Below are 112933 nucleotides of genomic sequence, written 5' to 3'. Positions count from 1 at the left end.
ACGTCACCGGCGCCGTACTGAGGATCGACGGCGGATACGGCGCTTAGCGGGACGACGAGTTGCCTGTTGACAACGCGGCGTTGCCGGTACGGTGGTCGGCATCACCGTCCACAGGGGTTGGCAAACGGAGGTAAGGCGTGCCGGTCACAGGCCAACGCGTCGTGCGGCGGGCGTTGGGGCGGCGATTGACGCGGCTGCGCACCGCGTCGGGGATGAGCCGGCGTGATGTGGTGCAGGCGCGGCTGGGCATCTCGGAGCCGACGCTGCACCGCATCGAGACGGGCAAAGTGCCGGTCACCGGGGCCAACGTACGCGCGCTGTGCTGGCTCTACGGTGCCGACCAGAGCATCACCGACGCGCTGGCCGACCTGGCGCTGGGCACGTCACAGCAGGAGTGGTGGGACGCCAGCCCGGTGATCCCCGAGTGGTTCAAGCTGTACGTCGGGCTGGAGGCGTCCGCGTCCCGGATGTTCGGGTACGACGGCGAGATCGTTCCCGGCGAGCTTCAGACCCCGGAGTACGCGCGAGCCGTCTTCGGCGCCGAGCAGCCGGCCGACTCGGAGATCGCCGAGCGCCATATCAACCTGCGCCTGCAACGGCAGAAGACACTCTTCGCCCGCAGGCCGCCGATCCGCCTCGTGACAGTGCTCGGTGAGGGGGCGCTGACCCGGCCGGTCGGCGGCGAGCAGGTGATGAAAGGGCAGATCGAGCATCTCCGGCGGTTGTCCGAACAGGACACGGCCGACATCCGGGTGCTGCCGTTCTCGGTGGGGGCGCACGCGGCGATGGCCGGCGCCTTCCGGATTCTGGAGTTCGACGATCCGGACGACCCGGACGTGGTCTACCTCGAATCCCACGTCGGCGCGCTCTACCTGGAAGAGCAGGTCGAGATCGACGAATACCGGCGGGTGTTCGATCTCATCCTCAAAGTCTCCGTACCGGTCGGAGAGTTCCAGTGACGAGCTAGTCGGTGAGGAGCCGGTCGAACTCGCCGCGCTTGGCGCCGAACAGGAACGAGTCCCACTCGTCGGTCGTGAACACCACGGTGCCGGCCTCGCGGGCCTTGCTGTTACGGACCTCGATGAGGCCGTCCTGGCGGCGGGCCTCGACGCAACTGCCACCGTTGCCCGTCGACCTGCTGGAAATAATCCAGCCGGTTTCGCTGCTCATCAGTGCCCCCGCCCCTGGCGTTGCTCGCTGTATGTAATCGACATGACACCGCTCCGACGTCCGCCTGAAGTGCGGAATCAGACGGCCGAAACTTTCACCACGAAAGCGGCGGCACTTACCGTAGCCGAAACCCGCCGAGGATGCATCCTGTCATCGTGAGACCCGTCCTCGTGAAATCTTGCACGGGCCTGGACCCGCTGTCATGATTCCACTGTGGCGCCTGGCGATCCCTCGCTTCCCTCTGGTCCGCCGCAGTTCTGAGAGGACGGCCGATGCGGATCCTCGATCCGGTAGCCGCCGAGACGGGCGGTGTGCCCGACGTCGCCCGCCTCCAGGCCCGCATCGATCAGCTCGCGGCCCACGTCCAGCAGTTGGAGCAGGAGCGCGCCTCGCTGCGATGGATGGCCGGCCACGACGAGCTCACCGGGCTCGCCAACCGCCGCCTCTTCCACGCGCTCGCGCCGGACCTGTTGCGCGGTGGCGACTGCTCGCCGGCCGTCGTGATCCTCGACCTCAACGGCTTCAAGCCGATCAACGACACGTACGGGCACGATGCCGGCGACGAGGTCCTCCGCGTGATCGCCCAGCGCATGGCCACGTGCCTCGGCGAGCATCTGGTGGCCCGGCTCGGCGGTGACGAGTTCGCCGCCCTGCCGCGCGCCCCGCACGCCGACGTCCCGGAGACGTGGTGGCACGACGTGGCCGGCGCGCTGAGCGCGGCGATCGCACCCCCGATGGACGTCCGGGGACAGGCGCTGTCCGTCACCGCCTCGATCGGCGTCGTCCCGGCCGGCCGCTCGACCGACCTCACCGACCTGCTGCGCCGCGCCGACCGGGCGATGTTCAGCGCCAAGCGCCACATGAAAGCCGCCGGCAGGACCGGCATCACCTGGGTCGTGGCCGGCGAGAACGGCGACCACACCGAGACGTACGGGCCGGCCGCCCCGGAACCCGCGGTGGCGTGCCGGCCGGGCGACCCGGTTTGGGTGCACCGCAGTGGCGCCCGGCGGGCGGGAGTCGTCGAGAGCGCCTGCGAATGGGCGGCCCTGGTTCGCTACCGATGCCCGAACGGCGCCGGCACGATGGTCGACACGATCCCCACGAGTTGTCTGACGATCCGGGCCGACACCGATCCGTACCTGGACCAGAATTCGCCCCTCTACCGGTGATCGGGCGTCAGCCCACCGTCAGCACGAGCTTTCCGCGCAGTCCGCCGGCCAGCACCCGCCGGTGAGCCTCGGCCGCCTCGGTCAACGGCATCGTGTCCGCGACCCGCGTGCGCAGCTGTCCCGCCGCCACCTGCCCCACGAGCGCGGCCAGCAGCTCGCGGTCGAGCCGGATGAGTTGCAGCTCCTGGCGCACACCGCGGGCCGGAACGAAGCCCGGCGTGGGCCGGGTCACGACCACGACCCCCCTGTCCTCGACGGCGGCGGCCGCCACCTCGCCGAGGGGGACCGCGTCGAACACCGCGGCCACCGGCCCCACCGCGGACAGCTCGACGGAACGGGGAACGACCTCGTGCGCGCCGAGCTCGCGCACCCACTGCTCATCGTCGTGACTGGCCTGCGCGAAGACACGGTAGCCGCGCTGCACGGCGAGCTGGGTGGCGAAGCCGCCGACACCGCCGCTCGCCCCGGTGACCAGAATGCTGCTGCCGGCCGGGAGCATCGCCAATGACACCAGGGAGAGCCCCTGGTGTGCGGTCTGGGCGTTGAGCGGCACGGTGGCCGCGGACACGAAGTCCAGCCCGTCCGGCAACCGCACCAGCCAGTCCGTGTCGGCGGCCACGAACTCGGCATAGCCGCCCGGCACACCCCGGGTCGTGTACCACGGGATCATCCCGGCGACCCGATCACCGACCTCGAGGTCCGCCGGGCCGGGGCCGACCGACACCACCTCACCGGCGATGTCCCACCCGGGCGAGAACGGCGGCACATCCGGCCCGAGAGGGATCTCTCCGGTGGTGGCGGCGACGTCAGCCGGGTGGACGCAGACCGCGCGGATCCGGACCACCACCTGCGCCGGCCCCGCCTCGGGCTCGGGCAACTCGGTCACCTGCAACACCTCAGGCCCGCCAAGCGCGGCCGCGACGACTCCCAGCACGCGTCCACTCTAGACCGTCAGCGCACGGGACGACATCACGCTCTGTTGCGAATCGGGAGCGGAACTCTTGACCGCCTGAGGAGGCACGCATAGATTCCAGTAATTACTTCCGGAATGTTTCCGGAAGTTTCGGACCCTGATCGTCCTCGTCGCAAGGAGTTCCGGTGCGTCTTCGACTTGTCCTTTCTGTTGTCAGCGCCGCGGTGGTGCTGGGCGGACAGCTGACTTTGGCCGGCTCGTCGCCGGCCGGTGCCGTGCCGCCGACCGCGAAACCATCGCCACCTCCGTCGTACCCGGCCGATTCGCTCCGCGCGCTCGCCGCCGGCGTGGGCCTGCGCGTCGGCACGGCCGTGAACCCGGATCTGCTGGGCACCGACGCGAAATACACGCGGATCGCCGCGGAGCAGTTCTCCTCGATCACCCCGGAGAACGCGATGAAGTGGGCCGAGGTGGAAGCCGTCCGCGGGACCTACACGTGGGAGAAGGCCGACCAGGTCGTCGCCTTCGCGAAGAAGAACAAGCAGTTGGTACGCGGCCACACGCTCGTCTGGCACAACCAGCTGCCGGCGTGGCTGTCCTCCGACGGCTACACGACCACCTTGTCGAACGACGAGGTGAAGGCCGCACTGAAGAAGCACATCTTCGACCAGGCGCGCCACTTCAGGGGCGACATCTGGCAGTGGGACGTGGTCAACGAGGCGTTCGACGACAACGGCCAGCCCCGCCAGACGATCTGGTACAAGGCGTGGGGCGGCACCGGCTACATCGCCGACGCGTTCCGTTGGGCGCATCAGGCCGACCCCAAGGCCCTGCTGTTCTACAACGACTACAACCTCGAGTTCACCGGAGTGAAGAGCGACGCCGTGTACGCGATGGTGCGCTCGCTCCAGGCGCAGCGCGTGCCGATCCATGGCGTCGGATTCCAGGGTCACCTCTCCACCCAGTACGGCTACCCCGACCTCACGAACAACCTTGAGCGCTTCGCCGACCTCAAGCTGAAGGTCGCCCTGACCGAGGTGGACGTCCGTACGCAGACCAAGCCCGACGCCGTCAACGAGCCGGTGGACGCGCTCGCCCCGTACGCGCAGGAAAGCTACTGGTCCCGCACGCTCAAGGCGTGCCTGGCCGTTCGCGCCTGCATCTCGTTCACGCCGTGGGGATTCGGCGACGCCTACTCGTGGGTGCCCGGCTGGTTCACCGACCCGCAGGAGGGCGCCGCCCTGATCTACGACGAGCAGCTGAACCCGAAGGGCCAGTACGACGTCTTGCAGCAGGACCTGGCACTCGCCTCCGGCGCCCCGCGCCGCTGAGCACCCGACCGCTGCCGCCGGCGCGCAGCCGGCGGCGGCGGCCGATGCTCCGCTGGTCGCGCGCGGTCGGCTCGTCGCGCTGGAAGTCGGTGAACCGCTTATCTCCACTTACTTTTTTGTAAGTTACTAATGGCCATGTTGGCGAAACGCGGACCATCGAAGACTGTTGTCGACATGCCAAAGAACCCTCTCCGCTTCGGGTTGAGTCTCGACCCGGACGTGGCGCATGCCAACGACTCGGCACGGCTGGCCTCGGCCGCTGAAGAGGCCGGACTCGACTACCTGGCCGTGCAGGATCATCCCTACCAGGCCGGTCACCTCGACAGCTGGACCTGGCTGACCCATCTGGCCGGGCAGACCCGGCGGATCGGGTTCATGACCGACGTCGCCGATATGCAGCTGCGGCCTCCGGCCATGCTCGCCAAGGCTGCGCTCACCTTCAACAGGCTGCATCACGGTCGGCTGGCCTTGGGCGTCGGCGGCGGCGCGTTCGCCGACGGCATCGCGGCCATGGGCGGCACCCGCCGGGGCAACCGCGACATGGTGACCTACACCGAAGAGGCCTTGCAGGTGCTGCAACCGGCGCTGGCCGGCGACTTCGTGCGCCTGCACGGTGCGCAGCACCGGATCGAGGGCTATCAGGCCGGGCCCGCCGCGGCCGTGCCGGTGCCGGTGTGGCTCGGCGCTCAAGGTCCGCGGATGCTGGCCGTGACCGGCGGATACGCCGACGGCTGGATCTCGCCGCTGAACATCTACGTGAAGCCGGACGAGGTGCCGGCCAAGCAGAAGATCATCGATGAGGCGGCCCGGGCGGCGGGCCGCGACCCCGCGACGATCAGGCGCGTCTACAACGTGATCGGCATGATCGGGCCGGCCCGGGGTGTACCGGGCCTGTCCGGCGGTGTCGAGCAGTGGGCCGACACGCTGGCCGACTGGTCCACCCGCCTGGGTTTCGACACGTTCATCTTTTGGCCGGTCGCGGAATCACAGTCTCAGCTCGAGCTGTTCGCCGGCGAGGTCGTCCCGGCCGTGCGGGAGCGGGTGGCCCGATGACGCCGGCGACTCTTCCGAAGGAGCTGGACGGCAAGGTCGTGCTGCCGTCCGACCCGCGCTACCGGCTCCTGCGCTCCACCTACACCAAAGTGTCACGACCCGCGATGGTGGTGCTGCCGCAGAGTACCGCCGATGTGGTTGTCGCGTTGCGGTACGCCCGCGACAGCGGCCTGCCGATCGCTGTGCGCAGTGGGGGACACGGCCTGTCGGGGCGCTCCTCGAACGACGGCGGCGTGGTCATCGACCTGTCCGGGCTCAACCAGGTACGCGTCCTCGACCGCCGGGCCCGGCTGGTGCGCGTCGGCGCCGGAGCGCGGTGGGCCGAGGTGGCCCAGGCCCTCAGTCCGGCCGGGCTGGCGATCAGCTCCGGCGACCACGGCAACGTGGGCGTCGGTGGCCTCGCCACCGCGGGCGGCGTGGGCTGGCTGGTCCGCGACTACGGTCTGACGATCGACCACATCCGGGCGGCCGAGGTGGTGCTCGCTGACGGACGCGTCGTGCGCACCGACGCCGAGCACGAGCCCGACCTGTTCTGGGCCGTACGCGGCGCCGGCGCCGGCGTGGGCATCGTCACCGCGTTCGAGATCGAGGCCACCGAGCTGAGCGACATCACGGTCGCCCAGCTGACCCTGGCGGTCGCCCGGGACGGGAGCACGCTGACCCGATGGGCGGAGCACCTGGCCCGGGCGCCCCGTCAACTCAGTACGGCGGCCATGCTCATGTCCCACGGCCGGCAGGCGATCCTGTCGCTGACCGCCGTGTACGCCGGGACGGACGCCGGGCGTATGCGCCGGGCCGTCACGCCACTGCTGAAGATCGGCTCGTTGCTCGATGAGAGCACTCAACGTGCTCCGTACGCGGCCCTGGTGTCACCCGCCCACCTGCATCCGAACCTCGGCCAGCAGCCGGCCAACACCACCAACGGCCTGCTGCCCACCATGACCCCGAACGCCGCCCAGGCCGTCACCGCGGCCGTGACCGGACCGCATCCGGCGTTGATGCAGTTGCGATCGGTCGGCGGCGCCGTCAACGACGTGGCCGCGGACGCCACCGCTTACGCCCACCGGGACGCGACCGTGCTGGTGGTCGGCACGGTCTTCGCACCCGGCGACCGGACGGCACTCGACCGCATCTGGCGTCCGGTCGGCGCACATACGCGGGGCGCGTACGCGAATTTCGAGAGCCGCCTCGACGCGGCGGCCTTCCGCCGCTTCTACCCCGGCGCCACCGGCGACCGCGTCCTGGCGCTATGGCGGCGCTACGACCCGGACGGCATCTTCCGTTCAGCCTTGTACCCGGCCGAGTTGTCGTAGAGGAGTACTCACCCCGGTTTCCGTCCGATCTCGCGGCCTGACGGACGGTGCCGGCTGACCGGCCCGCCGATGGCTCGCCGGCGGCACTCGTCGAGATGGGGGACGAACCCCGCGACGGCGAGCAGTCTCCCGCCTGGAGGCCGGAGAAATACGCGAAGGCAATGGACAATCTCGTCCGCTACAACGTGACGCTGATGCCGGAGGATTTTCCGCAATACGCCGCTGGAGGCAACCAGCGGTCACCGCACGCGAATAGGCGATGTCACCTATCGGCGCTGGTCCGAGGCCCTGCCGATGAATTCGCGCCGGTGCGGCTGAACTCAACCGGGCCGCTTTCGTCGTACGAGGTCGAAGGCGTGTCTTCACTCGCCTCTTTCCGGGCCGACCATCGGAGAACTGATGACAAATGCCGACGGTAATGCAATCAACCGCCGACTTCTGCTGAAGAGCGGATTAGGGCTGGCGGCGGCCGGTATGGGCGTGGCCGCGACCGCCGCCGCCGCGCAGCCGGCCCTCGCCGGCGGAAGCGGCTCCCGGCCGCTCGAACCGGGGGAGCGGATGATCGCTGTCCCCGGTGGCAAGGTGTGGGTCAACGTCGTCGGCACCGGTCGCGGAGTGCCACTGTTGACGCTGCACGGCGGGCCGGGAGCGGGTCACGACTATCTGGAGCCGCTGGCTTCCCTGGGCGACGACCGGCAGGTGATCTTCTACGACCATCTGGGCTGCGGACGGTCGGACAAACCGAACGATCCGGCGCTGTGGACACTCGAGCGATCCGTCGCGGAGGTTGCCGCCGTACGCTCCGCCCTGGGGCTGGGGAAGGTGCACCTGTTCGGGCATTCGTTCGGCGGCTGGCTGGCCATCGAGTACCTTCTGCGCCGTCCGCGTGGTGTGGTCAGCGGGGTGCTGGCCAGCACGTCCGGCAGCACGGCGGAATTCGTCGCCGGGACCAAGCGGCTGCGGGCGACGCTTCCGCGGGAAACTCAGCGGACGCTGGACTATTACGAAGCTCGTGGCGATTACACCGCACCTGAGTATCTGGCCGCGGTGCAGGTCTTCTACGACAACTTCCTGTACCGGGGCAAGGAGTTGCCGGACGCCCTGTTGCGGACCATTGCCAATCTTGACGGCAACCAGGTCTACGCGACCATGAACGGGCCCAACGAATTCGTGGTCACCGGCAACCTGGCTCCGTGGAACCGCACGTCCCGGCTGCGCGAGCTGAAGCTGCCGTTCCTGTTGACCCGTGGCCGTTTCGACGAGTTCGAAGTGCGATGCCTCGACGGCCTCGAGAACAGGCTGCCCCATACCGAGCGGGCCGAGTTCGCCAACACCGCCCACTTCGCCTGGCTCGAAGACGAGCGCGCCTACATCGCAACCCTACGTTCTTATCTGCGTCGCCAGGACAAACACTGCTGATTCGCGACCACGTGACGGGCTTGATCGAGGTGGTCAAGGCGGGCGCGGTGCAATACACGTAGCACAACGTGAGCGGTGGCTGGGGGTCAAAGGGCGGCGGCGGTTCGCCCTTCGGCCCACTGGCTTGGCGGTGGACGTCTCGATCGGCCAGCCACGTGGCTCGGGCGCGGGCGGGCGGCCGTTTTCGGGATCCCCGGCCGCCCGACCTGAGGCAGCGCCGGCCTCACCCCAGGGAACAAGAATGCCGATTGATGGGAATGCGGGTTCAACGGCGAGGTCATCAGGAGCGTCCTAGAGGAGAGCACGCTCTACTGAGGAGAGAAGTTTGAGGATCGTATCCCGCACCGCGTCCGCGCTCGCGGCGGCGACAGTGTGTGTCCTGGGGGTGTCGTCACCCGCGTCGGCGGTGCCGGCCGGCCCGAGCCGGCCGGCCGCCGACGATGAACCGATCGTCGAGGATGTCTGGGTCGAGGCGCCGCTGGACAGCGACAACGACCACCGGCCCGACCGGGTGCACTTGAACATCATCCGCCCCGTCGAGACGGATCGGGCCGGTCAGAAGGTCGCCTCGATCATCGACGCGTCGCCGTACTACGGCGGCTTTCTGGACGTGCCCTACCACAACGTCGACGTCGGCAGGCTGCCGCAGCAGAGCTCCGCCTCGGGCACCGAACGCCGGCGGCATGACGACCGCGTCAGCATCAGAAGCCATCTCGTTGCCCGAAGCTACGCTTCGATCATCATGGACAGTCTCGGCACTGCGGGGTCGACCGGGTGCCCCGATGCCGGAGGCAAGGACGAGACCGCCGCCACCATGGCGGTGATCGACTGGCTCGACGGCAAGGGACGGGCCTACGACGCCGCCGGCAAGATCGTTCGAGCTACCTGGTCGGCTCGGTCGGTCGCCATGTGGGGCGCATCGTACGACGGCACCCTGCCCATCGCCGCTGCGGTCACCGGGCGGTCGGCGCTGAAGGCGATCATCCCGATGTCGGCGGTCACGAGCTGGTACGACTACTACCGCGCCAACGGACTGGTCGTCGCGCCGGGCAACTACCAGGGCGAGGACCTGGACATCATGGCCAGGGCGGTGCTGACCCGCGAGCACCCCGAGGCCTGCGCGGCAGCCATGGATCGGCTCGAAGCTGAGCAGGACCGCGTCTCCGGCGACTATTCCCCGGTGTGGGCGGAACGCGACTATGCGGCGCGGGCCGGTCAGATCAAGGCTGCTGTCCTCGTTGTCCAAGGATTACGTGACTGGAACGTCAAAACTCAACAGGGCATCCGCTTCTGGGAGGCGCTCGGCCGCGCCGGCGTCGATCGGAAGCTTTGGCTCTACGACGGCGGTCACGGCGTCGCCAGGTCTTCGGACTTCTGGGAAACCGTGGACCGCTGGCATGAGCACTACCTCTACGGCGTCGACAATGGTGTGGACCGCGAGCCGCCGGTGACCTTCGAAGACGCGAACGCCACCGTGACCGAGCGGGCGACCAGCTGGCCGGTGCCCGGGTCGAAGCCGGTCACCGTCCCACTGGCCACCGGCCCGAACCGCGTCGACACCTTCACCGACAACGGCCGCACCGTGACGGCGGAGGCACTGATCGCCGATCCGTCGGCGGCGCATCGGCTCATCTATCGCCGTCCGCCCCTGACCAAGCCCGCACGGCTCAGTGGTACCCCGTATGTGACGCTGACCGCGAGCATCGACAACCGCACCGCCGCCAACCTGACCGCGCTGCTGGTCGATTTCGGACCCGGCGGATCCGCGCCCGTGGTGGTATCGCGCGGCTGGATGGACCCGCGGAACCGGATTTCGGCACAGATCTCCCAGCCCGTGGTCGCCGGGCAACGCTACCGTCTGCGATGGAACCTGCAGCCGAAGGATTACGTGTTCCAGGCCGGTCATCAGATCGGTCTGGTGGTCATCTCCACTGATCATGACTACACGCTGCGGCCGCTGCCCGGCACCCGCATTTCCGTAGTGCCGACGGCCAGCCGCGTGGAGCTGCCCCTGGTCGGAGGTCGCTCGGCTCTTTGATCGCCCGTCGACACATCACTGTCCGTCACCCGCTTGACGAAACCAGCCCGTGAGCGAGGCGGATACTCAAGGGAATCTCCGCTGGCCGGGAACGAACCTCGGACCCGGCGAACCGTCTGATCAGACGTGCCCACGTCATGGAAAGACCGCGTCCGCGACCGGCCCTGGGTCCAGTTGATGGTTCTGGCCATCGCCCAGTTCATGGTTCTGCTCGACGTCACGATCGTGAACATCGCCCTGCCCGGCATCGAGGAGCTCGGGTTCTCGTCGACTGCGGCGCTCCAGTGGGTCGTCAGCGCCTATGCCCTCGTCTTCGGAGGCTTCCTGCTGCTCGGCGGTCGTTTGGCCGATCTACTAGGGCGGCGCCGGATCTTCCTGGCCGGTCTGCTGCTGTTCGGGCTCGCCTCGCTGCTCGCCGGGCTGGCCTCCACTCCCGCGCAGCTCATCGCGCTGCGCGGGGTGCAGGCCCTCGGTGGCGCGCTGCTGTCGCCGGCGGCGTTCGGCATGGTGACTCTGCTGTTCCCCCACGGCCGGCGGCGAGCCCTCGCCCTGAGCATCTGGGGCGCCCTGGCCGGGCTGGGCGGGACCTTCGGTGCCATCCTCGGCGGAGTCCTGGTCGACCAGTGGTCGTGGCGCTGGATCTTTCTGGTCAACGTGCCGATCATCGCGATCGTCATGGCTGCGACGGTCCTGCTGCTGGCCGAAAGCCGGGCAGCGAGCGAGGCGAAGCGGAGCTTCGACATCGCCGGGGCGTTGTTGAGCACGGCGGGGTTGCTCCTCGTCGTGCTCGGTGTCATCCGGTCGGACGCGTCGGGATGGCTGTCGGTCGAGGTGATCGGCCTGCTGGGCGGGGGAGCCCTGTTGCTCGCTCTGTTCGCCTGGGTCGAGCAGCGCTCGGCCGGGCCGCTGGTGCCTCTCTCCCTGTTCCGTACCCGGACGATGAGCGGCTCGACGATCGCGCTGACCCTCAACGGCGGCGCGTTCCTGATCCTCTTCTTCCTGGCGTCGATCTTCTTCCAACAGGTACGGCACTATTCAGCGCTCGGAGCCGGGCTGCGGCTGTTGCCGATGGGCATCACCGGCATCGTGGGTGCCATCCTCGCCGCCCGCCTGGTGAGCCGCTTCGGAACCAAGCCGGTCCAGGTGGGGACCTCGGTCCTGGCCGCGGCCGGGCTGGTGCTGCTGTCACGCGCGGACGCTGACAGCAGCTACACCCTCACCATGATGCCGGGCCTGGCCCTGTTCGGGGTGGGTGTCGTGGGCACCCTGACCGTCGGCCAGATCGCCGCCGTCGCTGACGTCTCGTCCGACCTGGCCGCGACAGCCTCCGGGGTGATCAACACCGGTCGTCAGGTCGGCGGCGCCGTGGGCGTCGCCGTGGTGACGACCGTGTCCTCCGGGCACGTCACCGCCCTGCTCGGCGACGGGGCCACCACTACCGAGGCGCTGGTCGGCGGGTTCCAGTGGGGCCTGCTGGTAGCCGCGGCATTCGCCGTCGCCAGCGCGATCGCCTCGGCCCTGACCCCTCAGGTCCATGTCCGGTCAGCGGCACCCCACACGCCTCTGGCATTGACCAGCGCATGATATGACGCCCAGCACCCGCGGTGCCGATGAACTGCCGGACGGCCGCCGCGTCTGCAACAACATGGGGCCACACATCTACGCGAGACCTTGGGCCGAGGGCGATCTGCAGCGTCTCCAAGAGGCCGAGTCCTCCTTTTCCGTGAGCACGCTGACCAGTCGGTTCCTGACCGGCAACACCCGGCTGCCGCCGGTCTACCTCGCCCGGCTGCGCCGCCCGGTGTCTTCCAGCCGGAGCTGGCTGGGTCACGTGGCCTTCGTCGACGGCAAGCTGATCGGGATGGCCGAGTGCGCGTGGCCGGCCGACTCTTCGCAGCCGGGCGATCTCGCCGTCCTGGTGGCGGACCGCTGGCAGCGGCGTGGCGTCGGCCGGTTGGTCGTCAACGGCCTGCTGGACCAGGTCGAGGCGGCGGGGATCACTCACCTCGAGGCAGTGGCCGACGCTGTGAACGTGGGTTGTCACGCCTTGGTTCGCTCGGTCGGCCGGGAAGGGAACCGATCGGGCGATTGGTCGGTACGTTCGTGGGTTACCAGCGGTCAACGGCACTTCGAACTTCGACGCCGGCGCGTGCCGGAGACAGCGGACCACGGGCAGTGGCTGCCTTCTCCCAGAGTCACCGTGGACAGTCACAGGTCGCGCCCGCCCGCGTTGCTGCGGACATGGAGGTCGGCCGGGCTGTTCACAAGGCGGTCGGCCTGACCAAGGTGCGTGTCGCCGGTCATGTCGAAGCGAACCGATGAGAACACCGTACAGTCGAACAGGCTTTGCCTCTTAAACCAAGGCGCCGGGTACGGCGAGGCGCCACTCGAGCATTCCGGCAAGGCCGAGGCGGCCCCGCCGAGAGACGCTGGGGACCCGGTGGCGGCCGCCGGACTGTCTCCAGCGGTCGCCACCGTGGGTCGCGTGCGGACCGACGTGAAGCTCGAGGTCATCCGGAGTCGAGCTTCACGTGATGGATCAGCGGCTCAGGCGGCCAGCTGCTGCAGGAAGTGCGAGATTCCGACCTCGGCCCAGTGCTCGACGATGCGCCCGTCACGGACGACGTCGACGGTGGTGCCGGTCATCGTGGCCGTCCTGCCGGTGGACGGAACACCGAAGAATTCGGCCTTCTGGGTGCCGGTGACGGCGAATCGGGTCGCCACCTTGTCCCCCTCGCGGACCTGGTCGAGGACCTGCACTCGGATGTTGTCGAAGGAGTTGAACAACCCCTTCTCGGCGGCCAGCCACGTCGTACGGGTGAGTTCGAACCCGGAGGACGGGTGGATGATCAGGTCGGGGGAGACGTAGGTGTCCCAGGTGCGGTCCAGGTCGCCTTCCTCGAAGTCGGCCCAGAACTGCTGCAGAACGGTCTTCGGATCCATGGTGTACCGCCTTCTTAGGAGATTCGCTACCTGGGCACGGACCTGGATCAGGCCCGGCTTCGGCGCTTCCGTTCCTATTGACGGGAGTGTTGCCGGTTCGTTCAAACCGGGTGTGTGGGGTCACCGAGCATGAAGAATGCCGTGGTATCACGGCCATGGGCTGCCTTCGACGGGCGTAGCGCGCCACATCCGGGCGACCTCTGCGATGCTGACCGGTATCCCGCCGTGGGCCAGGTGATCCGAGAGTAGCCGCGCCCCGAACGCCTCGGGCGCGGGTCCAGCGTCGAGATGATCAGCTCGGATTCGTCGATGATCGCCTGGCCGGCCCGAACGAGGCAGATCGGCGAGCGCGTTGATCCCTCCGGTCTCGTATCGAGCTCGCTAGGCGATCACCGGCTGCTTGCTCCTCCCGACCTGCCGTCCGATCTCGGCGTTGGGCGAGCCTTGCGCCGTCGGCGACACCATCCGGGTCCGCTGGATATGACCAGCCAGCGACATCGACGAGCGCGTCAAATCCGCAGACGCGCACCATCACCAGACGCGGAACCGACGGCGCAGCAACTGACATGCCGCATTGAGCCTTTTTCACCGTGACGGTGCAGGCCACGGCAGGGGCGGGTGCACTGCAGTCGACATAGGACGGGGCTGCCGGCAAGACAGCAGTCGGCCAAGATTCGATGCCCCAACCCCGGAACGTCGCTGTGCTGTTCAAAAGGCACCGCTACCGGCTATTTACCAACAGTTACCTCGGGTGGCGTAGGAGATCTTGTCGTTGATGTAGGCGGGGACCTGAGGCACGTCCCAGCCCGGGTATACCTGGTACTTATTGCCCGTGGCGTTCACGTTCTCCCAGAAGCACCATGAGACAGAATCGTGATTTCGGATGGAGGAGATCTTGTCGTTCAGATAGCCGGCGGGGCGCCATTGCCAGCCATCGAAATAAGGTCCCAGGTTGACTATGTCGGCCGAGCTGTGTTGTCCGGATGCGCCCTCATAGCCAGCGTTTTCGTCGTAACACAGCCGATTGTTGCACGGGGTCACGGCTTGGGCTGGTGAGGCAACGACAGCGCCTACTCCGAGGGCGCCTAGGGCTACGGCTCCGAGTACTGCCGTTCGCCGCCTGATTCGGTTCATGACTGGAACAGTCCTTTCCTGCTTGCCAAGATAATTAGCCGCTGATCTCGTAGGTGTCGTCGGCGCCGTAGACCGCCCACTTCAGCGGCGGATCAAGGTCAAGGTTTCCCGCGCGCAGAAAGACCCGCTGCTCGGTGTCGATGCGGCCGGTCTCGGCGTGGGCTTCTTCCTGCCGCATGACCTTCTTGCGGGCGTCCAGGAAAGCATTGAGGTAGGCGACCTCGTCGCCGCCCTGCGCCGGCGATTGAGCCTGCTTGAGAGCCGCTTTGCGAATTCCCCCGAAGCTCGATCCGTCGTCGCCCGGACCGTGCATGACGATGGCGTCGTAGTAGATGAACTGGCCGAGCGCTCGGAGCCCGTCGGCCTTGGCCTGCGCGACCGAAGGGTCGAAGTAAACGGCGTCCCTTTCCTCGTTCTGCGCTTGCTGGAAGACCGGATCCTTGGCCGCCGTCCGCCACGCGTTGACGAACTTGCTCCCTAGACCCGCATGAGAAGCGGTGCCATCGACCTTCTCAAGGGCGGGCAGGAATGGCGACAGCACGTTACCCGGCTTTCGAAGCTCGTACAGTCGGACGACCTCGAGCATGTCGCCGGTGCCGGAGCAGAAGCCGATGATACCCGCGGTGTAGCCGCGGCCGTCGCCGATGTCCTCGATGTAGGCATACTGCGCCTTCCAGTTGAGCGACGAGTTTTCCGCGCTGGAAACAATTTCCATCGCGATTTCCTTCTTCGCCGGATCGTCCAGGCCGACGCTTCCCGTGACCTGAACGGCCCGAGCCCGAGACGGGCTCGTGGCGGCCTCGGCCGTGAAGCGGACTGTTACGGGGAGGCCGATGGCGACGGTAGCCACGGCGATTACGCTGATCACCTTGCGGGGGGCGCGCATTGCTGAAGAAGCCTCCGAAACTGCCGGGACGGGTGTCCGGCAGATCGAAGCACTGATGACTATGAAAGAGAAAGCAACTTAAGACGTTCTTGAGAATATTTCGCGGGCGGGAAATTTCACATCCTTATCTTCGATATGCAATGAACTTTGCCGCGCCTTCTCCGTTTCGGTCCATTATCGATGCGCCGGCGAGGGCGCGTGATTTCTTGGGTGGCCGTGTTGCTGGTACTTTCGGCTGCGGCAGGCTTTGCCGAGAGTGACCCACCGCGGCCCTCCGTGCGGACGAACCACATCTGCTTGTGCCGCCAGCAGCGCGGTCGGCTCCTACCCGGCGGCCCTCCTGCCTGTGGTGGCACTGTGCTGATTCGCCGTGGTAGCGGTGTTGACTGTTGAACCGAGCCCAGAGGCGGACGCAGCCAAGAAAGTTGGTCGAGCGTGTGCACAACCGCCGTGCGGCAGGAGTCATAGAGACGTAGCGCTCGGAAGTCGATCCGCTGAGGGCTGGACGACAGTTCGGGCGTACCCGTCCACCATTTTGAGACGGATGGATGACTCTCAAGGAGCAACAGTGGAACACGACCACCGGCTCAGCGACGCAATGGCCGCGTACGAGCACACCAACTATGACGTCTTGGCATTAACGGCAAAGGTCGAGTCCTTGGCCGGCAGGTACCGGCGCCGTCAGGTGTTCCTGCGGTCAACGGCCGGTGTGGTGATCGGCGCCAGCCTGTTCGCCGGTGCCTCGTACCTCCATGGTCACAACGATCAACCGATGTCGGCGGCTGGTGCGGTCACGGTGGCCGCGCAGGCTGAGCCGAGTCCGGATAAGGGGTTTCCGGATTGGTTGAGCGAGTCCGACCGGGTTGCGATCACCCGGTTCTCTGCCGCCGGATACGACTATGCCGATGCCGCCAGGCTGGCAGTACTCTGGAAGACGGAGAACATCACCGCAACCAAAATCGAGGCGGGCGAGCAGCTTCTTGACAAGCGCCCCCTCCCGTTCCCTCCGACCTCGCAGGTTTATGACGGTCAAACACCTGAAGAAGCGGCCATGGTCGACGCGTTCTTCGCGCGCGGCTATGACTTCGGCGATGCCCGGCAACTGGCCAAGTTGTGGAAGAAGGCGTCGGCCTACGAAGCCAAGGTCGAGGCGGGAAAGAAGCTCCTCAATGGTGAAACTCTTCCTCTCCGGCCGTAACACGTTCGTACGACGGCCCAACGATTTCTGCCGATGGGGCGGACGGTGCCATGAGAGGCACTGGTGCTCTTTCAGTGGTGGCGGTGGGTGAGGTCAGTTGAGAATACTGCGGTGGCGGAGTAGGGTGAACCCGGCTCCGCCGTGCATCTGGCGCATGATGCGTTTGGTCTTGGCGTTCACGCCTTCGGGTCCAAGCTGCGAGTGTCAAGAGCTACCGGGAAGTTGCCGCTACATCGCGCGAGGTGAGTTCGGCACTGTCAGCCGAGCATCTGTGCCGAAGCCGTCGAGGTGGCCGACCTGACCGATTTGACCGACCTGACTGGCTGTGAGTCCTTGCTGTTCAGGGCTCCGCCGGTCGAAGCCCCGGCGGCCTTGCCGGTGACCGGGGCCAGCCCGTCCGGAAGCTCGAACTGCAGGCGCCGGGCGCCGGTGTCACGCGCCGACGTGGATGCCGGGGCGGCGGTCCGGGTCGGCTTCGTGTTCGCGGATGATCTCGCGGGCGACGGGGGCGGTGTCGCCGCGGCCGAGCAGGAAGTAGCGGATCATATGCACGAGTGGGCTGCCTTCGGCCCAGGCGAGGTAACAGTGCGGGCGTACGCCGGTGGTATCGCGCAGGGCGAGCAGAATCGCGGCGATGGCGTTGGGTGCGGCGTGCCTCACCTGCCGCTTCTTCGTCCCACGAGTGCACCCGGACCAGCCCGACCGGCCCCACCACTGCAACTACGTCGACGTCCCGTTCGGCGACGCCGAACTGTGAGTCACCTGCTCCTACCACGAACCGCCCACCGACGCCTGAACCCGATCCGGCAGAACCGGCGCCGTTCGCCGCTGTTCCGCCGTCCCGTGAGTCGTTCGCAGACGGTGCTGCCCCCGTCGCGGTCGTGATGTCGTTGGCCTTCCGGAGCGCGTTTCCTCGGTCCGCCGCCGCTTCTCCCTCTGCCGCCGCTGCCCCATCACGTCGTACCAGGGCAACGAGGGAGCTGGAGCGCGGCGGCGGAAGCGGCGTCCGCAAAGGCCGGAGGAAATAGTCCACGGGTTCGCGGCCACCATCTTTGCGAGGCACCCGCGCAGGCTGCCGGAGATGAACAACGACCCGCGATGGCCGAACGGCCCTCCGAGGTCAGCTGGTCAGGTGGCTAACAGGTGGCTCCGTGCAGTGGTCACTGGAGTGTGAACTGCTGGTTGGGCCGTCCGTTGCAGTCGTAGATCTGAACCTGCTGCCCGTTGCCGGTTCCCCACACGTCGAGGCAGCGGCCGGACTGGGCGCCGGTGACGGTGCCGTTGGTGTTGACGTTCCACTGCTGGTTGCTCTGGCCGTTGCAGGCGTAGATCTGCACCGCCGAGGCGTTGCCGGAACCGGCCGCGTCCAGGCACATGCTGCCGTACACCTGAAGCTGCTTGCTCACCGTGTAGGTCCACTGCTGGTTGGCCTGGCTGTTGCAGTCGTAGAGCTGCACCCTCGTCCCGTTGGTGCGCGCCGCGTTCGGCACGTCAAGGCACCGGCCGGACTGGGTTCCGACGATCTTGTTCGCGCCGCCCGAGGGCGGCGGGGTCGTCGTCGGCGGCGGGGTCGATGTCGGCGGGGTGGACGGCTGGTCGAGTCCGAGGAAGGAGATGGCGTACGCGATCTGGCCGCTCATCGGAAGCTGGTGGCCGACGCCGGAGATGCTGATCCCCTCGACGGTCGCCCGGGTACCGGTGTCACCGTAGCGGGTCCGGGTCCACGAGGACTGCGGGCGATCGGTGTACGCCGGCGTCTGCGACAGGCCGTGCAGGTTCGTCCACTGCTTGATCTCCTCGCCGAAGTTGGGGTAGGCGAGCGTGGTGTCGGTGGTGCCGTGCCACAACTGCATGCGCGGATAGGCGCCGGTGTAGCCCGGGTACATGGCTCGGGCGGTGTCGCCCCACTGCTGGGCCGTTCGGCTGATGTTGCCGCCGGAGCACTGGCTGTTCCACATCGACCCGTCGCTGGTGGCGAAACAGCCGGCCGGTACGCCCGAGAAGGCCGACCCGGCGCTGAACACGTCCGGGTATTCGGCGGCCAGGACGTTGGTCATCATGGCGCCGGAGGAGAACCCCGACACCACGATGCGGGAGGAGTCGATGCTCGGGTATTGCGAGCGGGCGTAGTCGACCATCGACTTGATGCCGGTGGAGTCGCTGCCGCCGTTGCGCCGGAGCCCGGCGGCGGTCGACACGTCGAAGCAGCTGCCACTGCGGGTGGCCTCGGGCAGCACCATGATGTAGCCGTAGCGGTCGGCCGCGGTCACGTAGTCGTGGCCGTTGCCGTTGAAGACGGCGCTCGCCGAACCGCTGCAGTAGTGCACCAGCACCAGCAGCGCCGGCCGGGGCGCGAGGTTCGCCGGCACGTAGATGTACATGTTGAGGTTGGTCGGGTTGGTGCCGAAGTTGGTCACCCGGGTCAGGCTCGCCGCCATCGCCGGGGAACCGGACACCAGGATCGCGGCGAGACCGGCGACCAGCGCCATGCCGGCCGCCAGCAGGACACTCAAGAGGCGCTTCATCAGACCTTCTTTCGACGACGGGATGCCGGCTCGGTCAGTTCAGGCTGAATCTCTGGTTGGCCTGGCCGTTGCAGTCCCAGAGCTGGATCTGCTGGCCGTTGCCGGTGCCCCACACGTCCAGGCAGCGTCCGGATTGGACGCCGGTGATGGTGCCGTTGGAGTTGACGTTCCACTGTTGGTTGGCCTGGCCGTTGCAGCTGTAGATCTGTACGGCCGAGCCGTTGCCGGAGCCGGCGGCGTCGAGGCAGCGGGATCCGTACACGGTCAGTTGTTTGCTCGAGGTGAGCGTCCAGGTCTGGTTGGCCTGGCCGTTGCAGTCGTAGAGCTGTACCCGGGTGCCGTTGTTCTGCGAGGAGCCCGGCACGTCGAGGCATCGGCCCGACTGCGCGCCGACGATCCGGTTGGACCCGGTGGGCGGAGGCGTCGTGGTGGGCGGAGGCGTCGAACCGTCGCCCGGGATGGTCGAACACTTGACGTTCGACCGGACGATGCCGGTGGTGTCCTTGACACTCGGGCAGAGGAACTGGCTGTAGCGGGTGTCGTTGTCGACGAAGATCTTCAGCCACTCGATCTGGCTGCGCAGCTCGATGTCGTTGGGCCGGGTGAAATAGAGATGGTCGGCGTTGGCGAGCTGGAGGTACGCGCCGGGCGTCGCCGCCGGAAGGGTCGGGTAGAGGCCGTCGAGGTAGGACGGCGTGACAGTGGTGTCGTTGATCCCGCCGATGATCATCGTCGGCACGGTGTCCGAGGCCAGGTTGCCGGACGGCTTGAACGGCGCGAGGCCGATGGCGGCCTTCAGTGACGGGCGCTGGGTGGCCGCGTACAGGGCGCCGCCGCCGCCCATCGAGTGGCCGATGACCGCCAGCCGGTTGCGGTCGACCCGGTCGCGTACCGCGCTGGAGTTGGTCAAGTAGTCCAGGGCGGCGAGCAGTTGGGTACCGCGGGCGGCGTCGTAGTCGTTGCGGCTGTTGGTCTCGACGCCGATGACGACGAACCCGAAGGACGCCAGCCGCGGGCCCATCCAGGCTTCCTCGTTGGCGAACAGGGCGGTGTATCCGGGCACGATGGCGACCGCGCCGTACGTGTGGCTGGTGTCGGTGGGGTAGTAGATGAAGCCGCCGTTGAAACCGTTGCCGGGCGGCACCGTGATCTGGGCGGTGGCGAAGGACCCGTACTGGGCGGCGACGCTGGCCACGGTGGGATCCGGTCCCCGCTGGTAGGGGTTGTCGGCCGCCGCGCTCGCCTGCGGAATCGTCGCGATCATGCCCACCGCGACGGCGGCCGCCGTGACGATGGCCCCGACCGCGGTCCGCATTCTCGACGACCGTCCACGACGTGTACTCGTCTCCACGGCCTCTCCCTTCTCGAGCAGGGCATGGATGCATCTCAATGTGTGAGCGATGCTAGGCGCAGCGATCACCGGTGAACAATAAGTTTCGGAGATGTTTCGTAACTTTCTCTCGGCAAAGCGGACAAGCGCGCAGCTCAGCTGCCGAAAGTTTGGGCCGAGGCCGAGATTGGTCGTGTCGCAGCTTTTGAAATCTTCCGGAAGTTTTCCGGAGAAAAGATGTTATGGCCGAGAGCGGTTCGAGTCGGGAGGCTGAGGCGAGTTTCACGGGACGGCGGCATCCGTGACGCCATACGTTTGGGGCCATGAACGCCCTGGAGCTCACCGACTATCGCGCCGCCGTCGCCCGGATGTATCTGGCCGACACCGACCTGAAGGAGTTCCGCGCCCAGCGCGACGAGCTCTTCGGTACGCACCCCCAGTCGGCCATCCCGCCGGAAGCTCGCGCCCAGTTCCGCGGACTGCGCTACCTGCCGCCGAACGACGGCGCCATCGTCGAAGCCACGCTGCGCCCGGCCGACGGCGAGATCGACATCGACACCGGCGGGGAGGACGGCGTCGTTCACTACAACCGGGTCGGCATCCTCGAGACGCCACTCGGCGAGCTGTCCCTCTGGTGGATCAAGGCCTACGGCGGCGGCCTCTTCCTTCCGGTTCGCGACGGCCTGTGCGGCCACGGCGCCTACGGCGGCGGCCGCTACCTCACCGACACGGTCAAGGGCACCTTCGGCCGGGGCCTTCAGATCATTTCCGGTACGCGGGTCAAGCTCGACTTCAACTACCTCTACAACCCGTCCTGTGCCTACGACGACGCCTGGCAGTGCCCGCTGGCCCCGATGGAGAACCGCATCGACGCCACCATCGAGGCGGGCGAACTGACGTACCACTGAGGCGCCACTGGGGTGGTCAGCGTTGGATGGTGCGGATCGACTCGGCGTCGTCGCGGCCGCCGCCGGTAGCCGTGGGACGTGCCCATCGCGCCGGTCCGATTCGGCCGACTTCCAGGCCGCCGAGTTTCGCCGTACGTATGTCAAGCGTCCTGGTTCTCACCCTTCGCGCGGTTCACGCGGCGACCCGGCCCAGGAACGCGGTGAGGTTGGTGGCCAGGCGCTCGACCTTGTCCTCGAGGGAGATCGTCTCGGGCAGGCGGCCGCCGGGGCCCGGATCACGCTTGCCGCGAAGGTAGAGCGAGCAGCCGAAGTCGTTGCAGAAGTAGCTTCCGACCGAGTCGCCGCGCTTGCCGGCCGCGCCGGCCCGCGGCGCCACCATCAACGAGACGCCGGCCAGTGGGCTGACCGTGCACATCGAGCACATGCTGCGCCGCATCCGCTCGGCGCCGGCGCTCGGGGTCCGCAGAACCAGCGCCTGGTCACCGGCGACGAGGTAGGCCCGCTGCGGGGCGCGGGGATCTCGCCAGCCCAGATAGTCGAGTTCTTCCCAGGGCTGGTCACTCAGGTCACGTGGCACGTACAGGCGCGTGGCCTCGCCTTTGCTGCAGTTCACGAACGCGGCACGGATTTCCTGCTCGGTCAGCGGCTTCACGCGCTCCACGGTACGTCTGCCTAAACGCTTTAGGCAAAAGAAAAAATATCATAGGCTGTCGGCGGCGCCGAGCCTCGCCCGCGACCGCCGCAGGCAGACCGCGCCGGCGCTGTGCGCCGCTCCGGGACGCCTGAGGCGCGCGTCGTCCTCGCTGACCCGTGCGCCCTGCTGGTGGATCTCGCCGGCGACTCCGTCTATCGGATAAAAAATCCGCTCCTGCTATCTTGGGATCGGATAGTTAATCCCCTTCAGGAGGCGGTCATGCTCGACGGCATCACTGTGAACGGCACCCGGCGGACGTACGAAATCATCGGTCCCTCGGCCGGCCGGCCCGGACGGAGTCTCCTGCTCGTCTTCCACGGCTCGAAGCAGACCGGGGCCAAGCACCGCGAGTTCATCGGCCGCGCCTACGACGCCCTGGCCGAGAGCGGCGCCGCGGTGGTCGTCTACGCGGACGGCCACAAGGGCAACTGGAACGACGCCCGGCGGGAGAGCGCCTTCCCGGCCCGCATCGACGACAGTGACGACGTCGGTTTCGCCCGGGCGCTGGTGGAGAAGCTCGCTGTCAGCCACGGCATCGACCCGGCGAGGGTGTACGCGGTCGGCTACTCCAACGGCGGTCAGATGGTGATACGCCTGGCCCACGAGGCCCCGCAGCTGATCGCGGGGGCGACCGTGATCGCCGCGACCATGCCGGCGCCCGAGAGCTTCCTGATCGCCGACGCGCCGCCGGCGCCGATGCCGGTCCTGCTCATCCACGGCACGAAGGACCCGATCGTCAAGTACGAGGGCGGGCAGTTCAGCTGGTGGGCGCGCAAGGTGTTCAAAATCGGCGGCCGCAGCCTGTCCGCGCCCCAGACCGCGGCCTACTTCGCCGCCCGCAACGGCATCACCGCCGCGCCCACCACCACGAAACTGCCGGCGGCCGACGCCAAGACCTTCGTCGAGCGCACCGAATACCGCGAGCCCGGGCACCCGCCGGTAGCGCTTTACACCGTGCACGGCGGCGGCCATACGATCCCGGGACCGGCCCAGGCCCCCGCCGTGATGGGCCGGACCAACCAGGACGTGCGGACGGCCCAGCTCATCGACGACTTCTTCACCATTTCCGAGCCCGCACGCCAGTGAGAGGACCATGGAGTTGCGCTGCCTGATGATCGAGCAGAACTGGCCGCGCTGAGCCCACCACATCCCGAACCCGACGGTGCGCCGGGCCGGCCGTTGTCCATTCCAGACCCGGACCTCGCCTCTTAGATGAACGGCCAGCCCACCGGCTGGCTCAGAGCCAGCCGGCCGGGGATCGTCCACTGGGTGGTGGAGAGGTTGGCGGCCTGGGCGGCGGCCATGCCGTCACGGTAGATGCGGCCCAGCCGGCTCGTCCGGTAGAGCGGGTCGGAACTGCCGGCCTCGTACATGGCGGTCAGGACCGTCCGGGCGGTCTCCGTCACGTGGGCGATGGCGCCGCGCACGGCGGCCCGGTCGAGCTCGGTCGAGGCGGCGCCCGCCCGGTCCAGGTCGCGCTGTGTGGCCAGCAGCAGGCCCCGGGCCGCCGCCACCTGCGACAGCGAGCGGCCGACGGCGATCGCCACGTGGTCCTTCTCGGCCAGGGTGATGCCGTCGAAGCCCTTCTTCACGGCGGCCAGGGCGATCAGCTCGTCGATCGCCGCCTCGGCCATGCCGATCAGCACGGCCGCGCAGCCGGGGAACAGCAGGTTGATCACGGGCAGCCCGGTGGCGTGGTGCGGGGCGAACAACGCCTGGGTCATGTGCGCCGGGACGAAGACGTTCTCGGCGGTGACGGAGTTGCTGTCGGACGCCCGCATGCCCACCACATCCCACGTGTCCTGAATGGACACCTCGGAGCGTGGCACGGCACACAAGCGCAACGCGTCGAAGCCGGCTCCGGCCGTCGGGTCGGCCCCGGCCAGCAGGTACCACTCGGCCACGTGGGCGCCGCTGACGATCTTCCAGGTGCCGTTCAGCTGGTAGCCACCGTCGACCGGGGTGAGCAGGCCCGGCGAGCCCGAGTTGGCGATCAGCGGGGCCGTGCCGCCGCCCCAGATCCGCTCGGTGGCCTCCTCCGGCAGCCAGCCCGCCGCGAAGCCGAGGTTGAAGTTCCACAGCAACCAGGCGGTCGGGCCGTCGATGCGGGCGACGCGGGCGTAGAAGTCCAGCGCCTCGGCCACCGGCACCCCGAACCCGCCCCGCTCGCGCGGGGTGAGTACGCCGAACGCGCCCCGCTCCCGCAGCTCGGTCACCAGCTCGCCGGCCGGTCGTCCGCGTTCCTCGGCCTCGTCGCGGTACTTCTCGATCGCCGGGCGCAGCAGTTCGGGCAGTTCGTCGATCGGCATGACCGATCCCTTCCGTCGGGGACCCGCGGTTCGGGCCCGTCCGGACGAGATGCGCCGGATCCGCGGAAACTGCGCCCGGATCGCTATGACGCCGGTCTCACCTCGTGGCGTACGCGACGCCCATCCGCGCCACCCGGCCCTCACGCAGGCGGATCAGCCAGGCCGAGCCCGGGGGACAGTGCTCGGGATCCGAGTGCGGGTTGATGTAGTCGGTGTCCCACACCAGCACCTCCCCGCTGGCGGTGGCGTCCCGCAGCCGGACGCCCACACCCGCGCCGAAGGTGTAGTCCATCATCGCGCGCAGCGCCGACCGGTCGCCGACCAGACCGCCCAGCGCGAAGACCGAAAGGTCGGGCCGGTACCAGTCGTCGAGGACCCGGTCGTACGTGCCGCTCTGCATCGCCGTCAGATGGTCCCGCGCCTGCCGGCGGTGGGCCTCGTGATCCGCCGCGTGATGGGCGTCGTCCGCGGTCTCGCGAAGCGTGTGCGCCAAGGTCCGCCGGGCGTCGCGCAGCCGGCTGGCCACGGTGTCCTCGCCGATCCCGCAAAGTTCGGCGATTTGGTGGTACGACGTGTAGTCGCTGAAGTAGCGCAGCAGGACGACCTCACGCAGGGGCAGCGACAGCCGGCCGACCGCGTCCCGGACCCAGTCCCGGGCGTACGACTGGCCCAGCACCTCGTCCGGCCGCGGATCCCCGGCGGGCGGCATCAGCGGTTCCGGTTCGGCGACCGGCACCGGCTGACGACGGCGTAAAAGCATCTTGCAGGTGTTGCGAACGATCTGGCGCAGCCACGGCCCGGCCGCTTCGGGGTCGCGCAGCTCGGGCAGCCTGCGCATGGCCGTGAGCATGGTGTCCTGCACGGCGTCCTCGGCCTCGTCGGTGTATCCGAGCACCGCGATCGCGGTGGCCCGCAACCCGGCCCGGTGCCGCTCGGTGAGCACGGCGAACGCCGCCATGTCCCCGGTGCGCGCCGCCCTGACTAGTTCCGCGTCCGATCTGAGCACTCACCCATTAAAGCTCGGCCCCAGAACGTCGCGAGCGCCCTGGCGCAGCAGGGCGGCGGCCACCGACGTGCCCAGGGTGACCGGGTCGGTGGCCCACTCGTGCGCGTCCAGGACCGTCTTGCCGTCCAGGCTGACGACGCGGGCGCGCAGGCTGATCCGCCCGTCCGGTTCGGTCCGGGCGTAGCCGCCGATGGGGGAGTGGCAGGAGCCCTGCAGGACGTGCAGCATCGTGCGCTCGGCCACGGTCTCCTGCCACGTGCGCGGATCGCCCAGCGCGGCGGCGAGCTCGACCGTGTCCCGGTCGTCCTCGCGGCATTGCAGCACCAGCGTGCCCGAGCCGACCGCGGGCACCATGGTGTCGACGTCGAGGTACTGGGTGATGCGGTTCACCTGGCCGATGCGCTCGAGCCCGGACGCACTCAGGAGCAGCGCGTCGTAGTCGCCGGCCGCCAGCTTGGCCAGGCGGCTGTTGGCGTTGCCCCGGATCGGGACCGGCGTCAGGTGCGGCCAGTGCAGGGCGAGCTGGGCCACCCGGCGTACGGCCGAGGTGCCGATCCGGGCGCCGGGCGGCAGGTCCTCGAGGCGGGTCCCGGCCGGGTGCACGAGGCAGTCGCGGACGTCGTCGCGGGCCAGGTACGAGGCCAGGACCGTGCCGGCCGGGGCCGGGCGGTCGCCGGGCACATCCTTGACGCAGTGCACGGCCAGGTCGACCTCGCCGGCCAGCAGCGCGCCGTCGACCTCCTTGGTGAACGCGCCCTTGCCGCCCAGCAGGGCCAGGTCGCCCTGCCACCGGTCACCGCTGGTGGTCATCGAGACAACCTGGACCTCGACGTGCGGATACCGCTCGGCCAGCATGCGGCGCACCCGCTCGACCTGGGCCAGGGCCATGGGCGAGTTCCGGGTGCCGATACGGAGCGTACGCATGACCGCCAGGTTAGACCGATCAGCCGGCCGGGTTGCGCCGCCCACGCTGAGGTCGGTAGCCGCCCGCGCTGAACCCTCACCCGGATGACGTCCCTGCGCGTCCAGCAGCCCGTTTCCTCCCCGCGGGAACCTTTCGCCGACCCGGCTGGCGCCGATCAGGCGGCCGGCCAGCACGGCGAAGCACCGGGCGGCCGTGTCAGCCGGTGTTGCGCGTACCCGGGTCAGCAGGCCGGTGACGCTGTCCAGGAATCACCGACCGGCCCTTGTTCGCGCCGAACTCCTTGTGACGAACGTGTCGGATAGAACGTTCCGTCTTGACATTCATTCGAGGAGTCCTCATGGTTGGCCACAACAGAACGTTCGTTCTTTCACGTGGTGGTCGGTCCCCGGCGCCTCGCCGGACGTCCGTTCGCTCACGAAACACCGAGAGGATGACTATGACCACCGTTGCCGCTCCCGGCATCTCGACGACGGCGGCCGCCCTGCGGCGGTTGTATTTCGCCCGGGCCGCCTTCGCCCTGGTCTGGGCCGGGGTGACCTTCGCGGTCGCCGACGAGCTCACCGGGCTCAGCGCCACCCTCCTGGTGATCTACCCGCTGGTCGACGTGGCCGCCGCCGTCATCGACGCCCGCTCGTCGCGCTCCACCGGCTCGCCGGCCCTGCTGTACGTCAACATCGCGGTCAGCCTGATCGCCGCGGTCGGCCTGGCCATCGCCGGTTCCTCCGGCATCCCGGCGGTGCTGCGCGTCTGGGGCGCCTGGGCCGTCGTGGCCGGTCTGGTCCAGCTGTTCGTCGGCGTCACCCGCCGGAAGATGGGCGGCCAGTGGCCGATGATCATCAGCGGTGGCCTCTCCGTGCTCGCCGGTTCGTCGTTCTTCGCCGCCGCCTCCGCGACCGATCCCGCCATGACCAACGCGGTCGGCTACGCGATCCCGGGCGCCATCTTCTTCCTCATCGCCGCCGTCCGGCTCGGCCGTACCGCAAAGGGAAACTGACATGAGCGACACCACGTACGACGTCGTTGTGATCGGTGCCGGCCCTGTCGGCGAGAACGTCGCCGACCGGGCGGTGCAGGGCGGTCTGTCGGTCGCCATCGTGGAGCGGGAGCTGGTCGGTGGTGAGTGCTCGTACTGGGCGTGTATGCCCACCAAGGCGCTGCTGCGCAGCACCGCCGCGCTGCGAGCGGCCCGCCAGGTACCCGGCGCCCGCGAAGCGGTCACCGGACAGCTGGACGCGGCGGCCGTTCTGGCCCGCCGTGACTCGTTCGCGTCGAACTGGAAGGACGACGGCCAGGTTTCCTGGCTCGACTCGGCCGGCATCAGGCTGTACCGCGGCCAGGGCCGGATCAGCGGCGAGCGGATCGTCGAGGTGTACAGCGCCGACGAAGCCGTGACCACGCTGACCGCCCGGCACGCGGTGGTCGTCGCGACCGGGACCAGCGCTCTGGTTCCCGACATCGAGGGCCTGCGTGAGGCTAAGCCGTGGACCAGCCGCGAGGCGGCCTCGGCCAAGGCGGTTCCCGGCCGGCTCATCGTCATCGGCGGCGGCGTCGTGGCCTCGGAGATGGCCACCGCCTACACGAGCCTCGGCGCCAAGGTGACGATGCTCGCCCGGGACGGCGTGCTCCACCTGGCCGAGCCGTTCGCCGGCGAGCGGGTCACCCAGGCGCTGCGCGAGTCCGGTGTCGACGTGCGGCTCGGGGCCGAGGCGGTTTCCGTCCGCCGCGACGAGTCCGGCACGGTGCACGTCACGCTCACCGACGGCGAGCAGATCGCCGCCGACGAACTGCTGGTCGCCATCGGCCGGGTTCCGAACACCCAGCAGCTCGGGCTCGACACCATCGGTCTCGAGCCCGGCTCCTGGCTCACGGTCGACGACGCCCTGCGCGTCGCCGGCGCGGGGGAGTGGCTGTTCGCCGCCGGCGACGTGAACCGGCGTTCGCTGCTGACGCACCAGGGCAAGTATCAGGCGCGGGTGCTGGGCGACGCGATCGCGGCCCGGGCCAAGGGCGAGCCGGCCGACACCGGTACGTACGCCCGGTACGCGGCCACCGCCGACGAGCGGGCGGTGCCGCAGGTCGTGTTCACCGAGCCCGAGGTGGCCTCGGTCGGCCTGACCGCCGCCGCGGCGGAGAAGGCCGGCCTGAACATCCGGGTCATCGACTACGACCTGGGCGCGGTTTCGGGTTCGGTGCTGCACGCCGAGGGCTATGCGGGTCAGGCCCGGATGGTCGTCGACGAGGACCGCCAGGTGATCGTCGGTTTCACCCTGGTCGGCCCGGACGTGGCCGAACTCATCCACGCCGCCACCATCGCGGTCGTCGGCGAGGTGCCGATCGACCGGCTCTGGCACGCCGTCCCGGCGTTCCCGACCGTCAGCGAGGTCTGGCTGCGCCTCCTGGAGACCTACGGCCGCTGAGCGGCCGTCCAACCAATCGAAAGGTTCGATCTGAAATGCGTATCCGTCTCTCCCGCCGTGCCGCCGTCGTCGGCGCCACCACCCTCGCCCTGCTCGGTGCGGCCGCTGTTCCGGCCGCCGCCATGGCCTCCGGCAAGAACACCAAGCCGGCCAAGCCGACCATCGTGCTCGTGCACGGCGCCTGGGCCGACTCGTCCAGCTGGAACCCCGTCATCGAGCGGCTGCGCCACGACGGCTACCCGGTCAAGGCCATCGCCAACCCGATCCAGGGACTGACCAGCGACAGCGCGTACGTGACCAGCTACCTCGCCACCATCAAGGGCCCGAAGGTCCTGGTCGGCCACTCGTACGGTGGGGCGGTCATCACCAACGCCGCCACCGCCGTACCCGATGTGAAGTCGCTGGTCTACATCGCCGGCTTCATCCCGGTCCAGGGCGAGACCATCGGCGAGCTCGCCGCGCAGTCCACCCCGGCCCTGCCGCTGATCACCACCCCGGTGCCCGCGGGCGCCGAGGTCATCATCGACCCGGCGAAGTTCCGCGAGGCGTTCGCCGGCGACCTGAGCAAGGACGACGCGGCCAACCTGGCCACCGTTCAGCGCCCGGCCAACACCAAGGCGGTCACCGACGCCAGCGCGACCGAGGGCTTCCGCAAGATCCCGTCGTACGCCCTGCTGACCCGTCAGGACAAGGCCATCAACCCGGCCCTGCAGCGCAAGATGGACGTCCGCGCCGGCGCCAAGATCACCGAGGTGAACGCGTCGCACGCGGTCATGCTCAGCCGGCCCGACGCCGTCACGAAGATCATCGAGCAGGCCTCGCGATGACTTTCGCGCTCGGACGTGCGTGAGCCCCGCGCCGCTTTTGGCCGGGGGAGCAGCGCGGCTATCGCATTCCTGACCGGTGACGACGCGTTCTGATGGCGCCTGGACCACGCCGATCACCCGTCGGCTGCACCGGTCTGCCGAGCGGTGTCACCGAGTTCAGCCCGCCGGTCAGCGCTCGGCCGGCTGACGCTGGCCGTGGATGCGGACCAGGCCCTCGACGCCGCGCTGGAAGGTGTCGACGATCAGGTCGGGGTTGAACAGGCAGCCGGCCGCCATGGCACCGTCGCGCAGCATGACGAAGTGGCGGGCGGCGGCGTCGGACGAGTCCTCGGCGACCTGAGCCATCAGCGTCGTGAGGGTGTCCAGGAACCACTGGCGGTGGGCGATGATCTGCTGGTGCACCGGGTGGTCGACGTCGGGGAACTCCGCGGCGGCGTTGAGGAAAGCGCAGCCGCGGAACCCCGGGCGCTTGATGCCGGCGGCGATGGTGTCCGCGATGGCCAGCAGGGCGTCGGCCGCCGTCGCGTTGGCGGCGATGGCCGCGGTGATGGCGCCGCGGTCCATCTGGTGCACTTCCCGCAGATAGGTGACCACGAGGTCGTCCTTACTGGGAAAGTGCCGGTAGAAGGTCGCCCGGGTAACTTTGGCCTCGGCGATGATCCGGTCGACGCCGACCGCGTGGATGCCGTCGGCGTAGAAGATCTGACTCGCCGTGCTGAGAAGTCGCTGCCGAGCCTCGGAGGGTCGCGATTCCGAGGCTCGAGTATCGGTTGTGCCGCGCGTCATGCCACCAGCTTAGCGGGTAGAACGTTCGGTCTGAAGCCTGCGTACCTGACGAACGCGGGTCACGCCCGGTGCGCGTGTCAGGAGCCGTGAGCTGAGGGCGCCCGCGGCGCGGCGGCGAGACCGCCGGGACGGGACTCGAAGACGATCGCCAGTGGTGCGGCGAGGAACACCGAGGAGTAGGTGCCGACGACGATGCCGATCAGCAGGGCCAGCGCGAAGTCGACGAGGGAGTCGCCGCCGAGCACGGCGAGCGCGGTGAGGATGAAGACCGCGCCGAGGCCGGTGTTCACGGTGCGGGGCACGGTCTGCAGGCTGCCGGTGTTGACCAGCCTCGAGAACGGGGTGCCGCGCCGGTCCTTCGGCCGGACCAGCTCGCGGATCCGGTCGAAGTTGACGACCGAGTCGTTGACCGAGTACCCGATGACGGTCAGCACGGCGGCCAGGAACACCCCGTCGATGGGCCGTCCCAGCCAGGCGAACACGCCCACGACCAGCAGCACGTCGTGGAGCATGGCCAGCACGGTTGCCGCTCCCCACTGCCAGCGGAACCGGACGGCCAGATAGATCAGTTGTGCGGTGAGCGCGACTCCGAGCGCGATCAGGGCGTTGCGGCGCAACTCCTCACCGAGGGTCGGCCCGATCTTCTCGTCGCGCAGCCGCTGGATGTCGCCGCCGCCCGCTCGGGCCAGCGCGGACCGTACCTTCGTTTCGGTTTCCTCGCCGAAGGCGCCGGCCCGGACGCTGATGTTGCCGTCACCGGAGGTGTTGACGACCGCCCGTTCCAGTCCCGCCGAGGCGACCGCGTCTCGCGCCGCGTCGGCCGAAAGCGGGGCGGTGGCGGCGTATTCGACGAGGCGGCCGCCGGTGAACTCCACTCCGAGGTTCAGCCCGCGGATCCCGATGCCGGCGACCGCGAGCACCACCGCCGCGGCGGACACCCCCAGCCATAGCCGTCGGCGTCCCATCAGGTCGGGATCGCGGGATTCCAGCCTGCTCCGGACCCAGCCGATGCCGGCGAGGCCGCTCCAGGCCGGCCGCCGGTTCAGCCAGCGGGCATCGGCCAGCGGACCGGCCAGCGCCCGAGTCAGGACAAGAGCGGTGAACATGGATACCGCAACACCGATGGACAGCGTGACGCCGAAGCCGCGCACCGGGCCGGAGGCGAGGAAGAACAGCAGCCCGGCGGCGAGCAGTGTGGTGATGTTGGAGTCGATGATCGCGGTCCAGGCGTTGCTGAACCCGCCTCGCAGGGCGGTTCGCAGGCTGCGGCGGGCGCCGCGGGCCGCGTACTCCTCCCGGGCTCTTTCGAAGACCAGCACGTTCGCGTCCAGGGCCATGCCGATGGCGAGAACGAAACCGGCCAGTCCCGGCAGGGTGAGGGTGGACCCGATGGCCAGCAGCGCGGCGTAGGAGATGAGGCCGTAGCAGACGAGGGCGATCGCGGCGATCCCGCCGATGAGCCGGTACACGGCGATGATGAACAGGATGGTCGCGATCATGCCGAGGATCGCGGCTGTCGCGGACGCCTCGATCGCCGCCGCGCCGAGGCTCGGGCCGACCGTACGCTGTTCGATGACCTCGACCGGGACCGGGAGCCCGCCCGCGCGGATCAGCAGGGCGAGATCCTTCGCCTCGCTCTCGGTGTAGTCGCCGGTGATCTGGGTGCGGCCGCCGGCGATACCGGCGTCGCAGGCGACGTCCTCGTTGACCTGCGGCGAGGAGATCACCTCCCGATCCAGGACGATGGCGACCCGCCGTGCGGGATCACCGGGTGCGGCGCAGGCGGCGTCGGCGGTCAGCTTGCGCCAGGTCTCTCCGCCGGCACCGCGGAAGTCGAGGCCGACCTGCCAGCCGGTGAACTGGTCCAGGGCGGCGGTGGCGCTGTCGACCTGCTGGCCGGACAGGGCGGCGGGTCCCAGCCGTAACCGTTCGCCGCTCTCCGCCGCAAGGACGAGCTCCCCGCTGGGCGCGCCACTCGGGCCGGGGGAAGGTTCTGCGGCGACGACGCCGAGAACGGGATGGAACGTCAGTTGGGCGGTACGGCCGATGACCCCTACCGCCTCGGCCGGATCGGTGACGCCGGGCAGTTCCACGATGATCCGGCGATCACCGGAGCGGGCCAGCGCCGGCTCGGCGACGCCGAGTTCGTCGACGCGGCGGCGCAGCACTTCGAGCGCCTCGTCGGTGGTGGCGGTGGTGGCCCGGGCGAACTCGCCGTCCCGGGTTTCGAGAACGATCTGCGCTGCTCAGCCCGCACGCCGTACTCCCCTCGCCGGAGGACCGATGATACCTGGCCTCGTCCGGACCAGGCGGCTCGTTCCACGTTGGCCGGCTCCGGGCCGCGAGGCCTCAGATCTCGTCCGGTTCCGCCGTCTCGGTCTCGAGGTGGGCGCGCAGCCAGCTCTCGGTCGTGGCGACGTGCAGGAGCGCGGCCGCGTGCGCCAGCGGGCCGTCGTGGGCGGCCAGGGCCGCGTAGATCGCTTCGTGTTCGGCCAGGGTTCGTCCCGCGGCGTTGTCGTCGACGAGGCCGCGCCAGACCCGGGCCCGCAGAGTCCGGCTCGACACGCCGTCCAGCAGCGTCGACAAGGTCCGGTTGCCGGTGGCGGCGAAAACGGCGCGGTGGAAAGCGGCGTCGTGCTCGTTGAGCAGCTCCACGTCGTCGCGGGCGCCGCGCATGGCCTCGAGATGTCCGCGTACGGCGTCGAGCTGGTCGCCGGAGATGCGCTCGGCGGCCAGGCCGGTTGCCACCGGCTCGAACAGCCGGCGTACCTCGGTCAGCTCCAGCAGGGTATGACCCTGTAGCAGCTCGACCGCCACGCCCACGCCCTCGAGCAGCAGCTCGGGTTCGAGGCTGGTGACGTAGGTGCCGGTGCCCCGGCGTACCTCCAGGACATTGGCGACCACCAGCGCTTTGACCGCTTCTCGCATGAGGTTGCGGCCCAGGCCGAGGTCGGCGGCGAGCTGCTGTTCGGGCGGCAGCCGGGAGCCCGGGCGCAGCTCCCCGGTGAGGATGAGCTCGCGGATGCGGGCGATGGCCTTGTCCGTCAACGACACTGTCGATCCTCCCTGCCGGGAGCCCAACGTAGCAGAGACATCCCATGTCAGCCGAGTACTTCAGCACGGCGGAGCCAGCCCGGCTTTCGGTTAACTCGGCATTACGCGGCAATTTCGGCCGGATCTATGGACAGGGCTGCGTCTACGGGTCTACAAAGACATCCCATGTCCGGTTCCATCGACGGCGATAGATCGGAGCACCGATGAGACTTCGAACCGGCACCGCGGGAGCCGCGCTTCTGCTGGCCGCCGCGCTCACCGCGGCGTGCGGCGACGACGGCGGCAGCGCCGGCGCCTCCGCCGACGGCAAGCCCCTGGTCGGGGTGGACTACCCGCGTTCCGACACCGACTTCTGGAACTCGTACATCAAATACACACCGCAGTTCGCCGGCGAGCTCGGCGTCGATCTGAAGACGACCAACTCGCAGAACGACGTGGCGAAGCTGACCGCCAACGTGCAGACCTTCATCAGTCAGGGCGTCAAGGGCGTCGCGATGGCCCCGCAGGACACCGCCGCCATCGCGCCGACGCTGCAGCAGCTCGAGGCGAAGAAGATTCCGGTGGTCACCGTCGACACCCGGCCCGACACCGGCAACGTCTTCATGGTGGTGCGGGCCGACAACCGGGCGTACGGCGAGAAGGCCTGTCAGTTCCTCGGGGCCAAGCTCAACGGCGCCGGCAAGGTCGTGATGCTGCAGGGCGGTCTGGACTCGATCAACGGCCGGGACCGCACCGAGGCGTTCAACGACTGCATGAAGAAGAACTACCCGAACATCACGGTCTTCGGCGAGGCGACCAACTGGGACGGCGCCGTCGCCTCGCAGAAACTGCAGACCCGGCTCACCGAGCACCCCGACATCAAGGGCGTCTACATGCAGTCCAGCTTCGCCCTGGCCGGCACGCTGCAGCTGCTCAAACAGCGCGGCCTGCTGGTGCCGCCGACCGATCCGAAACACGTCTTCGTGGTCAGCAACGACGGCATCCCGCAGGAGCTGAAGGGCATCGCCGCCGGCGAGATCGACGCCACGGTGTCGCAGCCCGCCGACCTCTATGCCAAGTACGCCCTGTCGTACGTGAAGGACGCCATCGACGGCAAGACCTTCCAGCCGGGACCGACCGACCACGACAGCACGATCATCCAGGTCCGGCCGGGACTTCTCGAGGACCAGCTGCAGGCCCCGCTGGTCACGGCGGACGGCGCCACCTACGGCGGCGTGCCGAGCGTGAAGTCCGACGACAAATCGCTCTGGGGCAACAACCTCAGCTGAGGCGACCCGGCGAGCGGAGGCAGCACGACATGAGTGACAACCAGGCCGCCCTGCCCGTGGTGGAGGCGACGAAGATCAGTAAGCGGTTCGGATCGACAGTGGCCCTCCACGACGCCGATCTGGTCGTGCAGCCGGGGCAGACGCACGCTCTGGTGGGCCGCAACGGGGCCGGGAAGTCCACGCTGGTCTCGATCCTGACCGGACTGCAGCAACCGGACGCCGGCCGGCTGCGGTTCGGCGGGCGGCCGGCGCCGAGGATCAGCGACCGGGACGCATGGCGCCGCGAGGTGGCCTGCGTCTATCAGAAGTCGACCATCATCGGCTCGCTGTCGGTGGCCGAGAACCTCTTCCTCAACCGGCAGGACCGCGGCCGCGCCGGTCTCCTGGACTGGCCGGGGGTGCGGCGGCGGGCGCGGGAGCTGCTGGCCACGTACGGGGTGGAGGTCGACGCCCGCACGCTGGCCGGCGACCTCTCGGTGGAGCAGCGGCAGTTCGTCGAGATCGCCCGCGCGCTTTCCTTCGGGGCACGGTTCATCATCCTCGACGAGCCCACCGCCCAGCTGGACGCCGCCGCGATCGCCCGCCTGTTCAGCAAGATCCGCGAGCTGCAGGCGCAGCGGGTCACCTTCCTGTTCATCAGCCACCACCTGCAAGAGGTCTACGACATCTGTGACACGGTGACGGTCTTCCGGGACGCCCGCTGGATCGTCACCGCACCGGTCGCCGAGTTGCCGCGCGCCGATCTCGTCGCCGCGATGACCGGCGACGCGGGCGGCTTGACGGCGACCCGGGAACGGCCGGCGGTCAGCGCCGCCGGGACGCCCATGCTGCGGGTCAGTGATCTGAGCGGGGACAATTTCGCCGAGCTGAGCCTCGACATCCGGCCGGGCGAGATCGTCGGCGTGGCGGGAGCCGGCGGTAGCGGGCGGACCGAGCTGGCCGAGACCATCGTCGGGTTGCGGCGACCCGCGTCCGGCACCATCACCGTCGGCGGCACGCCGGTCAAACCCGGCGACGTCGGCGCCGGCCTCGCCGCGGGCATCGGGTTCGTCCCGCAGGACCGGCACCGCCAGGGCTTCGTCGCCGACATGTCGATCGCCGACAACGCCACCATGACGATCGCCGGGCGCCTGGGGCGGGCCGGCCTGATCAGCCGGCGCCGGACCGACGCCGAGGCGCGCGCCATGATCGAGAGCTTGGCGATCAAGACCACCGGTCCGGAGCTTGCCGTACGCGCTCTGTCCGGGGGCAACCAGCAGAAGGTGGTCATGGCGCGCGCTCTGGCCAGTCAGCCGCGCCTGCTGGTGCTGATCAACCCGACCGCCGGCGTCGACGTCCGGTCGAAGGAGTTCCTGCTGAGCAAGGTCGACGAGGCCGCCGACAGCGGCACCGCCGTGCTCGTCGCCTCGGACGAACTGGACGACCTGCGCCCCTGCGATCGGGTCCTGGTGCTGTTTCAAGGGCGCCTCGTCACCGAACTGCCACGGGGCTGGCATGACCACGAACTGGTGGCCGCGATGGAGGGATTGAACCGGCATGTCTGACACCGCAACCGCGCAGGCGTCCCAGCGCGACGCACCCGACCCGCCGCCGCGATCCGGCCGTCGTACGGCCCGGATCCGTTTCGCCCGGCTGCGCGATCTGGTGCTGGTGCCGGCGATCGTGGCCATCGCCGTCATCGGGCAACTGGTCAGCCCGGTGTTCCTCAACCGCGACAACCTGATCAACATCCTGCAGACGATGTCGGAGATCGCTCTGCTGGTGCTGGCACAGACACTCGTTCTGATCGCGGGCAAGATGGACCTGTCCCTGGAGTCGACCTTCGGCCTCGCGCCCGGCATCGCGGCGTGGCTGACCGTGGCCGCCGGCGCCGGGCACGGCCTCGGCGCGCTCTCCGGCGTCTGGGCGGTGCCGATCACGTTGCTGGTCGGCGTTCTGGTCGGCGCCGCCAACGCGGTTCTGATCGTGCGGTTCGGGCTCAACGGATTCATCGTGACCCTGGGCATGCTGATCGTGCTCCGCGGCCTGCTCACCGGCATCTCCGGCGGCCAGACCTTCTTCGGGCTGCCCTCGTCGATGATGTACCTCGGCACGGCCGTGTGGCTCGGGCTGCCGGCCTCGGTGTGGCTGTGCCTGGTGCTGTTCGCGGCCGGCATCGTGGTGCTCGGCTACACCCGGTTCGGCCGCGCTCTCTACGCCATCGGCGGCAACGCCGACGCCGCCCGGGCCGCGGGCATCCGCGTCGAGCGGGTTCTGACCATCGTGCTGATCGTGGCCAGCGTCCTCGCCGCCCTCGGTGGCCTGCTCCTGTCCGGGCGGCTGGCATCGGTCGCCGCGGCCCAGGGAAACGGCTACATCTTCACCGTCTTCGCCGCGGCGGTGATCGGTGGCGTCAGCCTCAACGGCGGCAAGGGCACCGTGTTCGGGGCCTTCACCGGCATCCTGTTGCTCTATCTGATCCAGAACGTGCTGACCCTGGCGTCCGTACCGGCGCAATGGATCGGCGCCCTGAACGGCGCGATCATCCTGATCGCCCTCGTGCTCTCCCGGATCACCTCAGGCAAGGCCCAGGACTGAACGACCGGAGTGACCCCATGACTGCTGTTCGCGCTGCTTCGATCATCGGCCTTGACGTGCTCGACGTGCGCTTCCCGACGTCGGAGCATCTCGACGGATCCGACGCCATGAATCCCGAACCGGACTATTCCGCGGCCTACGTCATCCTCCGGACCGATGCCCCGGACGGTCTGGAGGGTCACGCGCTGGCCTTCACCACGGGGCGGGGCAACGACGTGCAGGCGGCTGCCATCGCCGCGCTGGCACCGTACGTGGTCGGCCGGGATGTGCACGACATCTGCTCGGACCTGGGCGGCTTCGCTCGCGCCCTGACCCACGACCCGCAGTTGCGCTGGCTCGGGCCGGAGAAGGGCGTCATCCACATGGCCACCGGGGCGGTGGTGAACGCGGCGTGGGATCTGGCCGCGAAACGGGCCGGCCTGCCGGTGTGGCGCTTCCTCAGCCAGATGTCACCCGGCGAACTCGTGTCGCAGGTGGACTTCCGCTGGCTCGGCGACGCGCTCACCCCGCAGGACGCGCTCGAGTTGCTGCGCCGGGCCGAACCGGGCCGGCCGGAACGCACGGCCCGGCTCATCGAGACCGGCTACCCGGCGTACACCACCACACCGGGCTGGCTCGGTTACTCCGACGAGAAGCTGACCAGGCTCGCGCGGGAGGCGGTGGCCGACGGTTTCACCCAGATCAAGCTGAAGGTCGGCGCGTCGCTCGAGGACGACATCCGCCGGATGCGGGCCGCTCGGGCCGCGGTCGGCCCGGACGTGCGGATCGCCGTCGACGCCAACCAGCGGTGGGATGTCGCGCCCGCGATCGAGTGGATGCGGGCCCTCGCCCCCGACCGGCCGTACTGGATCGAGGAGCCCACCTCGCCCGACGACATCCTCGGGCACGCCGCCGTACGAGCCGGAGTCCAGCCGATCAAGGTGGCCACCGGCGAGCACGTCGCCAACCGGGTGGTCTTCAAGCAGTTGTTGCAGGCCGGCGCCGTGGACATCGTGCAGATCGACGCCGCGCGGGTCGGCGGCGTCAACGAGAACATCGCGATCCTGCTGCTGGCCGCGAAGTTCGGCGTCCCGGTGTGCCCCCACGCGGGCGGTGTCGGCCTGTGCGAGATGGTGCAGCATCTGGCAATGTTCGACTACGTCGCCGTCTCGGGCACGGTCGAGGACCGGGTGATCGAGTACGTCGACCATCTGCACGAGCATTTCGTCGACCCGGTACGCCTGCGCGACGGCCGCTATCAGGCCCCGGCCCGGCCCGGGCTCAGCGCGCAGATGCTGCCGCGGGCGCTCAAGGAGTACGCGTACCCCGACGGTCCGGTCTGGTCCTCCCGTGTCTGACCCCGGCCTGGTCGACGCCCATCACCATCTGTGGGATCTGGACCGGCGCCCGCAGCCCTGGCTGGACGAACCGGCCCACCAGCCGATCCGCCGGGCGTTCGGCACCGCGGACCTGGCCGCGGCGGCCACCCGTCCGATCGCCGGCCGGCGGTTGCGGACCACGGTGCTGGTGCACTGCCTGGCTTCCGTCGGCGAGACGAGGGAGCTTCTGGCCCTGGCCGCCGAGGATCCGCTGGTCGGAGCCGTGGTCGGCTGGGTGGATCTGACATCGCCGGCGGTCGGCGACGTTCTCGACGAGTTGAGCGCCGGGCCGGGCGGCGCGTACCTGCGGGGTCTGCGTCATCTCGTCCAGGGCGAGGACGATCCCGGCTGGTTGCAGCGCCCGGACGTCGAGCGCGGGTTGCGGGCGGCCCGGCAACGTGGTCTCGGGTACGACCTTCTCGTCCGCAGCCACCAGTTCCCCCAGGCCATCCGCCTCGCCGAGCGTCTGCCGGAGCTGCCGATGGTCCTCGACCACGCGGGCAAGCCACCGATCGCCGGTGGCGACCTCACGGACTGGGAACGGCAGCTGCGCCGCCTGGCCGAGCACGAGCAGGTGATGTGCAAGGTCTCCGGGCTGATCACCGAGGCCGACCATGCGCTCTGGAGCCCGGCCGACATCCGGCCGGTCGTCGAGGTGCTGCTGTCCGCGTTCGGCCCGCGGCGGCTGATGTTCGGGTCCGACTGGCCGGTCTGCACGCTGGCCGGCGGCTGGAACCGCTGGGCCGCGACGGTCGACGGTCTGCTGTCCGGCTGTTCACCCGAGGAGGCCGGCGCCGTGCTGTCCGGCACCGCCCGCTCCTTCTACGGATGTTGACCGCCTGTGAGGCCGACGGTTGCCGTTTTCCGTTCACCGACGTCGATGCCCGTGCCAGAATCTCGGCCATGCTGCACCGAGACGAGGCCGCCCTGGCCGCCTATGTGGCCGACCGCCCCGGTCAAGCCGTGCTGGTGATCCGCGAATCTCCCGACGACGAGATGGCCATGGCCGCGCTACGAGCCGCGGCGGACGCCGTCCGAGCCATCCCCCACCCCGACGAGCCCACCGCGCCCTTACCCAATGCGGCAGACGCCTTTCTCAGCGACGACGGCCCGACCCTCCACCTGGATCTGCAGGACCACGCCGGCCAGGCCCCGCGGGTGGTCGCGGCGGCGTTGGCCGCGCTCGACGCCGGCGGGGTGTCCGGCCGCCTGGAGCCGCTTCGCCCACCGGCGCCGCCTTACGAATACGACGCGAACGCCCACATCCTCACCGGCGTGACATTCCTGGAATCGCTCGACGAACGCGGTCTTCCACCCGCTTTCCCCCACGCTTTTCCCATTCCCGCCGAAGCTGTTCTGGTGCTGGCCCAGCAGTCCAAGTCAGACACTTGGCAGCACGCGGCCTGGCGCCGCTCACACCCATTCGCCGAATACCCCGAAGCGCTGCGCGCTTTCGGTTGCGACTTGGAGCCGGTGACAGCCCGGGACGCCCTCATGAAGGCCACAGGCATGACCCGGGACCTGATCCGCCACCCCGCCGGCTCAGGCAGCGTCTCCTCCTACCACGAATACGGGGCAGGCGACGACCCCCGCCTCTTCTACGTCAGCGTGGTCTGGCGCCCATCTGTTTGAAGTCCGCCGCCGGTCATACGTTCATGGTGCGCAGCCGTACAGCCTCGAGGTAGTCCCACAGGGCGCGTTCGCGGTCGGCGTCGTAGGACTCGCTCGACGAGGGTGTCACGCGGGTGCGGTCGACGTACGAGCCGGACGGCGCGGCCGTGCGCCCGGTGATGGTGGCGGCGAGCCGGCGGCCGGCCGTCGCGGCGTCGTCGATGGCCGGCGTCACCGTGAGCAACGGGACGACCCGGTCGTTGAGGAAGCGGGCGAAGGGCTTGGCGTGCCGGCCGTGCCCGGTGGCGGGGACCAGGCCGGGGCTGTGCGCGACGATGTCCACGCCAGGAGGCAGGCGCCTCGCCCACTCGTGCACCAGGTACATCGCCGCGAGCCTGCTGGTCGCATACGCGGTGTACCCCGCGGCGGCGCTCGCCGGCGACGGGAAGGCGCCCGGCCGGGCCAGGACGCTCGGGTCGGCCCAGCGTGGTGCCGGGGTCAGTCCGTACGTGTGCCGTAGATCCCCGAAGTGTGTGCCGCTGTTCGTGAGCACGATCCGGGCCGGGCCGGCCAGCCGGGATTCGAGTGCACGCAGAAGCAGATGGTTGGCCAGCACGTTCACGGCGAACGTGGTCTCCAGGCCATCCGGTGTGGTGTGCAGGGCATCGGTGAACTGGACGCCCGCGTTGCCGGCGAACCCGCGCAGCGGCGGCAGCTCTCCCGCGTCGAGCAGAGCGCCCACGGTTCGGCCGGCCGACTCGACACTGTCGATACTCGCCAGTTCGGTGTTCACGACCGTGACCCGGTCGTCGGCCCGTAGCTCACGCATCGCCTGGGCGCTGGTGGACTCACGGGCGAGGACGACAAGCCGGAGCTCCGGGTCGTCGTGCAGCAGGGCGGCCGCTGCGAAGCGCCCGATTCCCCGGGTCGCGCCAGTCATGACCAGCGTGTGCATATTTTTCTCCGTTCCCCTCGGCTGGCAACACCGATGACGCTAGAGCGATCAGTTCGCCGAAAGCGTCACCACGGAGTGGACAGTTCGCTGTCGCTCGCATGGGGGACCGGTTTTTCGGGCCCCGGTCACCTTTTGGTGACCGGGGCACTAAAAAGTGCGTTCTTCCGCGATCGGTATCGGCCTCCTACGGTTTTCCAGTAACCGAAAGAAAGTACGGAGGCAATTGACATGGCCGTAGCCCTGGTGAACCCGAGCGGGCTGCCCGAGATCCCGATCTACCGACACGTGTCGGTGGCCACCGGGTCGAAGCTCATCCACGTCGCGGGCCAGGTCTCCTGGGACGAGTCGGGCGCGCTGGTCGGCGACGGCGATCTCGCCGCCCAGGTCGAGCAGTGCTACCTGAACGTGGGAACCGCTCTGGCCGGCGTCGGCGCGACCTTCGCCGACGTGGTGAAGCTGACCATGCACGTCGTCGCCTGGAAGCCCGAGCAGATGCCGCTGGTGCTGGACGGGATCAGCCGCGCGGCGGCGAAGCTGGGCGTCACCCCGGCGGCACCGGCGTCGCTGTTCGGCATCGTGGCGCTCGACGTGCCGGAGCACCTCGTGGAGCTGGAGGCCGTCGCCGTGCTGGACTAGCCGGCGGCCGGGTCGCGGAATCGGCTACGGGACGCCTCGATGTGACCGAGGTACCGCTGGGTCCAACCGCACATCCCGTCGGCCACCTGACGCAACCCCTCGCCGGCCTCGGTGAGGGTGTAATCCACACGCGGCGGGATGGTGGGGTAGACGGTTCGCTCCACCAGCCCGTTGCGTTCCAGCATCCGCAGATTCTGGGTGAGCATCTTGTGGCTGATGCCGCCGATCTTGGTACGGAGCTCACCGAAGCGCAGGGCGCCGTCGCCCAGGAACTCGATGATCAGCAGAGCCCACTTGTTGGCGACATCCGAGAAGATCTCGCGCGCCAGCGAGTCCGCCCGGGCCAGATCGGCTTCCGGCGGCAGCCCACTGATCTCTTCCCGAGTTCCCATCCAACACTCTCCTTCGGTTCCTGAGTAACTGACAGAGAGTATCGCGGGGCGCGGGGTCAGCGCTGATTCCCCGCGCGCAGCCAGGCGATGTAGTCCGCGGCGGCGGCGGCGGTGTCGTACCGGGGTTCGAAACCGGTGTCCTCGCGCAGGCGTGTGATGTCGAGCCAGCTCACCGGGCGGTTTCCGCCCGAGGGAAGGTCGCACCGGAACTCCGGCTCGACGGAGCGGATCGCGGTGATGACGTCGGCGTTGCTCGTGGCGCGACCGGAGGCGACGTTGTACGTGGAATGGCTCAGCTTCGGCGCGAGCTGCAGCAGCGCGAGCGCGCGACCGGTGTCCTTGACGTACAGCAGGTCGAGGGCGTCCTCCGCGTGCGGCGGCGCGATGAGCCCCGACAGGTCGGGCTCGGCGCGCCGGGCTGCGGCGTCGGCCAGGGAAGGGGCGGCGAAGAACGGGTCGGGCAGGTGTCCGCCGGGGCCCCAGGTTCCCGAGATGCGTGCGTTGACGATCTCCACGTCCGTCACGTCCGAGAGGTGGCCGGCGAGGAGTTCGGTGATCTTTTTGAACGTGGGGATGGGGTGGGAGTGCTCGAAGGAGATCGGCACGTCCTCGGTCAGCCCACCTTCGGCGGCGAAGCCGTAGACGCCGATGGTGCTCGCGGTCACGACACGGCGCACACCCCAGGCCTGCGCGGCGCGGGCGATGTTGAGGAACGCCTCCAGGGCCGCCCCGGTGGCCTCGATCGGGTCGTCGTCGGTCACCGGCCAGGGCAGGGCGACGGCGAGGTGCACGATCCCGGTGATCGGGTACTGCCGGCCGACGGCGAGCAGGGCGTCGAGGTCGGCGACGTCGGCCTGGACGAGGTGAAGGGGCAGGTCGGTGAGGTGCGGGGGAGCCTGCGGAGTGCGGCGCTGGAGCAGGACGCACTCCTCACCGGCCTCGGTGAGGGCGCGGACGGTGTGGGAGCCGATGAAGCCGGCTCCTCCGGTGACGAGAATCATGGTGATGCCTTTCGAAGTGACTCTGATTGTCAGGAACTCAAACGATCAGTAGTGCTGACGATCAGAGTACGCCTAAGATGGTGGTCATGTCCACAAGCGCTGACCCGCACGAGGTCCTGGGGTACCTCCTCAAGCACGCGACCCAGAAGCTCACGGCGTTGACGGACGCGGCGCTCGAACCGCTGGGGATCGACAGCAAGGAATTCGGGGCGCTTCGGGTCCTGGCCAACCGAGAACCGGCGTCGCAGCTGCAGGTGGCGCAGACGCTCGGCGTCGACCGCACCACGATGGTGGCGTTGCTGGACGTGCTCGAACGCAAGGGCGTCGTCACGCGACGACCCGACCCCGCGGACCGGCGCAAGAATGTCGTCGAGCTCACCGAGCAGGGGTTGCAGATCTACGACGCGGCTCAGGTCGCGTACCGAAAGGCCGAGAGCACGTTCCTGGCCGGGACCAGCCCCAGTGCGTCGGATCAGTTCCGCCGGACGCTGCGAACCCTCGTGGAGAACTGAGCGGACCCCGGGCTCAGCGGGCGTTGCAGAGGGCGTGGTCGACCAGGTCGGTGGTGATGTCCGCCTTGGGCATCCGCACGCCGGGGTCCGGCTTGAGCGAGTCGGTGTTGATCGACACGGTGACGCTGCGGGAACCGTTCGGGGTGACGCCGTTACGGGTCATGAAGCCGGGGATGTCGCCGCCGTGGCTCCAGTAGCCGCCGCACGAGTTGTCCGCCCACACGATGCCCAGGCCGTACCGGGCGCCGGGCCACCTGGCCCGCAGATTGTCGTCGGTCGCCACGGTGCGTTGCATCTCGGCGAGCTGGGCGCGCTTGAGCACCTTGCCGGTCACCAGCGCCCGCAGGAAGGTGTTGGCGTCGTCCGCGGTGCTGATCATCTCACCGGCCGGGCCGGCCAGGGACGGGTTCAACAGTGTGGCGTCGATCGGCTCGCCGTAGCGGGGGTCCTCCGGCGTCGCGCCCAGGCCGGGGAACCGCTGGTAGCCCACCGCGTGCGGGCGCGGGATCGTCGGCGTGGTCCCCGGCAGGTAGGTGTCGCGCAGGCCGAGCGGCCGCACGATCCGGTCGCGGACCTCCTGCTGCCAGGTGTGGCCGGTGACCTTCTCGATGATCATCGAGGCCACGACGTAGCCGGTGTTGGAGTAACTCCACCGCGTGCCCGGCGCGAAGTCGGCCGGGAACCGCGTGGCCAGGCCGACGAGTTCGGCGTTCGTCCAGGTACGCAGGCGCGACTCCTGGAATCCCTCCTCGGTGCCCATGGCGGTCATGGCGTTGGTGTACTCGGGCAGGCCGCTGGTGTGTTGCAGAAGCTGCCGGACGGTGATCTTCCGGCCGTCGTTGCCGTTGCTGCGGATGAGGCCGGGCAGGAACCGTTCGACCTTGTCGTCCAGCGACAGCTTGCGTTCGCCGGCGAGCTGCAGCACCGTCGCCGCCACGAACGGCTTGGTGTAACTGCCGATCCGGAACTTCGCGTCCCACGCGATCGGGGTGCGCCTCGCGACGTTGCCGTGACCACTACGCACCCGGATGTCACCGCGCGGCGTGTCCAGTTCGACCAGCACGCCGGGTGCCCCGTACCTCTGTAGGGCGTCAGCGTCGGACTGCAGCGTGGCGCCCAGGCCCGAGCCGTTGGTTGTGGCTTGTGCGGCTCCGACACCGACCACGGTGGCTCCCGCCACCGTCGCCGCGAGCATGACGGCCGCAAATGATTTCCTCATGCCGACGACGCTAGAAAGATCGATGAGAGAAAACGTCACCACACGGTGGACACTCCGTCGTCCCCCGCCCGAGGGACACCTGGCCCGGGGCAGATCCTTGTCCCCCGAGCGAGCTACCCGCAGGTGTCCACTGTGCGGTGACGATTTCCGGGCCGTTGATCCATAGCCTTCCTCTCAGTGCGGCGCCCCGGGCCGCGGGCCTGGTGAAGGAGTCGTCATGCGTTTCGTCAAAAAGTTCCTGGCCGTGCTGGTGGTCATGGTGGTGGGCGGTCAAGCGACCGCCGCGGTGCGGGACAACCCGTGGCTGACCCTCGCCGTCGGCCTGCTGTCGGCGGTCCTGACCATCCTCACCTACCGCTGGGTGGTGCGGCGCACCGAGCATCGCGAGGTCACCGAACTGGCCGGCGGCGTTTCCCGATTCGCCGCGGGGGCGCTGATCGGCGGTGCGATGTTCGCGTCGGTCGCGGTGAACCTGGCCTTCAACGGCGGTTTCCACGTCGGCGGCATCGGCTCGGTGCCGAACACGGCCGGCATCCTCGGGTTCATGGCGGCCGCCGCCGTGACCGAGGAGGTGCTGTTCCGGGGGGTGCTGTTCCGGATCGTCGAGGAGCGGATCGGCACGTACCCGTCGCTGATCCTGACCGGTGTGGCGTTCGGCGCCATGCACCTGCTCAACGAGAAGGCCACCCTCTGGGGGGCGCTCGCCATCGCCGTCGAAGCCGGGTTCATGCTGGCCGCCTGCTTCGCCGCCTTCCGCAACCTGTGGGTGCCGATCGGCCTGCACTTCGCCTGGAACTTCCTGCTCGCCGGCATCTTCAGCCTCACGTCGTCCGGCAACGGCCTCGGTCAGGGCCTGCTCGACGTCACGATCACCGGTCCGAAGCTGTTCACCGGCGGGGAGTTCGGTCCCGAGGGCGGCGTGGCGGCGGTCGGCGCGGGCACCCTGCTGACCATCGTCTTCCTCATCGTGGCCCACCGCCGCGGTCACATCGTCCGGCCGGGTGGCCGGAGCGCCGGCGTCACCGAGGCCACCACGGTTGCCCGGTGATCGATGTCCCCGGAACGCCTGTCAACGCCAGACGCTTGTGTGTGCTCCGTATCGGGCCCATGGCAGCTGGATCGTTCGGGGGTCGACGTCGTAGCTGGTGCCGGTGCTGGTGTGAATGGTGAGGGTGTCCACGCGGGCGGTGGTGGCCTGGCCGGGCCACCAGGCGGCCCAGAAGTCGTCGTGGATGGTGGCGGTGACGGTGGTGCCGTCGGCGAGGTTGATGTCGACGCCGTTCACTTGGGGGCCCAGGGAGCCGTTGAGGGAGTAGTTCGCGGTCGTGGGGTCCTCGTCCGGGGTGGCGTACGGCGTACCGCCGAGGACCTGGACGTCGGTGCCGGCCGGCCAGGTGTAGGGGTGGTCCCACACCGTGGACGACCCGCCTTGGAAGTCGTCGCCGCCTTTCAGGCCGCTGATGACGATGAGGGGGTCGCGGGCGGTGCCGGAGCCTTTGGTGATGTCCACGCAGTAGGTCCAGTCACCGCGGCGGTCGATCAGGATGCTGCGCCGGGCGGCCGCCTGTGGGCGGGCGGGGACGCCTTGGATGCCGACGCCGATGCCGGTGAGGTCGGTGCACTTGGACGCCTGGGTGGCGATGTCCTCGTCGCCGGCTTGCCGGCTCGCCTCGGCGGCGGTGGTCGCGCTGGTGGGGACGGCGCTCCAGCTGGCGTAGCCGGCCGGGGCGGTGGGGTCGGCGGTGAGGATGACCGTGGAGGTGACGGCGACGGCGGCCACCGCCGTGAGGGCCAGGCCGATGCGGCGCGGTGCGGGCCGCGCCCAGACCGGCCGGCGGTCGGTCGCCGCTTCCCGCACCAGCAGGGCGCGTACGGCGGCGTGCCGCTCACGGTCCATGCCGCCGAGGGTGGAAGTCATGACAGCTCCGGTTCCGTGACAGTGGAGGTGTTCGGGACGGGATCGTCGGCGTGCAGCCGGGCTCGTGCTCGCGACAGCCGGGAGCGGACGGTGCCGATGGGCACGCCCAGGGCGAGTGCGGCTGAGGCGTAGTCCAGGCCCTGCCAGACGCACAGGGTCAGGACTTCCTGTTCGGCTGGACGGAGCCGGGCGAAGGCCGCCTGTAGCCGAGCCAGTTGACGTTGATCGTCCAGCCGGGCGGCGACACCGTCGGCGTGGTCGGGCTCGTTAGCGATGGCGGGCAGGCGGTCCAGGGCGGCGCGGTGGCGCCGGGTGGTGCGCCAGCGGCGCTGGATGGTGCGCCGGGCTATGCCGTACAGCCAGGGGAGTGCCTTGCCGTCGATGAGCTCGACGTCGTGGCGGCGGCGCCACGCTTCGAGGAAGACGATGGACACCAGGTCGTCGGCGGTGTCCAGGGAGCCGGTGCGGCGAGCGCAGTAGCTGTGGATCGCGTCGCCATGGCGGTCGAACAGCACGCCGAAGCTGTCCGGGTCTCCGGCGATCGCGCGGCGCCACAGCTCGCCGTCGCCGAGCTGACTCTCCGGGGCGTCCGGTGGTCTGCTACGGGCGGAGTGGGGCTTCGGCGGCATCCCCGGCATTGTGCTCACACCTGTTCATGCCCCCAGCGCCCGTCGAGTTCCCGTACGGCGAGTGTCCTGTGTTTCTGGCCATAACCGGGAGGTCTTGCGCCAGGACTCCTCTGCCGCAATAGTTGGCACTGCCAAACAAACTGATCGCCAGAAAGAAGGAACGACATGCCTCGCATCGCCACCGTCGACCCCGCCACCGCCGAGGGTCAGGCCCGCACGCTGCTCGGCCGGGTCGAGAAGGCCCTGGGCGTCACCCCGAACATGATGCGGGCGATGGCCAACTCGCCGGCCGTGCTCGACGCCTACCTCCAGTTCTCCGGCGCGCTGTCCAAGGGCCGGCTCCCGGGCCGGGTGCAGGAGCAGATCGCCCTGGTCGCGGCCGTGGAGAACGAGTGCGGCTACTGCCTGGCCGCGCACACCGTGCTGGGCGCCCGGGCCGGTCTCTCCGAGGACGACCTGGTCGCCGGCCGCGGCGCGCGGGCTTCCGACCCGAAGGTCGAGGCGGCGCTGACCTTCGCCAAGGCGATCATCGCCAGTAAGGGCTTCGTCACCGACGAAGACCTGGCCAAGGTTCGCGCGGCCGACTACGACGACGGCGAGATCGGCGAGATCGTGGCCGCCGTCGCGCTCAACACGTTCACCAACTACTTCAACTCGGTCGGCCAGACCACCCTCGACTTCCCGGCCGTCGAGGGCGTCGCGCTGCGCGACTGACATCGACAGCCCTTCCGGCCAGACCACTGAGGAGCCGACCATGTCCCACCATCTCGATTCGCCGCTCGCCCGGCAGGATCCCCGCCTCAACATCACCGACCAGTACGTGTTCGACAGCCCCGGCGCGACAGTCCTGATCATGAACGTCCGCACCTCGCTGGCCGGCGACGCGACCCCGGCCGGCTTCCACGACGAGGGCCGATACGAGTTCAAAATCGATGCCTTGGGTACGGGCGTCGAGGCGCTCACCCTTCGCCTGGTCTTCGACGCCGGACAGAATTACCGCGTCTACCGGCTCACCGGAGCCGAAGCGGCCGACGACGCGGCCACCGGAGCCGAGATTGCCCGGGGCCGCAGCGGCGTGGTCACCTCCGGCGAAGGTGGCATCCGGATCTGGGCCGGGCGCGCGGCCGATCCGTTCTTCCTCGACCTGCGGCAGCTCGGCCTGATCGACCAGATCGTGCAGCACGGGCAGCCGGCCGATCCGCGCCCGCCGGCCGACGTGGCCAGCACGTTCGCCGGGGCAACGGTTTCGAGCATCGTCCTCGAGATTCCGCACTCCGACCCCGTGCTTTCGCCGGGTCGTGAGATCCGGGTCTGGAGCGTGGCCAAGCTCGCCACCGACGTCGGCGGCTGGCGGCAGATCAACCGGGCCGGTCTGCCGATGATCTGGCCGATCTTCCGCGACCACGACTCCGAGGTGTCCAGCCACGCCAACGAGACCCGGCCGGCCGAGGACCGGGACCGCTACGGCAAGGCAACCGAGGAGCTGATCCGCGACACTGTGCGGCGGCTCGGCACCACCAGCCGGCCCGAGGCGTACGCGGCCACCGTGGTCCAGCGCCTCTTCCCGGACACCCTCCCGTACGTCGTCGGCACCGCGGCCGCCTTCTCGTTCGCCGGGTTCAACGGCCGCCGCCTCGGCGACAACGCTCCCGAGGTGATGTTCTCGCTGGTCACCAACTCCGCGGTCAGCACCGGCCTGACGCCGGCCGGCACTTCGGACGAGTTCCCCTTCGTGATCCCGGCCGAGGTCGGCTGAGCCCGCCCGCCGCGCGACGGCACCGGTGCCGCACCTGGCCGCCGGTGCCGTCGCGCGGCAGTACGATGGCGGCCGTACGCAGGGAAAGGACCGTTGCGCATGCCAGAGGTTCCGGGGCCACCATCGACCAGCCAGCTGCTGATCGGTCTCGCCCGGCTCGGTCAGGCCGTGCGCATGGAGGCCTGGCGCAACGCCGGCCCGCACAACCTGTCGCCGTTGCAGGCCGACATCGTCACGCTGCTGCTCAACAAGCCCGGCCCGATCCGGCAGGGCGAGATCGTGACCGCGCTGGCCTCGACGCCGCCCACGGTGTCCGACGCGGTGAAGGTGCTGCGCAAGAAGGAACTGCTCGAGGCCGCCCGCGATCCGGGCGATGCCCGCGCGACGCTGCTCGGTCTGAGCCCGCTCGGCCGCACGGAGGCCGACCGTCTGCGCAGCCAGTCGGAAACGCTGACGGGTGCGCTGAAGGCGCTCTCGCACGACGACTTCGCGGCCATGCTCCGCGGCATCACCACGCTCATGCGCGAGCTTCAGGACCGGCAGGCGATCCCGGTCTCGCAAATGTGCCTCACCTGCCGCTTCTTCGTTCCCCGAGCCCACCCGGACCAGCCCGACCGGCCCCACCACTGCAACTACGTCGACGCCCCGTTCGGTGACGCCGAGCTGCGGGTCACCTGCCCCGACCACGAGCCGCCCACCGATTCTTGACAGCGATCCGGCTGCGGTCTCAGGAGCGGAGGAAAGCCAGAAGGTCGGCATTGATCGTCTCGGCCTGGGTGGTCGGCATGCCGTGCGGGAAGCCCGCGTAGGTCTTGAGCGTGCCGTTCTTCACCAGCTCGGCGGTGCGGGGCGCCGTCGCGCCGTACGGGACGATCTGGTCGTCGTCGCCGTGCATCACCAGCACCGGCACCGTGATCTTTCGCAGCTCCTCGGTGTGGTCGTCTCGGGCGAAGGCGTAGACGCAGTCGAAGTGCGCGTTCGCCGCCCCGGTCATGCCCTGGCGCCACCAGTTCTCGATGATCGCTTCGGAAGGCTCGGCGCCGTCGCGGTTGAAGCCGTAGAACGGCCCGGCCGCGACCTCCCGGAAGAACTCCGACCGGTTGCCGGCCACGCCGCTCTGCAGGCCGGCGAACGCCTCCGGCGGCAGGCCGTGCGGGTTGGCCGGGCTCAGCCGCATGTCGGGCACGACGGAGCTGATCAGTACGACCTTCGCCACCCGGCCCTCGCCGTGCCGGCCGAGATAGCGCACCACCTCACCGCCGCCGGTCGAATGCCCGATGAGCACGGCGTCGTGGAGGTCGAGCTGCTCGATCAGCGCCGCGAGGTCGTCGGCGTAGTGGTCCATGTCGTGCCCCTCCGGGACCTGCGCGGAGCGGCCGTGCCCACGACGGTCGTGGGCGATCACGCGGAACCCCTGGTGCTTGAAGAAGAGCATCTGGTTGTCCCAGTCGTCGGACGTCAACGGCCAGCCGTGGCTGAAGACGAGCGGCTGACCGCTGCCCCAGTCCTTGTAGAAGATCTCGGTTCCGTCAGTGGTGGTGATCGTTGGCATATCCGTACTCCATAGTCGTTCGGCGCGATGTTCCGCGGCTGAAGCTATGGGGTGGTACTGAATGACTTGTGAATTAGCTGACGCGGCTGGTCCCGTACCGGTCAGGCGTGGGTTTTTCCGAGTTCCGCCAAGAGATCGCCGGCTCGGCGGGCGAACAGGTGCGCGCCACGCTCGGCGGACAGCGCCCGGGCGCGTTCGGCCGCGGCCTTCACCGCCTCCGCCGGTTCCCCCGAGGCGGCCAGCATCCGCGCCCGCAGCAGCAGGAGAAGGCCTTCGGCGTAGCGCTGACCGAACAAGTTCTGGTAGTGCTCGGCCTGGTCGAGCGCGGCCGTGGCCTCGGCCGGGCGGCCGGCCATCAACCACATCTCGCCGATGAGCGCGTAATGAAAGGAGACGCCCCACTGTGGAGGGTCGAGCAGCGACGTCACGGTCTTCAGCGCCGCCGCCGCCGCGCCGGCCGGATCATCGCCGGCGCGGGCGCGTGCCCAATGCCGCGTGAGCCGCAGGTAATGGTCGACGTGGGCGTAGTCCTGCGGATCGCCGGCGATCCACCTCGCGACCGATCGCGCCGCCCAGCCCGGGTCGTCGATCATCGTGGCGACCATGCCGCTGTAGTGCGACGAGATGGTGACGGCGTACGGCAGGTCGCCCGCGTCCGCCTCGACCTGGTCCAGCAGGGCACGGGCCCGGCCGACGTCGCCGTGCAGGGCGGTCACCACCCCCTGCATCATCGGCCAGGCGATCTGCAGGTCGTGCCGCAGCGGGTTCTCACCGAGCGCCGTGTCCCGGGCGGTCAGCGTCTGGTGCGCCCGGTCCAGATAGAGGTGCGCCTCGTCGATGTTGCCGAGGTCCCACTGGTGCAGTCCCCAGGCCTGCTGGCCGCACGCCCGTACCGCCGGGTCGGCCGACGTCTCGCTCCAGTCGAGCAACCGGCGGGCCAGCCGTCCGCGGTCCGGCTGGGTGAACTGCGTGACCCGGATGACGCGGGTGAAGAGGATGTCGGCCGCCTCGTTGTCGCGGCCGAGAGCCCGGGCCAGGTGTTCGGCCCGGTCCAGCACCTCGTCGGCCGCCGGTTGGCCCAGCCGCATCCTGGCCATGGTGAGCCGGGTCAGCGCGGACAGCTCCACCTCGCCGAGGTTCGCCGACCGGGAGACCTGCGCGGCCGACGTCAGATGGCGTACCGCCGATTCCAGCGCGGTCTTGCGGACGGCGGACTCGGAGGCGCGCAGCAGCGCCGCCGCGGCCCGCTTGGGGTCGGCGAGCGGGCCGGCCGACCACAGGTGGTGGGCCAGCCGCTCGGCCGTCGAGTCACCGTCCGGGTCGAGGGGTTCCAGGGCGTCCGCGATGCCGAGGTGCAGCCGGGCGGCCTGGCGCGGCGGGATCGACGCGATCACCGACTCCCGGACCAGGTCATGGGCGAAGCGAAAGGTGAACGGGTTCTCCGGCGTGGTCTCCAGCAGGCCCATCGTCAGCAGCGGATCGACGCGGTCGAGGCAGAGCTGCACGTCGACGGACAGCGCGCCGGCGAGCAGGCGCAGGTCGACGTCGCGCCCGAGGAGGGCAGCCGTGTGGAGCGCGGGGACGGACTCCGGTTCCACCCGCGCCATCCGGTCGCGGACGACGTCACGGATGGTCGACGGCACCGCCGGCCGCGGGCCCGTCCCGTCGCCCGGCGATTCCGGGCCGCCCGGCAGGCGGGACAGTTCCCGCACGAAGAACGGATTGCCGGCGGTACGCGCGTGCAGGCGCCGGGCCTCGTCGCCGGCCGGCCGGCGGCCGGTCTCCCGGCGGACGAGCTCGGCCACGTCGGCCGGGCGCAGCGGGCCGAGCTGAATCCGGCGGTGGTGGGGAACGCGGCTCGCGGCGGCGAGCGTGTGCAGCAGTTCGGGCCCGGGCACCGGCGCCCGGTCGCGCAGCGCCCCGATGACCAGGGTGCCGCCGCTCAACCGGGCCACCAGATGATCGAACAACTGGAGTGAGGTCACGTCGGCCCACTGCAGATCGTCGAGGATCACCACCACCGGCCAGTCGGCGGCAACCGCCGCGACCAGTGCCACGGCCTGCTCGAAGAGACGAAACCGGGCGCGGTTGTCCGGGTCGAGGCTGCCGCGGAAGCCGTCGTCGCGGAACTCGACCAGGCGACCGAGGTCGCGGTCGAGCCATTCGCGGCGCCGTGCGGCCGGCTGGGCGTCCAGGAGCTCCCGCACCACCTGCGTCCACGGCCACATCGCCGGCGTGCCGTCGCCTTCCAGGCAGCGGCCCCAGACGACCAGAGCGCCCCGGCGGCCGGCCTCGGCGGCGGTCTCCTCCAGCAGGCGGGTCTTGCCCAAGCCCGGTTCGCCCTGTACCACTACGAGCGCGGTGCTTCCGCCGGCCGCCGCCGCGACGGCTTCCCGGCACAGCCGGACCTCCTCGGCCCGGCCGACGAGCTCGGTGGGCGCCGGCGCGGCCGGGGCCGGCGCGGGCGGTGGGGACGTCACTGCCTGTCGCAGCACCCGCAGCTTGGCCTCCATCAATTCCGCGCCGGGGGTGACGCCGAGCTCCTCGGCGAGCCGGGCCCGCGTGGCGGCGAAGACCGACAACGCCTTCGCCTGCTGCCCGGCGGCTCCGAGGGACAGGACCAGAGCGGCCTGGACCGGTTCGTGCAGCGGCTCCATCGCCGCCGCCAGCTCCAGCGCCGGCACCAGTTCACCGCCGCGGCCCAGTGGCACCGCCAGCTCGGCCGCGGCCGTGCAGGCGGCGAAGAACTCGCCGTTCAGCCCGGTGAAGAGGGAAATCGCCTCCGGTCCCACGGGCAGTCCGTCGCCGGCCGGGCCGTGCCAGAGCCGCAACGCCTGGAGGTACCGGTCGAGGGCGGCGCCGGGGCTGGGCACGCCCCGGGCCGTCTCGACGAGTTGCCGGAAGGCGAGCAGGTCGAGCGTTCCGGCGTCGGCCATGAAGACGTAGCCGTTGCCCCGGCGAAGCAGGTAGGAGCCGCTGGCCCGGGCGGCCAGCGTGGGCTGCAGGACGCGGCGGACGCCACCGACGTACTTGTGGATGACGTTGAGCGCGGTGACGGGCGCGTCCTCGCCCCAGATCATGTCGACCAGCTCGCCGTTGCGGACCGGCCGTCCGACCCGTGCCACCAACAGGGCCAGCAGGTACGCCCGCTGGCGTGGGCCCACGTCGATCTCGTCGGGACCGCGCCACACTCGCATCGGACCCAGGATCTGCACGCGCAGGGCGTGGCCGTCGCTCTGCGAATCCCCTGGCACGCTCACGCCCGTCAACCGCCCCCCGGCCTGCGCATCGTGTGCGCGCCGAGTCTACGTCCGGCACCGGATCAACGGAATCGTCACACGGTGGTGGCCTGCCGGGCCAGTTGGTCCCGCAACCAGTGGTAGCTGGCCCGCGGTGTGCGGTTTCCGGTCGGATAGTCCACATGGGCCAGGCCGAAGCGGGGACCGTATCCCCGGGCCCACTCGAAGTTGTCGATGAGCGACCAGTAGAAGTAGCCGCGCAGGTCCACGCCGGCCTCGGCGGCGGCGGCCACGTGGGCGGCGATGAATCGGATGCGGTCCGGGTCCGCGCCGGGATCCTCGCGTACCTCGGCGACACCGTTCTCGGTGACGTAGATCGGGGGCAGGCCCGGGAAGCGGCCGGCGAGATCGGCCAGCGTGTCGGTCAGCCCCGCGGGCTCGATCGGCCAGCCCAGGTCGGTGACCGGTACCCCCTCGCGCGGCACGGAGCGTACGCCGATGTCGCAGGCGGTGCGCAGCGCCGGATCGGTCTGCTCGTACGGCGCGGCGGCGGCGTGGATGCGGTAGTAGTAGTTCACGCCGAGGAAGTCCAGCGGGGCGCCGATGAGCTCGAGATCGCCGGCGCGCCGGAACGACAGGTCGCTCACCCCGGCGTACAACCGGTCGAATCCGTCCGGGTAGGAGCCACCCAGCACCGGATCGGTGAACTGCCGGTTGACCAGCAGGTCCATTCGCCGTGCGGCTTCGGAGTCCGCCTCGGTGTCCGTCGCCGGCACGGCGGGGGAGAGGTTGAGCGTGATGCCCACCCGGGCGCCCGGGCAGGCGGCCCGGACCGCGGCCACCGCCAGCCCGTGCCCGACCAGCAGGTGGTGGGCGGCCGCGAGCGCGCCGTGGCCCTCGGTGGCGCCCGGGGCGTGCCGGCCCTCGGCGTAGCCGACGATCGACGAGCAGTACGGCTCGTTCAGCGTGATCCAGTCGCCCACCCGGTCGCCGAGCCGCCCGGCGACCACGGAGGCGTACTCGGCGAAGCGCTCCGCCGTGTCCCGTACCCGCCAGCCGCCCCTCTCCTCAAGCGCTTGCGGCAGATCCCAGTGGTAGAGCGTGACGAACGGCCGGATGCCCCGCTCGCACAGGGCGTCGACGAGCCGGTCGTAGTAGTCCAGGCCCGGCTTGTTCACCTCGTCGGCGCCCGACGGCACGATCCGCGGCCAGGCGACCGAGAACCGGTAGGCGCCCGCGCCGAGGCCGTCGAGCAGGTCCACGTCGTCGCGCCAGCGGTGGTAGCTGTCGCAGGCCACCGCTCCGGAACTCCCGTCGGCGACGGCGCCCGGGCGCCGGCTGAAGGTGTCCCAGATCGAGTCGGCGCGGCCGTCATCGGCCACCGCCCCCTCGATCTGGTACGCCGCCGTGGCGGCGCCCCAGAGGAATCCGGCCGGCATCCGCGGCAGTTCCGAGTCCGTCATCCTTTGATCGCTCCTTGCATGATGCCGCCGACGATCTGCCGGCCGAGCACCATGAAGATCACCAAGATCGGCAGGGTGGCCAGCAGCGTGCCGGTCAGGGTGAGGGTGTAGTCGGTGGTGTAGCCGCTGGCCAGCGAGGAGAGCGCGACCTGCACCGTGGCGTTCTCCTGCAGCACGACCAGCGGCCAGAAGAAGTCGTTCCACGCCTGCATGAAGGTGAACAGGCCGAGCACCGCCGCCGCGGGGCGCGCGGCCGGCAGCACGACGTGCCAGAAGAGGCCGAACGTGCTGCACCCGTCGATCCGCCCGGCCTCCAGCAGCTCGTCGGGCACCGCCCGCCCGAGGTACTGGGTCATGAAGAAGACGCCGAACGCGGTGACCAGGCCGGGGACGATCACGGCGGCGAGCCGGTCGGTCCAGCCGATATCGGCCATCAGCAGGTAGAGCGGGATGATGCCGAGCTGTTGCGGCACCACCGACGTGCCGATGGCGACGACGAGCAGCACCTTGCGGCCGCGGAAGCGCAGCTTGGCGAACGCGAAGCCGGCCAGCGTCGAGAAGAAGACCACGGAGATCGTCACCGAGCCGCTGACGATGAACGAGTTGAGCAGCGCCTTGGCGAAGTCGGTGGAGTCGAAGACCCGGGCGATGTTGTCGAACAGGTGCCCGCCCGGGATCAGGACCGGCGGCACCTTGGCGACGGCGTCGCTGGTCTGCGACGACACGACCAGCGACCAGTAGAGCGGGAAGACCGATCCGGCCACGACCGCGAGCAGGGCGGCGTAGGTCCAGACCGAGGCCTTGCGTGGATAGCCGAAGCTGCGGCGGCGCGCCCGGCGTGGCTCGGCCGGCGTCTCGGCGCGGGTGGACGGTGGGTCGGCGAGAACGGTCACGACTACTCCTCGTCGTTGGCGATGCGCCGGGTGATCAGGTAGTTGGCGATCGCGAAGAGGGCGATGACGAGGCACAGCGTCCAGGCGATCGCGGAGGCGTAGCCGAACCGGAACTCCCGGAAGCCCTGCTCGTACATGAACAGCGCGGCCGTCTGGAACTGCCGGTCGGAGCCGCCCGTGGGCGTCGAGCTGCCGGCGAACAGCAGCGGCTCGGCGATGATCTGCAGGCCGCCGATCGTCGAGATCACCGCGGTGAAGATGATCGTCGGACGCAGCATCGGCACCGTGATCTTCCAGAACTGCTGCGCCGACGACGCGCCGTCGAGCTCCGCGGCTTCGTACAGGTCGTGGGGAACGGCCTGCATGGAGGCGAGGTAGATCAGGGCGTTGTAGCCGGTCCAGCGCCAGGCCACGATGATGGAGATGGCCAGGTGGGAGCTCCACGTGTCGGCCTGCCAGTCGACCGGGCCGACGCCGGCGATGCCGAGCAGCCAATTCACCATGCCGAAGTCGCGGCCGAAGAGCTGGGTGAAGACGATCGTCACCGCGACGATGGACGTGATGTTCGGCAGCAGCACACCCATGCGCAGGCTGGTGCGGGCCCGTAGCTTGTGGTTGAGCAGATGCGCGATCCAGAGCGCGGCGAGCAGCTGCGGCACCGTGGACAGCACCCAGATGCTCAGCGTGTTGCCGAGCGCGTTCCAGAAGTACGGATCCTGCAGCAGCTCGCGGTAGTTGGCGAGGCCGACCCATTCGTGCGCGCCGGCGTCGAGAAGGTTCCAATCGTTGAACGAGACGTATCCGGTGTAGATCAGCGGGAAGAGCCCGAACGCGCCGAAGAGCAGGAAGAACGGGAGTACGTACAGGTAGGGCGAACCCTTGGTGTCGAGCCGGTTCAGTCTCGCCCGGCGGGCGGTCAGCGCGGGGATGGCCATGATCGATCCTTCGTCGCCGGGGCGGCCGGCGATCCTGCGACCGCCGGCCGTGCGGGTGGGCTACTTGGCGAGACGCTCGACGTCGCTGACCGTCTGCTGCCAGGACTCGTCGGAGCTCTGCTTGCCCTGCTCGATACGCACCAGGCCGTCGCGGATGGTGGTCTGGATGTCACCGGTGCGCGGGCCCTGGTACTGCGGCTTCAACTGCTTCGCGGCCGTCGTAAAGATCTTGCCGACCGGCGCGTCGTTGAAGAACGGGTCCTTGTACTGCGCGATCTCCGGCTTGTCGTACAGCGCCGGGATGGAGGGCAGCAGCCCCTTGGAGGTGAAGACCTTGGCCTGCTGCTCGGGCGCGGTGAGCCAGGCGGCGAGCTTCTTCGCCTCCTCGACGTGCTTGCCCTGCTTGGGCACGGTCAGGTACGAGCCGCCCCAGTTGCCGCCGCCGCCGGGCACGGCCGCTACGTCCCACTTGCCGGCCGCGTTCTTGGACTGGTCCTTGATCTTGGCCATCATCCAGGCCGGGCAGGCGATGGTCGCGAACTGGCCCTTGGCGAAGCCGTTGTTCCACTCCGGGGAGCTTTCGATCAGCTTGGCCGACAGCTTGCTCTGCACCGCCTGGACGACCAGATTCCAGGCGTTGCGCACCTCGGGGTTGCTGCCGACGACGACGGTGTTGTCCTCGTTGTAGAAGCCGACCGGTGCCTGGCCGATGACGGCGTTGTACAGCGCCCCCGCGCCGTCGAAGAACGCGGTGCCGGCCGGCGCCTTGTCGGTGTACTTCTTCCCTTGCTCGATGTACTTGTCCCAGCCGCTCGCCCACGACGCGGAGACCTGGTCGCGGTCGGTGGGCAGGCCGGCCTTCTGGAACAGGTCGCGCCGGTAGCAGATGGCCAGGCCGCCGACGTCGGTGCCGTACCCGATCTGCTGGCCGTCCTTGGTCAGCGATGCCTGCCATTTCCAGGGCAGGTACTCGGACTGGCGCTCGGTGCCGAGGTCGGTGAACTGCTTGCCGACCTCGCGCATCTGGGCGATGAAGCCGGTGTCGACAGCCTCGATGTCGCCGGCGCCCGAATTGGTGGCGAGGTGTGTGGCCAGGTTGCGGTGGTGATCGTTGTAGGCGGCCGTGCTCTCTTTGATCTTGACGTTGGGGTTCGCCTTCTCGTACTCCTCGTACAGCTCCTGGTAGCCGAAGTTGCCGAACAGGTTGACGTTCAGCGTGACGTCGCCGCCGCCGCTGCCCCCGCTGTCGTCGCCACCGGAGCCGCACGCGGTCAGCATCACCGCGGCGACCGTCGCCGCGGCCACGGCTCGCACGGATCGAGACAAAAGCATGACAGTTCTCCCCTTTTCACCTGATGTAATCGGTTACATGAAACCGGTTACATGCTGCAGAACTGGAGTTTCGAACGAGCTGAGCCCATGGAGAGGCCGGCATGGATGCGGCCGGAGAATCGCTTCGGAGGGGTGCGTGTGGCCCCTCGAGCCAAGAGTCTGCATCGATCGGTGCCTCTCCCGTCAAGTCACGAAAAGGTAACGCGATCCACTGTGTTGACCCGTCCGACACGGCGCTGTTACGGTCTTGAAACCGGTTACATTAGGGTGTACGCCGTGTCCAGCATCAGAGAATTGGCACGTCGGTGCGGCGTCTCCGTCGCCACCGTGTCCCGCGTCTTCAACACCCCGGAGGTGGTCAGCCAGCAGACGCGCCAGCTCGTCCTCGGCATGGCCGCCGAGATCGGGTACCTGCCGAACGAGTCGGCCCGCACCCTCGCGACCAAGAAGTCGCACATGGTGGGCCTCGTGTGGGACACCGATCATCGCCGTCCCGGCTGGCGGCATCCGTTCCTGCAGGACATCCTGGTCGCGCTGAAGAGCGCACTCAGCGCGCACGGCCTGCACCTGCTCATGCTCGCCCCCGACCCGGGCGCCGGCCCGGCCGACCCGAGACGTTTCCTGCGCGCCGTCCAGCGCCACAACGTCGACGGCGTGGTCATCATCGACAACGGCAGCCGCGACCCGGCCGTGTTGGCCCTGGCCGACGCGGAGGTGCCCTGTGTCGCCCTCGACCTGCGCTTCACCGGGCCGACCTGCACCTACGTCACCTCCGACAACGCCGGCGGAGGTCGGCTGGCCGCGACCCACCTGATCGAACGCGGCCACCGGCGCATCGCCACCATCACCGGCCCGGCCGGTAACTGGCCGGCCGCGCAACGACTGGCCGGCTTCCGGGAGGCACTCGCCGGGGCCGGGATTCCGCTGGCCGGCGACGACGTCGTGGCCGGCGACTTCTACCTGGACAGCGGGCACGCCGCCATGACCAGGCTGCTGGCCCGCGACCCCCGCCCGACCGCCGTGTTCGCCGCCGGCGACGAGATGGCGGTCGGTGCGATCAAGGCGATCCGCGAGGCCGGCCTGCGCGTCCCCCACGACGTCGCCGTCATCGGCTTCGACGACATCGAGGTGGCGGCCCTGATCCCGCCCGGCCTGACCACCATCACGCAGGACAAGACCGGTTTCGGCACGGCAGCCGCGGAGTCCCTCATGGCCATGCTCGCCGACCCGGCGACCCCACCGGAACCGACGATGCTGCCCACCACGCTGATCCTCCGCGGCTCGACCTGAGCAATCGGCGCGCCGGCCCGGGCTGACGCCGGCAATCGCGCAAATTCTGGCCACTGAAAAACTGTTACGCCGTCCGCTGGTGAATGTCTTCAAAGCGGCCTCTTGAGTGGTGGGAAACAAGCTGGCAATATTGGCGGTCATAAATGGGAGCGCTCCCATTCGCGACCCGGACTTCTCACCGTGAGGACCGCCCATGAACCAGAACCACGACGAGCCGACGGCGACGCCGTCCCGGCCGCTGCGCCGCCGAACCGTCTTGACGACGCTGGGAGCTCTGCCGGTCGTCGCGGTCGCCGGATCGGTCCTCACGGCCACCGAAGCCTCGGCCGCGGCGGCGAACGTTAACCCGTCGGCGTCGCGGCAGACGATCCGCGGCTTCGGCGCCATGTGTCACGCGGCCTGGATCGGCGACCTGACGGCGGCGCAGCGGGACACCGCGTTCGGCGCCGGCGACGGCCAACTCGGGTTCTCGATACTGCGGATCCCGGTGAACGAGAATCAGTCGGACTGGGGCCGTGATCTGGCCACGGCGCAACGGGCCGTAGCGCTCGGCGTGACCGTCTTCGCCTCGCCGTGGAACCCTCCCGCCGGCATGACCGAGACCTTCACCCGCGGAAGCCAGACCAACGCGAAGCGCCTGAAATACAGTTCGTACGCCGCCTACGCCCGGCATCTGAACGACTTCACCACCTACATGCGCAACAACGGCGTCGACCTGTACGCCATCTCGGTGCAGAACGAGCCCGACTACGCGGAGACCTGGACGTGGTGGACCGCCGCCGAAATCGTCCAGTTCCTGCGGGCCAACGCCGGCTCGATCGGCACCCGGGTCATCGCGCCCGAGTCCTTCCAGTACATCAAGTCGATGTCGGACCCGATCCTCAACGACCCCACGGCTCTGGCCAACGTCGACATCATCGGCGCGCACCTTTACGGCACGCCGTACGCCAATTTCCCGTACCCGCTGTTCCAGCAGAAGGGAGCGGGCAAGGAACTGTGGATGACGGAGGTGTACTACCCCAACAGCAGCGACTCGGCGGACGCCTGGCCCGGGGCGCTGGACGTGGGGGAGCACATGCACCACGCCATGGTGGACGCCGGCTTCCAGGCGTACGTCTGGTGGTATCTGCGGCGCAGTTACGGCCCCATGCGCGAGGACGGGCGGATCAGCAAGCGGGGCGCCGTCATGGCCCAGTTCTCCCGTTTCGTGCGGCCCGGCTATGTGCGGGTCGACGCGACCGCGAACCCGGCGTCCAACGTCTTCGTCTCGGCGTACCGGGGCGGGGACACCGTCGTCATCGTCGCGGTCAACAAGAACACCTCGGCGGTGAGCCAGCAGTTCACCCTGGCCGGAACCACCGCGTCCGGAACCGTCACCACCTGGCTGACCGACGCCGGCAACAACGTCGCGCGGCAGAGTGCGCTGAGCATGGCGAACGGCGCGGTCACCGCCACGCTGCCCGCCCGCAGCGTGACGACCCTGGTGACCAGCGTGACCGGCACGACCTCTCCTCCTCCGACGACTCCCTCCACCGGTGCCGGGCCGAGGGTCGCGTACACGATGAGCACCTGGAGTTCGGGCTTCACGGCGACGGTCAGCATCACCAACACCGGCACCTCGGCCATCAACGGCTGGACGCTGAGCTTCACCCTGCCCTCGGGGCAGTCCATCACCTCCGGCTGGAACGCGACCTACTCGCCCTCCAGCGGGCCGGTGAACGCCCGCAACGTCGACTACAACGCCACACTGGCTCCCGGCGCCACCGTCGAGATCGGCTTCCAGGGCGCCCATACCGGCAACACCGCCGAACCAACTGCCTTCACCCTCAACGGCGTTGCCTGCACTGTGGTCTGAGCTCCTCGAACTCGAGGCGGCGCTGGGGTGCCAACGATCGGACACGGGAGGTAAGGATGCGGTACAGATTGAGCGCCATGGCCGGCGGGGCGGCCCTCGCCCTGACGATCGTGGTCGCCGGGGCGGCCGGCGCCTCGGCCGCCGGCTCACCGGCGACGGGCGGCGCGCTGCTCGCGGCCACGCCCGGGCCGACGGTGACCTGCCCGCCGGCGATACCGCTCACCGGCGCGGTGACCGGGGTGACCACCACGAGCCTGACGATCAGCTACTCGATCTTCCAGAGGCCGCCCTGCGGCTACGACCCGCCGGTCACCGTGACGCTCTTCGCCAGCTCCGAGGATGCCCGGCAGTGGCTGAACCCGGTGGCCGAGGCGGTGTCCGGGCCGGAGCGCAGCGGGAAGGTGACGATCGACGGGCTGACACCCGACACCGCGTACTGGTATCGGTTCAGCGCCAGCGGCCAGCACGATCCGTACTGGACCGGGTCCGGGCGGACCGCGGCGGAGCAACCCTGCGCCGCCACAGTCGCGATCGACAGCGCGTGGGGCGGCGGCTTCGTGGCGCGGGTCACCGTGCGCAACGCCGGCGCCGAGACGCTCGGCACGTGGCACGTCTCGTGGCGGTGGCCCGGTGACGAGCGGATCGTGTCGCTATGGAACGGGGTGGCGGCGGACGCCGGTGACGGCGTCACGATCGGCAACGCCTCCTACAACGGCACGCTGGCCCCGGGCGCATCGACGACCTTCGGCATGCTCGTGGCGGCCACCGCGCCACCCGTCGGCCTCGACCCGGCCTGTACGCGCTGAATCGTGGCGCTGGGAGCGCTTCCGAATTCGAGACGGAGGAGACCAATGCGCAAGGTCATCGCCGCTACCGCCACCGCCCTGATCCTCGGCGCGGTGGCGGGCAGCGTTCCGGCGGACGCGGCCGGCCCCGCCCACCGCGGCGGCTGCACACGCGCGCCGCTGTTCTGCGAGGACTTCGAACGACTGCCGCCTGGCGGGGCGAGCACGCTGAACTGGGGTGTCGACACCCGCCACGGTACGCTCACCATCGAGCGGGCCGGCCGGCACAATCAGGTGCTGCACCTCCACACCGTCGACAACGGACGCGCGTTCCTGCGCGTCGACGACTTCACCGCGCCGGGCAACCGCTTCTACGGGCGGATGCGGCTGCGCGTCGACGCCTTCCCGACCGCCCCGGACTGGGCGCACTTCACGCTCGTCGAGGCGACCGGCGCCGGCAGCACGGAGATCGTCAGGCCGATCGGCGGCCAGTACGCGCCCACCGCCCCCGGCGTCTTCTGGGGCGTGGGCGCCGACGGCGGTCCGACCGGCGACTGGACGAACTGGCGGGAATCGGCACCGGTCGTCGAGGACACCTGGCAGTGCTTCGAATGGGTGCTGGACCCGGCGGACAACCGCGTCGCCGTGTGGATCGACGGCCGGGCGCGCCCGGAGCTGACCGCCTCCACCACCGAGCACGGCGGCAACGACGTACCGTTCATCCTCCCGGCCGTGGACACCGTCAAGATCGGCTGGCAGCTCTACCAGAGCGGCACCACACCGGGTGAGTTCGACCTCTGGATGGACGACATCGCCCTGTCCACCCAGCGGCTCGGCTGCTGACCGCGCCCACGGCCGACGCCGCCCGATCCCGCCTCGGCTCCGGCCGGACTGATCATGTGGCACCGCGGCCCGCGACGACCCGTCGCCTGTAATCCCCGGCCCGATGCAACCTGCGGCGGGCTTGTCCGCGACAGAGAGGATGACGGCGGCCGACGAGGGGAGCGGGATGCGGCCCGAGCTGGAACGGGACTACGTGGAGTACGTGCGCGCGGCTGCGGCGGCTGCACCGCACGGCGTACCTGCTCTGCGGCGACGGTCACCGGGCGGACGACATCGTCCAGGCCACGCTGACCGCGCTCTACGTGAACTGGAAGCGCGCGGCGGCGGCGGACAACATCGACGCGTATGTGCACCGCATCCTGCTGCGCCGCTATTTCGACGATCGCCGGACCCGGTGGTCGCGGGTGCGGCTGGGCGATGTGCCGGCCGCGGTCACCGCGGTGGCCGCCGCTGACGAGCGGGTCGAGGACCGCGACGAGCTGGTCACCGCCCTGCGGTCGTTGCCCAAGGGGCAGCGGGCGGTATTGGTGCTGCGCTTCCTGGACGACCTGTCGGTCGAGGACACCGCGCGGGCTCTCGGCTGCTCGGCCGGCAATGTCAAGAGCCAGAGCGCGCGTGGGCTGGCCGCCCTGCGAGCCCACTTTCCCGTGAGAGGGTGATCATGGACGAACAGGATCTGCTGGAGCGCTTCCATCGCCTGGAGGCGCCCGCCTCCCGGCTCACGGTCGAGGCTGTGGTGAGGGCCGGGCGTCGCCGTACGCGACTCCGCCGCACCGCGCAGGCCGGATGCGCAGCGGCCCTGGTGGCCGGGGCGCTGATCGGCGTGCCGCAGCTGCCGGGCTTCGACCGGGCCGCGCCAGGCGTCGCGGGGCGTGCGGGGAGCTGCGAGGCGACCCGGCTGCCGGTTCCGGCCGGAGCGGCGAACGTCTGGGCCGTCACGGTGGATCCCACCGGCCGCTACATCGCCGGCTATGCCATCAGCGGCCCGTTCGACGTCGATCCCGCTACGAACAAGAGAACCGGAACGGTGCCGTCGCGTCCGGTGTTGTGGATCGACGGCCGGGCCCAAGAGCTGCCGGCGCCGCAGCGGGCAGTCCAGCCGGCCGCCGTCAACGCGGCCGGCGTCGTGGTCGCGGTGGCAGGTGACCGGAAACGCTTCGACTCCGTCCTGCGCTACGTCGGCGGCGAACCGCAGCAGGCGCTGCTGCCGGCCGGTTCGTGGGAGGTTGGCCCGGACGCCCGGATCAACGCCGAAGGCGACATCCTCTTCAACGCAACCTTGGCCGGGCAGCCGGACACCAAGAACGCGGTGATGCTCTGGAAGGCCGGCGCGAGCCGGGCGACGCGACTGCCGTTGCCGCCCGGCGCGGACGGCAAGGCGCTCACCGAGGACGGCGCCGTGGTCGGAGAGCTGCCGTCGGATGCCTCGCAGCTCACGTCGTACGTATGGGACCAGGCCGGCAACGGCCGCAAGCTGACGGCCCCGCGCGGCCAGCAGGCCACCGTCAACGCCGGGCGCGGTGACTGGGCGACCGGCAACGCATGGCCGTCCGGCGGGGCGATCCGCTGGAACCTCAAGACTGGCGAACTGACCACCTACGACGGCGTGCACGCACCGGCTCAGGCAATCAACAGCCGGGGCTGGCTGCTCACCGACGACACCCTGCGTCGCGACGATGGAGCCACCGAGGTCGTGCCACTCGTCGAGGGCGAGGCGAGAAGCTTCTCCAGCGACCTGTCCGACGACGGCACCGTGGTCGGCTCCCTCGTCAGCGTCGACGCGACAGGCGCCACCACCAGCCTCGGACCGCTCACGTGGCGCTGCGGCGGCTGATCAGCGCGTATTGACGCGGCTCGGGGTGAGGGCCGGGACGGCGGGCCCGCACCCCGAGTTCACCGTGCCGCCTACGCCCTTCTGGCTACAGGAACTCGCTGCGGTACGCCGAGGCCAGTTCGGCGGCGCGGTGGCGGCGCTCGGTGAGCTCGTCCGGGGAGAGCCGCGGGGCTGGTGCGTCCGGGCCGCTGACGACGTCGCCGATCCGGGTGAAGTACTCGTCCTGGCCGGCGGGGGTGCACATGCAGAGCATGCGGGCCGGGGCGCCGGAGACGTTGCGGAAGTTGTGCGGGGCGTTGGCCGGGATGTTGATGGTCGTCCCAGCCTTGACGGTGTGCTTCTCGCCGCGGAAATAGAACTCGACTTCGCCGTCGAGGACGGTGAACATCTCTTCGAAGTCGTGGCGGTGCGGCGGCGGGCCGCCGCCGTCGGGAACGCGCATGTCGATCAGGCAGTAGCGGCCGTTGGTCTGCTCACCGGTGATCAGCATGGCGTAGGTGTTGCCGACCAGCGAGATGTAGGTGATGGCGGGGTCGTCCGGGTTCGCCACGGTGAGCGAGCGGGACGGGTCGTCGTCGGGAATCATGTCAGGCCTCGAGTTCGGTGCGGTGGGCGGCAGGGAAGTCACCGAGACTGAGCGGCTCGGGATTGTCGGGACGAGGGTTCAGGCGACGATGACGGTCTTGCCGGACAGCTCACCGGCGGCGGCGCGGGCGTGCACGGTGGCCAATTCGGCCAGCGGCACCCGTTCGGCCACGTCGACCCGCAGTTCGCCGGAGTCGACCAGCGACACCAGGTGTGCGAGCTGGCCGGCGTCGCTGCGGACGAAAAGGTCGATGCCGCGTACGCCGCGGGCCTCGTCGGACGGCGCGGGCATCCAGACCGTCGTGTTGACCAGGACGCCGCCGTCGCGGATCAGGCCGGCCAGCGCGGTCAGCCGGTCCGGCTCGACCGGGGCCAGGTTGAGTGCCACGTCGACCGGCTCGGTCACCTCGTCGAGGGTGCGCAGGCCGTCCCGGCTGCGGGGGCCGCTGACGGCGACGACCTCGGCGCCGGCGTTCTGGGCCAGCTGGACGGCGTACGAGCCGACCGCCCCGCGGGCGCCGTTGATCAGCACCCGCTGTCCGGCGGTGAGCTTGGCGTGGTCGAACAGGGCCTGCCAGGCGGTCAGGCCCACGGTGGGCAGCGCGGCCGCGTCGGCCAGGGGGATGCTCGCGGGCGCCGGGGCCAGGATGTCGGCCGGAGCCAGGACGTACTCGGCGGCGGCGCCGTCATCGGTCATCGGCAGGAAGCCGACCACCCGGTCCCCGGCCTGGACGGCGGTCACATCCTCGCCCAGCTCTTCGACCGTTCCGGAGACGTCGATGCCGGGCGTGTGCGGCAGCGTCACCGGAATCGGGCCCCGCATGAAACCACCGCGGATGTTGCCGTCGACGCCGTTGAACGACGTCCCGGCGACCCGGATGAGGACCTGGCCGGCGGCCGGGGTGGGGCGCTCGGTGTCCTCGTAACGCAGGACGGACGGGTCACCGTACTCGTGGAATCGCACTACCTTCATCGGAAGCCTTCTCTCTCGCTGAGTGCTTCGTGTTCGAAGCACTTTCTGACCATACTTCGATTCGAATTCGAAGCAAGTGGCCGGTGGTGTGACGCGGCCTACATCAGCCGGCGCAGCTTCTCCTCGCTCGCCGAGCCGGGGACGGTGGTGAACAGGAGCAGCACCTGGTGCTCGTCGGGATCGACCAGGATCTGGCGGTACATTTCCAGCTCGCCCAGGTGGGCGTGCCGGTAGCGCCGGAGGCCGGAGCCGGGCGTGACGCCCACCTCGACCAAACAGCGGTCGCTCAGCAGGATCACCGCGGGACGGGTCCGCAGCAGCACCTCGCCGCACCTCGATAACACGATCGCCGGATGATCCGACAGCCGCTCGACGAGGTGCGCCAGAAGAGGCCCGACGCGTTTGCGTTCCACTCGTCCAGAGTGATGTGAACCGGGGAGAAGGTGAATGGCACGGTTATCCACGGATCATTTGTCCGTGGATAACCGTCACATGGCGCTCAGGCGCCGGAGCTTCTCCTCGCTCGGCGAACCGGGCTCGGCCAGATAGACCAGCAGCTCCTGACCCTCGTCCGGGTCGATCAGCCGCCGGGCGTGCAGCCACAGCTCGCCCTGCTCCGGATGCCGGTAACGCTTGAGATCGTTGTGATGGACGATGCCCACCTCGTGCCGTCGCCAGACCTCGGCGAACTCGGGGCTGACCGACAGCAGCGCCTCGACGATCTCGCCGGCCGTTCCGGTGGGGTCGGCCGTGTACGCCGCACGGATCTCCGCGGTGAAGACCCGGCCCCGGATGTCCTGGTCCTCCGGCGGGAAGAGCGCGCGCTGCGCCGGATCGGTGAACCAGCGGTAGACCAGGTAGCGGGCCATGCCGCTGTAGCCGGTGTAGTCGCCGAGCAAAGCGATGGCCGGCCGGGTCTGCAGCAGCGCCTCGCCGAACCGGGAGAGCACGATCGCCGGGGTGTCCGACATGCGCTCGAGGATCCGCCGCATGGCCGGGCTGGCCTGTTCGTCCCGCAGCGCGCGCCGCGGCGCCGAGTGCCCGCCGAGCTGGAACAGGTGGTCGCGCTCGCTCGGGCTGAGCTTGAGGCCGCGGGCCAGCGCGGCCAGCATCTGCTCGGACGGCATCGGGCCGCGCTGCTGCTCGAGGCGGCTGTAGTAGTCGGCCGACATGCCGGCCAGCACCGCCACCTCCTCCCGCCGCAGCCCTCCGGTCCGCCGCCGGGAGCCCGCGGGAAGCCCGACGTCCTCCGGCCGCAGCGCCGTGCGCCGGGCACGGAGAAAGTCAGCCAGTAGCGCCCGATCCATCGTGTCGCTCCTACTCGGCCCGGTTGCGGCCGGCGCGAGGCTTGGCCGAGCGCGGCGGGGTGGCCCGCATGTGCGTACGCACCCGGCCCAGCACGCTGCTCAGGGTGGCGAGGTCGCGGCCCTTCATCGGGTCGAACAACAGCTGCCGTACGCGTTCCACGTGCCCCGGCAGCACGTGAGCGATGAGAGCCCGGCCGGTGTCGGTGACTGTGACCATGACACTGCGCTCATCGTCCGGCGACGGGGCGCGGGTGACCAGGCCGCGCTTCTCCAGCAGCCCGGCCTGATAGGTCAGGCCGCTGCGGCTGTACACCACACCGTCGGCCAAGTCGGTCATCCGCAGCCGGCCCTCGGGGGAGTCGACCAGCCGGGCCAGGATCTGAAACTGGACGTAGCTGAGGTCGCCGTCGGCGCGCAGATGCTCGTCCACCGCGTACTGAAGAAGGCTGCTCACCTCCATCAACGCGAAATAGGCCCCAAGTTGCTCCGAGTTCAGGCCAGGGGACGGGTCGCTCACCGGGCGAGTTTACTTGCTTAGAATTCGAACGACCAAATCGTCGGCGGCAGTCGTGCCACGCGGCACCTCGCACAGGGATGTCGTCCTCGCCGGGCCCCGTTCGCCGCTGGGAGCGGCGCCGGCGAGGACGACAGCATTACCGGCGGTGACGGGTCAGGTTCCGTTGATGGAACCGGAGCCCGCGCTCTGGTAGGCGCCGGTGCAAGCGAGGAAGTACTCGCCGTACAGTCCGCCGATGTACTTGGTGTCCGGAATATAGGGCGATGTTCCGACGATCGAGCCCACCTCGACGCCGTTCGCCGCGTCGAAGACTCGGCAGGTGACCGGGTAGGCGCGGTAGGTCGCTGCGGCGGCGAGCAGGATCTGGTGCCGGTAGTTCGGTGTCACCTTGTCGCTGCGGCTGCAGCCATACTGGCCTTTTGTCCACGAGCAGTAGACGGAACCGCTCGCCAGCGCGGACGTGGCGGGCACCGCGACCATCGCACCCGCGGCGACCACCATGACGACCGCGCAGCGACGTGCCGGCCTCAAAACACTCATCGGGCCCTCCTATGTCTCGATTTTCTTGGCGTTGTCGTCGAGTGTCGGGCGTCGATCCCTGGGCCTGGTGTGGTTCGGACGAATTCGGACGCTGAGTTCGGCGGCGGCGCCGGCGGATCCGTTATGGGGCAGATGGCGTGAAGTGTCTGATGAACGACCACTGTCTTCGGTAAAGCCGATTAGTCTCATGGCGCTGAGACATCGAACCCGATCATGGGAGTGGGCGATGCCGGTGTCGGGGGAAACGGCGAGCACGGGGGACGCGTCAGCGGGACTGCCCGATCCCGCGCGGGCGGGCAGCCTCGGCGATCTTGGCGAGCAGCTGCGCCGATTGAAGGTCTGGGCCGGCAACCCCTCGTACGCGACGATCGTGAACCGGGTCAACGCGGCCTGGACCGCTGCCGGCCTGCCGGCCAGTGAGCTGGTGTGCAAGTCCACGGTCGCGTATTGCTTCCGGCGCGGACGGCAACGCCTGGACAGCGACTTGGTGATCGCGGTCGTTGAGGCGCTGTACCCCGATGCCGGGTACGTCACGCAGTGGCGCCAGGCCCTCCGTGTCGTCGGCGGGGAGATGGAGGCGGTGTCCCAGGTTCGAGTCCAGGACAGCCTGCCGCGGGGCCTGACCGGATTCACCGGCCGTACCGGCGAACTCGACCGGCTCCGCCGCGCGGCCCGGGCCGGGCAGGCGGTGGTGATCTCCGCGATCGAGGGGATGGCCGGGGTCGGCAAGACTCAACTCGCCGTGCACGCCGGACACCTGCTGGCGCGGGAGGAGCCGTTCGAGCGGGTGTTGTTCGTCAACCTGCGCGGCTTCGATCCGGCGCAGCCGCCGGCCGACCCGGCCGCCGTCCTGGAGGGATTCCTGCGCCTGCTCGGAATGCCCGCCCAGCAGATCCCCCACACCCTCGAGGCGCGCGTCGCCGCGTACCGTCACCAGCTCGCCGGGATCCGGGCGCTGGTGGTGTTGGACAACGCCGCCACCGCCGAGCAGGTCCGTCCGCTGTTGCCGGTCACGCCGGGCTGCCTCACCGTGGTCACCAGCCGGCGCAGCCTGGCCGACCTGCGCTCCGCGATCCATCTCACCGTGGACGTGTTCACCCCCGACGAGGCTCTGGCCTTCCTCGCCCGGGCCGTACCCGAGGTTCCCGTCGGCGCGGATCCGTGCGCCGCGGCACGGATCGCCCGGCGCTGCGGCCACCTGCCCCTGGCCCTCAGCCTGGTCGCCGGACATATCCGCAACACATCGGGCTGGACCCTGACCGACCACGCCGACCGACTCGACGAACGCCACCACGACCGGCGCCTGGACACCGGCGTCGAACTCGCCGTCGGCCTGTCCTACCAGCACCAGCCCACGCCGCAGCGGCGACTGCTCCGACTGGCGGCGCTCCATCCCGGTCAGGACATCGACGCCTACGCCGCCGCGGCTCTGGCCGACACCGACCTGTCCACCGCCCAAGATCTTCTGCACCGCTTGCACCGCGACCACCTGATGCAGCAGAGCACTTCCGGCCGGTACACCTTCCACGACCTGGTTCGCGTCTACGCCACCATCCGGGCCGCCGACGAGGATCGCCCACCCGAGCGCCGCGCCGCCCTGACCCGCCTGTTCGACTACTACCTCGCCACCAGCGCCACCGCCATGAACACTCTGCACCCCCACCGCCGGCCCGCGATCCCCCCGGTCGCCACCCCCATTCCGGACCTGACCGATCCGGGCACCGCCCGACAGTGGTTGGACACCGAACGGCCCACACTGATCGCGGTCGCCGCCCACACCGCCGACCACGGCTGGCCCACCCACACCACCCGACTCGCCCGCACCCTGTACCGATACCTCGACGGCGGCCACCACACCGACGCCCTGACCATGCACGGCCATGCCTACCGCGCCGCCCGCCACAACGGCGACCCGGCCGGACAGGCCCACGCCCTGGCCGATCTCGGCGGCGCCGACTATCGGCTGGGCCGGTACCGGCCGGCCGCCGACCACTTCCACCACGCCCTGGACCTGTTCCGGCAGGTCGGCGACCCGGCCGGCCAGGCCCGGGCCCTGCACAACCTCAGCGTCATCGAGATGCGGTCGGACCGGTACGGCCCGGCCGGCGACCACCTCGAGCAGGCGCTGACCCTGTACCGGCAGACCGGCGACCGGCCCGGCGAAGCCAGCGTGCTGGCCTACCTCGGCGACCTCGACGCGCTGCTTGGCCGCCGCGGGCCGGCCGTCGAGCACTACGCGCAGGCCCTGACCCTGTGCCGGCAGACCGGCGACCGGGTCGGCGAAGCCGACACGCTGAACAGCCTCGGTGAAGTCGAGATACGGTCGGGCCGGTACGGTCCGGCCGGCGACCACCTCGAGCAGGCCCTGGCCCTGCACCGGCAACTCGGTAACCATGCCGGCGAAGCCTGGGTGCTGGACAACCTCGGCACCCTCCACACCCGCCTCGGCCAGCCCGTCCAGGCCATCGAACACCATCAGCAGGCTCTGACCATCTTCCGTGAGACCGGCGAACGGCGCGGCGAATCCTGGGCGCTCAACGGCCTCGGCGAAGCCGCCCGCACCGCGGGCCGCGCCGCCGACGCCCTCACCTACCACACCGCCGCCCACACCACCGCCGCCGACCACCGCGATCAGCAGGCCCGCGCCCACACCGGCCTCGGCCACGCCCACCAGGTCCTCGGCAATCACGCCGTCGCCCGCGAGTACTACCAGCACGCCCTGACCCTCTACACCGACCTCGACCTGCCCGAGGCCGACCAGCTCCGCGCAGACCTCGCCGCCCTCGACAACAGCGGCGCCGGACATCGGTGACAGGTGCGGGTGGCCGCGCGGGGCACCGTGCGAGTCGATGGCGGCGGCTCGCACGGTGCCCCGGCGTCAGGAGTGGTGAGCCGGCGCGACCCCCCGTTGATCAGCCACGCAGGCTCCGCCACCCCTTCGGAAGTTGGTCGCCGCGGCGCTGCGGCGCCCGGTCACGAGCACATCGGCGGGCTCGGTCGCCGATCGGGAATCGCTGTGTCGATGTCAGCGCATCGGCCGGGACGCCGGGCGGAATCCAAACGATTCCATACGCGCCGGGATCGATTGGTATCGTCGGCGCTCACAGGAGGTGCCATGACTGCTGCCGACGCGGACGGCCCGGCGTCCGAGCTGCCCGATCCCGGATCGGCGCGCACCCTCGACGAGCTGGTCGGCTGTCTACGGGCGCTCAAGCTGTACGCCGGCGACCCCTCGTACGAGACGATCACACGACGGATCGGCGAGCACTGGCAGGCCGCCGGCCGGCCCGCCGGCGAGCTCGCCCGCCGCGGCACGGTCGTGGACTGCTTCAAGACCGGGCGGCGCCGGATCAACGGCGAGCTGATGCTGGCCGTGGTTCGGGCGCTGCACGACGAGACCGGCTACCTGGCCCACTGGCGGCAGGCGTTACGCGTCATCCTGGCCGAGACCGCCGCGGCCGCGCAGGTCCGCGTGCTCGACCGGCTCCCGGACGACATCGCCACCTTCACCGGTCGCGACGCCGAGATGGCGGCCCTGCGCCGGCTCCCCGGCCGGCCCGGCCCGGTGGTGTGTGTGCTCGCCGGGATGGCCGGGATCGGCAAGAGCCAGCTGGCGATCCATGCCGGCCGTCTGCTCGCCGCCGACGCCGCCTTCGACCCGATCCTCTTCGTCAACCTGCGCGGATTCCACCCCGACGCGGGGCAGCCGCCGGCCGAGCCGGCAGCGGTCCTGGACGGCTTCCTGCGCGTGCTCGGCGTCTCCGGCCACAAGATCCCACACGGTCTCGCCGCCCGGACCGCGCTGTTCCGCGAGCGGCTGGCCGGCCGGCGGGCGCTGGTGATCCTCGACAACGCGGCCGGCGAGGACCAGGTGCAACCGCTGCTCGCTGACGCCCCCGGCGGCCTGACGCTGATCACGTCGCGCCGCCGGCTCGACGGTCTGAACCCGAAGGTCCACCTCGACGTCGAGCTGTTCAGCGCGCACGAGGCCGAGCAGCTGCTGGCGCGGTCGGTGCCCGGGGTGGAGCTCGGCGCGGACGACGCCGCGTACGGCCGGGTCGCCCTGCGCTGCGGGCATCTGCCGCTGGCGCTCAGCGTGGTGGCCGGCCAGATGGCCGCCCGGCCCGGATGGACGGTCACCGACCACGCCGACCGGCTGGACGAGCGGCACCGGCACCGCCGGCTCGACGGCGGCGTGGAACTGGCGCTGCACGTGTCCTACCGGCACCTTGCCGAACGCCGGCGGACACTGCTGCGCCGCATGGCCGCACACCCCGGGCCGGACCTCGACGTGTACGCCGCCGCCGCGCTGCTCGGCACCGACCCGGGCACCGCCGCGGCGGACCTGCGCCAGCTCGCCGGCGACCACCTCGCGCAGCAACCGGTGGACGGCCGGTACGTGCTGCACGATCTGGTCCGCGCGTACGCGGCGGAGCGCGCGCACGACGAGGATCGGCCGACGGATCGCCGGGACGCGCTCACCCGCCTGTTCGACCACTACGTGCACGGCGCGGCCGCCGCCATGGACGCGCTCTATCCGGCGGAGCGGCACCGCCGCCCGACGCTGCCCCCGCGGCCGTCGGCCGGCCCGCCGCTGAACGAACCCAGGGCCGCGCTGCACTGGCTGGACGCGGAACGCGCCACGCTGGTGGCGGTGTGCCTGCAGGCGGCGCGCGACGGCTGGCCGCAACACGCCGTATGGCTGGCCGGACTGCTCTACTCCTACCTGGACAACGGCGGGCACCCGGCCGACGCCTTCGCCGTGCACACCGAGGCGCAGCACGCCGCCCGGCTGCTGGGCGACGGCATCGCCGAGGCCACCGCGCTCACCAACTTGGGCGTGGTGTGCTGGCAGTTGGGCCGGCACCCCGAGGCGGTCGGGCATCTGTCCCGGGCGCTGGCTCTGTTCCAGCAGTTCGGCGACGCCCGCGGGGAGGCGCGCACGCTGGGCAACCTGGGCGTGGTGCACAGCACGACGGGGCAATGCGAGATCTCCGCGACGTATCAGTTGCAGGCGCTGGACCGCTTCGTGCGGCTCGGCGACCGGGTCGGCGAAGCCAACACACTGACAAATCTCGGCAGCGTGTACGTCCGGCTGGGCCGCCCCGCGCCGGCGGTCGAGCAGAACGGCCGGGCGCTGCACATCTTCCGCGAACTGGAACACCGCGGCGGCGAGGCGACCGCACTGAACAACCTGGGTGACGCCCACACCCTGCTCGGCACGTTCGCGGATGCCGTGGGGCACTACGAACAGGCCCTCACGATCTTCCAGGACCTCGGCGAACGCTACGGCCGAACATGCGTGCTCAACGGACTCGGGCAGGCCCTGGCCGGCCTGGGCCGACGGTCGGACGCTGTGGCCCGGCACGAGGAGGCGCTGGCGCTGGCCACCGAGATCGACAAGCCGGAGGAGCAGGCGCGCGCCCGCGCCGCGCTGGCCCGGCTCGCCACCGAAAGCTGACCGCCGGCGCCGCGCCGAGTCTTCGTGCCCTTCGGATCTGAGTCGCCCACCTCGTCGATCCGGCATGCGCGGAAGTCATGCGGCCGGCGGTCGCGGTGAAACCGGTCCGCTGTCCGGAGGAGTGATCATCAGCTGCGTGGCATCCGGTGTCACCGACCTTGATTGCGTTCCTGCAGCGCACTCTGCTACGCAGCAGAATCGCACGCGGGTGTCCTTGTCCCCGTAACTGATGGATGCTGGGTGCCGACATCAGCTCGTCTTTCCGGGCACTGTCTGTCCGCAGCCGGGTGTGGGCTGTCCGATGACGGATTGGCGCAGGTCGGCAATATGGCGCGCGGCCAGTCTTACGCGCTGACCTTGCTCCGGCCGACGGGGAACGGTGGCGGCCGTAGGCGAGCGTGCCGACGGCGGCGAACAGGCCGACTCACGGAACCGAGGCCCAGTTCCTGCGGCAGGTCTTACCAGCAGACCCGCTGTGCAGCACGAACATGATGCCTTGCGGGCAGGACCGGTCCGGGATCGGCTTCGGGCCCGGCGCTTTCTCCGGCCACGGCGGTACAACTGGCTCGATCAACGCCCACAACTGGTCGTCCACACCCCACGGCCTGGCCACGCCCCGCGAACGAGACGGATCTTCCTGTCGTGCGCTGATCAACATCGATTCAGCAGATCGTGGTTAAGAGTTCTTAGCCGCACAGCACGTCGACGCCGTGCTGTGCGCGACAGGCGATATGACACCGCTGCGGGGCCGATCGTGTAGCCCACCTTGTGCGCGATTGAAGGAACGTCCGGTCGCTGAGTTCGAGGCGAGCGCCGTCTTGGGATCCGTTCGAATCCAAGCCGTTCCTCGCGCAGCTGCATCACCTTGTAGGTGCCTTCCGTGAAGGACGATTCTCGCTCTGGAAAAGTCACATAACGTCAGCTAAGAAGAATTCTTGTGCGTTCCGGGAACTGCAGCCGGGGTGTCTGTCGAAGGGCCGAGACTGGCTGCTCACTAAAGGGTAGTGAACAACTAAGACACGTATGGAACCGGCAAGGGTTCATGATGAACGTGCGTCCTTCGTCACGACAGCGACTGGTTGACAGTGCTGAATATCCTGATTGTATTGACCGCAAGTTCGGCGTCCTTCTTGTCGGTCAGAGTCGACCGTAATGACGTCTGATGCTCGAGATTTGGAGATCACGAATGATCCGTAATGGCACTGGTGCGCGGCTACTGGCCTCCGCAGCGGCCGTAATGGCCGGCATGATCGCGTTGGCGGTGCCGTCGACTTCGGCATCTGCGAGTTCAACATCTGCCAATTCGGAGTCGGCCAGGGAAGAGCCCCGTTACGAGGTCAAGAACCGAGCGACCTCACGCTGCCTCGACAGCAACTCTCAGGGGACCGTATATACGCTGGCCTGCAATGGCGGCAACTATCAGCGCTGGTTGCGCACGCGCCCGCCGTTCAACAGTAGTGTTAATTGGGGTCAAGTCTGGCTGAAAAATGTTGCGACCGGCAGGTGCCTCGCCACTAATTCCAACGGAGATGCCTATACTGTCACTTGCCCCACAAAAGACAACAATAGTCTTGAATGGGAAGTAGGTTCAGCAACGACGTACATTATGTCTCACCCGCTGAAGACCTGCTTGGATAGCGATTCCACTGGGTGGACTCATGTGGCCACTTGCAATAAGGGCGACTTCCAGACCTGGTATTTGAGGTAAGTTCAATTTAATCCTCAAGCCGATGTCCGGAGCGCGGCACTCCAAATATGTTATTTCGGTTCCCGAAGGGCAGTACTGGGAGTGCCAGCGAGATAGTCGGCCCCACCCTAGCACTCGAATCAGTCTGGTGGCATTTGAGGGCTCTCGCTAATCCTGGCTTGAAGACGCCGGGCCGCCCCGGTATCGACGAAACTTGCGGCTCGACGTCTTCAAAGTCAGGACCGGGGTGCCGACCTATCGGGAATTGCGCCCTCAATCATCGCCTCAACACTGCAACCTCGTATCCCGCCGAGGCGGGGATCCCGCATGCGGTCACGTCGTTCCCCTGCCGGGAGGTAGAGGTGTCCAGCTCGGTTGGGTCAGGGCAGCGTCCGCTTCGCCGAGAGCGCCGCGGAGCGCCATCAACCTTTCGTCGATAGAAGCGACCCGGCCGAACCAGTAGCCGTCACCGGCGAATCATTCGGCTATCAGTGCTCAATACCGAAATTCGGGAACTCCGGAGTACCACCGATCACGATGTTGATACTTCCTTTGCTGCTGCTCCAATACACTGCCCCCATCCACCGCTCGCCGCCGTCCGGCCTCAGGGCGACTACGTCGATCTGAGCGACCTGGTTGCGGGTGTCCATCTGGGTTGCCCAGCAGTTGCCTTTCAAAAGAACGCGGCTCTGAGTGTGTCCATACCCAGCCACCGGCAATATGTGCACGAACCCGACCGATGTCCCTCTAGGGCAGAATCGGACGACGGCAGACGCTGCAGAGGCGGGTGATCCGGCAAGTCCCACCGCGATTCCGCCGACCGCGACACCCGTCATCGCGTACACGCTCAGCTTCTTTAAAGATGTCTGCACAAGCACCCTCGATTCCTTCAGCGGTGGGCTTCGCCCGACCGGCCCTTCCTATGTCATCTGACGTATGCGAGCCGTGTATGTTCAGCGGCGGCTGGACGACGGCTCTGCACGATGACGTAGTGCCCGGCCGCGATATCGCCCTTCCGGCGCAGCCGTTCGGCGATCGGTATCGAGAGCCCGGCGGACGGCCGCCACACGGCTCCCGGCTCGCCGGCGCCGGGCCGCACCCGAATTCCGGCTAGGCGGCCGCGGAACCCACTTCGCCGGCTCGAACCTGAGCCGGCGACGGCAACGGTCGTGGCGAGGATTGTGACGAGTACGTGGCGTGCCGAGGCAATAACTTGATCGCGCACGGCCTCACTTTGGCTCACCGAGGCGCCGCCCCAGCGGATGGGCAGCGATCAGCTCGACGACGTCGCGGACGCTATCACCGACCTGTTGCCGCTGCCCCGCGACGCCGACCCCACGCGACCGCGACCGCTCGACGAGATGGGCATCAGGCTGGTTTTGGGCAGCCCGCTACGGGCCCTGCCGAAAGCCGCGCCCGGTGAATTGACGGCGGTCGAGGTGACCACGGAAGCGGGGGAGACGGTCACCGCCGATATCTGGTTCCGTGCCTTCGGTGTACGGCCGGCCACCGACTATGCGCACGGCGCGCTGGCCGATGCCCGGGACGCTCGAGGATATCTCGCGGTCGACGAGCAGTTGCAGGTCAAGGGGCTCGACGGTGTGTTCGCGCTGGGTGACATCAGCGACGCGGACCGCGATACCGCCGGCGCCGCGAGTCAGCAGGCGGAGGTGGTCGCCGCCGACACTCGCGCCGCAATCACCGGCGAGGGCAAGCCGCAGACGTACGATCCCGGTCCCACAGTGATCGTGGTTCCGCTCGGCCCCCAGGGCGGAGCAAGTCAGCTGCCCGGCGGCGTCACGGGCTCTGCGGCGACGACCTCCCTCAAAGGTGCGTCGATGCTCGTCGAGAAGTATTCGGCGCGGTTCGACGCATCCGAGCGCTAGACCGACGCCGCTTTTCCGATTCGGTAGGAATCAGGACTCGCTCCGGGGCAGAGCTGACAGGTGCTTCTCGCCCCATTGGAAGAGGGGCTGCAGGAACTGCAGCAGCTCTACGCCGCGGGCGGTCGGCTCGTACAGGATCTGCACCGGGGTGGTGGGCACCACAGTACGGCTCAACAGGCCGAGATTTTCCAGCTCCTTGAGCCGTTGCGAGAGCATGCGGTCCGAGATGCCCGGGATGGCCCGCCGGAAGTCGGTGAACCGCCGGGCGCCGCGACTGGCCGCCACCATGATGTTGCCTGACCAGCGTCGACCGACCGTGTCGAGCACCGACTGGACCTGCTTGCATTCAGCGGCGGCCGCTTCGGGTGGAGAGCTGATCGGAAGCTGTGACATGACCCTGATTGTATGCGCTTACTTTTTGTAAGTGGCTAACCAGGCATTTGCAGAAGGCCGGGTAGCCGAAGACCGTTGATGACAACTGGCCAAAACCACCACCCACGGCCTGCCCGCCACCATGACCGCGAAACGCCGTCCACGCCATCGCCTGGCGCGTACACGAACCTCGAGAGCCGTCTCGACGCACCGGCCTTCCTCACATCCGCTGATCACCATCCTGAACACCGAAGGCGAGCCCATGAGTTTTCCGGTACCAGTCCCCGACAAAAGTGACCCGAGATGGACCAACCGTGGGGGCATCCACGTACGACGTGGCGAGGGCATCAGCAGGTGGGTCGTCGGCGACACCTACACCATCAAGGCAACGGCCGCGGACACCAACGGTTCGCTGGGATTCGCTGAAGCCCTCGTACCGCCGGGAGTGGGGCCGGTGGCTCACGCGCACGGCAGCGAGGACGAGGCCTTCTACGTGCTGTCGGGGGAGTTCGAGTTCCTGAACGGCGACGAGACTTTCGTCGCCGGACCCGGTGACTTCGTTTTCATTCCCCGGGGAAACCGCCACCGGTTCCGGAACATCGGTCAAGAACCGGCGAAGATGCTCTTCCTGTTCACGCCGGGTGGGCACGAGGGCACGTTCATCGAGATCGGGGACGAGCCCCGCCAGGGCGAGCAGGCTCCCGAGTGGGGACCGGAACAGTACGCGAAGGCGCTGGACAGTCTTATTCGCTACAACGTGACCCTCCTGCCGGAGGACGCGCAGTAACTCGCGGAAGTTGCCGCAAGCGTCGACCTCAATCACACCTGGGACGCTTATGTCTCCCCGGATCTGATCATTCACCCGTCTTCCGGCTACGAACTCACCCGTGCGACGTGGCAGGCCGCCGAGGAGGCGCCCAGAAAGGCGAGTTCTTCGGGACTCCAGCCACCGTCGACGTCGTCCGCGACGGGCGCATCATCGAGCACTGGGCCGAGGTGGGGATCTCACAGTTCCCGCAGAAGCTGGCCGCCTGATCCGTTGGTCCTTCACGTACAGCTCGACTCCGGACGGGGTCGAGCTGTACGTCTGTACGCGGACGGCATTCACAGGCGGGAACAGATCGAGCAGGTCGACGGCACGGCTGATGACGGGGTTTCAGTTACGGTCGCCGTTCAACGAGTTCATAAGGATCATCGGTAAACCGTGTGAAGAGGCGCACCTTGCACTCTGAGCACGATTGTTCTCTAATTATTTCTGAGCAAGGTCCTAAGTAGACGGACGTGGCGCCGGACAATTTTGCCGCCCCACTCGCTGGGGCATTTGAACGGCGTACATTTCTGTCACCGTCTGGGGAGAACAATGATGACGACACCATCCGGACGTGACTCTCTGAAGGGCCGCCGAGCTTTGGTGACCGGCGGCTCGAAGGGCACCGGAAAAGCGATCGTCGCACGACTGCGCGACATGGGCGCCGACGTCTGGCTCTGCGCCCGCAACAAGCCGGACCACGAGGGCGCCGACCGATTCATCGCCGCCGACACGTCGACCGCCGAGGGCACCGACCTGGTGGCCCAGAGCGTCCACGACATCGGCGGGGTCGACATTCTGGTGCACGCCGCCGGTGGCGCCCAGTCCACGCAGGAAAACTTCGCTGCGTTCACCGACCAGGACTGGATCAACGATCTGAACATCAACTTGTTCAGCGCGGTCCGCCTCGACCGTTATCTCGTCCCCGGCATGATCGCCAAAGGCGCTGGAGCAGTCGTGCACATCTCGTCGATCCAGCGTATGAAGCCACTCGGGTCCAACGCGCCCTACGCCGCGGCCAAAGCCGCGCTGACCGCATACAGCAAGAGCCTGTCCAACGAAGTGGCTCCACACGGCGTCCGAGTCAACAGCATCGCCCCCGGCATGATCCAGACCGAGACCCTGGAGTCGTGGCTCGACCAGAGCGCAGCCGAGCAGGGCGTCGACCGGCAGACGATCACCGCCCAGCTGATCGCGATGCTCGGCGGGATCCCGCTCGGGCGCGGCGCCCAGCCGGCCGAGGTAGCCGACCTGGTGGGCTTCCTGGTGTCCGACCGAGCCTCGTCCATCGTCGGTACCGAGCACATCATCGACGGAGGAACCATCTCCGTCATCTGAGACACGCCTCGGAACTCCGGTCGAGTTGCTTCTCGCGGAGATCCATGAGCGGCGCCACGCACCCGACCTCGGCACGCGCACCGATGTCCTCTCGCGTCTGCTGAGCGTCACGACCGAGGATTCTCAGCACTTCGACAGTCCCGGAGAGTCCCGTCCGGAACGCTTCCTCGAGGGCGGTGGACCCGCATCGGGCACATGGTTTTCGTTCGGGGGCGGCGTGCGTCGCCGCGTCGGTGCCGGCTTCTCTCTGGTCGAGGCGACCGTTGTGCTTCGTGCCGTGTTGTCGCGCTTGCAGATCGCCCCCGCTCGGGCGCGCCGGGAACGCGTCCGGCCGAGCGAGACATGTGTGCCGGGCCGTGGCGCCCGGGATCATCGCCCCTGCAGATGACCCTGGATGATCCGAATCGCCGTTGCTACGGTGCGGGGATCGGCCGGTGGAACGGGAAGGCGAGGGTGGCCCGGATCGGTGTGCCGGTCAGGAGCATCACGATGCGGTCGACGCCCAGGCCGAGGCCTCCGGTGGGGGGCATCGCGAATTCCAGGGCGCTCAGGAAGGCCTCGTCGATCTGCATCGCCTCGGGGTCGCCGGCGGCGGCCTTCAGTGACTGTGCGGTGAGCCGTTCCCGCTGATCGATCGGGTCGATCAGCTCGGAATAGGCGGTGCCGAGTTCCATGCCGAAGGCGACCAGGTCCCATCGTTCGGCCAGGCGTGGGTCGCCGCGGTGGGTGCGGGTGAGCGGGGACGTCTCGAGGGGGAAGTCGGTGTAGAAGGTCGGATAGGTGGTCTGCTTCTCGACCAGTGCGTCGTAGAGCTCGACCACCAGCTCGCCGGCGGTCGCGTCGGCCGGTGCGTGCACGCCCCGGCTCTCACAGACGGCACGTACCCGCTCCACCGCGGTTTCGGAGTCGATTGCGGTCTCGGTGGCCCGGCTTACGGCCTCGTGCACGGTGATCACTGGCCATGGCGCGGTGAGGTCGACCGGGCCCTCCGGGCGCATCGCGACGGGCCGGCTGTGTACGGCGGTGGCCACCTCGAGGATGAGCTCGCGGGTCAGCTCCCGCATGGTGGTGTAGTCCGCGTACGCCTCGTACGCCTCCAGCGAGGTGAACTCCGGGTTGTGGGTGGCGTCGACCCCCTCGTTGCGGAAATTGCGGTTGAGCTCGAACACTTTCTCCATGCCGGCCACGCACAGGCGCTTGAGGTAGAGCTCAGGCGCGATCCGCAGGAAGAGCTCCATGTCGTACGCGTTGATGTGTGTCCGGAACGGCCGTGCCGCCGCGCCGCCGTGCACCGCCTGCAGCATCGGGGTCTCGACCTCGGCGTACCCCCGTCGAGCGAAGGCGTCACGCAACGCCTTGACCGCGGCACTGCGGTGCCGCAGGACCTGCATCGCGTCGGGGTTGACCAGCAGATCGAGGTGGCGTTGGGCGACGCGGGCCTCGGGGTCGGTGAAGCCGGCGTGGGCGTCGGGCATCGGGCGCAGGCACTTGGCGGCCATCGTCCAGTCCTCGACCAGGATCGACAGTTCCCCGCGCCGGGAGGTGACGACTTCGCCGGTGACGCTGACATGGTCGCCGAGGTCGACGGTCCGGCGCCACCGCTGCCGCAGCGGCGCCGCGGTGGCTTCGGCGGTAAGGATCGCCTGCAGCGTGGCATTGCCCTCGCGCAGCGTGGCGAACGTGACTCCGCCCAGGTCGCGGAGCGCGTGGACGCGGCCCGTGACAGCCACCTGCCGCCCGGTGCGGGTGTCTGCCGCCAGGCCGGGGTGCGCGAGGCGGACTTCGGCCAGCGTGCTGGTCCGGGGGACCGATACGGGGTAGGGCTCGACACCGTCCTTGATCAGCCGGTCGTGCTTTTCCAGCCGGACCCGTTGCTGTTGACTGAGCCACCGTTGCGGGCGCGCCGGGCGCAGCAGCCGTTCCTCCTGCGCCCGTACCACCTCGGCGAAGGGAACTCCGTCGATGAGCTCGGTGCTCGGGTCCGGTGCCGGCGGGGCGATCGCGGGCAGGAAGCCCTCGGCCTGACCGGCGGCGAGGACGGTACGGCTGAGCGTCAGCGACGAGTCGAAGCAGAGGAACCGGGGAACCCAGGTCGGAAGGTATTTGGCGTTTGCCCGATACAGCGACTCCAGTTGCCAGAACCGCGAAGCCACCGACAGCACCGCGTCGGTGACGCGGGTGACCGGGCCCGCGCCGACGCTGTCGGCCGAGCTGAAGACGGATCGGAACATCGCGAAGTTCATCGAGATCCGGTGGATGCCCAGATCGGGACAGGCCTGTACGACGCCGGCGACCATGAATTCGGTGAGGCCGTTCTCCGCCTTGCGGTCGGCGCGCATGAGGTCCAGCGACAGACCGCGGATTCCCCACGGTGCGAAGGTGAGCAGACCCCGGATCCGACCCTGCGGGTCGTGGGCGGTCACCACGACACATCGTTCGTCGGCCGGGTCGCCGAGCCGGCCCAGCGCCATCGAGAAGCCGCGCTCCGACTCGTCGCCACGCCACGCGGCGGCAAGCCGATCCAGTTCCTCCAGCTCGCCGGTGCCGATCGAGGCTTGTCGGCGGACCTGGCAGGAATAGCCCGCGCTCTGCACGCGGGTGACCGCCCGGCGGACCGGGGCCATCGCCTTACCCAGCACCGTGAAGCCGGCCACCTCTATGATGGCCTCATCGCCGATGGACAGTGCTTTCAACCCCGCTTCGACGTACGCCGTAGCGCCGGCCTCGCTGGCGGACAGGACCGCCGGGAACCAGCCGTGCCGTCGGGCCTCGGCCTGCCACGCGTCGATGGCGGCCCGCCAGGCGCCGGGGTGCCCGATCGGGTCCCCGCTGGCCAAGCTCACCGAGGTGATGACGCGGTAGGTGACCGCGGCCCGGCCATCGGGGGAGAAGACCACCGACTTGTCGCGCCGGGTGGCGAAGTAGCCGAGGGAGTCGCGTTCGCCCTCGGTCAGGATCAGCTGACGCAGATGCACCTCGGCGTCGGCGCTGAGGTACTGCTTGGCCCGAGCCGAGCGCAGGAAGACACTCACCGCGGCGAGCAGGACCAGCGCCGAGAGCGTCGATGCGGCCACGGACACCCAGTGGTGTCCTTGGTGGCCGTGAAGTCCTGAGTTGTTGCCGACGATGTTGAGACCCAGTGCCGAGCGGTTCGCCCAGATGACGCGTTCGCCGATGCCACGCAGCGTGTCCGGGAACAGAAGCGTCAGACTGAACGCGAAGGACCAGGACACGGCGAGACCGCCGATGAGGACCGCGCCCGCCGTGCGACGCGAGCCGTGCGCCAGCCGTGCCGGGAAGGCGTCCCGGGCTCGCCACAACTGGACGATCAGCACCAGGCCGATCGGCGTCGCGGCGGCGCTGAGGACGATCTCGACCTGGGACATGCCCAGATCGACCTCGTCCGGCCGGCTCCAGAACGTGAAGCCGACGGCGGCCAGCACCGCGTTGATCAGGGTGGAACTGACCTGATAGATGAGCAGGAGCACGTAGGCGGGCCGCAACCGCCGTCGCAGCGCGCTGCCCATGAGCAGCAGGACGGCGGCGATGAACAGGTTCGGCTCGGTCGGCATGTTGATCAAGCTGAACGCGTAGTCCACCCACCACGTCCAGTGGAACATGCGCAGCGGAAAGCTGAGGAGGACCCATATGCCGGCGACAGTGACGATCCGGCCCCACCATGCCGCGACATAATCGTGCCGGCCATGCCGAGTGCTGTCCGAGCTTGCCACGAAGATCACCTTATGCAGCGTTCTAAGCCATCTGTCAGTAATGAGGCACACCCGATGCCGTCGGCAAGGTAGCGATCCGGGCCTGAAGGCCAGCTGAAAGTCTTTCAGGAAATTTTCAAGCGCCGTCGGCAACGATCGCCGCCTCATGATCGAAGCCGTGATCACTGCCGCCGTCGCCGTCGCGGGTGCCCATGCCGGCCCTTCCCTGGCCGCCTTCGGGCAGCTGAGCCGTCGCTTGCTGCCGCCACGACTGTCCGGCATCGGCAGGCCCGGCCACGTTGCTCTCACCTTCAACGGCGGACCCGACCCGCGGGCAACCCCACAACTGTTACGGGTGCTCGACCGGCATGACGTACGAGCGACGTTCTTCCTCCCGGGCGAGAAGGTCGAGCGGCATGTCAAGGAAACCCGTGACATCGTGGCCGCAGGTCACGAAGTCGGTGTGCTCGGCTATCAGCATCGCCTGCTGCTCAGTCGCCTCCCGCGGGACGTCGTACGGGATCTGTCCCGCGCGACGGCGGCGATCACCTCGGTCACCGGACAGGAGCCCCGCTGGTGGCGGCCGCCGTACGGCCTGGCCAGCAGCACCGCGCTGCTGACCGCGCGCTGTCTCGGCCTGACCCCGGTCCTGTGGACCTGCTCCGATCGGCGCTGGGGACGGCCGGCCGGCCCCGAAGCGGTGTACCGCTCGGTTCGCCGGCGCCTTCGCGGTGGCGGCACCGTTCTGATGCACCACAGCGACCGCGCCGCCGACGGCGACTCCTGGAACGCGGTACTCGGAGCGCTGCCCGAGATCCTCGAGATCTGTCAGGTCCGGGGTTACGAGGTGGGACGGCTGCGTGACCACGGCCTGCCTGCTGTCCCGTCGACGCTGTGAGATCTGCAGAAGGCACGATCCGGGAGGTGGCCGCCCCATGAGCAAGCAGATGGCACCGTAGCAATCATGGCATTGACCGGGCGGCCGCTGATCCTGCTGATGGCCCTCATGACGCTCACGACCCTCGGGGCCACTGTGTTCTGGTGGAGGCGCTCCGGCCGTCTGCGCTTCGTCGTACGCCCGCTCGGCCTGCTGCTCACCGAGATTCTGCTCCTGGTGACCGCCGGCGTCTGGTTCAACCGGACTCAGCAGTTCTATCCCACCTGGTCGGCTCTGCTCGACGACACCGAATCGGTGAGCTCTGCTCCCGAAGCCACTGCGGGGAACCTCGACTCATGGTTGGCCGGCCAAAGCGCTGCCGGTACCGGCCAGGCCTGGTCGTTCGAGTGGCATCCGACCGAGCCGGCTCAACCGGGCCCGCTGGTGGTCGGCCTTCCGGACGGCTACCTCGCCCACCCGACGAGGCGCTACCCCGTCGTGATGATCGTGGGTGCGCCGGACGCGACCATAGCGCGGGGACTCCCCGAGGTGGTGTCGGTCAGCGTGCCGGTGACCAGTGTGACCGCCGAGACGGCGACATCGCTGCCTCGTGCTCTCGAGCGTGATGTGCGAGTGACCGGTCAACGCTGGGCCATGGTCGCGCCGATCGCCCTGGCGCCGGCGCTCAATTCGGCGATCACGGTTGCTCCCGGCCGCTTTCCCGCATGGGCGTTCGTCGGATCCGGCACGGCCCCGAAACTGCCCGCCGGCGTGGAAGTCCATCGTGCCGGCACCTGGGCCGCCGCCGTGCGATGGGCGGTCGCGCAGACCCCCATGCCGCTGTAGGCGTACGCCTGCCCGATTCCATCCGCCCTGAAGGAGGTCACATGTCTCCGGACAGCTTCGCCCTGGAAGTGCTCGCCGCGGGACTCGCCGTCGCGGCCGCCGTTCTCCTCGGGCTCGTGTGGGACGCGAGCAACCGTCGACGCCGCTTCCTGTACCGTCCGGCACTGCTCGCGCTGTGCCTCATCAGCGCGGCGACCGCCGGCCTGGTGTGGCTGAACCGGCAGGTCGCCACGTATCCGACCTGGGCCAGCCTGATCAGCCCCAAGTCCACCGCCGTCGAAACAGTCCCCGTCGCCGACCGGCCCGGCGGCGGCCGCATCCTCACCTTCACCGTCAACGGCACGGCCAGCGGGCTCAGCATGCCGATGTACGCGTATCTGCCGGCCGACTATGCGCGGGACAACACTCGCCGCTATCCGGTGATCGAAGCGCTGCACGGCTATCCGGGATCGCCGCTGCAATGGCTGAACAAGCTTGGAGCGGCGGAGATCCTCGACCACGAGATCTCGTCCGGCCGGATGTCGCCCACCGTGGTGCTGTTCCCGTACCAGACGCCTCGGCCATCGCTGGACACCGAATGCACGAACCTGGCCGGTGGCCCCCAGACTGAAACGTTCCTCACTGCGGACGTCCCGGCATTCGCAAAGGCGAGGCTTCCCGTACGGACCGGACCGGGCAGTTGGGGACTCATCGGCTACTCGGCGGGCGGCTACTGCGCAGCAAGTCTTCTGCTACGCCATCCCGGGCAGTACGCCGCCGCGGCCAGCCTGTCCGGCTACTCCAGCCCGGGCATCACGATCGGCGACGGAACCGAGAACACCACGTACAACAATGCCTGGCGACTGCAGCACCTTCCGATACCCGCCGTGTCCCTGTACCTCGCCTCGGCGAAGACCGATCAAGCCGCGCTGCGGGGCACCCGCGAGATGGCCGAGCTGGCCAAGGCGCCGATGTCGGTGACAACGGCCTACGTCGGCAACGGCGGCCACAACGCGAAAACCTGGCGGGCGATGGAACCGGCCGCCTTCGACTGGCTTTCGAGACGCCTCGCCCGGCCACTACCGTGAGGCCGGATTTCCCTTATATGCGCAGCTGCGCTCGGGGCATATGGCCGCCGCCCGCACCTGGTGATGCGAGCGGCGGCTTCCCAGAGCTCAGCCGACGGCGGCAGTCGACAGCAGGGCGACGGTGAGGGCCGCGATGGCGGCGGCGGTGCGCATCCCGGAAGGATAGAAACATGATCGTCGGACCTGCCAGCGGACAGGTGTTCATCCGTTCGGCGGCTGCACGCCCGGGAGTCACGTTAAAGAAACTTTAAGGAACGCTTGCTCAGCGTCATGAACTGCTGCCGCATCATTGCTCGTATATCTCGGCACAAGCAGTACCGAGACGAAGAGGAGCCGTGCATGTATCGACGCGGAGTCAGCAGCCGGACGCGCAAGCTGCTGATTGGAGGTGCCGCCGCAGCGCTGCTCGGCTCGGCTCTCGCGGTCGGCACGGGGATGAGCCAGGCCGCCGAGCAGGGCAACCCCGGAGCCGGCTCCGGTGGCATCAACGTTTTGGTGCCGGCGCTGGGTTTCAGCCCGGGCGACCCGAACGCGACGGCCGACCGTGTGGGTCCCACCGGGGTGAATGTTCCCGGTCGCTGTCCGCCCACTCAAGCCCAGGTGAACGCGCAGGTTGCGCTCAAGGATGCGAACCTTCCGAGTGGTACGGACCTGGAAAGCCGCATCCAACGTTTCGAAAAGACCTTGTCGGCGATTCAAGACCTGAAATGCCCCGCGTCTTCCACGACTTTGCTGGGCCGCTTGAAGTCCTTGACCGCGCTGCGCGGAAACGCGAACCGCGATAACGTCCTGCGTGGTTTGGGTTTGAACGAAACGCCAGCGGATAGGGGAGCCGCCGCAGGATCCGGTGACCCGGCCGCGACGGGGAGCGCCGGGGCCGGCTCCGGCAACATCAACGCTTTGGTGCCGGCGCTGGGTTTCAGTCCGGGCGATCCGAACGCGACAGCCGACCGCGTAGGCCCCACCGGGGTGAATGTTCCCGGTCGCTGCCCGCCCACTCAAGCCCAAGTGAACGCGCAGGTAGCGCTCAAGAACGCGAACCTTCCGAGTGGAACGGACCTGGAAAGTCGCATCCAACGTTTCGAAAAGACCTTGTCGGCGATTCAAGACCTGAAATGTCCCGCATCTTCCACGACTTTGCTGGGCCGCTTGAACTCCTTGACCGCGCTGCGCGGAAACGCGAACCGCGATAACGTTCTGCGTAGTTTGGGCTTGAACGAAACGCCAGCCGGATAAAGCCGCAGCGCCGCAAAACGCGCCAGCGAAACAAAGCGGCTCGCAGAGCGGCGTCCCGGACCACGGCAACCTCATCCTTCGCGGATCCTGATCCACCGCACGCAACCGCCTCGCCGGAGGCCCACGCACCACGGGGTCTCCGGCGCGTCCGTGTGTGGGCCATGCGCGCTCGCGAGCCCCTTGCGCACCGCATCGGCGGCTGCCGGCCACGGTCATCGCTTTGACCGAAGTGCTCAGCGTCGTGGCGGGGAGCGGACCCGAAGGCTCGCTTGTATTCGCGGCTGAACTGTGCGGGACTCGCATATCCAATTGCCTCTGCGACGGAGGCCATGGTGCGCGAGCGCAAGGCGACCGGTCTTCTAGCCTCGTGCAGGCGCAGCATCTTGTGGTACTGCGTCGGGGTCGTGCCGGTGGCGTCCTTGAGGTTCGCTTTCGGCGAGGATTCGGGCGTCAGTGGGGTCCTTCATCAGCTGGACCAGCCGGAGTGTTGCCGCCAGCGCCGAATCGGGCAACGGGTAGACGCCCACGGGCGAGCCGTGGGTCTGCGACCGCGGCGGCATATGCGTTACGAGGTCGCTCAGCACGTGACGGTCGATGGCTAACTCGATGGCGAGGTAGGGAGCTGCTTCGGTGGCCTGGGTGATCTCAACCAGTGCGACCATCGTGATCAGCGGCTCGTGGGCTGCGGCGGACCCGCCGAACACGGTGATCATGATCGCGGCGGCGGCGACGACTTTGGAGCTGTGTTCGTAGCTGGTGAGGATGGCGTCGCGGGCGGGACTGCCGTGTACGTGTGCCTCACGCATCCGCGAGACCAGGAAGACCTGATAGTCCATAGCCAGGCCGAACACGATGCCCACCAGCAGGATCGGCATCAGGCTCATGACCGGCCCGGTCTGTTCGACGCCGAGCAGGCCGGCGGCCCAGCCCCATGGGAACACCGCGACGATCACGCCGAGCGCGGCGAACAGCGACAGCAAGAATCCGAGTGCCGCCTTGACCGGAACCCAGACCGACCGGAACCCAGACCGGCCGGAACACCACCAGGAGGAGCAGCACGGCCAGACCAATCACGATCGCCACGTACGGCACGAGCGCCGACTTCGTCTTACGGGCCATGTCGATGTCCAGCGCGGTGGTACCGGTGATCTCATAGGTCACGTCACCGGCGGCCTCCACGCTCGGGCGCGCCGCCCGCAACGTCTCCACCAGGTTCTCGGTGCGTTCGTCAGTCGGCGCGGTCGACGGCACGGCGGTAAGGATCGCCGTGTCGCCCTGCTGATTGAAGGTTGCCTTCGACACCGACACCACGCCGCTCGTCGACCTGATGCTGTCGGCCACGCTCCCCACCGCGGCTTCCCGCGCGTCGATCACCACCGTCAGCGGACCGTTGAATCCGGGACCAAAGGCCTCGGCCCGCAGGTCGTACGCGCGTCGTTTGGTCTCGGTGACCGGCAGCGACGCATCCCCGGTGTGCCGAGCTGCAGTGACAGGGAGGGAACGGCGATTGCGGCCAGTAGCGCCACGCCGGCCAGCGCGATCATGAGCGGGCGGCGCAGCACCAGCCGCATCCAGGCGCATGCGGTGGAACGACGGGGGAGGTCGGGACACCGCCACGCCGCTGGGCGCGGGTGAGGGTCCGGTTCGGGGCGAAGCCGAGCAGCGCGGGGACCAGGGTCAGCGCCACCAGGACGGCCATCACCACGGCACCCGCGGCGGCCAGCCCCATCTTGGCCAGCGACGGGATCCCCACCACCGACAGGGCGGCGAGAGCGATGACCACGGTCGTGCCGGCGAAAACCACCGCCGAGCCGGCCGTACCCGCAGCCCGACCGGCCGCCTGCTCGCCGTCGTGGCGGTGGCGTTCCTCCCGGAACCGTGAGACGACGAACATCGCGTAATCGATGCCGACCGCCAGCCCCAGCATCAGAGCGAGCATGCCGCTGGTGATCGCCATCCCCAGCGGCCCGGCCGGGCTCGGCCGCACACCGGCCGGTGCCACCGGTGGATCGCAACCCGGCCCTGCGACGCGACCTATGCGCGGCTGCCGCCGAAGTCCCGGCCGGTCGAAGGTTGCCCCTCAGCGGTGAAGACGTGATCTGCGCCGTCCTGTTCGGTGGTCCTGCCGATGGCCTGCATCCAGGGCTCGACCGTTACCTGCCCTATCGGACCGCCGTGCAGGCCGATCCACGAGCCGCCTACGTGTTCCGCTCCGACGATTCCCGTAATACCGTCCTGGCCCGCTCGGATTGCCAGTGGGTGAAGCACCGGCGCGTGGCCGGATACGACGTGTGGCAGCCGGCAGATCGTTGCCTCCCGTCGGGTCGGCAGACTCCGTAATCCACGCCATGCGGGTGACGCTCCAGCCGCGAACCACCGGCTCATATCGCGTCGGACGGTAGCGGGTTTCGGGGATCTTGACCGATCGGTCCTACATGGACTTTGATGGGCTAGGAAATCAACGGGGAAAGGGATTGGTCTTGACTACACGAAGAGCTCTCACCGGCTGGCTGGCGCTGTTCACGGCGCTGATCGCAACCTTCGCGATGGGCGCGGCGCCCGCTCAGGCCGCACCGGCATCGTTCTGGTTGAAGAGCATGAAGAACGGCATGTGCCTGGACGCCAGCTCCTCGCAGGGCGTGCGGCTGAACTCGTGCAACGACGGCATCTACCAGCGCTGGCACTCGGACCCCACGACCGACGAGATCTGGAACGGTACCGGTAAGTGCCTGGACGGCAGCACCTCCCAGGGTGTCCGGCTGCTCGATTGCAACGCCGGCGTCTACCAGAAGTGGGTCTCCCACCCCGCTGATGACAGCATTCGCCGGGCTACGGCCACCACCCTGTGCCTCGACGGGAGCGTCTCGCAAGGTGTGCGACTGCTGAAGTGCAACAGCGGTGACTACCAGGCCTGGTCGCTCGTCAGCCAGTAGTGGCGTCAACCTCGGCGGCCCCTGTTTCCAGGGGTCGCCGAGGTCTTTGCGGCAACGGTTCCGACGCCGACGACGGGCAGGTTCGCGGCTTGCAGTCGTACCCGGGCTGGTCGAGGACCTGTTCCTCGCTTCTCCAACGTGAGCGCCACCTCGGCGGCGTCGGCGGACCTGTCCACGCCGTACGAGGTGGTGTCGAACGTCGTCATCCACCGCGCCTGACCCGGCGATCCGCCCTGGGGGCGCCGAGAAGGCCGTTCGCGATGATGATCGAGCCGCCTCATCCGAACACGGCGGATGGCTTCGGAGACCGGGCTTCCTATCTATGCGCACGCCACGCTGGCCCGGGTAACGCTCGAGTCGGCCGCGTGGCTCGGGTACATCCTCGACCGTGAGCGCCCATTCGAGGTTCGATTCGCCCGCGGGATCGCACATCCGCTTGCCAATGTCGACGCCGGTCGCCGAGGAGCCAGCAAGATCCCCGGCAATCCGTACATGATGCCGCCCGCCGCAGAAGCCGTCCCGCACCGGAAGAGCCGATCGCTGCGAAGGCAACCGACCTCGTCCAAGCGCAATTCGGCGGGCTGCCCGGGATCTACCAGCTGTTGTCAGGCATAACTCATGGGATGCCGTGGCGGCTCGGCGACAGCGTCACGACCAGCGATCGAACCGCAATTTGGGCCCCCGACCCGGTGAATATCGGCGGTTCGGTCCTGGCAGCGTCAACAGCCGGTCATCGGGCCGCGGTCGCCGTAGCATGGCACCGCGGGTTCGACGACGATCCGGCGCTGACCGTCATGCGCGAGCGGTTCGTGGCCGCGAACACGACAGGATCGCCGACTACCGCCCGGGGCGGTGAGGCTCTGTCCCCGCCGGCCTTGACGAGAAGGGGCCCACCTGCAACGACGGGCCGTGCCCTGGAAACGATTAAGGGCGCCGACCGAATAATCGCTGGTCAGCGGCCACAAAAATCGATGAACTGCTCTGTGTTCGGAGCCCGACATTCGCGATAGACACACGGTACTTGTCGCCCGAGATTTCGCCTACACAACATAGCGACACGTCGCGGCGGACCGCCGGAGCATGCAGACGAACCGGGAGCCGTGAGTGCGGTCAACGGCAACCATCACTCGAAACCGCTGGCCGGCCAGAGGCGCCGGTGGTGCGGAAACCGGCCGCTGCGGCTTTTCTGGGATACCGTGAGCGCATATGGCTACTTACCGAAGCGCCTCAGTACTCCTCTCCGCCGACGGCACCCGTACCCCCGGCACCGCTGCCCTCTTCGCCGAACCTTCCCGCAAGGGCGGTGTTCCGCCGTGGGCCGGTGACTTCCGGCCCGCCAACAGCGCCGGCCGCGGTCCCAAGAACGCGGTCGGGAAGACCTTCACTCTGGAGATGCCCGACGGCAGCACCGGCAAGGTCGTCGTCCAGGGACTCAAGAGCGGAAAAGGCGGCGTCGTGCTCGCGCTGATGGGCGAGGACGCACCGCCCTTCTGACCCGCCCAGCCGGTCGTGAAAGGATCGGCGGATGGGAAATCAGGGCCTGAACAGCGACATCGACGTACGACTCGCCCTGGCGCAAGATCGTTCGACCGGCCCGGACGAGCTGTACGAGCTGGCTTCGGATCCGTCCGAGCGGGTTCGTGCGGCGGTCGCGGCCAACCCGGGGGCCCCGGCACAGGCTCTGCGGGGCCTCACCCGAGATCGTGAGCGCACCGTCCGTCAAGAGGTCGCGAAAAATCCCGCGACCTCTTCCGGGAACCTTCAGCGCCTCGTCCGGGACGCCGACCGGTGGGTTCGCTGGGCGGTCGCAACCAACCCGGCCTGCGACACCCCGGTCCGCGAGTTGATGGCGAAGGCGCAGGACAAGGAGCTCCGCGGCCTGCTGGCCGAGATGCCGGATCTCGAGCCCGACCTGGCCGCGATCCTCATCGACGACGTTTCCCCCGAGGTCCGGGAAAGGCTGGCCAGCCGGACCCGCGATCCCGAGGTTATCGCGGCGATGCTGCGCGACCGCACCGTCCGGGTCCGCAAGGGTCTGGCCACCAACGACGGCACCACGGCCGAGCAGCGCAGCACCCTGGCCCACGATTCGTCGCCCGACGTCCGGGCGGTGCTGGTACGGGCCCTGCCGCTGGCCGAGGCCGATCTTCGAGCCCTGCTGGACGACCGGTCGGCCGAGGTCCGGCACTCGATGGCCACCTCCGATCTCACCCCGGAACACATCCGGCACGAGCTGGAGAACGACGCCGACGAGACGGTGGCCGAGGCTGCCCGCCACTACCGCCCGAAACCACCCGCGGGTGAACCACACCGCCGTACGCTCGGTAAGCGCTTCCCCGGCAAGCCCAGGCGCTAGGGTCTTCTCCTCAGCGCCGGAAGGGCAGCTCGCATGCACCCACACTTCACCGAATTGGACTGGGCGCCCACCCGCATCGGCGAGATCAGCCTGCGCCGGCGCCTCGATCCGACGACCCGGACCGAGGTGTACGAGGTCAAGCTCGGTGACGAGTATCTGATGTCGAGCCTGTTCACCGTGGCCGAAGAGGAACTGGCCCGGCTCGGCCTGGCCGCCGCCGCGTCGGACGCGCCGCTGGACGTCGTGGTGGGCGGTCTGGGCCTCGGCTACACCGCCCGGGCGGCGCTGGCCGATGACCGGGTCGCGTCGCTGATCGTGGTCGAGGCGCTGGCCCCGGTGATCGACTGGCATCGCCGTGACCTGCTCCCGGGTGCCCACTCGCTGACCGCCGACCCCCGCACCACACTGCTCGAGGGCGACTTCTTCGCGCTGGTGCGCGAGGGCGCCGGGTTCGACCCGGCCGACCCCGATCGTCGCTTCGACGCCGTTCTGGTCGACATCGACCACTCCCCGGTCAACGTCCTCAACCCCGCGCACGCCGACCTCTACACCCCGGCCGGGCTGCGCCGGCTCGGCCGCTTTCTGCGCCCGGGCGGGGTGTTCGGGCTCTGGTCCGACGACCCACCGGACAAGGCGTTCCTGGGCTCTCTGCGGGAGAGTTTCGCCGCGGCGACGGCCGAGGTTGTGCCGTTCCCGAACCCACTGACCGGGGGCACGTCCGCCAACACCGTGTACGTCGCGACCGTCGCCGATTGATGCGAAGCCACGCCGCTGGGGGTGCCTGCCTCGGGAGCCGCATCCCGGGTGTCGCGGCGGGTCGTCCAGCTCGTGGAGACCTTGCAGATCACGACCGCCTCGGGCGGGCGTCCAGGTGGCAGCCGACGATCTTCGCAGCCGGGTTGTAGACCGCTAACGGGTCGAGGCGTTGAGCCCGGCTCTCTCCAGACTTCCTGCGCCAGAACCGAGGTTCGAGCTCGCTTGCCATCGGGGCTCACCGCCACCCGCTTCGTGTCGCGACAGCGTCGGCTTCAACGCCACACGGTATCCGTGGTGGCGAGTTCACCCGCGGAGACTCGGCGAAGCGGGATGCACCATAGAAGCCGCCGACCGGTGTCATGAGCATCTGAAGGCAGCTCATTCGGGGAGCGGAGCGCTGATCGTCCAGGATCCGCTGAAATCGTCCATGCTCCAGACCTGCTCGCCCGGTTTGACCTTGAGGGTGATCTGCTTGCTGAACGGACGGCGGTAGGTCACCCCGGCCCGCGCCATGCGAAGGTCTGCGCTGTACGACAGATTGATCGCCAGCAGGTTCGTCTCCTCGTCGACGTATAGGACGGGAGACCCGATCTGCTCGTTGACCAGCTGCGGTCCGTTTGTCGCGAACTTGTAGCCGCCCCAGTAGGCGTTGAAGTACGTCAACACCTGGACCTCGCCGGCCTCATTTTCGTCGCCGGCGAGCGCCTTCTTCAGCGTCTTGCGCCACTCTTTGAGCAGGCCCGGATGCATGTGCAGCTCAGCCGACCGGAAGTCCGCGACAGCGTACTTGGCCTTGGGCTTGAGACGATCCATCTTGAACGTTTCGGCACGCAGGAACTTCACGACATCGCCGTACGTCCTCTGGACGTTGGCGGCGCCGAACTTCTGCGCCACGCCCTTGCCGATCACCGGCTCGGCGATGAGCGCCGTGGTGCTGTACGCCCCGACGGCCTTGGACATTGTGGCCAGCGGGCGGGGCGACGACGACGTCTTCGAAGAGGTCGGGGACGCGGTCACGGCCGTGGAAGCGGAGATCGTGGGGGAGGCGGTGGCCGTATCGCCGTCCGCGCAGCCGGTCAGTCCGGCGGTGAGCAGTGTGGCGACCAGCGAGCCCAGCACCAGCCGGCCACGAAAGGAGAACATGGCCAGAGATAATCATCGAAGGAAGATCTCGCGTCAATGTGAGCAGATCGCGCCGTTGCAGCACCGCCGACGTCCGGTCACATCGACTAGAAGCCAGCCGCAACCGCCCAGACCGGCGCGTGCGACTCCCCGTTCCGGCCGACGATCGGCCCTCATATGCTCCCTGTGCGAGATGCCCGTGCACAACCATGTTGACGACACGCCCGCACCGTCAGCGACGGTGAGATGAGTTGGCGAAGCTCAGCTTCGTCCGGCCATCACTGGAGTTCGCGCCCTTCTTGAAGGCGACGGTCATCAACGACTCGGAATTCGTCACGGCGGCGAAGTCGACGTACTTGCTCTTCATGTCGGCATGTCGGTTGTTCAAACGACGTCACCGCGAACCGGGACGGAGCTAGACGCCGCCTCGTATCGCGTCTAAAACTTTGTGATACAGCGGCGGGAATGCTGGATCGCGTAGCTGAAAAAGGTGGCACGCTAGTCGACTCTTGCGTCGCCGCGACTGGCCACAGAACGGAAGGTACTTGAGCGAGGCCCGCCCAAGTACCTTCCGTTGTCAGCTGTACGTCAAGATCCAGCCCGAGTCCCGGAGACTAGCCGTACTCGGAGGGGGTCGTCAGCGGAGCTGACCGTCACGGTGCCGGTCGGCCGAGGTGGTGACCTGCGGCTTTCCTGCGCGGGCGTACGCGGTCATCAACGTGGTCGCGCCCACGTCTTGCGGCCAAGCGGTGGTCAACGGATCTGCTTCAGTTGCACAGTGCGAAGTCGACGAACTGGACGACGTGGTCGGCCGCGGTCTGCGGGTCCGGTACCGCGCCGGGCAGGGCGGTGACCGCCACCGACGCGGCCCGGCCGTCTTCGGTGACGCCGTCGCGGGTCTCGTACCCGTAGATGTCTCCGCCATGGCCCCACATGAGCCCGCCGCAGCTGAGCGGTGTGCTGATCAAGCCGAGTCCGTATCGGGCGCCGGGCCACATCCCTGTGGCCGGGACGGTCTTGCGCATCTCGGCGAGCTGAGCCGGCCGGAGCAGCCGCCCACCGACCAGGGCGGAGAAGAACGTGTTGAGGTCGGCGGTGGTGCCGATGAGGCCACCGGCCGCCCAGGCCCACGACGGGTCGAGGATCGTCACGTCCCGCAGCGCGCCGCCCGGCGTGGCCGCGTGGTAGCCCCGCGGATGCGGCTCGCGGATGCCTTGGTCGCCGATGGCGGGGAGGTAGGTGTGCCGCAGGCCGAGCGGGCGGATGATGCGGCGGGTGACCTCCTCACCGTAGGGGCGGCCGGTGACCCGTTCGATGAGTAGCCCGGCCAGCAGATAGTTGGTGTTGCTGTAAGCCCAGCTCTGGCCGGGCGCGAAGTCGGCCTTGGCGCTCAGGGCCAGATCGAGCAGGTCACGCGGCGGGACGTACCGGTGCTGAACCGGGAAGATGTCCTTCGCCAGATAGGTCGTCGCGTAGTCGGGCAGCCCGCTGGTGTGCTGGAGAAGCTGCCGTAGGGTGATCCGGCGCCCGTCGATGCCGTCGCCGAGTACCAAGCCGGGCAGATAGGTTTCGATGGGTTCGTCGAGCCGTACGCGACCCTCGCCGACCAGTTGCAGCACGACCACCGCGGTGAAGGTCTTGGTGTTGCTGCCGATGCGGACCTGCCCACCGGGTCTGACCGGCTTGCCGGTACGGACGTCGCCCACGCCGGCCGTGTAGTCACGACCTCGCACGGTTGCCGACGCGCCGGGGAAACCGTCCTCGGCAACTAATCCCTTGAGGTGCGAACGGACGGCATCGCGGTTCGCGGCGACGGCTGGTGTGCTGCCTGCGATCACGGCACCCGCCGTCAGCAGCGCGGTCATAGCCACGCTGATGCGGCGTTCGGGGTGGTGGTGGAACACGGGAAACTCCTTGATCGTTCGGACTGATCGAGCATTGCGGGAATCGTTTCCGGCGGCCATGAGGCCATCTGGCGGGTCTCTGGGGGTGATAGCCCTACCTTCGGCGCGCTCAGTCGTCGCCCAGTCGTGCGTGCAGATGCATGTCGTGCCAGCCGTCGATGTGGCGGGCCTCGCGCCGCATGGTGCCCTCGTAACGGAAGCCGGTGGTCTCGGCGACCCGGCAGGACGCGGGGTTGGCAGTGGAGTGGGTCAGCGCGATCCGGTGCAGGCCCAGCGTGCCGAACGCCCAATCGGTCAAGGCGGACAGAGCACGGGACGCGAGACGTCGCCCGCGGGCAGCACCCAGTAGGAGATCTCCGCGAAGCCGTCCGCCAGACGCAGCCGCCGGAAGCTGATCTGACCGGTCACCGCGGCGCCTTCGGTCACGGCCCAGCCTGCGCCCGTCTCGTCGTGCCAGCGGCCCGGCCAGTGGTCGATCCACGCCGAGGCTTGTTCCTCATCCATGGCGCGGAAATGCCACTGCCGGATAGCCGGGTCGGCATCCTCGTCCTGCAGGTGAGGGACAATGGTGTGGGCGGCGCGGACGCCTCCGCCGGGACCGGGCTGACCGGCCTCGCGGATCGGCTTGCCGTGCTGAACGGGCGCATGCGGATGTCCAGCCCACCCGGCGGCCCGACTCTCGTACTGATGGAGATCCCATGCCCCTTCGGGTGACCCTGGCCGAGGACTCCGCCCTCCTGCGCGAGGGTCTGGTGAGCATCCTCGGCCGGTTCGGGCACGACGTCATCGACGCGGTGGCGGACGCCGACGCGCTCACCGCAGCCGTCCATGCCCAGCGTCCGGACATCATCATCACTGATGTCCGGATGCCGACGGGCAACGCCAACGACGGGCTCCGGGCCGCCGTACGGCTGCGCCAGTCCTTCCCCGGCCTGCCCGTACTTGTCCTCAGCCAGTACGTCGACCAGTCATATGCGGCGCAGCTGCTGGACTCCGACGACGGCGATTGCGTCGGCTACCTCCTGAAGGACCGGGTCGGCGCGGTCGTAGAGTTCAATACCGCAGTGGAACAGGTCTCGGCCGGGCAGACGATCGTCGATCCGGAGGTGGTCCGCCAGCTGATCAGCAGGCGGCCGGATCCCAGGCAGCGGCTCACGGCCCGCGAACTTGAAGTTCTGGCGCTGATGGCACAGGTCCGGTCCAACGACACGATCGGCAAGCGCCTGCACGTCACGGACGCGGCGGTCAACAAGCACATCGGCAACATCTTCAGCAAGCTCGACCTACCGACCACAACCGACGGCCACCGGCGAGTGCTTGCAGTGCTGGCCTACCTGCGGAGCTGACCCGCCCTGTCACCAGGCACTCCGCTGTGGGAGCCGAGGCATGGTCGAATCCACGGCTGGGACATGCAGGCCGCTTCCGCCGTCGTCCGCCTCCTACGGGCGCTGGACCTGAGACCGTTCGCGGGCGGCGTTCGCCTCGGCTCGATCGGTTACTGCGCCGGCAGGCTGTCGAGGTGGTGCCGTAATTCCGCGACGGCCCAGCCGGGGCCGAGTGCCGGGTCGTGGACCAGGTGGAAGGCCAGGCCGTCGAGCAGGGCGTGCAGGCGGCGCGCGTGCTCGGTGAGCCGGGGCCGTGGCATGTCCATCAGCATCCCGAGCAGCGATTCGCAGGCCGTGGCGATGAGGGCGTGCGAGGCGGCGAAGGCCGTCCGTACGGCCGGGTTGGTGAAAGCCAGCGCGCCGACGGTGAGGAAGACCTCCGTCTCGGCCCGCCGCTCGGCGTCGAGGGGAAGAAGCTGCTGGAGGCACTGCTCGACGTAGTCGTGCACCTCGCCACCGGTCGGCAGCGCGTCGAGGCGGCCCTGCACCCGGTCGCCGACCACCTGGAGGCAGTAGGCCCGCAGGGCGTCCTGGGTCGGGAAGACGCGGCGGAGCGACGCGGTGGCCAGGCCGGCCTCGTCGGCGACGTTGCGCACCGACAGGGCGAGGAGGCCGTCGCGGGCCAGAACCCGCCAGGCGGCGTCGGCGATGTCTTGTTCGCGCTGGCTGTGGTCGATGAGCCGGGGCATGCGACGAATGTACACGACCGTGTTAGCATAATTTTTGTGAACACACTCGTGTTAAAAAAGCGTCGTTGGCTTCTCCTGCTCCTCACCCTCCTCGTGCTGGCGCCGATCGTGGCGGTGGCGGTGGAACGGATCCAGGTCGCCGTCGGCCGGGCGGCCCATCCCATGCCGGGCCAGCTGGTGGACGTGGGCGGACACCGGCTGCACCTGATCCGGCAGGGCAGCGGCGGCCCCACCGTCGTCCTGGAAGCCGGCAGCGGCGAGGCCGCCTCCTCCTGGCAGACGGTGGCGGACAGCCTGGCCCCACAGACCACCGTCGTGCGGTACGACCGCGCCGGCTACGCCTGGAGCGAAGCCGCCGACACCGCGCGCACCGGCGAGCACGTCACTGCCGAACTGCACGCCGCCCTGGCCGCCGTCAACGCCCCGAAGCCGTATGTGCTCGTCGGCCACAGTCTCGGCGGTCTCTACGCCCGCGAGTTCGCCCAGCGGTACCCGGCCGACGTCGAGGGCCTGGTCCTCGTCGACGCCCGCCCCGAAGACGACGCCCGGCGGACCGCGCCGCTGCTGTCGGGCGGCACCCCGGCCACCGCGCTACCGCCCTGGATCCTGGCCAGCCTCAAGGCCGTGGGCGCGTTGCGCGCCGGCGGCGGAGCCCTGCTGGACGGCCTGGTGCCACCCGACCAGCGCCGCGAGTTCCTCGACGTGACGGCGGCGCCGTGGAGCTACTTCGCCACCAAACAGCGCGAGGCCGACCTCATCCACCTCACCGAGGACGCGGTGCGAGGCCAGAACCTGCAAGACCTTCCGGTACGGGTCATCGCGCGCGGCCGGCCCCAGGACTACGAGGCGGCCGGCATCGACGCCGCCACCGGGGCCGAGCTCGAGCGGATCTGGCAGGACGGCCAGCGCCGGCAGCTCACGATCTCCCGGCGCGCGAAGCTGATGGTGGCCGAGCGCAGCGGTCACCTCGTCCCGCTCGAACAACCCGGCATCATCGTCGAGGCCGCCCGCGAGGTCATCGCCGAGGCGTCGGCTTCACGGTAGGCATCGGCCTCGTGCAACCTTGAGCCGCGCGAAGGGGCCAGGGTGGGTGTGAAACAGGACAGCAGTTCGGACGGGTCCGAGCGCGACGAGCAGTTCCACGAGCTCGTGGCCGATCGGCGTAAGTGGCTGCTGCAGACCGCACGGCTGCTGACGGTCGGTGATCCGCACCTGGCAGAGGATCTCGTGCAGACGGCGCTGACCAAACTCTATGTCTCCTGGGCCGCGTACCGGCGGGCGGACAACCCGCCTGCGGCGCTTGGCCGGTCCCGCCGACGACACACCGGCCGGCGTCATCGAGGACGACCTGGCTCGCAGACGCCGCGCCGTCCGGCGCAACCGGTTCTTCCGGGTAGCCGCCGGGTCGGCGTTCAGTGTCGCGGCCGTCCCGGCCGCCCTGTCGCTGGGGCCCGGGCTGGTCGGCGGCCCGCCGAAGACCCACCCACCGTGGCGCGGAGCGCTGACGGCGTGGCCGCGGGTATCAAGCTGGTCAGTTACACCGGGGAGCAGCCCCGCCTGTTCACCATCGACACGGTGCCGCAGGGGTTCTTCATCCAAGCCCAGAACGAGTACGAGCTGGTCATCGCGCCGGAGCAAGCCCGGACCCCCGACCCGGCCAAGCCGCAGCTGTCCGATCCCAAGGTCTATACCGACAAGATCGCGGTCTACCTGCAGAGCAAGGACTTCACGGTGGAGCCCACCGGTGACGAACAGTTCACGATCGGGAACAAGCCGGCCGCGCTGCGTTCCATCCATACCGACGACGGGACCCCGGACGAGGGAACCATCCCATCTCACTGGACCTGATCCGGTCGCCTTCGTCGCGGACCGATTCAGCGTCGGGCTCGGACCACCTCGTATGGTCTGCTCGCCGCTGCGCCGGGACCGGGCCAGGACTACCGCAGCACCCAACCCCGCCGGCCCACCCCGACGATCACCACGTCGTATCCTTCGCCGGCTTGCTTCACCATGGTTCTGCCTCTCGTCCCCGTGCGCTGATACGCAGTGCTCTCGAGCGACGATGCAGCGACTTCTCCAGGCTGACAACAAAACTTGCGGGGTTGGCAAACTGGTTCCACACGGACGGACCTCAACGAGCTGCCAGCTGCCTCCAGCAACAGTTTCGCGCCGGTCAGCTATCGAAAGCTCTAGGTCTTGGGTGGAACCTCACGAGACTTCGGACAGAAGTCAGCCCGGCATCGATAACCGGTTTTCGACCCACTGCTCCGTGGACTCCGCTGGCAAGGCGAACGCCGTCCGGGGAGAACTCAGACGCTGGCTTCGACGAGCTTATGGCGAACTAAGGAAGCGTACGATTTAGGGCTTGAGCCGTGCTAAAACTAAAGGCTGTCAGGCTCGACGCCATCTGGCGCGGGTGTCACCCGACTTGGAGCTGCACTTCATTAAGGTGCCAGCCGGGGTGTGGCCGTGGGCACCTTCGGGAGAGCAGAATGCGCCGGGGTGCACGTTTTTCACGGAGTCGCTGTCCGCCGGACCGTCGGCGCCCTTCATGGCTTCGCGCCACGCGCCGGCGTGGGGGTGCGACGGGCAGAGCAAGAGGACGCCGCTGTACAGGGCGATCTGGTCGTCGGCCATGCCGAAAGTGCCGGAGAGGTAGACGTCAGTGGAGCTGGCCGAGGCGCACTCCTGGACCAGTGCCGTGATGTCGGACTCGCCGTTGTCGGCCTTCTTCAGGGCTTGCTTCTGAAGAGGCGTGGTGGCTTTCACGACCGTCTCCGGACTGCCGCTTACCGCCGAGATGTCACAGGCGTACTCTTCAAGTTTCCAGACGGCACGGAAGTCGTAGATGCCTTTGGCGTCGGACGTCACGGTGAACGTCTGAGTGCTGGTCTGGAGTTGGTCTGTCGAGCAGGTCAGTTCGATGCTGTTTTTCGGCGGCGCCGAAACGGACGGGGTCGATGACGGCGAGGCGCTGGCCGACAGTGAAGCGCTGGCCGACGGCGCGGCGCTGACTTTACTAGGCGTGGCAGCGGCGGCCGTGGACTGCGGTTCAGGGGTCGACCCACTCGCACAGCCGGTGACGAACAACGTCACGGTTGCCATCCCGGGAATCAGTAGCCGGCTGATGGCGTGAGGCAGGCGGGGCATAGTTTGGGCTCGCTCCTCGTTCGCGGCTGGCGACTCGGCGGCCATCTTGTCGCACCGTTCAAGGTTCAAGTATCGACTCGGCGCCCGAAGTTGATCACCGATGGTTCACAATCGTCTATCTGATCGGGGGATGCTCTGCAACGACGGTCTGTCAATGAGCGGAGTCGGGTGGTGGCCAGGCCGGCTTCCAGCCGGTGCAGTTGATTGCCCACTGGGCGTGGATCCGGTTTGGATTCGGCCCCGCGTCGACAAGGCGGTAGCCATATGGGACCGCTGCCGAGGTGACGACCCTGCTCACGCAGCTGAACAGCCATCGCCTGAGTGGTCCACCGCCACGTCCGCAGCACGCCTAGCCCGAGTTGAGACTTGCTCGTCTAGCGGGCGTGGGCGTGCCTAGGGTGGGGTCTGTCAGCGCTCGTAGGGCGACTTGTAGTTCGCTAGGTCGGCTTTCCCGGCGCAGTTCGCCATGATCGGCGTGACAGCCTCTTTGCCGGCTTGAAACTGGATTTCGCCGCTATCGCCAGCCGTCAGCCTGCGGTGGATCGCGTCGAGCGGATAGACCAGTTCGCCCGCCAGTGCGGCCGTCTCGGTGTCCAGGTACGGCATCGCGGCGCTGATCTTGCCGGAAAGAGCCTGGAACTCGTCAGCCGTGGTGGGCTTGCCCTGGCTGTAGGCGCTGACCAGGTTGATCCAGTCGACGGAGCCTTCAACTGCCTGCTGGCATGCCTGGTTGATCGTCATCGCCTGGACCGTCGGGGACGGTGACGTTGTCGTCGGGGCTGCGAAGGTTGCCGGGGCGGTCGAGGCGGCTTCGGCCGGAGCCGTCGGAGTGTCGGAGCCGCCGCAGCCGCCGACGGTGAAGGCGATCAGGGCGGCCGCGGTGAGGGCGGTCATGCGGGGCGGGGTCACGCTGTTCTCCGGTTGAAGGTGCTGGGCAAGGCGACGGTACGAGCCCGCGTCGACTGTAGTTGATCTTGGAACGCGGCAGATCGTCCGTTCAGACATGGGCGTCAACAAAGCCGACTGGAACATGGAGTAACGGCCGGACGCCGCCAGCCGGGACGCCGAAAACCGTCTAATCTCCTCGCGCGGGTGACGGTGTGTCGCTCGCACTGGGGATCGAGGCGCATTTACGCGTCATCGTCGACGGCATGCTGTGTCTCTTCGGCATCGACGTTGTCTTCCTCGGATCGAGGTGACGTCCATGCCGGAATCCTCGACCGACTCCGATCGGCCGGACGATCTGTTCACAGCGTGGCTCGATCAGACACCAGGCCGGACCCGTGGCCGCGGGCATCAGAAGCGGGAGGATCCGGGTCCGATTCGGTTTGCTTTCTACGGTCGGATGTCGACGACGGGCTATCAGGATCCGGTGTCGTCTCGGCAGTGGCAGTGCGACAACGCGGTCAGGCTGATCGCCGGCTCCGGCGTGATCGTGGCCGAGTTCTTCGACGCGGGCTACTCGCGCAGTCTGCCCTAGCATCAGCGTCCCGCCGCTGCGAAAGTGCTGGCGGAGGCGGTGCGGGGTGATCGCAGGTTCGACGCGGTGGTGGTGGGGGAGTACGAGCGGGCCTTCACGGCAGGGCAGGCCTACCAGGTGATCCCTTATTTGCAGGGGTATGGGGTGGCGGTGTGGCTGCCGGAGGCGGACGGGCCGATCGATTTGGACGAGCCGGCTCATCAGGCGTTGCTGACGTTGCTGGGTCATCAGTCGGAGCGGGAGGTCCTGCGGTTTCGGATGCGGACGACGACGGCGATGCGGGCGCAGGCTCGTGATCAGGATCGGCATCTTGGTGGCGGCCGCCGTACGGGTATCGGCTGATTGACGCCGGGCCGCATCCGAACAAGACGCATGCGGCGTGGGGGAGAAGAATGCATCGCCTCGACGTTGATCCGCCGGCCGCGGCCCATGTGCGGTGGATCTTCGCGCGGCGGCTGGCCGGAGTCAGCACCGCGGGGATCGCCCGCGAGTTGAACGAGCGTCGGATCCCCTCACCGGCGGCTCACGATCCGATCCGTAATCCCCACCGGGTGGGCACGGTGTGGACGTTGCGGACGGTCGCTGCGATCCTAGGCAATCCGCGGTACACCGGACGGCAGGTATGGAACCGGTAGCGTACGAACCATCACGAGAGCGTGCCTGGCGACAAGCGCTCGAGCCTTGGCATCACCCGAGACTGGAATCGGCGCTCGGACTGGATCATCTCCGCCCGGCTGACCCATCCGGCGCTGATCAACGACGCCGACTTTCTGGCCGCCCAGCAGGTCAGTGCGGTCAGCGTGCCGGCGATAACCGTGTCCGTCGTTATCGGCTGACGGGGTTGCTGGTTTGCGGGATGTGTGGTCGGCGGTTGGAGGCGCATTGGGTGCATGGCCGGGCGGGATATCGCTGCCGCCACGGTCACAGCAGCGCTCGCCGCCAGGGGGAACGGCTGCGAGCGATCTACTGGCCCGAGCAGCGCATCCTGACCGAATCCTTGCACCAACTTGTCGCCGTCGGCGTGCTGACGCCCTCGACAGGTGCCACGGAACTCGTTGCTCATCTCCGCGCAGCCGACGCCGTGATCATCTGCGCGGCAGGTCAGCTCCGCATCGCGGCGCACAACGGCGAGACCGGATCATCGCAAGCGGCCGCTCCGCGGATCCCCGCTCAGAGGAAGGATGCAGAAAACCCCCACCACATCCATCCCCGAAAGGAATGAATCTGGTGGGGGTTAACGTGTCCGGAGGGGGAGTTGACCACATGAATTCCGCATCCGCGCCGACGGCGCGTGCTCATGTGGTGATTCTACCTTGTCATGTGGATGGAAGTCCAACTGTCATGAGACATCATACTCCCGGCTGATTTCGTTCATACTTGCTTTATGGATCGGCGCTCATTCCGCATTGTGGAGGCTCTCGAGAAGGTGAGGCGGACGGAGGCGTTACGGGTCAACGTGCAGTTCGGCCGCGGATAGCTGCAGTCTTGGCATGGCCTGGCGCCCGCCGTCTCAAACGAGGACTCGGCTGGGTGGAGTCGCACCTGAGCAACTCTTGTCTGTCGCAAGTATCCGAGCGGTGGCGGGTTTGTTAGCCCAGAACAAGGCCGGCGCCTGTCGCGCTCTGGTGTCAGGAGAATGGGCGCCAGAGCAGTAGATGTACGTCGTCGTCGTTGTTGGCCATCCCCGCCATCATGCCTACGTCGTTCATCGCCCGGATGTAGTGGTGGTGAAACTCCAGCGCCGGTAGGAGTTGGGGCGAACCGAGGGCTGTGGTTCGGAATGGAGTGAAGTAGCCGTCGACCTTGACGCGGCCGGTGATTTCTAGGCGATCGTTGGCGGCCGTAGGAGAAAAGCCGAGGTTTGTGCTGACGCGTCGCCAGGTCCGCATGTCGGTTGAATGAAGAGGGAACTGCTCCGTTCCCTCTTGGCCGACGCCGACCAGGTGGCCGGTGGATGTGATGAACAGCGGGATGACGGCGTCGTCTGTCGGCTGGATCTCGCCGGACGAGAGGTTCCAGATGAGTGTGGCCCGTCCCCAAAACCCGGTGCGGGCCCAGACCAGTGCCAAGCCATCCGAGTTGGCGTGAACAGTCCTGCCGCTCTCGGCGCCAGCAAGGTCCATCAAGATCGAGATGTCGCCGGAGGCGCTCCAGGTAGCCGGTCTGAATCGGGTGCCATCGGTGTGGTCCTGGTTGATGGCGATTGTGCCGCATGTGGTTCCGTTTGTGGTGACCGCAGCGACCTCGACTTCTCCCATACTGTGGGGGACATCGAGGCGGACGGTTTCGGCTTCTCGGATCAACAATGGGGTTCGCTGGTTGCGATGTTCGGACAGGAGCACGATGTCGCCGGCGGGGCTCATCGCGGCGTAGGGGTCGGGTGAGGAATAGCCGAGGTATCGTTTGCCCTGCTCTTCGTGCCACGTCCAGTACTGGTAGGGCGGTTGTCCGTCAGGGTCGCCTGTTGCGCAAAGCACGGAGCCGTTTTGATCGATCCCGAACGCGCGGGCGCCTGGTCTGCCAGCTTCGATTTCGATGAGTTCATATTCAACCGACTGGACATTGACGATTTTGCGGGTGCACTCGTAGGGCGTCGGTGCGGCGGGCTTGTTAGTGCCGAAACTGCTATTGACGATGACGGGAGAGCCGCTGAGTCCGAGTGACTCAAGTGCCGACGACAAGTCGATGCGGTGCCCATTCATGATGTGGTGCGACTCGACGCCTTGGTCGTTGTAACTCTGGAAACCTCTCCCGCTAGCGTCCATAGAGATAACGGTGCAGGGTTCGCTTATCGGACCGTCAGGGCCGGCGGACCGGGCGGCCGCGCGGTTGACGTCGGCGATGCCGAGCCGGACTCTGGCCGCATCACCGCCATGGTCGCGCAAGAGCTGCTTCAGCGTGGCACGGTTGGGCATTGATACAGCTGAAGGGCTGCCGGTGAAGAATATAATCGAGGTTTTCGGGGACCTGAGCGCCGCCCAGCTTGTAACCATTTCTGGCATATCTTTCGGGAGCGCCTTGCTGTCGATGCGCTGGAAATTTGAGATTGCGGCTACGGTGGGTTTGCCCTTAACGAACGCGGCCGCGATGAAGGTCAAGCGATACCGCTTTCCGTGCCGACGCTCTAAATCCTTGAGATAGGCAGTCCCGCGGGACCGCAGGCGTTCGACTACTTCATAGAAGTTGAGGTTGGGCGAGCCTTCGAGCCAGGCCATGACGAGATGAGCTGTGGTCGTGGGGCTTCCTGGCTCTTCAGAAGCGATACCGGTGTAGGAGACGAACCCATCGAAGCTGCGGTATTGCAGTTTGATTAACTTCATGGTCGAGTTGCTGATGGGCTGGCGGTCACGGGAGAGACGATAATCCGAGGATTGGTAGATGCGCGACGCCGTGATCACCGTGATGTTCAAAGTCATCGCTTTATGTCCGGTCGTACTGGGGTTCGCTTTCGGTGGTGGGCAGTGCTGAGGCCTTGCTTTCGCTGTCGGCGTTCGTGGTTTCGGTTGTTCGGTATGCGTGTGCATATTTGGGTAGTACCCTGCTGGCAAGGCGCTCCGTAGCTTCGCGGGTGGCTTGCCGGACGACGAACCTTGCGATCGATGTCCGGGCGAGGCCGGCGGGGCGCTCGGAGAATACAAAGACTCCCTCGTTGAAGCCTTCGTCCTGCTTGATCGTGATCAGTTCGGTGCGAACGCTGATGTACAGCATTCGATTCGACTTCTTGATCAGAGATTCGCCGGTGCCGTGCAAGACAACTCCGATGAGGATCGCGCCGCCGCACAGCCAGTAGAACGGCGTCATGGACTTGTCGGCGTGAAACACGAGATGCCATTTGTAGGCTGCGATGGCGAGTAGGGCGGCTACGGGTAGGCCGACCGCGGCTCGGAGTTCCCCTTCGGCGCGAACCCGGTCGTAGTCCATGAACACGTCGGGTTTCTCGCTGCGTAGTACCAGCTCGGCCCGTTCGAGGCGGCGCCGTAGAATTCCGCGTAGCTCTGAGTAGTCGAGGGCGGAACGTGCGAAGGCGCGGCGGGCGTCGGCGCTGTTCGACAGGTGCTCACGAAGGACTTGTCTCAAGTCGTCGTCGGCGTGGTCAGCGCTCTTGCGGCGTGACAGATGAAGATCATCAAGGTTCCTGAGGGCCTGGAAGCGTTGCCGTTGGTGCGGGTCGGCAATTGCGTGTACGTCGGCGAGGGTCACGCCGACGGCGTTGGCCGTCTGATACAAGGCTTTACGGCTGAGCTTGGCGACCGCGTCCGGCAGAAACTCGGGGTTGCGGTCGAAGTACAGCTCGAGCTCTTGGTCGACCAACTCGTCGAAGATAGGCGAGTCGGCCTCGTACGCGTGGCGCATGTGAGCGTACGCCTGATCCGCCTTGCCCGCGATGACCCTGAACACTGTGCCAAGACAGTCTTCCAGGGAGGACCAATAGGTTCCCGTGGCGAGTCGTTTCCAACGGAGCAGCGCCCAGAGGGCCACGATCATGAGGGCGCAGAAGACGTAGACGAGGAAGAACCGCGCGACGGCGAGCATGACCACAAGGACGATGACCACCCCGGCCAGGCCCGCGGCGAACATGACCAGCGCGCGGATCGCTCCCAGCGCAGCGTTGAGCAGGATGCCGGCGACGTACACGAAAAAGACCGCAACCGAGATGATCACCTCGGTGGGAAGCTTGGCGATCTGCGTGGAGGCGTCAGCGAAGATCGTTTTGTCCCACACGGCGGATGGCAGGAGCGAAGCGGCCAGCCAGCCGGTGATCGCCCAGATGAGCCCGACCGAAAATGGTGTCCGCGCGTCCCGCAGGCCGGGCACGATCTGGCTGAGGATATTCACTCTCGCCACGATAGGGGAGCGCAGTCTGTGCTCTTGTCGAGCGCACGACACTGCCGCCTCGCGGCTTCGATGCGAAGACGTCGATGCGGGTCCCAGGCGTGGCTGCCGCCGGGATCCCGCTTCTGTGTGCTCGGCAATTGAGACTTAGTAGTTTCCATCGTCTCTGGACGGGCCGTTGACATACGGTCGATGGCCAGCCGGGATGTTGCGCCACTTGTCGTCGGCGCTTGGCCAGTACCGCACCCCGCGCTGGTCGGTGTGAGCGGACGCCCCGGTGCTCTGGTCGGTACCGAGATTGAGCCGTCACGTAGTGCCTTGCGGTAAGGATCTCGCTACTATCCGAGTTGATGGTGGACGTGGGCTCCTTTCTGGATGTCGGCGACAAAGTCGCGTCCATCGTTGGGGGAACCGCGGGCGTCCTCGCCGTCTTGATCGCTCTTCGCGCAGGCGCGAAGTGGCGCCGTGGCTCCCGTAAAGGTCCGATCGCTACGTTGCTGGTAGCACAGCGTGCCGATGCGGCGCGCCATCGATACCGGTTCTTCGGGGAGCATGTACCCGCCCTCAACGAACTGTACGTGCAGCCGAGGGCGCAGTTCGGCGATCCAGGCGACGTACAGCGGACCCGGACGATCCAAGCCGCGCAGATCCTCAGTATCCATCGACATGCGGTACTGCTCGGCGGTGCCGGGGCGGGAAAGTCGACCTTTCTCGCCACCGTCGCAGGTCAGTTAGCAGGTCAGGCTCTGTCCAGGCGATCACATCCTACGGCCGCGATCATTATCCAGGCTACTGACCTGCTCAGGCGCTCGCTGCCCGAGGCCCTTAGCCATGCGGTGCGACGCGATTTCTCCATAGAGATCAGCCCGGAGACCTTCGACAAAGCCGTAAGATGGCGGATCCTGGTCGACGGGCTCGATGAGATCGTCGATGCGCAGGAGCGTTCGGAGGCCCTGTGGCAGCTACGGGACTTGATGTCGGCCCCGAGCAGCCATCGTTTCCTGATCTCCTGTCGTCCTCTGACCGAGCCGGAGCTCGCCACCCTGCGAGGGCCGGACATTGGCACGTACGACCTGCGTCCCTTCGACCGCCGGCAGCTCGACGAATTCGCCAGGCGGTGGTTCGCGGCGCGTCATCCGGGCGACCGGAGGCACGCCGACGAGATCGCCGGTCGTTTCCTCGCCAGGGTGGCGGGCGCCCGCCTGGGGCCGGTGGCACGCGTTCCGCTGCTGGCGACCATTGCCGCCCTCGTTCACGAATCGGATGACAGCGGCACTCTGCCGACCAGCCGGTCGAAGTTGTACGACCGATTCGTCGACCACCTGCTCGACGGCAGACAATCACTGGAGAGGTTTCGTGACGCGGTCGATCCGGACCTGCTCAAGAAGGGTATCGGTGGTAAGAAGTTCGCGGAATGGTTGTGGCCAGATCTTCGGAATCACGCGACCGAGCTCCTGAACGTCTGCGGGGCCGCTTGGGTCGCCGATCCCGAGGTACGGCTGATCAGGGTGGCCGCGGACTGGCTTCGCGAGCATGGGCCTCTAGATCCGATGGCCGTCACACCGGACGGCGAGCGCCTCGTCCGCCAGCTTCTGCTCGCCACCGGCGTCTGCGTGCTTCGCGGCGAGCGGGTGGAATTCGCCCATCAAAGCTTCGGAGAGTACTTCGCGGCCCGTGCCGGCGCGGCGGATATCGAACTCGGCGCCTGGATGGAGCTGGCACGCGATCCCACGACCCGGAGCTTGGCCACGTTCGTCGCCGCCCGCCGTCTGGACGCGGACGCTTTGGCAACGGGCCTACTTGAGGTCGGCGCCACGGCGGCCGCTGGCGACCTGCTGGTGGACGGCATATCCCTGCCGGCGGAGACTCGGACCCGGATCCTCGATGAGCTGCTAACCCACGTCATCGGTGAGACGGACCAGGCGCCCGAGGCGCTGCGTCTGCTCGCTGAGCTGAGCCTCGACAGCGAGGTGCTGAACCGCCTGGCGGAGACCGCGCGGGAATCCAGCCTGTCGATCTGGCCCCGTGCGTTGATCGCCGATCAGGTGGCCAGCCTGGACTCAGAACTGGGTGACACACTGCTGCGACAGGTCGCTGAGCAGGGTGACGGCGTGGTGCGATCCTGGATCGCCGATGCCCTGATGGAGCACGGCGGCAGGGTGGATGTGCTGATGCGTACTCCGTTGGACGATGAGGGACCGTCCGATGAGTCCCGACCGCTCGGGGTCCTGGCCAGACAGGCACTTGCGCGGCGTCTTACTGATGTGCGCGCCACCGAGTCCGAGCGCCTGGCTGCCGCGCGCCAGCTTGCCCTTGGCGGGGACCTCGCGCCGTTGCAGGCCATGGTTGAGGCGGTCGACATTGACCCTGTCGATCGAGTACGGGCTGCCTCTGCCCTTGCGGATGCGGGCCAGCCCGAGCCGCTGCGGTCCGCATCCGGTTCCGATTCACCCAGTGCCGCCTATGCGGCTGCAGTAGCCCTTTTTGAACGTCAGGATTTGACGGCAGAAAGGGCGTTGCACGATGTCGTGCACCGGTTTGCTTCCTACCCGGTCGCGTTTGGTGCCGCTTCTCGCGCCGCCGACCTAGGAGATCGCATACCGCTGCGGTGGCTGGTCCGCAACGCTGGCCAGCCGCAAATCCAGCTCGCCGCGGCGCGCCGGCTGGCGGCTCTCGGTGAGACCGCCGCCCTTGGTTGGTTGCTCGAGGAGGAAAACCTCGAACCTGCCGTGGAAGCGGTTGCTCTCGCTGAGCAGCTTTCGGCGGGTGATCGGGCGGCTTTGCCCCGCCTGTCGGCCGTGATGAGCCGCTGGGGCCTGGCCAGCAGACGGCAGATCGACGTGCGGATGCTGTTGGCCGTGTCCGGTGACGAGGCGGCGCGTGCAGCGCTCTATCGGATCCTGCGACGGCCGTCAGACTCGTACAGCACGGTTCAGATCGCCACTTCCCTGGCACGATCGGGAGACCCACGAGCGTTCGCCTGGCTTCGGTCGGTTGCCTACGACCCCAAATGGCCCGATGTCGCACGAGTACGAGCTGCCGCAGCTCTTACCGCCCCCATGCCTGGGCAATACAGAACTCCTGGGGCACACAGGGACGTGGTGGACTATCTCGTCGGCACGGCGTCCAAGCCGAATCTCCGAGTACGTGCCGCGACGATTGCGCTTCGCCAGTGGGATGATTCTCGTCCACTGTTTGCGCTCGCGAGTGACCAGACCTTACCTCCGGATGCTCGCGCAGACGCTGTGCAAATCCTCGCCGATCTCGCGCTCGGCTCGGACGTCCCCGAAGCGCATGAGTTCTACCTCATCGACGCCGCGCGTCCTGCTCACCGCCGGACGGACCGGGCAACCGAGAAGGAACACGTACCGCCGGCGCAGCGGCGATACCTGGCATCTCTCGCCGAAGACGACCCGACACCGGACGTCGTCCGTATAGCGGCGGCACCGCTCTTGCCCGACGCAGATAGCCAGCGAGTGCTGACCGCTATCGCCGACACGGCGAGAACGGCAGAGCGAAGGCTTGCGGCCATCCGGCGGCTCGATGCCGTCAACTCGGCAGCGGCGACCGAGGCGTTCCGGCGCCTCGTCTTAGATCGCGGTCTGCTCCGCCCCTATCGGTGGTGGCTAATCGCTACTAACATTGATCTTCTGCCAGTCGACGACGCGGACTTCCTAGAGGTATTGCTGGACAGCCCCGGGGACCGTTGGCTGGTCTTCCGCATCGCTCGGCTCTCCGTCAGTGCACCCGAGCGAGTCCTCCCATCGCTGCGCCGGGCGTAGCTCGTAGTAAGAGAGCCAGCTCCGAGCATGCTTGTTGGGGTCTGCTGCACCGGCAGGTGACAGATCAAGTCACGCGGCCTGACTGGCCGGTGGGGTCATGATGGTCTCGTAGTCGATAGGGGTCAACCGGGC

Annotated in this window: 103 protein-coding genes and 7 pseudogenes (1 of these 110 cut by a window edge); 61 read left to right on the top strand and 49 right to left on the bottom strand. The window is 68.6% G+C overall.

Annotated elements, in window-relative coordinates; genetic code table 11:
* Nucleotides 1-47, top strand: partial view of an SDR family oxidoreductase gene (locus AB0C26_RS35970; protein WP_360256847.1) — the 3' portion only. The gene continues 700 nt to the left of window position 1, outside the view; 47 of the gene's 747 nt are visible here — the last part of the coding sequence; its start codon lies beyond the left edge, outside the window; its stop codon occupies nt 45-47.
* A 90-nt stretch (nt 48-137) separates the two neighbouring features.
* Nucleotides 138-959, top strand: a complete 822-nt coding sequence (locus tag AB0C26_RS35965; protein WP_360256845.1) for a helix-turn-helix transcriptional regulator — start codon at nt 138-140, stop codon at nt 957-959.
* 4 nt (nt 960-963) lie between these two features.
* Here AB0C26_RS35965 and AB0C26_RS35960 read toward each other — a convergent pair whose 3' ends face one another.
* The gene (locus AB0C26_RS35960; RefSeq protein WP_203777612.1) at nt 964-1170 is read right to left on the bottom strand and encodes a DUF397 domain-containing protein; all 207 of its coding nucleotides are present in this window, start codon (nt 1168-1170) and stop codon (nt 964-966) included.
* A 272-nt stretch (nt 1171-1442) separates the two neighbouring features.
* On the opposite strand from AB0C26_RS35960, the gene AB0C26_RS35955 reads away from it, so the two are divergent.
* Nucleotides 1443-2339, top strand: a complete 897-nt coding sequence (locus AB0C26_RS35955) for a GGDEF domain-containing protein (RefSeq protein ID WP_360256842.1) — start codon at nt 1443-1445, stop codon at nt 2337-2339.
* Nucleotides 2340-2346: 7 nt separating this feature from the next.
* Here AB0C26_RS35955 and AB0C26_RS35950 read toward each other — a convergent pair whose 3' ends face one another.
* Nucleotides 2347-3273, bottom strand: coding sequence for an NADP-dependent oxidoreductase (locus tag AB0C26_RS35950; RefSeq protein ID WP_360256840.1), 927 nt, complete (start codon nt 3271-3273; stop codon nt 2347-2349).
* 164 nt (nt 3274-3437) lie between these two features.
* Between AB0C26_RS35950 and AB0C26_RS35945 the strand changes: the two genes are divergently transcribed.
* From AB0C26_RS35945 to AB0C26_RS35915, 7 genes are all read left to right on the top strand, one after another.
* Nucleotides 3438-4583: an endo-1,4-beta-xylanase gene (locus tag AB0C26_RS35945; RefSeq protein WP_360256838.1), complete on the top strand. Its 1146-nt coding sequence runs from the start codon at nt 3438-3440 to the stop codon at nt 4581-4583.
* Nucleotides 4584-4757: 174 nt separating this feature from the next.
* A complete protein-coding gene (locus tag AB0C26_RS35940; RefSeq protein ID WP_360256835.1) occupies nt 4758-5636 on the top strand; it encodes an LLM class flavin-dependent oxidoreductase in 879 nt (292 codons plus the stop codon).
* Nucleotides 5633-6949, top strand: a complete 1317-nt coding sequence (locus AB0C26_RS35935; RefSeq protein ID WP_360256832.1) for an FAD-binding oxidoreductase — start codon at nt 5633-5635, stop codon at nt 6947-6949. Before AB0C26_RS35940 ends, AB0C26_RS35935 begins: the two co-directional genes overlap by 4 nt.
* A 399-nt stretch (nt 6950-7348) precedes the next feature.
* Complete coding sequence (locus AB0C26_RS35930) at nt 7349-8368, top strand: proline iminopeptidase-family hydrolase (RefSeq protein ID WP_360256829.1); 1020 nt, start codon at nt 7349-7351, stop codon at nt 8366-8368.
* A gap of 325 nt (nt 8369-8693) precedes the next feature.
* Nucleotides 8694-10406 (top strand): CocE/NonD family hydrolase, encoded by a 1713-nt coding sequence (locus tag AB0C26_RS35925; protein ID WP_360256827.1) that lies wholly within the window; start codon nt 8694-8696, stop codon nt 10404-10406.
* A gap of 126 nt (nt 10407-10532) precedes the next feature.
* A complete protein-coding gene (locus AB0C26_RS35920; RefSeq protein ID WP_360256825.1) occupies nt 10533-11990 on the top strand; it encodes an MFS transporter in 1458 nt (485 codons plus the stop codon).
* 1 nt (nt 11991) lies between these two features.
* The gene (locus tag AB0C26_RS35915; RefSeq protein WP_360256823.1) at nt 11992-12687 is read left to right on the top strand and encodes a GNAT family N-acetyltransferase; all 696 of its coding nucleotides are present in this window, start codon (nt 11992-11994) and stop codon (nt 12685-12687) included.
* A gap of 266 nt (nt 12688-12953) precedes the next feature.
* Here AB0C26_RS35915 and AB0C26_RS35910 read toward each other — a convergent pair whose 3' ends face one another.
* The 3 genes from AB0C26_RS35910 to AB0C26_RS35900 form a co-directional block, all read right to left on the bottom strand.
* A complete protein-coding gene (locus AB0C26_RS35910) occupies nt 12954-13349 on the bottom strand; it encodes an ester cyclase (RefSeq protein ID WP_360256821.1) in 396 nt (131 codons plus the stop codon).
* Nucleotides 13350-14081: 732 nt separating this feature from the next.
* On the bottom strand, nt 14082-14483 hold the full coding sequence (locus AB0C26_RS35905) for a peptidase inhibitor family I36 protein (RefSeq protein WP_360256819.1): 402 nt from the start codon (nt 14481-14483) through the stop codon (nt 14082-14084).
* Nucleotides 14484-14517: 34 nt separating this feature from the next.
* Nucleotides 14518-15333 (bottom strand): chitosanase, encoded by an 816-nt coding sequence (locus AB0C26_RS35900; RefSeq protein WP_360256817.1) that lies wholly within the window; start codon nt 15331-15333, stop codon nt 14518-14520.
* Nucleotides 15334-15937: 604 nt separating this feature from the next.
* Between AB0C26_RS35900 and AB0C26_RS35895 the strand changes: the two genes are divergently transcribed.
* Nucleotides 15938-16567 carry a hypothetical protein gene (locus AB0C26_RS35895; RefSeq protein ID WP_360256815.1) on the top strand — a complete coding sequence of 210 codons (630 nt, stop codon included), beginning with the start codon at nt 15938-15940 and terminating at the stop codon, nt 16565-16567.
* Nucleotides 16568-16999: 432 nt separating this feature from the next.
* Here AB0C26_RS35895 and AB0C26_RS35890 read toward each other — a convergent pair.
* The 3 genes and pseudogenes from AB0C26_RS35890 to AB0C26_RS35880 all read right to left on the bottom strand — a co-directional run.
* Nucleotides 17000-17218: pseudogene (locus tag AB0C26_RS35890) on the bottom strand (amino acid transporter); the annotation flags it as partial.
* Between the two features lie 509 nt (nt 17219-17727).
* Nucleotides 17728-19092, bottom strand: coding sequence for a PHB depolymerase family esterase (locus AB0C26_RS35885; protein ID WP_360256813.1), 1365 nt, complete (start codon nt 19090-19092; stop codon nt 17728-17730).
* Between the two features lie 34 nt (nt 19093-19126).
* The gene (locus AB0C26_RS35880; protein WP_360256811.1) at nt 19127-20407 is read right to left on the bottom strand and encodes a ricin-type beta-trefoil lectin domain protein; all 1281 of its coding nucleotides are present in this window, start codon (nt 20405-20407) and stop codon (nt 19127-19129) included.
* Between the two features lie 338 nt (nt 20408-20745).
* Between AB0C26_RS35880 and AB0C26_RS35875 the strand changes: the two genes are divergently transcribed.
* Entirely contained in the window at nt 20746-21330 is a 585-nt protein-coding gene (locus tag AB0C26_RS35875) for a DUF1684 domain-containing protein (RefSeq protein WP_360256808.1), read from the top strand.
* Between the two features lie 172 nt (nt 21331-21502).
* Here AB0C26_RS35875 and AB0C26_RS35870 read toward each other — a convergent pair whose 3' ends face one another.
* Nucleotides 21503-21982, bottom strand: a complete 480-nt coding sequence (locus AB0C26_RS35870; protein WP_360256806.1) for an FBP domain-containing protein — start codon at nt 21980-21982, stop codon at nt 21503-21505.
* Nucleotides 21983-22243: 261 nt separating this feature from the next.
* Between AB0C26_RS35870 and AB0C26_RS35865 the strand changes: the two genes are divergently transcribed.
* Nucleotides 22244-23110 (top strand): dienelactone hydrolase family protein, encoded by an 867-nt coding sequence (locus tag AB0C26_RS35865; RefSeq protein ID WP_360256803.1) that lies wholly within the window; start codon nt 22244-22246, stop codon nt 23108-23110.
* 122 nt (nt 23111-23232) lie between these two features.
* On the opposite strand, the gene AB0C26_RS35860 is transcribed toward AB0C26_RS35865, so the two are convergent.
* The 3 genes from AB0C26_RS35860 to hemC form a co-directional block, all read right to left on the bottom strand.
* Nucleotides 23233-24333, bottom strand: a complete 1101-nt coding sequence (locus tag AB0C26_RS35860; RefSeq protein WP_360256801.1) for an acyl-CoA dehydrogenase family protein — start codon at nt 24331-24333, stop codon at nt 23233-23235.
* Nucleotides 24334-24430: 97 nt separating this feature from the next.
* Nucleotides 24431-25339: an RNA polymerase sigma factor gene (locus tag AB0C26_RS35855; RefSeq protein ID WP_360256798.1), complete on the bottom strand. Its 909-nt coding sequence runs from the start codon at nt 25337-25339 to the stop codon at nt 24431-24433.
* Nucleotides 25340-26263: a hydroxymethylbilane synthase gene (gene hemC, locus AB0C26_RS35850; RefSeq protein WP_360256795.1), complete on the bottom strand. Its 924-nt coding sequence runs from the start codon at nt 26261-26263 to the stop codon at nt 25340-25342.
* Between the two features lie 437 nt (nt 26264-26700).
* Here hemC and AB0C26_RS35845 point away from each other — a divergent pair, with 437 nt between their 5' ends.
* The 3 genes from AB0C26_RS35845 to AB0C26_RS35835 are packed head-to-tail and all read left to right on the top strand — an operon-like array spanning nt 26701 to nt 29508.
* Nucleotides 26701-27258, top strand: a complete 558-nt coding sequence (locus AB0C26_RS35845; protein ID WP_360256793.1) for a hypothetical protein — start codon at nt 26701-26703, stop codon at nt 27256-27258.
* Nucleotide 27259: 1 nt separating this feature from the next.
* Nucleotides 27260-28681, top strand: a complete 1422-nt coding sequence (locus tag AB0C26_RS35840) for an NAD(P)/FAD-dependent oxidoreductase (protein ID WP_360256790.1) — start codon at nt 27260-27262, stop codon at nt 28679-28681.
* A gap of 35 nt (nt 28682-28716) precedes the next feature.
* On the top strand, nt 28717-29508 hold the full coding sequence (locus AB0C26_RS35835; protein WP_360256787.1) for an alpha/beta hydrolase: 792 nt from the start codon (nt 28717-28719) through the stop codon (nt 29506-29508).
* A gap of 168 nt (nt 29509-29676) precedes the next feature.
* Here AB0C26_RS35835 and AB0C26_RS35830 read toward each other — a convergent pair whose 3' ends face one another.
* From AB0C26_RS35830 to AB0C26_RS35820, 3 genes are all read right to left on the bottom strand, one after another.
* Nucleotides 29677-30294 (bottom strand): TetR family transcriptional regulator, encoded by a 618-nt coding sequence (locus AB0C26_RS35830; RefSeq protein ID WP_360256785.1) that lies wholly within the window; start codon nt 30292-30294, stop codon nt 29677-29679.
* A gap of 77 nt (nt 30295-30371) precedes the next feature.
* Entirely contained in the window at nt 30372-32531 is a 2160-nt protein-coding gene (secD, locus tag AB0C26_RS35825) for a protein translocase subunit SecD (protein WP_360257137.1), read from the bottom strand.
* A gap of 112 nt (nt 32532-32643) precedes the next feature.
* Nucleotides 32644-33348, bottom strand: a complete 705-nt coding sequence (locus tag AB0C26_RS35820; protein ID WP_360256783.1) for a FadR/GntR family transcriptional regulator — start codon at nt 33346-33348, stop codon at nt 32644-32646.
* A 203-nt stretch (nt 33349-33551) separates the two neighbouring features.
* Between AB0C26_RS35820 and AB0C26_RS35815 the strand changes: the two genes are divergently transcribed.
* Genes AB0C26_RS35815 through AB0C26_RS35790 form a run of 6 tightly spaced genes read left to right on the top strand, consistent with a single transcriptional unit; the run spans nt 33552 to nt 40183 of the window.
* Nucleotides 33552-34616, top strand: a complete 1065-nt coding sequence (locus AB0C26_RS35815; protein WP_360256781.1) for a sugar ABC transporter substrate-binding protein — start codon at nt 33552-33554, stop codon at nt 34614-34616.
* A 29-nt stretch (nt 34617-34645) separates the two neighbouring features.
* Entirely contained in the window at nt 34646-36160 is a 1515-nt protein-coding gene (locus tag AB0C26_RS35810) for a sugar ABC transporter ATP-binding protein (RefSeq protein WP_360256779.1), read from the top strand.
* Entirely contained in the window at nt 36153-37193 is a 1041-nt protein-coding gene (locus tag AB0C26_RS35805) for an ABC transporter permease (RefSeq protein WP_360256777.1), read from the top strand. Before AB0C26_RS35810 ends, AB0C26_RS35805 begins: the two co-directional genes overlap by 8 nt.
* 17 nt (nt 37194-37210) lie before the next feature.
* Nucleotides 37211-38530 carry an enolase C-terminal domain-like protein gene (locus AB0C26_RS35800; RefSeq protein ID WP_360256775.1) on the top strand — a complete coding sequence of 440 codons (1320 nt, stop codon included), beginning with the start codon at nt 37211-37213 and terminating at the stop codon, nt 38528-38530.
* Complete coding sequence (locus tag AB0C26_RS35795; protein WP_360256773.1) at nt 38523-39386, top strand: amidohydrolase family protein; 864 nt, start codon at nt 38523-38525, stop codon at nt 39384-39386. The genes AB0C26_RS35800 and AB0C26_RS35795 overlap by 8 nt, the downstream gene beginning before the upstream one ends.
* A complete protein-coding gene (locus AB0C26_RS35790; protein WP_360256771.1) occupies nt 39380-40183 on the top strand; it encodes a hypothetical protein in 804 nt (267 codons plus the stop codon). Before AB0C26_RS35795 ends, AB0C26_RS35790 begins: the two co-directional genes overlap by 7 nt.
* Nucleotides 40184-40196: 13 nt before the next feature.
* Here AB0C26_RS35790 and AB0C26_RS35785 read toward each other — a convergent pair whose 3' ends face one another.
* A complete protein-coding gene (locus AB0C26_RS35785; protein ID WP_360256769.1) occupies nt 40197-41117 on the bottom strand; it encodes an SDR family NAD(P)-dependent oxidoreductase in 921 nt (306 codons plus the stop codon).
* A 228-nt stretch (nt 41118-41345) separates the two neighbouring features.
* Here AB0C26_RS35785 and AB0C26_RS35780 point away from each other — a divergent pair, with 228 nt between their 5' ends.
* On the top strand, nt 41346-41753 hold the full coding sequence (locus AB0C26_RS35780) for a RidA family protein (RefSeq protein ID WP_360256767.1): 408 nt from the start codon (nt 41346-41348) through the stop codon (nt 41751-41753).
* Here the strand turns inward: AB0C26_RS35780 and AB0C26_RS35775 are convergent.
* Both AB0C26_RS35775 and AB0C26_RS35770 read right to left on the bottom strand, forming a co-directional pair.
* Nucleotides 41750-42145, bottom strand: coding sequence for a helix-turn-helix domain-containing protein (locus tag AB0C26_RS35775; RefSeq protein ID WP_360256765.1), 396 nt, complete (start codon nt 42143-42145; stop codon nt 41750-41752). The two genes, AB0C26_RS35780 and AB0C26_RS35775, sit on opposite strands and share 4 nt — an antisense overlap.
* A gap of 56 nt (nt 42146-42201) precedes the next feature.
* Entirely contained in the window at nt 42202-43146 is a 945-nt protein-coding gene (locus tag AB0C26_RS35770; protein ID WP_360256763.1) for an NAD(P)-dependent oxidoreductase, read from the bottom strand.
* Nucleotides 43147-43232: 86 nt separating this feature from the next.
* On the opposite strand from AB0C26_RS35770, the gene AB0C26_RS35765 reads away from it, so the two are divergent.
* A complete protein-coding gene (locus AB0C26_RS35765) occupies nt 43233-43658 on the top strand; it encodes a MarR family transcriptional regulator (protein WP_360256761.1) in 426 nt (141 codons plus the stop codon).
* Between the two features lie 13 nt (nt 43659-43671).
* Here AB0C26_RS35765 and AB0C26_RS35760 read toward each other — a convergent pair whose 3' ends face one another.
* On the bottom strand, nt 43672-44877 hold the full coding sequence (locus tag AB0C26_RS35760; protein ID WP_360256758.1) for a serine hydrolase domain-containing protein: 1206 nt from the start codon (nt 44875-44877) through the stop codon (nt 43672-43674).
* A 217-nt stretch (nt 44878-45094) separates the two neighbouring features.
* On the opposite strand from AB0C26_RS35760, the gene AB0C26_RS35755 reads away from it, so the two are divergent.
* The gene (locus AB0C26_RS35755) at nt 45095-45925 is read left to right on the top strand and encodes a type II CAAX endopeptidase family protein (protein ID WP_360256756.1); all 831 of its coding nucleotides are present in this window, start codon (nt 45095-45097) and stop codon (nt 45923-45925) included.
* Between the two features lie 21 nt (nt 45926-45946).
* On the opposite strand, the gene AB0C26_RS35750 is transcribed toward AB0C26_RS35755, so the two are convergent.
* Nucleotides 45947-46795 carry a hypothetical protein gene (locus AB0C26_RS35750; protein WP_360256753.1) on the bottom strand — a complete coding sequence of 283 codons (849 nt, stop codon included), beginning with the start codon at nt 46793-46795 and terminating at the stop codon, nt 45947-45949.
* Complete coding sequence (locus tag AB0C26_RS35745; RefSeq protein WP_360256751.1) at nt 46792-47424, bottom strand: RNA polymerase sigma factor; 633 nt, start codon at nt 47422-47424, stop codon at nt 46792-46794. The genes AB0C26_RS35750 and AB0C26_RS35745 overlap by 4 nt, the downstream gene beginning before the upstream one ends.
* 165 nt (nt 47425-47589) lie before the next feature.
* Here AB0C26_RS35745 and AB0C26_RS35740 point away from each other — a divergent pair, with 165 nt between their 5' ends.
* The 3 genes from AB0C26_RS35740 (at nt 47590) to AB0C26_RS35730 (ending at nt 49888) form a co-directional block, all read left to right on the top strand.
* Entirely contained in the window at nt 47590-48138 is a 549-nt protein-coding gene (locus AB0C26_RS35740; RefSeq protein WP_360256749.1) for a carboxymuconolactone decarboxylase family protein, read from the top strand.
* A 40-nt stretch (nt 48139-48178) separates the two neighbouring features.
* A complete protein-coding gene (locus AB0C26_RS35735; protein WP_360256747.1) occupies nt 48179-49180 on the top strand; it encodes a DUF4331 family protein in 1002 nt (333 codons plus the stop codon).
* A 99-nt stretch (nt 49181-49279) separates the two neighbouring features.
* Entirely contained in the window at nt 49280-49888 is a 609-nt protein-coding gene (locus AB0C26_RS35730) for a MarR family winged helix-turn-helix transcriptional regulator (RefSeq protein ID WP_360256745.1), read from the top strand.
* A 19-nt stretch (nt 49889-49907) separates the two neighbouring features.
* Here the strand turns inward: AB0C26_RS35730 and AB0C26_RS35725 are convergent, their stop codons facing one another.
* From AB0C26_RS35725 to AB0C26_RS35700, 6 genes are all read right to left on the bottom strand, one after another.
* Nucleotides 49908-50732 carry an alpha/beta hydrolase gene (locus AB0C26_RS35725; RefSeq protein ID WP_360256743.1) on the bottom strand — a complete coding sequence of 275 codons (825 nt, stop codon included), beginning with the start codon at nt 50730-50732 and terminating at the stop codon, nt 49908-49910.
* Between the two features lie 101 nt (nt 50733-50833).
* Complete coding sequence (locus AB0C26_RS35720; RefSeq protein ID WP_360256741.1) at nt 50834-53992, bottom strand: BTAD domain-containing putative transcriptional regulator; 3159 nt, start codon at nt 53990-53992, stop codon at nt 50834-50836.
* Between the two features lie 74 nt (nt 53993-54066).
* Nucleotides 54067-55434, bottom strand: coding sequence for a GH1 family beta-glucosidase (locus AB0C26_RS35715; RefSeq protein ID WP_360256739.1), 1368 nt, complete (start codon nt 55432-55434; stop codon nt 54067-54069).
* Entirely contained in the window at nt 55431-56210 is a 780-nt protein-coding gene (locus AB0C26_RS35710; RefSeq protein ID WP_360257135.1) for a carbohydrate ABC transporter permease, read from the bottom strand. Before AB0C26_RS35710 ends, AB0C26_RS35715 begins: the two co-directional genes overlap by 4 nt.
* A 119-nt stretch (nt 56211-56329) precedes the next feature.
* Nucleotides 56330-57262 carry a sugar ABC transporter permease gene (locus AB0C26_RS35705; protein ID WP_360256737.1) on the bottom strand — a complete coding sequence of 311 codons (933 nt, stop codon included), beginning with the start codon at nt 57260-57262 and terminating at the stop codon, nt 56330-56332.
* A gap of 60 nt (nt 57263-57322) precedes the next feature.
* Nucleotides 57323-58594 carry an extracellular solute-binding protein gene (locus AB0C26_RS35700; protein WP_360256734.1) on the bottom strand — a complete coding sequence of 424 codons (1272 nt, stop codon included), beginning with the start codon at nt 58592-58594 and terminating at the stop codon, nt 57323-57325.
* Nucleotides 58595-58870: 276 nt separating this feature from the next.
* On the opposite strand from AB0C26_RS35700, the gene AB0C26_RS35695 reads away from it, so the two are divergent.
* The 6 genes from AB0C26_RS35695 to AB0C26_RS35670 all read left to right on the top strand — a co-directional run bounded on the left by AB0C26_RS35695 (nt 58871) and on the right by AB0C26_RS35670 (nt 65201).
* Nucleotides 58871-59884, top strand: a complete 1014-nt coding sequence (locus tag AB0C26_RS35695) for a LacI family DNA-binding transcriptional regulator (RefSeq protein ID WP_360256731.1) — start codon at nt 58871-58873, stop codon at nt 59882-59884.
* A gap of 193 nt (nt 59885-60077) precedes the next feature.
* Nucleotides 60078-61739, top strand: coding sequence for a cellulose binding domain-containing protein (locus tag AB0C26_RS35690; RefSeq protein WP_360256729.1), 1662 nt, complete (start codon nt 60078-60080; stop codon nt 61737-61739).
* A gap of 56 nt (nt 61740-61795) precedes the next feature.
* Complete coding sequence (locus AB0C26_RS35685) at nt 61796-62545, top strand: cellulose binding domain-containing protein (RefSeq protein WP_360256727.1); 750 nt, start codon at nt 61796-61798, stop codon at nt 62543-62545.
* Nucleotides 62546-62590: 45 nt separating this feature from the next.
* Nucleotides 62591-63367, top strand: a complete 777-nt coding sequence (locus AB0C26_RS35680; RefSeq protein ID WP_360256725.1) for a hypothetical protein — start codon at nt 62591-62593, stop codon at nt 63365-63367.
* 212 nt (nt 63368-63579) lie between these two features.
* Nucleotides 63580-64026 carry a sigma-70 family RNA polymerase sigma factor gene (locus AB0C26_RS35675; protein WP_360257133.1) on the top strand — a complete coding sequence of 149 codons (447 nt, stop codon included), beginning with the start codon at nt 63580-63582 and terminating at the stop codon, nt 64024-64026.
* Nucleotides 64027-64028: 2 nt separating this feature from the next.
* Entirely contained in the window at nt 64029-65201 is a 1173-nt protein-coding gene (locus AB0C26_RS35670) for a hypothetical protein (RefSeq protein WP_360256723.1), read from the top strand.
* Nucleotides 65202-65286: 85 nt separating this feature from the next.
* Here AB0C26_RS35670 and AB0C26_RS35665 read toward each other — a convergent pair whose 3' ends face one another.
* The 6 genes from AB0C26_RS35665 to AB0C26_RS35640 all read right to left on the bottom strand — a co-directional run bounded on the left by AB0C26_RS35665 (nt 65287) and on the right by AB0C26_RS35640 (nt 69123).
* Nucleotides 65287-65787 carry a cupin domain-containing protein gene (locus tag AB0C26_RS35665; RefSeq protein ID WP_360256721.1) on the bottom strand — a complete coding sequence of 167 codons (501 nt, stop codon included), beginning with the start codon at nt 65785-65787 and terminating at the stop codon, nt 65287-65289.
* 78 nt (nt 65788-65865) lie between these two features.
* A complete protein-coding gene (locus AB0C26_RS35660; RefSeq protein ID WP_360256719.1) occupies nt 65866-66759 on the bottom strand; it encodes an NADP-dependent oxidoreductase in 894 nt (297 codons plus the stop codon).
* A gap of 98 nt (nt 66760-66857) precedes the next feature.
* Nucleotides 66858-67172 (bottom strand): hypothetical protein, encoded by a 315-nt coding sequence (locus AB0C26_RS35655; protein ID WP_360256716.1) that lies wholly within the window; start codon nt 67170-67172, stop codon nt 66858-66860.
* Between the two features lie 75 nt (nt 67173-67247).
* A complete protein-coding gene (locus AB0C26_RS35650; RefSeq protein WP_360256713.1) occupies nt 67248-68066 on the bottom strand; it encodes a helix-turn-helix transcriptional regulator in 819 nt (272 codons plus the stop codon).
* Nucleotides 68067-68076: 10 nt separating this feature from the next.
* The gene (locus tag AB0C26_RS35645; protein ID WP_360256710.1) at nt 68077-68583 is read right to left on the bottom strand and encodes a MarR family transcriptional regulator; all 507 of its coding nucleotides are present in this window, start codon (nt 68581-68583) and stop codon (nt 68077-68079) included.
* Between the two features lie 153 nt (nt 68584-68736).
* Nucleotides 68737-69123, bottom strand: a complete 387-nt coding sequence (locus tag AB0C26_RS35640) for a hypothetical protein (protein WP_360256708.1) — start codon at nt 69121-69123, stop codon at nt 68737-68739.
* 226 nt (nt 69124-69349) lie between these two features.
* Here AB0C26_RS35640 and AB0C26_RS35635 point away from each other — a divergent pair, with 226 nt between their 5' ends.
* The 3 genes from AB0C26_RS35635 (at nt 69350) to AB0C26_RS35625 (ending at nt 76292) form a co-directional block, all read left to right on the top strand.
* Nucleotides 69350-71935 (top strand): tetratricopeptide repeat protein, encoded by a 2586-nt coding sequence (locus AB0C26_RS35635; RefSeq protein WP_360256705.1) that lies wholly within the window; start codon nt 69350-69352, stop codon nt 71933-71935.
* Between the two features lie 303 nt (nt 71936-72238).
* Nucleotides 72239-74584 carry a tetratricopeptide repeat protein gene (locus tag AB0C26_RS35630; RefSeq protein ID WP_360256703.1) on the top strand — a complete coding sequence of 782 codons (2346 nt, stop codon included), beginning with the start codon at nt 72239-72241 and terminating at the stop codon, nt 74582-74584.
* Between the two features lie 1162 nt (nt 74585-75746).
* The gene (locus AB0C26_RS35625) at nt 75747-76292 is read left to right on the top strand and encodes a ricin-type beta-trefoil lectin domain protein (RefSeq protein ID WP_360256701.1); all 546 of its coding nucleotides are present in this window, start codon (nt 75747-75749) and stop codon (nt 76290-76292) included.
* A 467-nt stretch (nt 76293-76759) separates the two neighbouring features.
* Here AB0C26_RS35625 and AB0C26_RS35620 read toward each other — a convergent pair whose 3' ends face one another.
* Nucleotides 76760-77116, bottom strand: a complete 357-nt coding sequence (locus AB0C26_RS35620; protein WP_360256699.1) for a hypothetical protein — start codon at nt 77114-77116, stop codon at nt 76760-76762.
* A 417-nt stretch (nt 77117-77533) separates the two neighbouring features.
* On the opposite strand from AB0C26_RS35620, the gene AB0C26_RS35615 reads away from it, so the two are divergent.
* On the top strand, nt 77534-78157 hold the full coding sequence (locus tag AB0C26_RS35615) for an FAD-dependent oxidoreductase (protein WP_360256696.1): 624 nt from the start codon (nt 77534-77536) through the stop codon (nt 78155-78157).
* Between the two features lie 30 nt (nt 78158-78187).
* On the opposite strand, the gene AB0C26_RS35610 is transcribed toward AB0C26_RS35615, so the two are convergent.
* Entirely contained in the window at nt 78188-78550 is a 363-nt protein-coding gene (locus AB0C26_RS35610) for a helix-turn-helix domain-containing protein (RefSeq protein WP_360256694.1), read from the bottom strand.
* A gap of 241 nt (nt 78551-78791) precedes the next feature.
* Here AB0C26_RS35610 and AB0C26_RS35605 point away from each other — a divergent pair, with 241 nt between their 5' ends.
* The 4 genes from AB0C26_RS35605 (at nt 78792) to AB0C26_RS35590 (ending at nt 81063) form a co-directional block, all read left to right on the top strand.
* Nucleotides 78792-79316: a cupin domain-containing protein gene (locus AB0C26_RS35605; protein ID WP_360256692.1), complete on the top strand. Its 525-nt coding sequence runs from the start codon at nt 78792-78794 to the stop codon at nt 79314-79316.
* 107 nt (nt 79317-79423) lie between these two features.
* Nucleotides 79424-79564: a hypothetical protein gene (locus tag AB0C26_RS35600; RefSeq protein ID WP_360256690.1), complete on the top strand. Its 141-nt coding sequence runs from the start codon at nt 79424-79426 to the stop codon at nt 79562-79564.
* Between the two features lie 328 nt (nt 79565-79892).
* Nucleotides 79893-80675 carry an SDR family oxidoreductase gene (locus AB0C26_RS35595; protein ID WP_360256688.1) on the top strand — a complete coding sequence of 261 codons (783 nt, stop codon included), beginning with the start codon at nt 79893-79895 and terminating at the stop codon, nt 80673-80675.
* 25 nt (nt 80676-80700) lie between these two features.
* Nucleotides 80701-81063: a cytochrome P450 gene (locus AB0C26_RS35590; RefSeq protein WP_360256686.1), complete on the top strand. Its 363-nt coding sequence runs from the start codon at nt 80701-80703 to the stop codon at nt 81061-81063.
* A 25-nt stretch (nt 81064-81088) separates the two neighbouring features.
* Here AB0C26_RS35590 and lysX read toward each other — a convergent pair whose 3' ends face one another.
* The gene (gene lysX, locus AB0C26_RS35585; RefSeq protein ID WP_360257131.1) at nt 81089-84415 is read right to left on the bottom strand and encodes a bifunctional lysylphosphatidylglycerol synthetase/lysine--tRNA ligase LysX; all 3327 of its coding nucleotides are present in this window, start codon (nt 84413-84415) and stop codon (nt 81089-81091) included.
* Between the two features lie 148 nt (nt 84416-84563).
* Between lysX and AB0C26_RS35580 the strand changes: the two genes are divergently transcribed.
* From AB0C26_RS35580 to AB0C26_RS35565, 4 genes are all read left to right on the top strand, one after another.
* Nucleotides 84564-85283, top strand: a complete 720-nt coding sequence (locus AB0C26_RS35580) for a polysaccharide deacetylase family protein (protein ID WP_360256684.1) — start codon at nt 84564-84566, stop codon at nt 85281-85283.
* A 66-nt stretch (nt 85284-85349) separates the two neighbouring features.
* On the top strand, nt 85350-86108 hold the full coding sequence (locus tag AB0C26_RS35575; protein ID WP_360256681.1) for a hypothetical protein: 759 nt from the start codon (nt 85350-85352) through the stop codon (nt 86106-86108).
* 41 nt (nt 86109-86149) lie between these two features.
* A complete protein-coding gene (locus tag AB0C26_RS35570; RefSeq protein WP_360256679.1) occupies nt 86150-87175 on the top strand; it encodes an alpha/beta hydrolase-fold protein in 1026 nt (341 codons plus the stop codon).
* Nucleotides 87176-87514: 339 nt separating this feature from the next.
* Nucleotides 87515-88411, top strand: a complete 897-nt coding sequence (locus tag AB0C26_RS35565) for a hypothetical protein (RefSeq protein WP_360256676.1) — start codon at nt 87515-87517, stop codon at nt 88409-88411.
* A 301-nt stretch (nt 88412-88712) separates the two neighbouring features.
* Here the strand turns inward: AB0C26_RS35565 and AB0C26_RS35560 are convergent.
* The 4 genes and pseudogenes from AB0C26_RS35560 to AB0C26_RS35545 form a co-directional block, all read right to left on the bottom strand.
* Nucleotides 88713-88793 (bottom strand): annotated as a pseudogene (locus AB0C26_RS35560) (hypothetical protein); the annotation flags it as partial.
* Nucleotides 88771-89325, bottom strand: a complete 555-nt coding sequence (locus AB0C26_RS35555) for an AraC family transcriptional regulator N-terminal domain-containing protein (protein ID WP_360257129.1) — start codon at nt 89323-89325, stop codon at nt 88771-88773. The pseudogene AB0C26_RS35560 and the gene AB0C26_RS35555, both read right to left, overlap by 23 nt.
* Entirely contained in the window at nt 89210-89992 is a 783-nt protein-coding gene (locus AB0C26_RS35550; RefSeq protein WP_360257148.1) for a hypothetical protein, read from the bottom strand. The genes AB0C26_RS35555 and AB0C26_RS35550 overlap by 116 nt, the downstream gene beginning before the upstream one ends.
* A gap of 37 nt (nt 89993-90029) precedes the next feature.
* A pseudogene (locus AB0C26_RS35545) lies at nt 90030-90404 on the bottom strand (MMPL family transporter); the annotation flags it as partial.
* Between the two features lie 487 nt (nt 90405-90891).
* Between AB0C26_RS35545 and AB0C26_RS35540 the strand changes: the two are divergent.
* The 4 genes from AB0C26_RS35540 to AB0C26_RS35525 all read left to right on the top strand — a co-directional run bounded on the left by AB0C26_RS35540 (nt 90892) and on the right by AB0C26_RS35525 (nt 94456).
* Entirely contained in the window at nt 90892-91344 is a 453-nt protein-coding gene (locus tag AB0C26_RS35540; protein ID WP_360256674.1) for a hypothetical protein, read from the top strand.
* Between the two features lie 1206 nt (nt 91345-92550).
* Nucleotides 92551-92838 (top strand): hypothetical protein, encoded by a 288-nt coding sequence (locus tag AB0C26_RS35535; RefSeq protein WP_360256672.1) that lies wholly within the window; start codon nt 92551-92553, stop codon nt 92836-92838.
* 31 nt (nt 92839-92869) lie between these two features.
* Complete coding sequence (locus AB0C26_RS35530) at nt 92870-93700, top strand: hypothetical protein (protein WP_360256670.1); 831 nt, start codon at nt 92870-92872, stop codon at nt 93698-93700.
* 33 nt (nt 93701-93733) lie between these two features.
* The gene (locus AB0C26_RS35525; RefSeq protein ID WP_360256668.1) at nt 93734-94456 is read left to right on the top strand and encodes a spermidine synthase; all 723 of its coding nucleotides are present in this window, start codon (nt 93734-93736) and stop codon (nt 94454-94456) included.
* Between the two features lie 378 nt (nt 94457-94834).
* Here the strand turns inward: AB0C26_RS35525 and AB0C26_RS35520 are convergent, their stop codons facing one another.
* The 4 genes and pseudogenes from AB0C26_RS35520 to AB0C26_RS35505 form a co-directional block, all read right to left on the bottom strand.
* Nucleotides 94835-95599: a hypothetical protein gene (locus AB0C26_RS35520; protein ID WP_360256666.1), complete on the bottom strand. Its 765-nt coding sequence runs from the start codon at nt 95597-95599 to the stop codon at nt 94835-94837.
* 211 nt (nt 95600-95810) lie between these two features.
* Nucleotides 95811-95945 carry a hypothetical protein gene (locus AB0C26_RS35515; protein ID WP_360256663.1) on the bottom strand — a complete coding sequence of 45 codons (135 nt, stop codon included), beginning with the start codon at nt 95943-95945 and terminating at the stop codon, nt 95811-95813.
* 400 nt (nt 95946-96345) lie between these two features.
* Nucleotides 96346-97443, bottom strand: a complete 1098-nt coding sequence (locus AB0C26_RS35510) for a serine hydrolase domain-containing protein (RefSeq protein ID WP_360257127.1) — start codon at nt 97441-97443, stop codon at nt 96346-96348.
* A gap of 148 nt (nt 97444-97591) precedes the next feature.
* Nucleotides 97592-98022, bottom strand: a pseudogene (locus tag AB0C26_RS35505) (GNAT family N-acetyltransferase); the annotation flags it as partial.
* Here AB0C26_RS35505 and AB0C26_RS35500 point away from each other — a divergent pair.
* Both AB0C26_RS35500 and AB0C26_RS35495 read left to right on the top strand, forming a co-directional pair.
* Nucleotides 98023-98196: pseudogene (locus AB0C26_RS35500) on the top strand (sensor histidine kinase); the annotation flags it as partial.
* Nucleotides 98193-98828: a response regulator transcription factor gene (locus AB0C26_RS35495; RefSeq protein ID WP_360257125.1), complete on the top strand. Its 636-nt coding sequence runs from the start codon at nt 98193-98195 to the stop codon at nt 98826-98828. The pseudogene AB0C26_RS35500 and the gene AB0C26_RS35495, both read left to right, overlap by 4 nt.
* A gap of 149 nt (nt 98829-98977) precedes the next feature.
* On the opposite strand, the gene AB0C26_RS35490 is transcribed toward AB0C26_RS35495, so the two are convergent.
* Nucleotides 98978-99556 carry a TetR/AcrR family transcriptional regulator gene (locus AB0C26_RS35490; protein WP_360256661.1) on the bottom strand — a complete coding sequence of 193 codons (579 nt, stop codon included), beginning with the start codon at nt 99554-99556 and terminating at the stop codon, nt 98978-98980.
* A 48-nt stretch (nt 99557-99604) separates the two neighbouring features.
* Between AB0C26_RS35490 and AB0C26_RS35485 the strand changes: the two genes are divergently transcribed.
* Together AB0C26_RS35485 and AB0C26_RS35480 are read left to right on the top strand one after the other, a co-directional pair.
* Nucleotides 99605-100600 carry an alpha/beta hydrolase gene (locus AB0C26_RS35485; RefSeq protein WP_360256658.1) on the top strand — a complete coding sequence of 332 codons (996 nt, stop codon included), beginning with the start codon at nt 99605-99607 and terminating at the stop codon, nt 100598-100600.
* A gap of 105 nt (nt 100601-100705) precedes the next feature.
* Nucleotides 100706-100819 (top strand): annotated as a pseudogene (locus AB0C26_RS35480) (SigE family RNA polymerase sigma factor); the annotation flags it as partial.
* 1128 nt (nt 100820-101947) lie between these two features.
* Here the strand turns inward: AB0C26_RS35480 and AB0C26_RS35475 are convergent.
* Nucleotides 101948-102427: a hypothetical protein gene (locus tag AB0C26_RS35475; protein ID WP_360256655.1), complete on the bottom strand. Its 480-nt coding sequence runs from the start codon at nt 102425-102427 to the stop codon at nt 101948-101950.
* 13 nt (nt 102428-102440) lie between these two features.
* Between AB0C26_RS35475 and AB0C26_RS35470 the strand changes: the two genes are divergently transcribed.
* Nucleotides 102441-102692 (top strand): hypothetical protein, encoded by a 252-nt coding sequence (locus AB0C26_RS35470; RefSeq protein WP_360256653.1) that lies wholly within the window; start codon nt 102441-102443, stop codon nt 102690-102692.
* Nucleotides 102693-103114: 422 nt separating this feature from the next.
* Here the strand turns inward: AB0C26_RS35470 and AB0C26_RS35465 are convergent, their stop codons facing one another.
* A complete protein-coding gene (locus tag AB0C26_RS35465) occupies nt 103115-103600 on the bottom strand; it encodes a hypothetical protein (protein ID WP_360256651.1) in 486 nt (161 codons plus the stop codon).
* Between the two features lie 310 nt (nt 103601-103910).
* Here AB0C26_RS35465 and AB0C26_RS35460 point away from each other — a divergent pair, with 310 nt between their 5' ends.
* The 5 genes and pseudogenes from AB0C26_RS35460 (at nt 103911) to AB0C26_RS35440 (ending at nt 105408) form a co-directional block, all read left to right on the top strand.
* Nucleotides 103911-104186 carry a hypothetical protein gene (locus AB0C26_RS35460; protein ID WP_360256649.1) on the top strand — a complete coding sequence of 92 codons (276 nt, stop codon included), beginning with the start codon at nt 103911-103913 and terminating at the stop codon, nt 104184-104186.
* Nucleotides 104187-104201: 15 nt separating this feature from the next.
* Nucleotides 104202-104528: pseudogene (locus AB0C26_RS35455) on the top strand (recombinase); the annotation flags it as partial.
* A 50-nt stretch (nt 104529-104578) separates the two neighbouring features.
* Nucleotides 104579-104821, top strand: a complete 243-nt coding sequence (locus tag AB0C26_RS35450; protein WP_360256647.1) for a recombinase family protein — start codon at nt 104579-104581, stop codon at nt 104819-104821.
* Nucleotides 104822-104842: 21 nt separating this feature from the next.
* A complete protein-coding gene (locus AB0C26_RS35445; protein WP_360256645.1) occupies nt 104843-105022 on the top strand; it encodes a hypothetical protein in 180 nt (59 codons plus the stop codon).
* Nucleotides 105023-105042: 20 nt separating this feature from the next.
* Nucleotides 105043-105408, top strand: coding sequence for a hypothetical protein (locus tag AB0C26_RS35440; protein WP_360256643.1), 366 nt, complete (start codon nt 105043-105045; stop codon nt 105406-105408).
* A 406-nt stretch (nt 105409-105814) separates the two neighbouring features.
* Here AB0C26_RS35440 and AB0C26_RS35435 read toward each other — a convergent pair whose 3' ends face one another.
* The gene (locus AB0C26_RS35435) at nt 105815-107602 is read right to left on the bottom strand and encodes a hypothetical protein (protein WP_360256641.1); all 1788 of its coding nucleotides are present in this window, start codon (nt 107600-107602) and stop codon (nt 105815-105817) included.
* Nucleotides 107603-107606: 4 nt separating this feature from the next.
* The gene (locus AB0C26_RS35430; protein ID WP_360256638.1) at nt 107607-109022 is read right to left on the bottom strand and encodes a hypothetical protein; all 1416 of its coding nucleotides are present in this window, start codon (nt 109020-109022) and stop codon (nt 107607-107609) included.
* Nucleotides 109023-109369: 347 nt separating this feature from the next.
* On the opposite strand from AB0C26_RS35430, the gene AB0C26_RS35425 reads away from it, so the two are divergent.
* On the top strand, nt 109370-112801 hold the full coding sequence (locus AB0C26_RS35425) for an NACHT domain-containing protein (protein ID WP_360256636.1): 3432 nt from the start codon (nt 109370-109372) through the stop codon (nt 112799-112801).
* Nucleotides 112802-112933: the final 132 nt, after the last annotated feature.

Source organism: Actinoplanes sp. NPDC048796, from assembly GCF_040650035.1.
Lineage (GTDB): Bacteria > Actinomycetota > Actinomycetes > Mycobacteriales > Micromonosporaceae > Actinoplanes.
Note: the sequence above shows the minus strand (reverse complement) of the source record. Positions and strands in the feature narration are given on the sequence as shown.

Coding starts and splice junctions, on each gene's coding strand:
- AB0C26_RS35565 (WP_360256676.1), top strand. CDS start 87,515: ATGTATCGACGCGGAGTCAGCAGCCGGACGCGCAAGCTGCTGATTGGA.
- AB0C26_RS35595 (WP_360256688.1), top strand. CDS start 79,893: ATGACGACACCATCCGGACGTGACTCTCTGAAGGGCCGCCGAGCTTTG.
- AB0C26_RS35640 (WP_360256708.1), bottom strand. CDS start 69,123: ATGAGTGTTTTGAGGCCGGCACGTCGCTGCGCGGTCGTCATGGTGGTC.
- AB0C26_RS35835 (WP_360256787.1), top strand. CDS start 28,717: ATGCGTATCCGTCTCTCCCGCCGTGCCGCCGTCGTCGGCGCCACCACC.
- AB0C26_RS35805 (WP_360256777.1), top strand. CDS start 36,153: ATGTCTGACACCGCAACCGCGCAGGCGTCCCAGCGCGACGCACCCGAC.
- AB0C26_RS35520 (WP_360256666.1), bottom strand. CDS start 95,599: ATGTTCTCCTTTCGTGGCCGGCTGGTGCTGGGCTCGCTGGTCGCCACA.
- AB0C26_RS35845 (WP_360256793.1), top strand. CDS start 26,701: ATGACCACCGTTGCCGCTCCCGGCATCTCGACGACGGCGGCCGCCCTG.
- AB0C26_RS35610 (WP_360256694.1), bottom strand. CDS start 78,550: ATGTCACAGCTTCCGATCAGCTCTCCACCCGAAGCGGCCGCCGCTGAA.
- AB0C26_RS35830 (WP_360256785.1), bottom strand. CDS start 30,294: ATGACGCGCGGCACAACCGATACTCGAGCCTCGGAATCGCGACCCTCC.
- AB0C26_RS35605 (WP_360256692.1), top strand. CDS start 78,792: ATGAGTTTTCCGGTACCAGTCCCCGACAAAAGTGACCCGAGATGGACC.
- AB0C26_RS35770 (WP_360256763.1), bottom strand. CDS start 43,146: ATGATTCTCGTCACCGGAGGAGCCGGCTTCATCGGCTCCCACACCGTC.
- AB0C26_RS35780 (WP_360256767.1), top strand. CDS start 41,346: ATGGCCGTAGCCCTGGTGAACCCGAGCGGGCTGCCCGAGATCCCGATC.
- AB0C26_RS35615 (WP_360256696.1), top strand. CDS start 77,534: ATGGGCAGCGATCAGCTCGACGACGTCGCGGACGCTATCACCGACCTG.
- AB0C26_RS35730 (WP_360256745.1), top strand. CDS start 49,280: ATGCCAGAGGTTCCGGGGCCACCATCGACCAGCCAGCTGCTGATCGGT.
- AB0C26_RS35785 (WP_360256769.1), bottom strand. CDS start 41,117: ATGCACACGCTGGTCATGACTGGCGCGACCCGGGGAATCGGGCGCTTC.
- AB0C26_RS35575 (WP_360256681.1), top strand. CDS start 85,350: ATGGCATTGACCGGGCGGCCGCTGATCCTGCTGATGGCCCTCATGACG.
- AB0C26_RS35440 (WP_360256643.1), top strand. CDS start 105,043: ATGTGTGGTCGGCGGTTGGAGGCGCATTGGGTGCATGGCCGGGCGGGA.
- AB0C26_RS35765 (WP_360256761.1), top strand. CDS start 43,233: ATGTCCACAAGCGCTGACCCGCACGAGGTCCTGGGGTACCTCCTCAAG.
- AB0C26_RS35660 (WP_360256719.1), bottom strand. CDS start 66,759: ATGAAGGTAGTGCGATTCCACGAGTACGGTGACCCGTCCGTCCTGCGT.
- AB0C26_RS35625 (WP_360256701.1), top strand. CDS start 75,747: ATGCTCGAGATTTGGAGATCACGAATGATCCGTAATGGCACTGGTGCG.
- AB0C26_RS35515 (WP_360256663.1), bottom strand. CDS start 95,945: ATGAAGAGCAAGTACGTCGACTTCGCCGCCGTGACGAATTCCGAGTCG.
- AB0C26_RS35680 (WP_360256725.1), top strand. CDS start 62,591: ATGCGCAAGGTCATCGCCGCTACCGCCACCGCCCTGATCCTCGGCGCG.
- AB0C26_RS35940 (WP_360256835.1), top strand. CDS start 4,758: ATGCCAAAGAACCCTCTCCGCTTCGGGTTGAGTCTCGACCCGGACGTG.
- AB0C26_RS35425 (WP_360256636.1), top strand. CDS start 109,370: ATGGTGGACGTGGGCTCCTTTCTGGATGTCGGCGACAAAGTCGCGTCC.
- hemC (WP_360256795.1), bottom strand. CDS start 26,263: ATGCGTACGCTCCGTATCGGCACCCGGAACTCGCCCATGGCCCTGGCC.
- AB0C26_RS35905 (WP_360256819.1), bottom strand. CDS start 14,483: ATGAACCGAATCAGGCGGCGAACGGCAGTACTCGGAGCCGTAGCCCTA.
- AB0C26_RS35865 (WP_360256803.1), top strand. CDS start 22,244: ATGCTCGACGGCATCACTGTGAACGGCACCCGGCGGACGTACGAAATC.
- AB0C26_RS35955 (WP_360256842.1), top strand. CDS start 1,443: ATGCGGATCCTCGATCCGGTAGCCGCCGAGACGGGCGGTGTGCCCGAC.
- AB0C26_RS35510 (WP_360257127.1), bottom strand. CDS start 97,443: ATGACCGCGCTGCTGACGGCGGGTGCCGTGATCGCAGGCAGCACACCA.
- AB0C26_RS35635 (WP_360256705.1), top strand. CDS start 69,350: ATGCCGGTGTCGGGGGAAACGGCGAGCACGGGGGACGCGTCAGCGGGA.
- AB0C26_RS35760 (WP_360256758.1), bottom strand. CDS start 44,877: ATGAGGAAATCATTTGCGGCCGTCATGCTCGCGGCGACGGTGGCGGGA.
- AB0C26_RS35525 (WP_360256668.1), top strand. CDS start 93,734: ATGCACCCACACTTCACCGAATTGGACTGGGCGCCCACCCGCATCGGC.
- AB0C26_RS35735 (WP_360256747.1), top strand. CDS start 48,179: ATGTCCCACCATCTCGATTCGCCGCTCGCCCGGCAGGATCCCCGCCTC.
- AB0C26_RS35450 (WP_360256647.1), top strand. CDS start 104,579: ATGCATCGCCTCGACGTTGATCCGCCGGCCGCGGCCCATGTGCGGTGG.
- AB0C26_RS35875 (WP_360256808.1), top strand. CDS start 20,746: ATGAACGCCCTGGAGCTCACCGACTATCGCGCCGCCGTCGCCCGGATG.
- AB0C26_RS35705 (WP_360256737.1), bottom strand. CDS start 57,262: ATGGCCATCCCCGCGCTGACCGCCCGCCGGGCGAGACTGAACCGGCTC.
- AB0C26_RS35935 (WP_360256832.1), top strand. CDS start 5,633: ATGACGCCGGCGACTCTTCCGAAGGAGCTGGACGGCAAGGTCGTGCTG.
- AB0C26_RS35570 (WP_360256679.1), top strand. CDS start 86,150: ATGTCTCCGGACAGCTTCGCCCTGGAAGTGCTCGCCGCGGGACTCGCC.
- AB0C26_RS35715 (WP_360256739.1), bottom strand. CDS start 55,434: ATGACGGACTCGGAACTGCCGCGGATGCCGGCCGGATTCCTCTGGGGC.
- AB0C26_RS35700 (WP_360256734.1), bottom strand. CDS start 58,594: ATGCTTTTGTCTCGATCCGTGCGAGCCGTGGCCGCGGCGACGGTCGCC.
- AB0C26_RS35880 (WP_360256811.1), bottom strand. CDS start 20,407: ATGCGGACCGCGGTCGGGGCCATCGTCACGGCGGCCGCCGTCGCGGTG.
- AB0C26_RS35910 (WP_360256821.1), bottom strand. CDS start 13,349: ATGGATCCGAAGACCGTTCTGCAGCAGTTCTGGGCCGACTTCGAGGAA.
- AB0C26_RS35745 (WP_360256751.1), bottom strand. CDS start 47,424: ATGCCGCCGAAGCCCCACTCCGCCCGTAGCAGACCACCGGACGCCCCG.
- AB0C26_RS35915 (WP_360256823.1), top strand. CDS start 11,992: ATGACGCCCAGCACCCGCGGTGCCGATGAACTGCCGGACGGCCGCCGC.
- AB0C26_RS35530 (WP_360256670.1), top strand. CDS start 92,870: ATGGGAAATCAGGGCCTGAACAGCGACATCGACGTACGACTCGCCCTG.
- AB0C26_RS35930 (WP_360256829.1), top strand. CDS start 7,349: ATGACAAATGCCGACGGTAATGCAATCAACCGCCGACTTCTGCTGAAG.
- AB0C26_RS35960 (WP_203777612.1), bottom strand. CDS start 1,170: ATGAGCAGCGAAACCGGCTGGATTATTTCCAGCAGGTCGACGGGCAAC.
- AB0C26_RS35465 (WP_360256651.1), bottom strand. CDS start 103,600: ATGACCGCCCTCACCGCGGCCGCCCTGATCGCCTTCACCGTCGGCGGC.
- AB0C26_RS35790 (WP_360256771.1), top strand. CDS start 39,380: ATGTTGACCGCCTGTGAGGCCGACGGTTGCCGTTTTCCGTTCACCGAC.
- AB0C26_RS35885 (WP_360256813.1), bottom strand. CDS start 19,092: ATGAAGCGCCTCTTGAGTGTCCTGCTGGCGGCCGGCATGGCGCTGGTC.
- AB0C26_RS35775 (WP_360256765.1), bottom strand. CDS start 42,145: ATGGGAACTCGGGAAGAGATCAGTGGGCTGCCGCCGGAAGCCGATCTG.
- AB0C26_RS35725 (WP_360256743.1), bottom strand. CDS start 50,732: ATGCCAACGATCACCACCACTGACGGAACCGAGATCTTCTACAAGGAC.
- AB0C26_RS35755 (WP_360256756.1), top strand. CDS start 45,095: ATGCGTTTCGTCAAAAAGTTCCTGGCCGTGCTGGTGGTCATGGTGGTG.
- AB0C26_RS35690 (WP_360256729.1), top strand. CDS start 60,078: ATGAACCAGAACCACGACGAGCCGACGGCGACGCCGTCCCGGCCGCTG.
- AB0C26_RS35815 (WP_360256781.1), top strand. CDS start 33,552: ATGAGACTTCGAACCGGCACCGCGGGAGCCGCGCTTCTGCTGGCCGCC.
- AB0C26_RS35670 (WP_360256723.1), top strand. CDS start 64,029: ATGGACGAACAGGATCTGCTGGAGCGCTTCCATCGCCTGGAGGCGCCC.
- AB0C26_RS35630 (WP_360256703.1), top strand. CDS start 72,239: ATGACTGCTGCCGACGCGGACGGCCCGGCGTCCGAGCTGCCCGATCCC.
- AB0C26_RS35740 (WP_360256749.1), top strand. CDS start 47,590: ATGCCTCGCATCGCCACCGTCGACCCCGCCACCGCCGAGGGTCAGGCC.
- AB0C26_RS35550 (WP_360257148.1), bottom strand. CDS start 89,992: ATGCGCCTGGATGCGGCTGGTGCTGCGCCGCCCGCTCATGATCGCGCT.
- AB0C26_RS35685 (WP_360256727.1), top strand. CDS start 61,796: ATGCGGTACAGATTGAGCGCCATGGCCGGCGGGGCGGCCCTCGCCCTG.
- AB0C26_RS35750 (WP_360256753.1), bottom strand. CDS start 46,795: ATGACTTCCACCCTCGGCGGCATGGACCGTGAGCGGCACGCCGCCGTA.
- AB0C26_RS35435 (WP_360256641.1), bottom strand. CDS start 107,602: ATGACTTTGAACATCACGGTGATCACGGCGTCGCGCATCTACCAATCC.
- AB0C26_RS35650 (WP_360256713.1), bottom strand. CDS start 68,066: ATGGATCGGGCGCTACTGGCTGACTTTCTCCGTGCCCGGCGCACGGCG.
- AB0C26_RS35800 (WP_360256775.1), top strand. CDS start 37,211: ATGACTGCTGTTCGCGCTGCTTCGATCATCGGCCTTGACGTGCTCGAC.
- AB0C26_RS35460 (WP_360256649.1), top strand. CDS start 103,911: ATGCCGGAATCCTCGACCGACTCCGATCGGCCGGACGATCTGTTCACA.
- AB0C26_RS35490 (WP_360256661.1), bottom strand. CDS start 99,556: ATGCCCCGGCTCATCGACCACAGCCAGCGCGAACAAGACATCGCCGAC.
- AB0C26_RS35810 (WP_360256779.1), top strand. CDS start 34,646: ATGAGTGACAACCAGGCCGCCCTGCCCGTGGTGGAGGCGACGAAGATC.
- AB0C26_RS35535 (WP_360256672.1), top strand. CDS start 92,551: ATGGCTACTTACCGAAGCGCCTCAGTACTCCTCTCCGCCGACGGCACC.
- AB0C26_RS35665 (WP_360256721.1), bottom strand. CDS start 65,787: ATGATTCCCGACGACGACCCGTCCCGCTCGCTCACCGTGGCGAACCCG.
- AB0C26_RS35860 (WP_360256801.1), bottom strand. CDS start 24,333: ATGCCGATCGACGAACTGCCCGAACTGCTGCGCCCGGCGATCGAGAAG.
- AB0C26_RS35840 (WP_360256790.1), top strand. CDS start 27,260: ATGAGCGACACCACGTACGACGTCGTTGTGATCGGTGCCGGCCCTGTC.